This window comes from Mesorhizobium sp. P2_E10 (assembly GCF_056404235.1).
Window position 1 is genome coordinate 57,143 of sequence record NZ_JBFUEK010000005.1, and the last position, 110,345, is coordinate 167,487.

Annotated in this window: 112 protein-coding genes, 1 tRNA gene and 3 pseudogenes (1 of these 116 cut by a window edge); 46 read left to right on the forward strand and 70 right to left on the reverse strand. The window is 62.5% G+C overall.

Annotated elements, in window-relative coordinates:
* On the reverse strand, positions 1-32 hold the beginning of the coding sequence (locus AC1D0N_RS14965; protein WP_477245118.1) for an antibiotic biosynthesis monooxygenase family protein. Its footprint begins 268 nt before the window's first position; only the first 32 of its 300 coding nucleotides appear in the window; the start codon lies at positions 30-32; its stop codon lies off the left edge, out of view.
* Positions 33-72: 40 nt separating this feature from the next.
* The gene (locus AC1D0N_RS14970) at positions 73-1,149 is read right to left on the reverse strand and encodes a class I SAM-dependent methyltransferase (protein ID WP_477245120.1); all 1,077 of its coding nucleotides are present in this window, start codon (positions 1,147-1,149) and stop codon (positions 73-75) included.
* Positions 1,150-1,308: 159 nt separating this feature from the next.
* Between AC1D0N_RS14970 and AC1D0N_RS14975 the strand changes: the two genes are divergently transcribed.
* Positions 1,309-2,214 carry a LysR family transcriptional regulator gene (locus AC1D0N_RS14975; protein WP_477245122.1) on the forward strand — a complete coding sequence of 302 codons (906 nt, stop codon included), beginning with the start codon at positions 1,309-1,311 and terminating at the stop codon, positions 2,212-2,214.
* Between the two features lie 135 nt (positions 2,215-2,349).
* Positions 2,350-2,649: a hypothetical protein gene (locus tag AC1D0N_RS14980; RefSeq protein WP_477245124.1), complete on the forward strand. Its 300-nt coding sequence runs from the start codon at positions 2,350-2,352 to the stop codon at positions 2,647-2,649.
* A gap of 170 nt (positions 2,650-2,819) precedes the next feature.
* On the opposite strand, the gene AC1D0N_RS14985 is transcribed toward AC1D0N_RS14980, so the two are convergent.
* From AC1D0N_RS14985 to AC1D0N_RS15005, 5 genes are all read right to left on the reverse strand, one after another.
* The gene (locus AC1D0N_RS14985) at positions 2,820-3,296 is read right to left on the reverse strand and encodes a DoxX family protein (RefSeq protein WP_477245125.1); all 477 of its coding nucleotides are present in this window, start codon (positions 3,294-3,296) and stop codon (positions 2,820-2,822) included.
* Positions 3,297-3,307: 11 nt separating this feature from the next.
* Positions 3,308-4,063 carry an HvfC/BufC family peptide modification chaperone gene (locus AC1D0N_RS14990; protein WP_477245127.1) on the reverse strand — a complete coding sequence of 252 codons (756 nt, stop codon included), beginning with the start codon at positions 4,061-4,063 and terminating at the stop codon, positions 3,308-3,310.
* Positions 4,064-4,079: 16 nt separating this feature from the next.
* Positions 4,080-5,108 (reverse strand): MNIO family bufferin maturase, encoded by a 1,029-nt coding sequence (gene bufB, locus AC1D0N_RS14995; RefSeq protein ID WP_477245128.1) that lies wholly within the window; start codon positions 5,106-5,108, stop codon positions 4,080-4,082.
* 45 nt (positions 5,109-5,153) lie between these two features.
* Positions 5,154-5,423: a BufA1 family periplasmic bufferin-type metallophore gene (locus AC1D0N_RS15000; protein ID WP_056594632.1), complete on the reverse strand. Its 270-nt coding sequence runs from the start codon at positions 5,421-5,423 to the stop codon at positions 5,154-5,156.
* A 230-nt stretch (positions 5,424-5,653) separates the two neighbouring features.
* A complete protein-coding gene (locus AC1D0N_RS15005; RefSeq protein WP_477245131.1) occupies positions 5,654-6,502 on the reverse strand; it encodes a patatin-like phospholipase family protein in 849 nt (282 codons plus the stop codon).
* A gap of 126 nt (positions 6,503-6,628) precedes the next feature.
* Here AC1D0N_RS15005 and AC1D0N_RS15010 point away from each other — a divergent pair, with 126 nt between their 5' ends.
* The 5 genes from AC1D0N_RS15010 (at position 6,629) to AC1D0N_RS15030 (ending at position 10,560) form a co-directional block, all read left to right on the forward strand.
* Entirely contained in the window at positions 6,629-7,003 is a 375-nt protein-coding gene (locus AC1D0N_RS15010; protein WP_477245133.1) for a hypothetical protein, read from the forward strand.
* Positions 7,004-7,176: 173 nt separating this feature from the next.
* The gene (locus AC1D0N_RS15015; RefSeq protein ID WP_095775296.1) at positions 7,177-8,091 is read left to right on the forward strand and encodes a LysR family transcriptional regulator; all 915 of its coding nucleotides are present in this window, start codon (positions 7,177-7,179) and stop codon (positions 8,089-8,091) included.
* Positions 8,092-8,285: 194 nt separating this feature from the next.
* Positions 8,286-8,768 carry a cupin domain-containing protein gene (locus AC1D0N_RS15020; RefSeq protein WP_477245135.1) on the forward strand — a complete coding sequence of 161 codons (483 nt, stop codon included), beginning with the start codon at positions 8,286-8,288 and terminating at the stop codon, positions 8,766-8,768.
* Positions 8,769-8,861: 93 nt separating this feature from the next.
* Positions 8,862-10,058 (forward strand): MFS transporter, encoded by a 1,197-nt coding sequence (locus AC1D0N_RS15025; RefSeq protein ID WP_477245137.1) that lies wholly within the window; start codon positions 8,862-8,864, stop codon positions 10,056-10,058.
* Between the two features lie 37 nt (positions 10,059-10,095).
* Positions 10,096-10,560 (forward strand): DUF302 domain-containing protein, encoded by a 465-nt coding sequence (locus tag AC1D0N_RS15030; RefSeq protein ID WP_477245139.1) that lies wholly within the window; start codon positions 10,096-10,098, stop codon positions 10,558-10,560.
* A gap of 49 nt (positions 10,561-10,609) precedes the next feature.
* Here AC1D0N_RS15030 and AC1D0N_RS15035 read toward each other — a convergent pair whose 3' ends face one another.
* A complete protein-coding gene (locus AC1D0N_RS15035; RefSeq protein WP_477245141.1) occupies positions 10,610-11,494 on the reverse strand; it encodes a LysR family transcriptional regulator in 885 nt (294 codons plus the stop codon).
* Between the two features lie 303 nt (positions 11,495-11,797).
* Here AC1D0N_RS15035 and AC1D0N_RS15040 point away from each other — a divergent pair, with 303 nt between their 5' ends.
* From AC1D0N_RS15040 to AC1D0N_RS15055, 4 genes are all read left to right on the forward strand, one after another.
* The gene (locus AC1D0N_RS15040) at positions 11,798-12,580 is read left to right on the forward strand and encodes a 3-hydroxybutyrate dehydrogenase (protein ID WP_477245143.1); all 783 of its coding nucleotides are present in this window, start codon (positions 11,798-11,800) and stop codon (positions 12,578-12,580) included.
* A gap of 23 nt (positions 12,581-12,603) precedes the next feature.
* Entirely contained in the window at positions 12,604-13,761 is a 1,158-nt protein-coding gene (locus AC1D0N_RS15045) for a patatin-like phospholipase family protein (RefSeq protein ID WP_477245145.1), read from the forward strand.
* A gap of 40 nt (positions 13,762-13,801) precedes the next feature.
* Positions 13,802-15,196, forward strand: a complete 1,395-nt coding sequence (locus tag AC1D0N_RS15050; protein WP_477245147.1) for an NAD(P)/FAD-dependent oxidoreductase — start codon at positions 13,802-13,804, stop codon at positions 15,194-15,196.
* Between the two features lie 236 nt (positions 15,197-15,432).
* Positions 15,433-16,137 (forward strand): peroxiredoxin-like family protein, encoded by a 705-nt coding sequence (locus tag AC1D0N_RS15055; RefSeq protein ID WP_477245149.1) that lies wholly within the window; start codon positions 15,433-15,435, stop codon positions 16,135-16,137.
* Here AC1D0N_RS15055 and AC1D0N_RS15060 read toward each other — a convergent pair.
* Positions 16,121-17,026: a LysR family transcriptional regulator gene (locus AC1D0N_RS15060; protein WP_477245151.1), complete on the reverse strand. Its 906-nt coding sequence runs from the start codon at positions 17,024-17,026 to the stop codon at positions 16,121-16,123. The two genes, AC1D0N_RS15055 and AC1D0N_RS15060, sit on opposite strands and share 17 nt — an antisense overlap.
* A 146-nt stretch (positions 17,027-17,172) precedes the next feature.
* Positions 17,173-18,063 (reverse strand): LysR family transcriptional regulator, encoded by an 891-nt coding sequence (locus tag AC1D0N_RS15065; RefSeq protein WP_477245153.1) that lies wholly within the window; start codon positions 18,061-18,063, stop codon positions 17,173-17,175.
* 106 nt (positions 18,064-18,169) lie between these two features.
* On the opposite strand from AC1D0N_RS15065, the gene AC1D0N_RS15070 reads away from it, so the two are divergent.
* Both AC1D0N_RS15070 and AC1D0N_RS15075 read left to right on the forward strand, forming a co-directional pair.
* A complete protein-coding gene (locus AC1D0N_RS15070) occupies positions 18,170-18,832 on the forward strand; it encodes a peroxiredoxin-like family protein (protein ID WP_477245156.1) in 663 nt (220 codons plus the stop codon).
* Between the two features lie 10 nt (positions 18,833-18,842).
* Positions 18,843-20,078, forward strand: coding sequence for an MFS transporter (locus AC1D0N_RS15075; RefSeq protein ID WP_477245158.1), 1,236 nt, complete (start codon positions 18,843-18,845; stop codon positions 20,076-20,078).
* 332 nt (positions 20,079-20,410) lie between these two features.
* On the opposite strand, the pseudogene AC1D0N_RS15080 reads toward AC1D0N_RS15075, so the two are convergent.
* The 4 genes and pseudogenes from AC1D0N_RS15080 to AC1D0N_RS15095 form a co-directional block, all read right to left on the reverse strand.
* Positions 20,411-20,632, reverse strand: a pseudogene (locus AC1D0N_RS15080) (NADP-dependent oxidoreductase); the annotation flags it as partial.
* Between the two features lie 54 nt (positions 20,633-20,686).
* Positions 20,687-21,301: an acyl-homoserine-lactone synthase gene (locus tag AC1D0N_RS15085; RefSeq protein WP_477245160.1), complete on the reverse strand. Its 615-nt coding sequence runs from the start codon at positions 21,299-21,301 to the stop codon at positions 20,687-20,689.
* 66 nt (positions 21,302-21,367) lie between these two features.
* A complete protein-coding gene (locus AC1D0N_RS15090; RefSeq protein ID WP_477245162.1) occupies positions 21,368-22,072 on the reverse strand; it encodes a LuxR family transcriptional regulator in 705 nt (234 codons plus the stop codon).
* A 192-nt stretch (positions 22,073-22,264) separates the two neighbouring features.
* Entirely contained in the window at positions 22,265-22,531 is a 267-nt protein-coding gene (locus AC1D0N_RS15095; protein ID WP_477245164.1) for a helix-turn-helix domain-containing protein, read from the reverse strand.
* Positions 22,532-22,733: 202 nt separating this feature from the next.
* On the opposite strand from AC1D0N_RS15095, the gene AC1D0N_RS15100 reads away from it, so the two are divergent.
* Complete coding sequence (locus tag AC1D0N_RS15100) at positions 22,734-23,996, forward strand: threonine synthase (protein WP_477245899.1); 1,263 nt, start codon at positions 22,734-22,736, stop codon at positions 23,994-23,996.
* Here AC1D0N_RS15100 and AC1D0N_RS15105 read toward each other — a convergent pair.
* From AC1D0N_RS15105 to AC1D0N_RS15115, 3 genes are all read right to left on the reverse strand, one after another.
* The gene (locus AC1D0N_RS15105; protein ID WP_477245166.1) at positions 23,991-25,064 is read right to left on the reverse strand and encodes a PLP-dependent cysteine synthase family protein; all 1,074 of its coding nucleotides are present in this window, start codon (positions 25,062-25,064) and stop codon (positions 23,991-23,993) included. The two genes, AC1D0N_RS15100 and AC1D0N_RS15105, sit on opposite strands and share 6 nt — an antisense overlap.
* Positions 25,058-25,996, reverse strand: a complete 939-nt coding sequence (locus tag AC1D0N_RS15110; protein ID WP_477245168.1) for a GHMP family kinase ATP-binding protein — start codon at positions 25,994-25,996, stop codon at positions 25,058-25,060. The genes AC1D0N_RS15105 and AC1D0N_RS15110 overlap by 7 nt, the downstream gene beginning before the upstream one ends.
* Positions 25,997-26,124: 128 nt before the next feature.
* Positions 26,125-28,506, reverse strand: a complete 2,382-nt coding sequence (locus tag AC1D0N_RS15115; RefSeq protein WP_477245170.1) for a transketolase — start codon at positions 28,504-28,506, stop codon at positions 26,125-26,127.
* Between the two features lie 126 nt (positions 28,507-28,632).
* On the opposite strand from AC1D0N_RS15115, the gene AC1D0N_RS15120 reads away from it, so the two are divergent.
* Positions 28,633-29,100 carry an Lrp/AsnC family transcriptional regulator gene (locus tag AC1D0N_RS15120; RefSeq protein WP_023767048.1) on the forward strand — a complete coding sequence of 156 codons (468 nt, stop codon included), beginning with the start codon at positions 28,633-28,635 and terminating at the stop codon, positions 29,098-29,100.
* A 251-nt stretch (positions 29,101-29,351) separates the two neighbouring features.
* On the forward strand, positions 29,352-30,224 hold the full coding sequence (gene ehuB, locus AC1D0N_RS15125) for an ectoine/hydroxyectoine ABC transporter substrate-binding protein EhuB (RefSeq protein WP_477245173.1): 873 nt from the start codon (positions 29,352-29,354) through the stop codon (positions 30,222-30,224).
* A gap of 57 nt (positions 30,225-30,281) precedes the next feature.
* Here ehuB and AC1D0N_RS15130 read toward each other — a convergent pair.
* Positions 30,282-30,546: pseudogene (locus tag AC1D0N_RS15130) on the reverse strand (conjugal transfer protein TraG); the annotation flags it as partial.
* Positions 30,547-30,767: 221 nt separating this feature from the next.
* On the opposite strand from AC1D0N_RS15130, the gene AC1D0N_RS15135 reads away from it, so the two are divergent.
* Together AC1D0N_RS15135 and AC1D0N_RS15140 are read left to right on the forward strand one after the other, a co-directional pair.
* Positions 30,768-31,022, forward strand: a complete 255-nt coding sequence (locus tag AC1D0N_RS15135) for a helix-turn-helix domain-containing protein (RefSeq protein ID WP_477245175.1) — start codon at positions 30,768-30,770, stop codon at positions 31,020-31,022.
* Positions 31,022-32,347: a type II toxin-antitoxin system HipA family toxin gene (locus AC1D0N_RS15140; RefSeq protein ID WP_477245177.1), complete on the forward strand. Its 1,326-nt coding sequence runs from the start codon at positions 31,022-31,024 to the stop codon at positions 32,345-32,347. Before AC1D0N_RS15135 ends, AC1D0N_RS15140 begins: the two co-directional genes overlap by 1 nt.
* Before the next feature lie 177 nt (positions 32,348-32,524).
* On the opposite strand, the gene AC1D0N_RS15145 is transcribed toward AC1D0N_RS15140, so the two are convergent.
* From AC1D0N_RS15145 to AC1D0N_RS15200, 12 genes are all read right to left on the reverse strand, one after another.
* Entirely contained in the window at positions 32,525-32,968 is a 444-nt protein-coding gene (locus AC1D0N_RS15145) for a CopG family transcriptional regulator (RefSeq protein ID WP_477245179.1), read from the reverse strand.
* A 5-nt stretch (positions 32,969-32,973) separates the two neighbouring features.
* Positions 32,974-34,962 (reverse strand): conjugal transfer protein TraG, encoded by a 1,989-nt coding sequence (locus AC1D0N_RS15150; protein WP_477245181.1) that lies wholly within the window; start codon positions 34,960-34,962, stop codon positions 32,974-32,976.
* 23 nt (positions 34,963-34,985) lie between these two features.
* On the reverse strand, positions 34,986-36,725 hold the full coding sequence (locus AC1D0N_RS15155) for a relaxase/mobilization nuclease domain-containing protein (protein ID WP_477245183.1): 1,740 nt from the start codon (positions 36,723-36,725) through the stop codon (positions 34,986-34,988).
* 243 nt (positions 36,726-36,968) lie between these two features.
* Positions 36,969-37,739 carry a lytic transglycosylase domain-containing protein gene (locus tag AC1D0N_RS15160; RefSeq protein WP_477245185.1) on the reverse strand — a complete coding sequence of 257 codons (771 nt, stop codon included), beginning with the start codon at positions 37,737-37,739 and terminating at the stop codon, positions 36,969-36,971.
* Between the two features lie 3 nt (positions 37,740-37,742).
* Positions 37,743-38,078, reverse strand: a complete 336-nt coding sequence (locus AC1D0N_RS15165) for a DUF736 domain-containing protein (protein ID WP_477245187.1) — start codon at positions 38,076-38,078, stop codon at positions 37,743-37,745.
* A gap of 69 nt (positions 38,079-38,147) precedes the next feature.
* Entirely contained in the window at positions 38,148-38,693 is a 546-nt protein-coding gene (locus AC1D0N_RS15170; protein ID WP_477245189.1) for a S26 family signal peptidase, read from the reverse strand.
* A complete protein-coding gene (locus tag AC1D0N_RS15175; protein WP_477245901.1) occupies positions 38,690-39,208 on the reverse strand; it encodes a DUF2840 domain-containing protein in 519 nt (172 codons plus the stop codon). The genes AC1D0N_RS15170 and AC1D0N_RS15175 overlap by 4 nt, the downstream gene beginning before the upstream one ends.
* An 84-nt stretch (positions 39,209-39,292) precedes the next feature.
* Positions 39,293-39,574 carry a helix-turn-helix transcriptional regulator gene (locus tag AC1D0N_RS15180; protein WP_477245191.1) on the reverse strand — a complete coding sequence of 94 codons (282 nt, stop codon included), beginning with the start codon at positions 39,572-39,574 and terminating at the stop codon, positions 39,293-39,295.
* 112 nt (positions 39,575-39,686) lie between these two features.
* A complete protein-coding gene (locus AC1D0N_RS15185; RefSeq protein ID WP_477245193.1) occupies positions 39,687-40,205 on the reverse strand; it encodes a DUF2285 domain-containing protein in 519 nt (172 codons plus the stop codon).
* A complete protein-coding gene (locus AC1D0N_RS15190; RefSeq protein WP_477245195.1) occupies positions 40,126-40,572 on the reverse strand; it encodes a transcriptional regulator domain-containing protein in 447 nt (148 codons plus the stop codon). Before AC1D0N_RS15190 ends, AC1D0N_RS15185 begins: the two co-directional genes overlap by 80 nt.
* Positions 40,573-40,587: 15 nt before the next feature.
* Positions 40,588-40,848, reverse strand: a complete 261-nt coding sequence (locus AC1D0N_RS15195) for a DNA -binding domain-containing protein (protein WP_477245197.1) — start codon at positions 40,846-40,848, stop codon at positions 40,588-40,590.
* Positions 40,849-41,052: 204 nt separating this feature from the next.
* Entirely contained in the window at positions 41,053-41,379 is a 327-nt protein-coding gene (locus AC1D0N_RS15200; protein WP_477245199.1) for a DUF736 domain-containing protein, read from the reverse strand.
* A 729-nt stretch (positions 41,380-42,108) separates the two neighbouring features.
* On the opposite strand from AC1D0N_RS15200, the gene AC1D0N_RS15205 reads away from it, so the two are divergent.
* Together AC1D0N_RS15205 and AC1D0N_RS15210 are read left to right on the forward strand one after the other, a co-directional pair.
* Complete coding sequence (locus tag AC1D0N_RS15205; RefSeq protein WP_477245201.1) at positions 42,109-42,459, forward strand: type II toxin-antitoxin system RelE/ParE family toxin; 351 nt, start codon at positions 42,109-42,111, stop codon at positions 42,457-42,459.
* A gap of 3 nt (positions 42,460-42,462) precedes the next feature.
* The gene (locus AC1D0N_RS15210) at positions 42,463-42,864 is read left to right on the forward strand and encodes a helix-turn-helix domain-containing protein (RefSeq protein WP_477245203.1); all 402 of its coding nucleotides are present in this window, start codon (positions 42,463-42,465) and stop codon (positions 42,862-42,864) included.
* Between the two features lie 131 nt (positions 42,865-42,995).
* On the opposite strand, the gene AC1D0N_RS15215 is transcribed toward AC1D0N_RS15210, so the two are convergent.
* The 8 genes from AC1D0N_RS15215 to AC1D0N_RS15250 form a co-directional block, all read right to left on the reverse strand.
* The gene (locus tag AC1D0N_RS15215; protein WP_477245205.1) at positions 42,996-43,163 is read right to left on the reverse strand and encodes a hypothetical protein; all 168 of its coding nucleotides are present in this window, start codon (positions 43,161-43,163) and stop codon (positions 42,996-42,998) included.
* 351 nt (positions 43,164-43,514) lie between these two features.
* Complete coding sequence (locus tag AC1D0N_RS15220; protein ID WP_477245902.1) at positions 43,515-44,444, reverse strand: DUF2493 domain-containing protein; 930 nt, start codon at positions 44,442-44,444, stop codon at positions 43,515-43,517.
* A 359-nt stretch (positions 44,445-44,803) separates the two neighbouring features.
* The gene (locus AC1D0N_RS15225) at positions 44,804-45,865 is read right to left on the reverse strand and encodes a DUF7146 domain-containing protein (RefSeq protein ID WP_477245207.1); all 1,062 of its coding nucleotides are present in this window, start codon (positions 45,863-45,865) and stop codon (positions 44,804-44,806) included.
* Positions 45,865-50,154, reverse strand: coding sequence for a strawberry notch-like NTP hydrolase domain-containing protein (locus AC1D0N_RS15230; RefSeq protein ID WP_477245209.1), 4,290 nt, complete (start codon positions 50,152-50,154; stop codon positions 45,865-45,867). The genes AC1D0N_RS15225 and AC1D0N_RS15230 overlap by 1 nt, the downstream gene beginning before the upstream one ends.
* Positions 50,155-50,318: 164 nt before the next feature.
* The gene (locus AC1D0N_RS15235; RefSeq protein ID WP_477245211.1) at positions 50,319-52,439 is read right to left on the reverse strand and encodes a ParB/RepB/Spo0J family partition protein; all 2,121 of its coding nucleotides are present in this window, start codon (positions 52,437-52,439) and stop codon (positions 50,319-50,321) included.
* A gap of 66 nt (positions 52,440-52,505) precedes the next feature.
* Positions 52,506-52,895 (reverse strand): DUF2958 domain-containing protein, encoded by a 390-nt coding sequence (locus tag AC1D0N_RS15240; RefSeq protein ID WP_477245213.1) that lies wholly within the window; start codon positions 52,893-52,895, stop codon positions 52,506-52,508.
* Positions 52,892-53,854 (reverse strand): ArdC family protein, encoded by a 963-nt coding sequence (locus AC1D0N_RS15245; protein WP_477245215.1) that lies wholly within the window; start codon positions 53,852-53,854, stop codon positions 52,892-52,894. Before AC1D0N_RS15245 ends, AC1D0N_RS15240 begins: the two co-directional genes overlap by 4 nt.
* A gap of 636 nt (positions 53,855-54,490) precedes the next feature.
* Positions 54,491-54,721 (reverse strand): hypothetical protein, encoded by a 231-nt coding sequence (locus AC1D0N_RS15250; protein ID WP_477245217.1) that lies wholly within the window; start codon positions 54,719-54,721, stop codon positions 54,491-54,493.
* A gap of 72 nt (positions 54,722-54,793) precedes the next feature.
* Between AC1D0N_RS15250 and AC1D0N_RS15255 the strand changes: the two genes are divergently transcribed.
* Entirely contained in the window at positions 54,794-55,045 is a 252-nt protein-coding gene (locus AC1D0N_RS15255; RefSeq protein WP_477245219.1) for a hypothetical protein, read from the forward strand.
* Here AC1D0N_RS15255 and AC1D0N_RS15260 read toward each other — a convergent pair.
* Entirely contained in the window at positions 55,040-55,231 is a 192-nt protein-coding gene (locus AC1D0N_RS15260) for a hypothetical protein (protein WP_477245913.1), read from the reverse strand. The genes AC1D0N_RS15255 and AC1D0N_RS15260 overlap by 6 nt on opposite strands.
* Between AC1D0N_RS15260 and AC1D0N_RS15265 the strand changes: the two genes are divergently transcribed.
* Together AC1D0N_RS15265 and AC1D0N_RS15270 are read left to right on the forward strand one after the other, a co-directional pair.
* Complete coding sequence (locus tag AC1D0N_RS15265; RefSeq protein ID WP_477245903.1) at positions 55,139-55,375, forward strand: helix-turn-helix domain-containing protein; 237 nt, start codon at positions 55,139-55,141, stop codon at positions 55,373-55,375. The two genes, AC1D0N_RS15260 and AC1D0N_RS15265, sit on opposite strands and share 93 nt — an antisense overlap.
* The gene (locus AC1D0N_RS15270; RefSeq protein ID WP_477245220.1) at positions 55,359-56,543 is read left to right on the forward strand and encodes a tyrosine-type recombinase/integrase; all 1,185 of its coding nucleotides are present in this window, start codon (positions 55,359-55,361) and stop codon (positions 56,541-56,543) included. Before AC1D0N_RS15265 ends, AC1D0N_RS15270 begins: the two co-directional genes overlap by 17 nt.
* Before the next feature lie 136 nt (positions 56,544-56,679).
* Here the strand turns inward: AC1D0N_RS15270 and AC1D0N_RS15275 are convergent.
* Positions 56,680-56,755, reverse strand: a tRNA-Ile gene (locus AC1D0N_RS15275).
* Positions 56,756-56,888: 133 nt separating this feature from the next.
* On the opposite strand from AC1D0N_RS15275, the gene AC1D0N_RS15280 reads away from it, so the two are divergent.
* A complete protein-coding gene (locus tag AC1D0N_RS15280) occupies positions 56,889-57,599 on the forward strand; it encodes an SIMPL domain-containing protein (RefSeq protein ID WP_477245222.1) in 711 nt (236 codons plus the stop codon).
* Between the two features lie 230 nt (positions 57,600-57,829).
* On the opposite strand, the gene AC1D0N_RS15285 is transcribed toward AC1D0N_RS15280, so the two are convergent.
* On the reverse strand, positions 57,830-58,183 hold the full coding sequence (locus AC1D0N_RS15285) for a hypothetical protein (RefSeq protein ID WP_477245224.1): 354 nt from the start codon (positions 58,181-58,183) through the stop codon (positions 57,830-57,832).
* A 247-nt stretch (positions 58,184-58,430) separates the two neighbouring features.
* Complete coding sequence (locus AC1D0N_RS15290; protein ID WP_477245226.1) at positions 58,431-58,877, reverse strand: YcgN family cysteine cluster protein; 447 nt, start codon at positions 58,875-58,877, stop codon at positions 58,431-58,433.
* Positions 58,878-59,077: 200 nt separating this feature from the next.
* On the opposite strand from AC1D0N_RS15290, the gene AC1D0N_RS15295 reads away from it, so the two are divergent.
* Both AC1D0N_RS15295 and AC1D0N_RS15300 read left to right on the forward strand, forming a co-directional pair.
* The gene (locus AC1D0N_RS15295) at positions 59,078-61,267 is read left to right on the forward strand and encodes an OmpA family protein (protein ID WP_477245227.1); all 2,190 of its coding nucleotides are present in this window, start codon (positions 59,078-59,080) and stop codon (positions 61,265-61,267) included.
* A gap of 276 nt (positions 61,268-61,543) precedes the next feature.
* Complete coding sequence (locus tag AC1D0N_RS15300; protein ID WP_477245229.1) at positions 61,544-62,062, forward strand: TIGR00645 family protein; 519 nt, start codon at positions 61,544-61,546, stop codon at positions 62,060-62,062.
* Positions 62,063-62,079: 17 nt separating this feature from the next.
* On the opposite strand, the gene AC1D0N_RS15305 is transcribed toward AC1D0N_RS15300, so the two are convergent.
* The 3 genes from AC1D0N_RS15305 to AC1D0N_RS15315 all read right to left on the reverse strand — a co-directional run bounded on the left by AC1D0N_RS15305 (position 62,080) and on the right by AC1D0N_RS15315 (position 64,755).
* Positions 62,080-62,946, reverse strand: coding sequence for an SDR family oxidoreductase (locus AC1D0N_RS15305; RefSeq protein WP_477245231.1), 867 nt, complete (start codon positions 62,944-62,946; stop codon positions 62,080-62,082).
* A gap of 265 nt (positions 62,947-63,211) precedes the next feature.
* Positions 63,212-63,874 (reverse strand): helix-turn-helix transcriptional regulator, encoded by a 663-nt coding sequence (locus AC1D0N_RS15310; RefSeq protein WP_477245233.1) that lies wholly within the window; start codon positions 63,872-63,874, stop codon positions 63,212-63,214.
* An 8-nt stretch (positions 63,875-63,882) separates the two neighbouring features.
* Positions 63,883-64,755 carry a S1C family serine protease gene (locus tag AC1D0N_RS15315; RefSeq protein ID WP_477245235.1) on the reverse strand — a complete coding sequence of 291 codons (873 nt, stop codon included), beginning with the start codon at positions 64,753-64,755 and terminating at the stop codon, positions 63,883-63,885.
* A 168-nt stretch (positions 64,756-64,923) separates the two neighbouring features.
* On the opposite strand from AC1D0N_RS15315, the gene AC1D0N_RS15320 reads away from it, so the two are divergent.
* Positions 64,924-65,874, forward strand: a complete 951-nt coding sequence (locus AC1D0N_RS15320) for a S1C family serine protease (RefSeq protein WP_477245237.1) — start codon at positions 64,924-64,926, stop codon at positions 65,872-65,874.
* A gap of 17 nt (positions 65,875-65,891) precedes the next feature.
* Here AC1D0N_RS15320 and AC1D0N_RS15325 read toward each other — a convergent pair whose 3' ends face one another.
* Positions 65,892-66,314, reverse strand: a complete 423-nt coding sequence (locus tag AC1D0N_RS15325; RefSeq protein ID WP_477245239.1) for a VOC family protein — start codon at positions 66,312-66,314, stop codon at positions 65,892-65,894.
* A 67-nt stretch (positions 66,315-66,381) separates the two neighbouring features.
* Here AC1D0N_RS15325 and AC1D0N_RS15330 point away from each other — a divergent pair, with 67 nt between their 5' ends.
* Positions 66,382-67,008 (forward strand): TetR/AcrR family transcriptional regulator, encoded by a 627-nt coding sequence (locus AC1D0N_RS15330; RefSeq protein WP_477245241.1) that lies wholly within the window; start codon positions 66,382-66,384, stop codon positions 67,006-67,008.
* Here the strand turns inward: AC1D0N_RS15330 and AC1D0N_RS15335 are convergent.
* Positions 66,941-67,897 carry a LysR family transcriptional regulator gene (locus tag AC1D0N_RS15335; RefSeq protein ID WP_477245243.1) on the reverse strand — a complete coding sequence of 319 codons (957 nt, stop codon included), beginning with the start codon at positions 67,895-67,897 and terminating at the stop codon, positions 66,941-66,943. The genes AC1D0N_RS15330 and AC1D0N_RS15335 overlap by 68 nt on opposite strands.
* Before the next feature lie 109 nt (positions 67,898-68,006).
* Between AC1D0N_RS15335 and AC1D0N_RS15340 the strand changes: the two genes are divergently transcribed.
* The gene (locus tag AC1D0N_RS15340; protein WP_477245245.1) at positions 68,007-68,642 is read left to right on the forward strand and encodes an FMN-dependent NADH-azoreductase; all 636 of its coding nucleotides are present in this window, start codon (positions 68,007-68,009) and stop codon (positions 68,640-68,642) included.
* 357 nt (positions 68,643-68,999) lie between these two features.
* Here the strand turns inward: AC1D0N_RS15340 and greA are convergent, their stop codons facing one another.
* From greA to AC1D0N_RS15355, 3 genes are all read right to left on the reverse strand, one after another.
* Positions 69,000-69,482 (reverse strand): transcription elongation factor GreA, encoded by a 483-nt coding sequence (gene greA, locus AC1D0N_RS15345; protein ID WP_477245247.1) that lies wholly within the window; start codon positions 69,480-69,482, stop codon positions 69,000-69,002.
* Between the two features lie 107 nt (positions 69,483-69,589).
* Positions 69,590-69,886 carry an HlyU family transcriptional regulator gene (locus tag AC1D0N_RS15350; protein WP_477245249.1) on the reverse strand — a complete coding sequence of 99 codons (297 nt, stop codon included), beginning with the start codon at positions 69,884-69,886 and terminating at the stop codon, positions 69,590-69,592.
* Positions 69,887-69,986: 100 nt separating this feature from the next.
* Positions 69,987-70,661 (reverse strand): PadR family transcriptional regulator, encoded by a 675-nt coding sequence (locus AC1D0N_RS15355; RefSeq protein WP_477245250.1) that lies wholly within the window; start codon positions 70,659-70,661, stop codon positions 69,987-69,989.
* A gap of 274 nt (positions 70,662-70,935) precedes the next feature.
* Between AC1D0N_RS15355 and AC1D0N_RS15360 the strand changes: the two genes are divergently transcribed.
* Positions 70,936-71,193, forward strand: coding sequence for a DUF2798 domain-containing protein (locus AC1D0N_RS15360; protein WP_477245252.1), 258 nt, complete (start codon positions 70,936-70,938; stop codon positions 71,191-71,193).
* 57 nt (positions 71,194-71,250) lie between these two features.
* Here the strand turns inward: AC1D0N_RS15360 and AC1D0N_RS15365 are convergent, their stop codons facing one another.
* From AC1D0N_RS15365 to AC1D0N_RS15395, 7 genes are all read right to left on the reverse strand, one after another.
* The gene (locus AC1D0N_RS15365; RefSeq protein WP_477245253.1) at positions 71,251-71,631 is read right to left on the reverse strand and encodes a thiol-disulfide oxidoreductase DCC family protein; all 381 of its coding nucleotides are present in this window, start codon (positions 71,629-71,631) and stop codon (positions 71,251-71,253) included.
* A gap of 3 nt (positions 71,632-71,634) precedes the next feature.
* Positions 71,635-72,699, reverse strand: coding sequence for a DMT family transporter (locus AC1D0N_RS15370; RefSeq protein WP_477245255.1), 1,065 nt, complete (start codon positions 72,697-72,699; stop codon positions 71,635-71,637).
* 51 nt (positions 72,700-72,750) lie between these two features.
* Positions 72,751-73,386 carry a sulfotransferase family 2 domain-containing protein gene (locus tag AC1D0N_RS15375; protein WP_477245257.1) on the reverse strand — a complete coding sequence of 212 codons (636 nt, stop codon included), beginning with the start codon at positions 73,384-73,386 and terminating at the stop codon, positions 72,751-72,753.
* Positions 73,387-73,492: 106 nt separating this feature from the next.
* Positions 73,493-73,786, reverse strand: a complete 294-nt coding sequence (locus AC1D0N_RS15380) for a GYD domain-containing protein (RefSeq protein WP_477245259.1) — start codon at positions 73,784-73,786, stop codon at positions 73,493-73,495.
* 220 nt (positions 73,787-74,006) lie between these two features.
* On the reverse strand, positions 74,007-76,031 hold the full coding sequence (rpoD, locus tag AC1D0N_RS15385; protein ID WP_477245261.1) for an RNA polymerase sigma factor RpoD: 2,025 nt from the start codon (positions 76,029-76,031) through the stop codon (positions 74,007-74,009).
* Positions 76,032-76,408: 377 nt separating this feature from the next.
* Complete coding sequence (gene dnaG, locus AC1D0N_RS15390) at positions 76,409-78,349, reverse strand: DNA primase (RefSeq protein WP_477245263.1); 1,941 nt, start codon at positions 78,347-78,349, stop codon at positions 76,409-76,411.
* A gap of 142 nt (positions 78,350-78,491) precedes the next feature.
* Positions 78,492-78,863 (reverse strand): RcnB family protein, encoded by a 372-nt coding sequence (locus AC1D0N_RS15395; RefSeq protein ID WP_477245265.1) that lies wholly within the window; start codon positions 78,861-78,863, stop codon positions 78,492-78,494.
* A 373-nt stretch (positions 78,864-79,236) separates the two neighbouring features.
* Here AC1D0N_RS15395 and AC1D0N_RS15400 point away from each other — a divergent pair, with 373 nt between their 5' ends.
* The 3 genes from AC1D0N_RS15400 to AC1D0N_RS15410 all read left to right on the forward strand — a co-directional run bounded on the left by AC1D0N_RS15400 (position 79,237) and on the right by AC1D0N_RS15410 (position 82,523).
* Complete coding sequence (locus tag AC1D0N_RS15400; protein ID WP_477245267.1) at positions 79,237-80,901, forward strand: Na/Pi cotransporter family protein; 1,665 nt, start codon at positions 79,237-79,239, stop codon at positions 80,899-80,901.
* Between the two features lie 98 nt (positions 80,902-80,999).
* Positions 81,000-81,209, forward strand: coding sequence for a DUF2061 domain-containing protein (locus tag AC1D0N_RS15405; protein ID WP_477245269.1), 210 nt, complete (start codon positions 81,000-81,002; stop codon positions 81,207-81,209).
* A 132-nt stretch (positions 81,210-81,341) separates the two neighbouring features.
* Positions 81,342-82,523, forward strand: coding sequence for an MFS transporter (locus AC1D0N_RS15410; RefSeq protein ID WP_477245271.1), 1,182 nt, complete (start codon positions 81,342-81,344; stop codon positions 82,521-82,523).
* A gap of 55 nt (positions 82,524-82,578) precedes the next feature.
* Here the strand turns inward: AC1D0N_RS15410 and AC1D0N_RS15415 are convergent, their stop codons facing one another.
* Positions 82,579-83,028 carry a GatB/YqeY domain-containing protein gene (locus tag AC1D0N_RS15415; RefSeq protein ID WP_477245273.1) on the reverse strand — a complete coding sequence of 150 codons (450 nt, stop codon included), beginning with the start codon at positions 83,026-83,028 and terminating at the stop codon, positions 82,579-82,581.
* A 277-nt stretch (positions 83,029-83,305) separates the two neighbouring features.
* Between AC1D0N_RS15415 and carA the strand changes: the two genes are divergently transcribed.
* Entirely contained in the window at positions 83,306-84,511 is a 1,206-nt protein-coding gene (carA, locus tag AC1D0N_RS15420) for a glutamine-hydrolyzing carbamoyl-phosphate synthase small subunit (RefSeq protein WP_477245275.1), read from the forward strand.
* Between the two features lie 3 nt (positions 84,512-84,514).
* Here the strand turns inward: carA and AC1D0N_RS15425 are convergent, their stop codons facing one another.
* The 3 genes from AC1D0N_RS15425 to ypfJ form a co-directional block, all read right to left on the reverse strand.
* The gene (locus AC1D0N_RS15425) at positions 84,515-85,435 is read right to left on the reverse strand and encodes an aldo/keto reductase (protein WP_477245276.1); all 921 of its coding nucleotides are present in this window, start codon (positions 85,433-85,435) and stop codon (positions 84,515-84,517) included.
* Positions 85,432-86,697, reverse strand: a complete 1,266-nt coding sequence (locus tag AC1D0N_RS15430; RefSeq protein WP_477245278.1) for a TCR/Tet family MFS transporter — start codon at positions 86,695-86,697, stop codon at positions 85,432-85,434. The genes AC1D0N_RS15425 and AC1D0N_RS15430 overlap by 4 nt, the downstream gene beginning before the upstream one ends.
* Before the next feature lie 193 nt (positions 86,698-86,890).
* The gene (ypfJ, locus tag AC1D0N_RS15435; RefSeq protein WP_477245280.1) at positions 86,891-87,820 is read right to left on the reverse strand and encodes a KPN_02809 family neutral zinc metallopeptidase; all 930 of its coding nucleotides are present in this window, start codon (positions 87,818-87,820) and stop codon (positions 86,891-86,893) included.
* 188 nt (positions 87,821-88,008) lie between these two features.
* On the opposite strand from ypfJ, the gene AC1D0N_RS15440 reads away from it, so the two are divergent.
* The gene (locus AC1D0N_RS15440) at positions 88,009-90,060 is read left to right on the forward strand and encodes a hypothetical protein (RefSeq protein ID WP_477245282.1); all 2,052 of its coding nucleotides are present in this window, start codon (positions 88,009-88,011) and stop codon (positions 90,058-90,060) included.
* 23 nt (positions 90,061-90,083) lie between these two features.
* On the opposite strand, the gene AC1D0N_RS15445 is transcribed toward AC1D0N_RS15440, so the two are convergent.
* Both AC1D0N_RS15445 and mntR read right to left on the reverse strand, forming a co-directional pair.
* A complete protein-coding gene (locus tag AC1D0N_RS15445) occupies positions 90,084-90,272 on the reverse strand; it encodes a hypothetical protein (protein WP_477236907.1) in 189 nt (62 codons plus the stop codon).
* Positions 90,273-90,466: 194 nt separating this feature from the next.
* Positions 90,467-90,919 carry a manganese-binding transcriptional regulator MntR gene (mntR, locus tag AC1D0N_RS15450; RefSeq protein ID WP_477245284.1) on the reverse strand — a complete coding sequence of 151 codons (453 nt, stop codon included), beginning with the start codon at positions 90,917-90,919 and terminating at the stop codon, positions 90,467-90,469.
* 242 nt (positions 90,920-91,161) lie between these two features.
* Between mntR and AC1D0N_RS15455 the strand changes: the two genes are divergently transcribed.
* From AC1D0N_RS15455 to AC1D0N_RS15465, 3 genes are all read left to right on the forward strand, one after another.
* Positions 91,162-92,529, forward strand: a complete 1,368-nt coding sequence (locus tag AC1D0N_RS15455; protein ID WP_477245286.1) for an Nramp family divalent metal transporter — start codon at positions 91,162-91,164, stop codon at positions 92,527-92,529.
* An 85-nt stretch (positions 92,530-92,614) separates the two neighbouring features.
* Entirely contained in the window at positions 92,615-93,502 is an 888-nt protein-coding gene (locus AC1D0N_RS15460; protein WP_477245288.1) for a protein-L-isoaspartate O-methyltransferase family protein, read from the forward strand.
* A gap of 116 nt (positions 93,503-93,618) precedes the next feature.
* Positions 93,619-94,272 (forward strand): dihydrofolate reductase family protein, encoded by a 654-nt coding sequence (locus AC1D0N_RS15465; RefSeq protein WP_477245290.1) that lies wholly within the window; start codon positions 93,619-93,621, stop codon positions 94,270-94,272.
* A gap of 61 nt (positions 94,273-94,333) precedes the next feature.
* Here the strand turns inward: AC1D0N_RS15465 and AC1D0N_RS15470 are convergent, their stop codons facing one another.
* Positions 94,334-95,203 (reverse strand): LysR substrate-binding domain-containing protein, encoded by an 870-nt coding sequence (locus AC1D0N_RS15470; RefSeq protein ID WP_477245292.1) that lies wholly within the window; start codon positions 95,201-95,203, stop codon positions 94,334-94,336.
* Positions 95,204-95,298: 95 nt separating this feature from the next.
* Here AC1D0N_RS15470 and AC1D0N_RS15475 point away from each other — a divergent pair, with 95 nt between their 5' ends.
* Complete coding sequence (locus tag AC1D0N_RS15475; protein ID WP_477245294.1) at positions 95,299-95,898, forward strand: LysE family translocator; 600 nt, start codon at positions 95,299-95,301, stop codon at positions 95,896-95,898.
* 184 nt (positions 95,899-96,082) lie between these two features.
* Here the strand turns inward: AC1D0N_RS15475 and AC1D0N_RS15480 are convergent, their stop codons facing one another.
* Positions 96,083-96,877, reverse strand: a complete 795-nt coding sequence (locus tag AC1D0N_RS15480) for an SDR family NAD(P)-dependent oxidoreductase (RefSeq protein WP_477245295.1) — start codon at positions 96,875-96,877, stop codon at positions 96,083-96,085.
* Positions 96,878-97,098: 221 nt separating this feature from the next.
* On the opposite strand from AC1D0N_RS15480, the gene AC1D0N_RS15485 reads away from it, so the two are divergent.
* A complete protein-coding gene (locus tag AC1D0N_RS15485; protein ID WP_477245297.1) occupies positions 97,099-97,554 on the forward strand; it encodes a MarR family winged helix-turn-helix transcriptional regulator in 456 nt (151 codons plus the stop codon).
* A 26-nt stretch (positions 97,555-97,580) separates the two neighbouring features.
* Here AC1D0N_RS15485 and AC1D0N_RS15490 read toward each other — a convergent pair whose 3' ends face one another.
* The gene (locus AC1D0N_RS15490; RefSeq protein ID WP_477245299.1) at positions 97,581-98,759 is read right to left on the reverse strand and encodes an MFS transporter; all 1,179 of its coding nucleotides are present in this window, start codon (positions 98,757-98,759) and stop codon (positions 97,581-97,583) included.
* A gap of 194 nt (positions 98,760-98,953) precedes the next feature.
* On the opposite strand from AC1D0N_RS15490, the gene AC1D0N_RS15495 reads away from it, so the two are divergent.
* From AC1D0N_RS15495 to carB, 4 genes are all read left to right on the forward strand, one after another.
* Positions 98,954-99,310, forward strand: a complete 357-nt coding sequence (locus AC1D0N_RS15495) for an ArsR/SmtB family transcription factor (RefSeq protein ID WP_477245301.1) — start codon at positions 98,954-98,956, stop codon at positions 99,308-99,310.
* 87 nt (positions 99,311-99,397) lie between these two features.
* Positions 99,398-100,156, forward strand: coding sequence for a metallophosphoesterase family protein (locus tag AC1D0N_RS15500; protein ID WP_477245303.1), 759 nt, complete (start codon positions 99,398-99,400; stop codon positions 100,154-100,156).
* 194 nt (positions 100,157-100,350) lie between these two features.
* Positions 100,351-101,190: an SH3 domain-containing protein gene (locus AC1D0N_RS15505; RefSeq protein ID WP_477245305.1), complete on the forward strand. Its 840-nt coding sequence runs from the start codon at positions 100,351-100,353 to the stop codon at positions 101,188-101,190.
* A 361-nt stretch (positions 101,191-101,551) separates the two neighbouring features.
* Positions 101,552-105,055, forward strand: coding sequence for a carbamoyl-phosphate synthase large subunit (gene carB, locus AC1D0N_RS15510; RefSeq protein WP_477245307.1), 3,504 nt, complete (start codon positions 101,552-101,554; stop codon positions 105,053-105,055).
* Here carB and AC1D0N_RS15515 read toward each other — a convergent pair.
* Entirely contained in the window at positions 105,052-106,227 is a 1,176-nt protein-coding gene (locus tag AC1D0N_RS15515) for an FAD-dependent monooxygenase (protein WP_477245309.1), read from the reverse strand. The genes carB and AC1D0N_RS15515 overlap by 4 nt on opposite strands.
* 90 nt (positions 106,228-106,317) lie before the next feature.
* Between AC1D0N_RS15515 and AC1D0N_RS15520 the strand changes: the two are divergent.
* Both AC1D0N_RS15520 and AC1D0N_RS15525 read left to right on the forward strand, forming a co-directional pair.
* Positions 106,318-106,501 (forward strand): annotated as a pseudogene (locus AC1D0N_RS15520) (hypothetical protein); the annotation flags it as partial.
* A 335-nt stretch (positions 106,502-106,836) separates the two neighbouring features.
* A complete protein-coding gene (locus AC1D0N_RS15525) occupies positions 106,837-108,132 on the forward strand; it encodes a hypothetical protein (protein WP_477245311.1) in 1,296 nt (431 codons plus the stop codon).
* Positions 108,133-108,234: 102 nt separating this feature from the next.
* On the opposite strand, the gene AC1D0N_RS15530 is transcribed toward AC1D0N_RS15525, so the two are convergent.
* The 3 genes from AC1D0N_RS15530 to AC1D0N_RS15540 form a co-directional block, all read right to left on the reverse strand.
* Positions 108,235-108,627, reverse strand: a complete 393-nt coding sequence (locus AC1D0N_RS15530) for a RidA family protein (protein ID WP_477245313.1) — start codon at positions 108,625-108,627, stop codon at positions 108,235-108,237.
* A 75-nt stretch (positions 108,628-108,702) separates the two neighbouring features.
* Positions 108,703-109,167, reverse strand: coding sequence for a cupin domain-containing protein (locus AC1D0N_RS15535; RefSeq protein WP_477245315.1), 465 nt, complete (start codon positions 109,165-109,167; stop codon positions 108,703-108,705).
* Between the two features lie 260 nt (positions 109,168-109,427).
* Positions 109,428-110,171, reverse strand: a complete 744-nt coding sequence (locus tag AC1D0N_RS15540) for a DUF899 family protein (protein ID WP_477245317.1) — start codon at positions 110,169-110,171, stop codon at positions 109,428-109,430.
* Positions 110,172-110,345 lie beyond the last annotated feature (174 nt).

The window sequence follows — 110,345 nt, forward strand, 5'->3', positions numbered from 1 at the left end:
GTGCGAAACCGGACGACATTGTAAGCAGTCATGCCTTCCTCCAATCCATAGCCAATTGATAATCGACCGGGCTTACGGGCGAGCCTCCAGAACCATGTTGAACGGCGTATCGGTGGCGCGGCGGAAGCGGCGGAAGCCGCCGCCGGTAACCACCTTGCGCAGCCTGGCCTCGCCCGCCTGGGCGCCGAGGCCGAGCCCAACCTCCTGCGACAGCGAGGCAGGCGTGCAGATGAAGGTCGAGGCGGCGTAATAGATGCGGCCGACCGGATTGAGGTTCGCTGAAAGCTTGTCATGAGCGAAGGGTTCGACGATCATCCAGGTGCCGTCCGGCTTCAACGCCTTGTGCACGTGCTTGGCCGCGCCTTCGGGATCGCCCATGTCGTGCAGGCAGTCGAAGAAGGCGACGAGATCGTAGGTGCCCGGAAAGTCCTTGGCAGCCGCCACGTCGAACTGGGTGTTGCCGGCGACACCGGCCTCCTTGGCGGCGGCGCGTGCCCGATCGATCGACGGGGCATGATAGTCGAAGCCTGTGAAGCGCGAATTCGGAAATGCCTTGGCCATGAGCACGGTCGATGCGCCGTGGCCGCAGCCGACGTCGGCAACGTCTATGCCCCGCTCCAGCTTGTCGAGCACGCCATCGAGCGCCGGCAGCCAGGAACCGATCAGATTGGCGTTGTAGCCGGGCCGGAAGAACCGTTCCGTGCCGCGGAACAGGCAGGCGCTGTGATCGTGCCAGCCCAGTCCCTTACCCGAGCGAAACGCCTGCCGCACCTTTTCTTCGTCAAGCCATAGCGTCGAGACGACCTCGAAGGCGCCGGCCATGAAGGCGGGACTGTCCTCATTGACGAAGACCTGTTCCTGCTCCGGGCTGAGGTAGAAGCTGTCGCTGGCCTCGTCATATTCGACATAGCCGGCGGCCGCCTGCGCGGAAAGCCATTCGCGGACCAGACGCTCCTGCGTGCCGGTCCTTTTGGCAAGCTGTCCGGCAGTCATTTTGCCGCCCTCGCTCATGGCCGCGAAAAGGCCGAGCCTGTCACCCAACAACACCGCCGCCCCAGTGGTGATGGCACCGAGATCGCCGACCATCTTTCCGAGCAGCGCCTCCAGTTTTTCCTGGTCAGGCTGTTTTTCCTTGTTGCGCTCCAGCATCGGCTTTCTCCTCCGGCTCGGCCCCAAACACTCGCCATGGCGGCACACCTTGGTTCGGCCACCATGGACAGCGGAGAAAGTTTACCTAAGGATAGCACCCGCCGATAATGCCGAGTTCTGATTGCGGCGATGCATGCCGGGCATCAGCGGGAATGTGTCATGGAAATGCATGAAATTCGTTATTTTCTGGCTGCCTGCCAGACGCTCAACTTTCGCCAGGCGGCGGACCTTGTGCATATCACTCAGCCTGCGCTCACCCGCGCCATACAGAAGCTGGAAGCAGAACTCGGCGGCCTGCTCTTCCATCGCGACAAGAGCCATGTCCAACTAAGCGATTTCGGCCGGCTGATGCGAAGCCACCTCGACGAGATCGCGCAGCGCTCGGAGCATGCCAAACGCACCGCCAGAAGCTTCCTGTCGCTGGAGACCGCGCCGGTGACGCTGGGCGTGATGTGCACCATCGGCCCGCTGCGTTTTATCGGTTTCCTCAACGCGTTTCGCGAGCGCTTTCCGGGCATCGAGGTGACTGTGATCGAGGGCGCCGCCGACCACCTCACCGATCTTCTGCTGAAGGGCAAGCTGGACATTGCGCTGTTGGCACGGCCCGAGCCCTTCGACGCCCGGCTGAAGGCGGAGCCGGTCTATGCGGAACGCTTTGGGCTCGCCTTCTCAACAGGGCATCCATTCGAGGCGCGCAACACGCTACAGCTCGCCGACGTGCGCAGTGAGCCCTATCTCGAGCGCATCAACTGCGAATACGGCAATCATATCGACGAGCTCTGCCAAAATCTCGGCTTCGAGATCAAGAGCGCTTACCGCAGCGAGCGCGAGGACTGGATCCTGGCCATGGTCGCTGCCGGAATGGGTGTTTGCTTCATCGCCGAATTCTCCGCGAGCCAGCCCGGCGTTTGCCACCGGCTCGTCGTCGATCCCGAGATCGTGCGCGAGGTGTCGCTGGTTTCCGTCGCAGACCGCCTGCCATCGCCCGCCATCTCGGCATTTGCCAAAGCGGTGATGGAGTATGACTGGCACATACCGATGACGGCGCAATCGACTGGTCTGTAGGTACCCGGTTCCGCCTTCCGCGCCAGTCAAACAGGCAACATACGATCACATCTTCGTGTCGATGTAACTGACCGCAATGTCCGGCGAACCCACGCATGGGGCAACTGTGCCCCCCAAAAAATGGGAGTATTCCGAATGCATTCGTTCAAGATCTTTGTCGCCGCAGGCATTGCCTCTGTTTGCGTGTCGCAGGCATTCGCCGAGGATACGATGGGCACGATGTCCATGATGAAGGGCGGGCAGGTCACAGCAATCATGCCCGACGGGCATATGGGCACCATGATGCCAGACGCCAAAATGGGCGCCGAAATGATGAAAATGGCCAAGCCGATCAAGCACTGCATGATGATGATGACCGACGCCAAGGGCAAAACCTACATGATCGATACGTCGACCAAGAAGGCCCAAGCCGAGTGCGAAAAAATGGCGATGTGAGCAGCCCTCGCGCGCAATCAACGCTTCCATCCCGCCGGAACACGCGCCGGCGGGGTGCCACCTATCCTCAGCCATCGAGAGCATGTCACTGCCCTGGTTTTCTCGCCTGTTCATCGCCGAGGCGATCTAGCGCAGAACAATCAGATCGGGTCAGCCTCCTGCTGAAATGTTCAGGTTTTGGAGGCCGAAGTGAATCGATCGGCTACATAGTCGAGTGAGAAAACCCCTGCACCACGCGTAAGCACCAGCAACAGCGCCGAGGCCCACAGCAGGTGTTCAGCCCAGTTCTCCGGAAAAACAAAGATCTGGATTACCGAAACGACACCGAGCAGCATCAGAGCGCCGAGACGCGAGAACAGTCCCAGAAAAAGCAGCACCGCCCCGGTGATCTCGGCCGTGGTCGCCAACGGCGCCGCGATCGACGGATCGATAAGCGGTAGATTGTATTCGCTGGCGAACAGCTGCAGCGTCACCGGCCAGGACGCCAGCTTGGATTGTGCAGACTGCCAGAAGACATGCGCAATCGCGACGCGAGCTGCGAGCTGAACCAGCGAAAACGGGATACGCTCAGGCAACTTGATCACTCGTCGGTAAAGACCAACAAGGCCGGCAGGGCGAGGCGTGGAATATTCTGGTATCGCAGTCATGATCGTGTCCTTCAGTGTGAGAGGGGGTGAACCGCGACGCGCACGTCGACGACCAGCCTGTCGCGGAACAGACGCACAAGCGCTGAAACCAGGTCGAAGGCGGGGTCGAGCGCCAGGGCGCGGCCAGTGGCATGCCCAAGGCCGAAGCCGTGCTTCAGCGAATGCCAGAAGGCGAAGCTCGCGCGGTCGAGCAGAAAAAGCCGCACGTAGTTCCCCGATCGCCACAGCGCCACCCGTTCGGGGCGCCTTGTCCAGGTGATTTTTTCATCGACCGCCGTCTCCTTTTGATGCTCCATCCATACCGACAGGATCGACCAGTGCGAGACGATCAATCGCAGCGAGGGCTGGAGCAGGATATCCGGCGACAGCCCAAGGTCGGTGCTGTCGTATTCTGCGAGACTGCGGGCCGGCAGCGAAGCCGTGTCGAGCGCTTCGGCAATGGCCCATTCGAGCCGCGCCGTCTCTGCAACGATCGGCATGTCGGACAGGGTGTCGATGGTCTTCAGGAAGCGAGGGAAGCCCGCGCCATAACGCGCCAGGCGTGACTCCGCCGGCGGATGCCGTCGAATGAACTCGCTCGCCAAAAAGCGGAAAAAACGTTCGTCGACGAGGCGAGCCGTAACCGGGAAGACGGCCATCAGCACGGCAGTCAACGAACTGCGCGTGTTGTTCTGGTAGATGCGCAGGCGAGCCATTGGGTCGGCCTTGCCGGCGGTCAGCATTTTTGCGTCGATCAGTGGCTCCATGGCCAGCACCGAGCGCGCCACGACGGTCTGCAGATGTTCAAGCGGCAGCATGATATCCTCCCTCGATTGTCGGCAAAGCCATGTGCGTGGCCGGCTTGGCTCTGGCGGCGGCAAATGCCGCAAGCACAGGCATGCTGGTCTGAGTACTTTCAAAAGCCGGCAGCGTGGGCGCCGGCAGGACCATCGTCGGGGCGGTCTGCCTCGCGGCCTGCTTGCGGCTGAACATGATCGACGCGGAGAGCATGTCGGCCCACATGGCTTCGCCGAGCAGCACGTCGAGAACCGGAACATCGGTATCCCATTCGATCAGTGTAGGGCGCGGCCCGAGATGGCTGATGGCATGGTGATAGAGCCCCCAAACAACTGGCGGCACACGAGAGCCGTGATCGTCGATCAGCACCGTGTCGCCGCCAACCTGATTGGTCGCGTGACCGGCAAGGTGGATCTCACCGATGGCATTGGCGGGCAAAGCGTCGATGAAGGTCTTTGCGTCGTATTGGAGATTGTGCGCCGAAACCTGGACATTGTTGACGTCCAGAAGCAGGCCGCAGCCCGTTTGCGCCACCAGCTCGGCCAGAAATTCAGCTTCATTCATCGAGGAGTCGGCGAACGCAACATAGGCGGACAGGTTCTCGATCAGCACACGCCGCTTCAGCGTATCCTGGATGGCCGTAACGTTGCGCGCCACGATCGCCAGCGCTTCGTCGTCATAGCGAAGGGGCAGCAGGTCATTGAGATAGGCTCCGTCGGCAACGCTCCAGGCAAGATGCTCCGAAACAAGATCAGGCTGGAACCGCTCGCAGACCTTGCGCAGCCTTTCCAGATGGTCGCGGTCCACCCCCTGGGCGCTGCCCAGTGACAGGCCAACACCGTGAACTGACAGCGGATATATTTGGCGCAGCCGTTCAAGCGCCTCGACGGCGGCGCCGTCGCCCATATAGTTCTCGGCATGAACTTCGAGCCAGCCAGCGGAGGGTCTGCGGGTCAGCATCTCGCTGATGTGAGGAGAGCGCAGACCAATGCCAGCGGATGCCGGGATCGTGAGGGACTGAAATGCACGGGACATCGGTCTGCTCCCTTCCAAAGGGGGTTGGCTTGAAGTCTGGGTCGGTCAGGCTTTCGGCTTGTCGCTGCCGCCGGTGATCTTGGCGCAGCTGCCGGCCGGCACGTAGAGCCAGGAGTCCGGCTGGTTGTCGGCGGTCGAGGTGCCGGCGCATGAATGCGTGGCAGTCTGGCAGTCGTTCTGGCCGGCCTTGACGACGCCATAGCACTTCTCGAACGAGAAGCTGGGCTGAGCAGCGGGGCCGCTATAGGCTGCAGTTGCAGCAAGTGAGGTGGCGGCTGCGAGGGCCGATCCAATGAGGGTTTTTGTGTTGATCACGGTCGTTTCTCCTGTTTGCGTTTCGCGGGAAGACTGACCTGACGGCCTGTCTGCAAGCAGTGTTGTCCAACGCGCGATGAAGCTGAAATGCTGTCTCGGCATGGATTTGATACGCCGTCACTATGTTGGGACGACAACGAGCAAAAGCCCTCCGGCGGGGAACCGGAGGGGTTTGGCGCCTGCACTTCGTTAGCGGAGCGAAGCAGGCGCGGCTAGGCGGAGGGAGGCGCCTAGACGTAGCGATTTTTGCTGTCGACGACGGAGCTTTCGCTTGAGGTCGAATGGTCGGCGAGAAGCCAGTCCTCGGCTCGCTGGCGACCGCGGTCACGCATGTCGGTCAATTCGCCCCAGTCGGTCCAAGGCCTGGTAAACAGCGCAGCGCTTCTTCTGTGATGACTGTCGAAGATGGTGTGTACAGATGCAGAGTTCGCGGCATTTGCGGCGAGCGGGTAAGCCGCACAAGGCGTGATGCACCCGGAAGGTTTGCCGCTGACAATCAGGTAATGCCCAGCCTCGATTGGCGGCACCGCTGGCAGGGCCGAAAAATCGCCTTCACCCCAATACGGATCGCCATCGATTTCCACGGCAGGGAACAGAAATGGGACTGTCGCCCCAGCCAGGATAGCGTCAATCGACAATTGATCGCCGGAAAAAATCGTCACGGTGTCGGTGCGGGCATTTGAAGCCAGGATGTTGAGCTTCAACGGGCAGCGATTCTTGTGCAACTCGGCAATGTCGATCGACTGTTCCAGGATCGATCTCAGTGGATTGGCTGTCGTGGCCATAGACATCGATGCATGGCTGACGCGCCGCCAGAAATTGGTGAGCGCCGTCCTTGCCCCACGCCTGCCGCCCAGAGCCAGTCCGTAGGCAAGAACCGCTGCCTCCATGCCTGCGAAACCCGATGCGGTGATGCTGCGGAGGGAAAGCCGAGGTTCATCCAGCAAGCGATCGAGCACGCCCCAGACAAATGCGCCGTGTGCGTCGTTTGCCAGCGTGATGTCGATCGGCTGGCGGTCTTCAATCACCAGTTCTGCACCGGCAATAAAGGCTTGGTCGGTTGCAGCCTGGATTTCCATCTTTTGGGTCTCCTCCCGAAGAACGCCAGGCAAGGCGTTTGATGGAGACACTGCCGCATGATCCTCCATTGGCGAAATGCCAAGGTAGCATGAACTCCATAGGCAGATTGCATTGGCCGCAATCTCTTGGGCGGCGCACGGTTTTGCCAGGCAGGCAAGGATCTTGCTTTTGAGCTGGCGCGAGGACGGTCGCTGGCAAGCCTTCAGCACAAGGAAAAGCGTGTCATGAGAATACCAACTGTCTGCGCGGGGGTGTTCGCTCTCGGTCTTTTGGCTGGGCCTGCATCTGCCGATGCCTTCAGTGACCTGGCGTCGCTGCCGTCATTCTATAGCGATGCCGGCATGAAAACGATGAAGCCGATGGCCGGCTTCAAAAAGGCTTGGCTGGCTGCGCCCCGGGGGGATCGGGACACGATGATGAAGATGTGCAATGACGCCGCCATGAGCAAGCCGCACGCTGCGTTCTGCGCCAATGTATTGGCGCTCGGAGGCGCCAATTGATGCTCCGCCACCCTCTTTATAGGTGGCCAGCTGCTGCGCAGCCCAATTTGTCCGTTGCGCCCCATGACGGACCGCTATGGACTTCATAGCCGCAGTGCATTGGCGCGAAAGCGAGCCTTGCGGCAGTCTCCGAAGCACGAACAGCCAAGTCTGCAATTCGGGGACAAATCGGCATGGACATTCACCACATCCGCTACTTCCTGGCCGTGTGCGAGACGCGAAACTTCACGCGCGCAGGCGAAAAGTGCAACGTCACTCAGCCGGCTCTGTCCCGCGCGATTCAACAACTCGAGGAAGAGGTCGGAGGGCTGCTGTTTCGCCGCGAGCGAAGCTTGACCCACCTGACCGACCTGGGTGTGCTGCTTCGCCCCCGTTTTCAGCAGATCCTCGACGAATTGACTGGAGTGCGGCAGGAGGCATCAAGGTTCCTGTGCCTGGAGAACGCCAACCTTAAGGTCGGCGTCATGTGCACCATCGGCCCCCGTCGCTTCACCGGCCTGCTGACTGACTTTAACCGGCGGCAGCAGGGCATCCAGCTGCAGCTGGTTGAGGGCGTCCCGGCATCACTCTCCCAACTTCTGGAGTCCGGCGAGATCGACGTCGCCATCATGGCGTCAAGCGACAGCTTCCCGGACCGCTTCGACGTCACACCGCTTTATCGCGAGCGCTTTGTTCTCGCCTTTCCAAATGGCCACCGGCTGGCTCGCAATGACAACGTGGCTATCTCCGAACTCGATGGTGAAAATTATCTCAGGCGTCTCAATTGCGAGTATCGCGATCACCTCGCGGGTCTTTGCACGGATCGGGGCGTGAAGCTCAGGATCTCCTACGCCAGCGAACGCGAGGACTGGATCCAGAATATGGTGTCGGGAGGGCTAGGCATCTGCTTCATCCCGGAATTCAGTGCGGTGATCCCGGGGTTGCAGGTTCGTCCCGTCATTGATCCTGAGGTCTGGCGGGAAGTATCCCTGGTTGTCGTTGCGGGGCGCAGGTTCTCGCCCGCGGCATCGGCTTTCGTAAACAGCGTCAAGGCGCATGGCTGGCCCGAGAGCGCAATTGTCCAGGCCATCCAAAAGACCGCTGCCTGAAGCAAAATCGAAGAATTAAGGATCGCGCGTGGCGGTTTGCCGCGTGTGCATCATATGCAGTTGTGATGGTCGACGATAGTTTTCAGGTATCGATTTCAGAGCCAGTCAGCATTTCTCTTTTCGGATCGCTCCCGTCACTCTCCTCGTCATGCCCCGCCTCCCGCGTTTGGGCACCGACAAAGGAGAAATACGATATGGCTACCAAGAAACTCAAACTTGCGCTTGCGATAGGTCTGCTTTCGGCAACCGCTGCTTTTTCCTCTGCTCCAGCCTTCGCTGGCGACTGCCCTGCCGGCCAGGCCGCGACGACCGACATCCAGGACCATCCCAGCAAGCCGGTTGGCGTTACCGACACGGTTCTCTCGGCGATCGATCTGAGCAGCAAGGGCGAAGCCTGGAAAGGCAATATGCTGCGCCTTCGCAAGCTCGTCGTTCAGCCGGGCGGCGTCGTGCCGTGGCATGAGCACAATGTTCGCCCGGCCAACATCCTGATCGTCGAAGGTTCGATCACCGAATACCGCAGCACCTGTAAAGTGGGCATCGAGCACCCGGCTGGTGATGTGACGGCCGAGTTCGGCCAGCTCGCCCATTGGTGGAAGAACAACGGCAAGGTGCCCGCCGTGCTCTATTCCGCCGATGTCCTGCCGCCCGCGATGCCCGACGACCACATGATGTGAGCCGCGCCTGCGGCGAGCAGATACCAGCATCAGCAACTGAAAATGCGTCCTCGGGCGGTCGCCTGGGGACGTGTGGCCACGGAGCGCCCTGTCATGACGATGAGTGAACACACGCAACCGACTCGGCTGCGCATTGTGGCTGCCGACAGCTGGCGCTTCGGCCTGGTTGCGCTGATCGCATTTCTTACGCTTGTCGATCTGTTCGCCACCCAGGCAATACTGCCCTCACTGGTGATAAAATTCGGCGTCAGCCGTGCAACCATGGGCTTCGCCGTCAACGCCAGCACATTCGGCATGGCGGTGGCAGGTATCGCCGTTGCCCTCTTCGGGCGCGGGATTGATCGCCGCAACGGTATCTGGATCAGTCTGGCCATATTGGCGATCCCGACGACACTGCTTTCGCAGACTGACAGCATAGTCATCTTCGCCCTCCTGCGCGTAGCGCAAGGCCTGTGCATGTCGACTGCGTTCACGCTGACGATGGCCTACCTGGCAGAACATTTCTCCGCACGGCAGACGACCAGTGCGCTCGCCGCCTACGTGACGGGCAATGTCGCCAGCAACTTCTTCGGGCGACTGATGTCGGCTGCCGTCGCCGACACGTTCGGCATCTCCACCAACTTCCTGACCTTCGCGGCCCTCAATCTATTTGGCGCGGCGCTCGTTTGGTTCACGCTCCAGAAGACCTCCGCAACTATGCGCGCCGAAGGTCAATCTGCCCGTGCGTCCTGGAAGGGCCCGCTGGAAAATCCCGAACTGCGCGCTTGTTTCGTGATCGCCTTCCTGATCCTCTTCGTCTTCATCGGCACCTTCACCTATGTGAACTTCCAGCTCGTCGCTGCGCCGCTATCGCTGTCGCCGATGGCACTGGGGCTGGTGTATTTCGTCTTCCTGCCCTCCATGCTGACCACTCCGCTCGCCGGGCATGTCGCTGCGGGCCTGGGCCCACGGATCGGCATCGGCGCTACGCTTGCGCTGGCGATCCTGGGTTTGCTTCTGCTGCTCACACCTCGCCTGCCGATCGTTCTTGCCGGGATGGCGCTGGTCGCCATCGGCACCTTCCTGGCGCAGGCGTTAGCCACGGGGCACGTCAGCCGGACCGCCTCGCGCGACCGAGCCGCCGCAAGCGGCATCTACCTCGCCTCCTATTATGCGGGCGGGCTCGCCGGCAGCTTTGTCATCGGCCAAATCTACGACCGGATCGGCTGGACCGCATGTGTGGCGGTGCTCGCCGCGGTCCTCGCTGGTGCGATCGTGGTCGCGCGCATGCTGCAAACACCAAAGACCTAGCACCCCGAAATTTGACCATCCAACAAAGGAGACTGACATGACCAACTACCTGAAGACCATGATTGCCGGCGCCGCCATGATTGTGGCGCTCGCCGTCCCAGCCGCCGCTTCGGAAGGCGTTGTCACCGTGAAGAGCGACTATTCCGTCACTGAAACCGTCGCCCGCATCAAAAAAGATGTCCTCAAGAAGGGCATCAAATTCTTCGGCGTCATCGACCAGGCAAAGCTTGGCAATAATGCCGGCAACGATGTCAGGCCGTCGCGGCTGGTGATGTTCGGCAACCCGGCGCTCGGCACAACCTTCATCACATCCAATCCCGAAGCCGGTCTCGACTGGCCGGTGCGCGTGCTGGTCTACCAGACTGCTGATGGGACGGTTTACGCCGCATACAGCGATTTCGACTGGATCGCCAAGCGCCATGGCATCACTGACCGCGCTCCGCAGTTCAAGATGGCAACCGAGGTCATCCAGTCCGTGACCTCGACAATCAGGAAGAACTGAGCGTGTGGACCGGAGCCGGAGGCTCATCGCCCTGGCATGCGCGCGGAGGCTATTCGGCGGCGGACAACGCCTTTGCACGTTCGCCGAACCACTTCTTCTGCGTGGCCTCGCGCACGAGTGCGCCAACCGCCGGCGAATGCCTGCGGCCACGCACTGTGACAAGATTGACCTCGCGCCAGAATTCCGGATCGGTGATCGGCAACGGCACCACTCCGGGGTGCTTGGCGGTATGCTCGGGCATGAATCCGAAACCAAGCCCGGCAGCGATCATCGCGAGTGTCCAATCGTCGCGATCGCTCCAGTAAACGGGGCTGACGGTGACACCCTGCTCGGAAAGAATGGCGTCCGCATAACCGGCAAATTCGCAATTATTGCGGTGGATGTAGGTCTCATTGCTCATATCCGTCACGCGCACGCTACGCTGGTTGGCCAGCCTATGGTTCAGATGAACGGCCATCACCATCTGCTCCTGAAACAGCGGCAAGGAGTGAACTTCCTCATCGGGCACGTTTGACGGCAACGCGTAAATTGCTGCCTCGAGATCTCCTCCGAGCAGTCGTTTGCGCAAGCTCGGTGCATCGGCATCGCAAAGATGCAGCTCCACGCCCGGATGGTGCGTGCGCAGGGACGAGATGAGTTCGATGATTTCATCCGGAGCAATCGTGCTCATGATTCCGACCCTGAGCGGCGTCTTCTTCAGGTGCACATATTGCTCGGCGATCTGCTTTGCCTGCCGGGAGTTCTCGAAAACGCCTTCGAGATAGGTCTCGACCATGCGACCGAGTTCCGTCAGATGAGTGAAGCGCCGTTCACGGTGAAAAAGCGCGCCGCCGAACTCGTCTTCGAGCAGCTTGATCGCGCGTGACAGTGCCGGCTGCGTAACGTTGCACAGCTCGGCCGCCCTGGTGAAATTCAGTTCCTTGGCGACGGCCAAGAAATACCTGACCTGGCTGATCTCCACTGCACGCTCCCCCAGCGGCTGGCATACGGCACGACCCGCATTGCCGGATGATCTTACTAGTTGCCCCAACGTCAAACAACCCGATCCGGCGATTGATATCCCAGGCGCAGATCGACGATCTGACTGTGGGCTATCGAATCCATGTCTCAACGGCATTTCCGCTGTCCCGAGCCAGCCGCCATACTTTGCCCAGAAGTCGAGACCCGGTGCTAACGCCCGTTGCTCGCAGCCGTTTGCAGGCCATTTCGGCTGCAGCTTCAACCGTAGGAAACAACGATGCTCAGAGGAAAGACGGCACTGATCACAGGCTCGACCAGCGGCATTGGCCAAGGCATTGCCGAAGCCTTCGCCGCGAAGGGCTGCAACATTGTTCTCAACGGTTTCGGCGATGCCACGGAGATCGAGAAGCTACGCGCCAGGCTCGCCACCGACCACGGCGTGATCGTTCGCTACGACGGCGCGGACATGAGCAAGGGCAGCGCGATCACCGCCATGATGGATAAGGCAATCGCCGAGTTCGGCGCAGTCGACATTCTCGTCAACAATGCCGGCATCCAGCACGTCGCACCGATCGATGACTTTCCGATCGAAAAATTTGAAGCAGTCGTGGCGATCGACCTGATGTCGTCATTCTACACGATCCGGCGCGCGCTGCAGGCAATGAAAGAACGCAAATGGGGCCGCATCATCAATGTTGCGTCGGCCCACGCCCTTGTCGCCTCGCCTTATAAATCGGCCTATGTCGCTGCCAAGCACGGTGTCGCCGGTCTGACCAAGACGGTCGCACTGGAGGTTGCCGAACAGGGTATCACCGTCAATGCGGTTTGCCCCGGATACGTGCTCACCCCGCTGGTCGAGAAGCAGATACCGGATACGGCCAAGGCCCGCGGTATCACGGAGGAGCAGGTCATCAAGGATGTGCTCCTGGCGGCCCAGCCAACCAAGCAGTTCGTGACCGTAGCCCAGGTTGCGGCGCTTTGCCTGTTCCTGGCCTCCACCGATGCGGCCTCGATCACCGGCGCCATCATCCCGATCGAAGGCGGCTGGACCGCTCATTGAACCGGCAACGAGGAGCAAAAACCATGAACAAGATCACCCGAAATCCCTCGACCGCTGACCCTTTGCCGGAGGTCGCCCATGTGACCGATGCTGCCGTCCAGCGGCAGACGGTGTTGGTGCTGCAAGGCGGCGGCGCCCTAGGTGCCTACCAGGCTGGTGTCTACCAGGCGCTCGTCGAAGGCGGGATCGAGCCGGATTGGGTCATCGGCACCTCGATCGGCGCCATCAACGCGGCGTTGATTGCCGGAAACGAACCTACGGTTCGGCTGGCGAGGCTCCAGGAATTCTGGGAAGGCGTCAGCCGTATCAGCCCTCTCGATGAGTTTTTCCGGATGATGGTTCCAAGCAATGTCTTCGCCAATATGGGCACCGTGATGCGGGGCATACCGGGATTCTTCGAACCGAATCCAAGCGCCATGTTCGGAGTGAACCGCGAAGTGGGTGTCGAGAATGCCTCCTACTACACGACCGATCCGCTCAAGAGGACGCTGAATGACTTGATCGACTTCGACTATCTCAACCGGCGCCATACCCGCCTGACGGTCGGCGCGGTCAACGTCAACACCAGTGAGCTCAAATACTTCGACACCCGAGAGATGACCCTGTCGGCGGCGCACATCATGGCGTCGGGCGCCTTGCCGCCGGCGTTTCCGGCCGTCTGTATCGACGGCGAGCCCTATTGGGATGGTGGCATCTATTCGAACACGCCCATCGAGGTCGTGCTCGACGCGCATCCGCGGCGCGACTCGCTGATCTTTGCCGTCAATATGTGGCAGCCTCGCGCCACCGAGCCGAAATCGATCTGGCAGGTCATGGGTCGGCAAAAGGACCTTCAATACGCCAGCCGGGGCAGGAGCCACGTTGCCAGGCAGGAGCAATTGCACCGTCTGCGCCACGTCGTGCGTGAAATGGGAAGGCTGGTTCCTGAGGAACGGCGTGAGGATCCGATGTTCAAGGAACTTGCTTCCTATGGCTGCCCGTCGGTCATGCACCTTGTGCGGTTGCTTTCACCGCGCCTCGACGGCGAGGACCACACCAAGGACATCGACTTCACCCGCGCCGGCATCCGCACGCGCTGGCAGGCCGGATACGAGCACGGCCAGCGCGTCCTCTCGGAGAAGCCGTGGGAATGCGACGTCGACATGCTGCAGGGCATCGTCATCCACGAATCGCAAGAGTGATCGTTCGATCGCGGCGCCGAGAAGAAGACGGAGAATACCGATGCAGATCATCACTCCCGGGATGCGGCTGGTTCCGGAAGCTGTGCTCGCCAACAATGCCGCGCTCTTCCGCACGATAGCGGAGACGCCATCCCATGCCGACAGTTCACGGCATCGCGTAGTCATCGTCGGCGGAGGTGCCGGTGGACTCGAGTTGGCAACACGGCTCGGCAGGAAATTCGGCAAGCGGCGGCTTTCCATAACGCTCGTCGATCGCAATCGCACACATGTCTGGAAGCCACTTCTGCACGAGGTGGCGTCCGGTACGTTGAATCCGTCGAGCGATGCGGTGGAATACATCGCACATGCCAGCAGGCACCACTACCGCTACCGGATCGGCGAAGTCGTCGGCATTGACCGCGCCAAACACCAGGTTTTTGTGGCGCCGAGCTTCGACGACGACGGCAGGCAGATCATTCCCCCACGGGTGCTGGGCTACGACACGCTGGTGCTGGCCGTGGGCAGCGTCAGCAACGATTTCGGCACCCCGGGGGCGGCACGTCATGCCATTGCGCTCGACACGACCAGTCAGGCCTCCCGTTTCAACAAGCGCATGATTGACGCCTGCCTGCGAGCGAACGCGCAATACGAGAAGCTTTCGCCGGGTCAGCTCCATTGCGTCATCGTTGGCGCTGGGGCCACCGGCGTTGAACTGGCCGCCGAGTTGCACAAGTCGATGCGCGAAATTGCCTCGCACAATCTCGACAACATCGATTTCGAAAGGCTGATCCGCATCACCATCGTCGAGGCGGGACCGCGCATCCTGCCGGCTTTGCCGGAACACCTCGCGCGCTCTTCCGCGCGCCGGCTCGTTGACCTGGGCGTGCAGATCCGATGCGGCATCAAGGTCACCGAAGTGACAGAAGACGGTATCAGGCTTGGCGAGAAGCTATTCGTTCCGGCCGAACTCGTCGTGTGGTCCGCCGGGATCAAAGCGCCGGATTTTTTGAGGCAACTCGACGGCCTCGATACAGATCGCATCAATCGCGTGGTCGTGGATGCGACGCTACGGGCAAAGGGAGATGAAAGCGTGTTTGCGATCGGCGACTGCGCGAATTGTGTGTTGCCCGGCAGCGAAGATCCCTTGCCGCCACGCTCCCAGACGGCCCATCAGCAAGCCGATCATATGGTCAAGGTGATTGCGGCACGCCTCGAAGGGCAGGCGGCGCCCGCGTTCCGTTACCGCGACTACGGTTCTCTCGTTTCACTGGCAGACTACGGCACCTTCGGCAGCCTGGCGGGCGGACTGAAGGTCGAGGGTTTGCTTGCCCGGCTGATGTATCGCTTGCTCTACCAGATGCACCTTTGTGCGGTGAACGGGACCTTCAAGACCGTGCTGGAGACGGCAATCGGTTCCCTGTCACGCCGCGCCAGGCCGCGAGTGAAACTGCATTGAGTCTCGGGAAGGCGAGTATATGCATTCCCGGGCTGTCGATAGCGATAGTAGAGGCGTGCAGCCTGGCGGACCTCAGATATCGGGAACATGCTGTAACGATTCACCCCGCAATACCGAACAGAAGATGAACTTGCGAGGGTTCGATGCACGCAAGGCATCGACTCCATGCAGGAAAAGCATGGCCGCATTCACGGGGCTTCAATGATAGGCTGTTTGAAAATTGCGAAAGTGCAGACATGGCCGCCGACGACCAACCAATGACATTTGAACAGTCCGTCCAGGCTGCCATAGAACTCGATGCGCCTCTCAACCAGCGGCTGGCGGTGATTGCCAGGGCAGTGCGCCGACTGAACGCGGATTTCGCTGACGCGGTTGACCGCCTGGTAGCGCGCCTCCGGGAGCAGGGAGCTGGCGCAAGTGCACCCGCCCCCGGCGATGTTATGCCCGCATTCCTGCTGCCCGATGACGAGGGCAGGCTCGTGAGCCTATCTGAAATCCTTAGCCACGGGCCGGCCGTCATTACCTTTCAGCGCGGACATTGGTGTCCCTATTGCCGCCTGAATGCGATCGGCATCGTCGAAGCCCAACAAGAGATTTCGACGCTGCGCGGCCAAATCGTGGTGATCATGCCGGAGCGGCGCAAATTCGCAAAGGCAATGAAGGCCTCGGTCGGTGCTCAGTTTCCTTTCCTGACGGACATGGACAATGGCTACGCTTTGTCCCTCAACCTGGCGATCTGGGTGGGAGCCGAGATGGAGCGGTTGATGGGCCTCGGCCTCGATCTGCCGACCTATCAGGGCAACAGCAGCTGGTTCCTGCCGATCCCTGCTACTTTCGTCGTTGGAACTGATGGCATCATCACAGATCGGTTCGTCGATCCCGACTATCGTCGGCGGATGGACATCGACGACTTGATCGCGGCGCTCAGGCGGGCTCGCTGACGCCAAATGTCGACCAGTCGGTTGATCGCAGGAGGTTGAGGAGCGTCACGGCCACCTGCGAGCGATGTCGGCCGGCGACTGCGTAGACGGCGACGATCCGAGAAACATCCAGATCACGCAGCTTGAGTCTGCGGACGTTGGGCGAGCGGGGTGCGGTCATCGAGACAAAGCCAACGCCTGCATTGGCTTCCAGCAGCGCCAGCAAATCCTGGTCGGTTTCAACCTCATGTGTGGTGCGAGGCTTAATCCCTTTGGCCGAGAGACCGCGCGACAGATCTTCGCTCGTTTCCCAGTCGATCCGACTGAGCACGGGTTCTGCGGCTAACTGGCTCAGCGCTACATCCGCTTCGTTTCGGCGGGCGAGAGGGTGATCGGAGTTCACGACGAGCTCGATCCCCTCCTGGAAAAGCGGCCAGGTGTCGAGCCGATCCCAAGCCTGTCCCAGCGGACCGGCAACCGCCAGTTCGACCTCGCCGTTTTTCAGGGCCTCGATGACAGCGGTAGGCGACCCGCGACTGATCTTGAGATGCACGCCTGGGTAGGCCCGGAAAAGCTCAGTGAAGGGTGAGACCAGTAGAGCTATGTTGACGCTGTTGGAAATGGTAACGTTGAGAGGCGCCACGTCGCTGCTCTGCACAGCCTTGGCAAGAGATTTTGCGGAAGTCGCAGCATCGTAGCATTGTTGCAGCAGAGGCAGCATGCGCCGGCCGAGCTCGGTCAGATGGGAATGCTGGCGCTCGCGCCGAAGCAGCTCCCCACCCAATTCGTCTTCAAGGGTCTTGATTGCGCGCGTCAGTGCCGGCTGCGTGACATTGCACTCTTCCGCTGCTCTGGTGAAATTAAGCGTGTTGGACAGGGCCAGAAAATAGCGGACCTGCTGCATCTCCATGAATTTTCGCCCCCTCAGCGAAATGATCTATCAGCGATGGTGCATATTCGAAGATTAACGCAATAAATCGTTTTCAGCAAAGTGGCCTGCACCATGGTGCGAATGGGCGCTGACGGCAAGACAATCAAGACTCTGACAATCTAGAGTCATGACGAACCGAGCGATCTGCTTAGCCAATCGGCAAACCCTCTTGCCCGTTTGCTCGGCTGGCGCCCGGCCGGGAACAGGACATGGATGGGGATGGACGGCAGCGGAATCTCCGGTAGCAGCCGGCGAAGGCGGCCGTCCGCGAGTTCGGCATTGAACATCCAGCCGGAACCGAAGGCCACGCCAAGCCCGGCTAGCACGCAGGCGGTGACTCCGGCCGAACTCGAGACCCTGATGCGCGGGCTTTCCGGAAGGGTAAAACTGATTTCTGGACCGATCAGCTCCTGAAAGGTTGCTCCGGTGCTGTCGGAAGGACCGAAGATGACCTCGTGTTGAACCAGATCGGCAGGGCTGCGCGGCAAGCCGTGGTGGGCGATGTAATCCGGTGAGGCCACCAGCAATCTCGGGGTCTGCCCGACCTTGCGCGCCATCAGGCTGGAACTATCGAGCAGACCGAGCCTCACCGCGACATCGGCACCTTCCTCGACAAGGCTGCGCCTTCGATCGTCCATCATCAGTTCGACGGAGAGGTTGGGATGCTCGGCAAGAAGGCCGGGCAGCCGCGGAATGAGCGCCCGCATGGCAAAAGTGACCGACAGCTCGACGCGCAAAAGCCCGCGCAACTCCTCATTGCCGGCCGCGGTGTCGGCAGCCGCCCCAAGCTCGGCAAGCAGCGGCCGAACCTGCTCGAGATAACCATGCCCCGCCTCGGTCAGACCGACCTTTCGGCTGGTGCGGACGAGGAGACGGGCGCCGATGCGCGCCTCCAGATCGTTCAGGATCCGCGACACCGAAGGCTGCGACAGGCCGATTTCGCGGGCGACCCGCGAAAGGTTGCCACGCTCCGCCACCCGCACGAACACTTCGAGCTCCTGCAACCTGTCAGCCATTCGTTTTCCGGATGATTGGTATGCTTTGCGGTAAGCTACCCCTCCCTTTGGAAATAGGCGAGGACATTCCGCCGCAAGCAATGCGGTCACGATTTTGGAGTGTCCGATGTCTCTTCAGGAAAAACTCGATGCCTTCAAAGCCGATTTTGAAGGCAAGGCCCCCAAGCAAGCGGTCGAGATCATGCATCGCGCGACCGCTGAGCTCATAGCGTCCAGCCGAGCCGATCAAGCTTTGAAGGCAGGTGCCGTCGCCCCGGCCTTCACATTGTCGGAGGCCGATGGCGGTTCTGTCGCATCGGGCGATCTGCTTGCCCGCGGGCCGCTGGTGCTCAGTTTCTATCGCGGTGTCTGGTGCCCCTATTGCAACATCGAGCTCGGCGCCTTGCAGGAAGCCTGGCCGGCAATCCAGGCTACAGGCGCACAATTGGTTTCCATCTCCCCGCAATCGCTGGCGAACGGCAGCAAGGCCAAGCGCGACAAGCAGATAGCGTTCCCGATGCTGAGCGATCCCGAGGGTGCGGTTGCCGACGCCTTCGGCCTGCGGTTTCGTCTGCCAGACGATCTGATCGCGTTGTACCGGAGCTTCGGCGTCGATCTGCCGCTGATCAACGAAGACCCTTCATGGACATTGCCGATGCCCGCTCGCTTCGTGCTCGGACAGGATGGGATCATCGCCTATGCCGAAGTCAGCCCAGACTACACACGCAGACCCGACCCGGCCGACCTGCTAACGGTCCTCAAGCGCCTGCAGGGCTCCATTGCAGCTTGAACCGGTGGACATGGACGACGTGGCGAACGTCACCGCAACCAGCGCCGCCCGGCGCTGGTTGATGTTGACGGTTATCTCGGTCGGCGCCTTCCTGCCGATGACCACGTGGTTTTCCGCAACGGCGATCGCGCCGCAACTTACACGACACTGGGACCTTTCTCCGGCGCAGGGCGCCTGGATCACCGGTGACGTGCAGATCGGCTTTGCGACCAGTGCATTGGCCTTTAGCATAGCCGGCCTGCTGGATATGGTCTCGCTCCGCAAGGTGATCGGCGTCAGTGCCTTGATGGCGGCCGCCGCCAACCTCTTTCTGCTGTTCGCGCCCTCCATTGGCCTCCTGCTGGCGGCCCGTTTTGTCACCGGCATGGCGCTGGCGGGCGTTTATCCGCCCGCGCTGAAACTGGCGTCGACCTGGTTCAGTCGCGGGCGGGGGACGGCGCTCGGCGTTCTCCTCGCGGCACTGACGCTTGGTTCTGCCTTTCCCCATCTGGTATCCGCGCAAGCCGCCGAGCTCGCATGGCAGGACGTCATCGTAGCGACCTCCCTCGCGGCGTTGGCGGGTGCGTTGTTGATCTTCTGGCTCGGCGAGGAAGGGCCCCATCCTTTTGCCAAGTCGTCCTTCGACCCACGCCACATCAAAACGTTGCTGGGCAACCGCGCGCTGATGCTCACCAATCTCGGCTACCTCGGACACATGTGGGAACTCTATGCCATGTGGGGCTGGATACTGGCCTACATCAGGGCGGGCAGCCCTAGTCTGGGCGTTGATGGCCCTCGAGCAGCCTCCTTGCTGGCATTCTTCGTTGTGGCATCGGGCGGGATCGGCTCGATCGTCGGCGGTATCGTGGCTGATCATATCGGCCGCACCGCAACGGCGGCTGCGATGATGGCGGTCTCAGGTCTCTGCGCGCTGACAATAGGCCTGACCTTCTCCGGTCCGCTCTGGTTGTTTGCCGCCGTCGCAATTCTCTGGGGAACGACTGTCATCGGCGATTCCGCCCAGTTCTCGACGATGGCAACCGAATTGAGCGATCCGCGCTATGTCGGCACGGCGCTTTCCCTACAGTTGAGCATCGGCGTCGCGCTCACCCTCGTTGCCATCCATCTGACCGGTTCGGTGGCGGTGGCGGTCGGTTGGCGCTGGAGCTTCCTGGTCCTGGCGCCCGGCCCGATGCTTGGCGTCGCAGCGATGCTGGCGTTGCGGCGCATGCCTGGCGCAATCCGGATAGCGCAAGGCCTGAAGTAGGATTGATCACGGGACGGTCCGCATAAGCCGGTCAGGCTGTCGCAGCAACGATAGGGGCCGCACCGAACCGGCACCTTTCTGGCTCGTTCGTCTCTGAACCCGACGGTCCGGAGCGGCCCAAAGGCTGCCGGACCGCAATGCGCATCACGTCGGTAGCAGAGCTGCCCAATCATGGTATCTGAAAACGGACATCGTACAGATTGAGCCCGTTCGACATCTCACGCCAGGGGCCATGGCTGCCTTCCCAGGTTGCCACCGGTGCGTCTGATAAGACGCAGCCGGCCGATCTGGATAGCGCCGGCTGGCCGCGTGCATCGATAGGCGCGTGTCGCTCACGGACGAACGCGGATGATCGTCTTCCCCGAGCGTCGCTCGGTCGGGTTGAAGGCGGAAACGGCATCGTCGAGGGTCGAGATGTTGCCGATGTTCGTCCGCAGTCGTCCGTCCCGCACCCGCTGGAGGATCTCACTCAGTTGAGTACGATCGGACTCAACAACGAAGTCGACCGCCAGGCCATTGGCGGGCTGCGCGTCGGGCGGCCCAACGACGGTCACGCGATCGATCGGCGGTCGCCGGCTGGCGAGCTTCAGCCGGCGATTGGTATCGTTCTAGATCTTGTCGGCAAGTATGACGCCGCTGATGCCGTAAGCGCGGCGCGTCTGTTCAACAGCCTCGGGCGTGACATCGATCAGCAGCGCGATGATGTCGCCGTCGGGATGTTCGAGAACCTCGCCGAGTTCGGTGAGCCTCCAGCCAAGCGCGCGCAGCCGTTTTGGCCAGAAGGTCTCGCACACCACGCTGATCTGTCGAATCCCCAGGCTTTGCGCGGTCTCGAGCAGACCGCAAAGAACGACGCCGGCGATCGGCGACGGGGCGCCTTGCGTGCGAAGCGATGGAACGACGAAGAAACGCGTCCATTCGAAGATTTCAGCTGCTCTCGGAGGCCTTCCGCCGGCGAGAACCGGGAAGACCTCGCTCATGAGATGCGGCTCCAGCGTCGGCACGAGACGGGAGCCGCCAACGATCTTGCCGTTGGTGTCAAGCGCCAGAACATAAAGCGTATGCTCGTTGTCGAAGGCGTCGATCTCGATGTTGATGGGCCGGGCGACGGCGCGCCATCGCCTCTGCTTGACGTAAATGTCGTACCGTATCCGAAAATAGCGCTCCAGAACTTTCCTGTAGTGCTTCCTATTATCCCAAGTGACCAAATGCATACGAACCATGACGCCTCCAGGCGGAGGGTCGTAGGAAAACGGACTGGCCGTACGTATGACGGTATTCAGGTATTGCTAAATCTGGATTTCCTGCCGTCGCAGCGCTTTGACGATGGCATGCGCGACGTTGATCGCATCGAGTTTTCCTCGAATGTTGCGCTGATGGCTTTCGACCGTGTTCTTGGTAACGCCGAGGATACAAGCGATGTCCTCGGTGGATTTGCCTTGCGCGCTCCACTCCAGGAGTTCACGCTCGCGCGCCGTCAAGGGCGTGGGCTCATCGTCATCGCCGGGTGTTCCCAGCCCTGAGAGGCTGCGAAACGTATGCACGCAAAGCGTCTCGATAAGAGGCATGGCGCTTGGCGGAACGTCCATCCGGTCACTCGCCATCGTAACGACGCCTGGCCCGGCCAATGGGACATGAATTGGGACGCAGATGCCTTCTTTCATCCCGAACTCGGCCGCCTCGTCCATCACCAGCTTCGCGCGTGGAACCAGCCTTGCGACCGGCAGCTCGGCCCATCGAAAAGGCTCTGGCGAGTGCCGGCACTGGGCGACACAAGGATCGCACAAAAAATACGCCTCGGTGCCGTAGCGACGATGCCATTCAGGAGACCAGCCATCGGCAAGAATTTCACGCTGCCAGTCCGTGCCGTGCGGCACAGGCAGTCCGGTGATCAGAAAATTGCGCAATCCGTAGCGCTCCATGGCGAAGCGGAACTCCTGAAGGATTGCATCAGCCGAGCGTGCCGTGTCGATCTTCGAGATCGCTGCAAACAAGTCGACAACAGTTTGGTTCTCCATTGGCAGACCTCAACCACAGTCAGGCCCTACCCCGCGAAACAACCTATGGCTGTCTAGATACCATCTTCAATAGGATGCGCAGCGAATGTACACTAAAGGAGTCAATCAGGTATCACAAAGACGAGATAAGTGAAAATCCGGTCAGCACTGCATTGTGGAAGTCTGGCTTCAATCGGTCGACTTTGAAGCGGCCGGTTTCGACACCCGAATAGCTCGCTTACTTGAAGGGCTCGCCGAAACCAACTCTTGTGGCTCGACATTCAATGCCTTGGCGAGAATTTCGACTGTATCCAGCGTGGCGTTGCGCCGGCCGGCCTCGACGCTGCTGATATAGGCGCGCGTGCGGCCCGAAACGAAAGACAGCTGCTCCTGAGAGAGTTTTCTCTCTCGTCGAAGCCGCTGCACGTTCAGACCAAAAACGCCGCGAAGTTTCATCAAACAACGGATGCTACGGCGCGCACTATGGTGCGACACACTATAGTGCACATTCCGCATTGACAGCCGTGCTGTTGGCTGTTTGAAACAACCAGCGAATTCATCGTTTCCTGGACAAGGAATAGCCATGGCGAGCCGGCCGTTTCGCGACCTCGCGCACGACATGTCCGCGCAGTCCTCAGGCGAGATTGGTCGTCCCAGGATGGACATAAGCCGGGTCCTGGAGCTCGTCTGCATCCGATGCGGCACTTCCTATCCCGCCGATGTCACCATCGACTCCAAAGGATGCGCGCGGTGCCAAGACACCGCGCCGGCAAATCTTCGCCCGGTCTATGCGGCCCCGCAGTCTCCCCTCTTGGCCGGCGCCACCAACTCGCGCTCGCTGTGGCGTTTTGCGCACATGCTGCCTTGCACGGAAGCGGAGGCGGTGAGCCTCGGCGAGGGGCTGACGCCTTTGCTTGCCGCGCCGCGCATCGGGGCGTTTCTGGGCGTGCCGGATCTTGCAATCAAGGACGAAGGCCGAAACCCGACCTGGTCGCACAAGGACCGCTTCTCGACGATCGCGGTCAGCGTGGCGCGCGCGCGTGGTGCGAAGATCGTCGCGACCGCCTCATCGGGAAACGCCGGCGCTTCGCTGGCGGCCTACGCTGCCCGAGCCGGGCTCAAATGCGTCGTCACCACCTTTGCGGGATCGGCGGGCGCGATGCTGGCGCAGATCCGCAAATATGGCGCGACGGTCCTGCCCCTGGTCAGCAAAATGGACCGATGGTCGCTGCTTGAACAGGCAGCGGCCCGCTACGACTGGTTCATCGCATCGCCCTATCACGGTCCGGTCGTCGGCAGCCATCCACTCGGCATCGAGGGCTACAAGACGATCGCCTACGAGATCGTCGAGCAATCCGATGGCACGGCACCAGACTGGTGCGTCCTGCCGGTCTGCTACGGCGATGCCCTGTCCGGTGTGTGGGCTGGCTTTTGCGAGCTGTTCGCGCAAGGGTCGATCACGCGCCTGCCTCGCCTCGCCGCAGCGGAGGTGCATGGGTCGCTGGCGGACGCTCTGGCCAGCGGCGCCGATGCGTTGAGTGAACGCAATATGCTTTTCGACAGCCTTGCCGTATCGATCGGCACGCCGCGCAGCACCTTTCAGGCGCTGAAGGCGCTGCGCGAATCTGGCGGGCACGCCGTCCCCGTCAACAATCACGGCCTGATCGCGATGCAGGAACGCCTTGCGCGGGACGAAGGAATCTTTGCCGAACTGGCATCGGTCACGCCGCTGATGGCGATATCGACATTGAAGGACCAAGGTGTCATCGCGGCCACAGACCGTGTCGTGGCCGTCGTGACAGCCAGCGGTCTCAAGGACCTCGATCGGTCCGCCGCTTCGAACGAACACGATCAGGTCTTTCAAACGACGGACGATGCCTGGCGCTGGCTCGACAAAAACGGTCTGGATCTCGCTTCATAGATTGTCCGCGGCGCCAACAGCCGGCGGCACGTCGCTTGCTTCGCGCGCTTTCACCACATCGTCGAGGCTGCGACGCAGCCAAAGAAAGCGCGTCCACTGCGTCTCCGCGGCCGGTGCGATGGTGGTCAGCGTCCTCGGCTCGGACAGTTCCTTACAAGGCCAGCCAGGCAGAGCCGCAAGCCAGTCATCATTGTAGACAGTCTCGGCATGGCGATGGCCTTCGTCAGGCATGATGACTGCCACTTGCGCATCCGGAAGGGTCGTTGCAACCCATTGCGCCACCAAAGCGGCGGCGCCGCTGGTCGGCCCCATGAAGAGGCCGTGCTCGCGCAGCAAACGATGCGCGGTCATGTAAGCCGGATAGGCGCCAACCCAATGGATCTCGTCGACAAGCTCATGCCTGACATTTTTCGGCAGGACGCTGTTGCCCAGGCCCCGCAGCATGCGTTTGCCGACGGGCTGCCCGAAGAGGATGCTGCGATGTGTATCGACGGCAAATACCGTCAGATGCGGAAAGACCGTTCGCAAAAAGGACGCAGTGCCGCATAGCGAGCCACCCGTACCGACGCAGCCGACCAGGCAGTCGACCCTGCCCATCGCCCGGATGAAGAGTTCGGCCAGCCGCGCATAGGCAAGCCAGTTGCCCGGACTGTCGTATTGGCGGGTCCAGAAGCCGTCCGGCTCGTTGGCCAGGATTTCCTGTAGGCGCTCCAGCCGGCCAGGCTGATTGCCGTCGCCGCGCGGATCATCAAGGGCGATGACCGTGGCGCCGATGCGCTCCAGGCGGGCTTTGTATTTGGCATCGATCAGCGTTGAAGCGGTGACGAGCGTAAGGCGATAGTCACGCGCCGCCGCCAGCAGCGCGACCGCCATGCCGAACGTGCCCGACGTCGTCTCGACAATGTGAGAGCCAGTCTTCAGTTCGCCATCCGCCGCTGCGCGATCCAGAATGTAGCGGGCCGGCATCAGCTTCATCAGCGGAAACGCCGCGGACACGAGATTTGGCGCGAGGCGCGCAAGTCGCGGGGTCTCAAGGTCCCTGAAATAGTCCACGTCAAGGGTCACCATGTCCAGCCCTCCGTATTGACCAGATGGACTTCGACATCCTTGTAGCCGGCACGTCTTATCTGCTGCGTGACCAGGGCCGCGCGTCGCTTCAGATTCGATGCGAAAAGATCGAAAATCAGGCCGAACAACGAACCGCTATGGGCGACTTGCACCCCGCACGCGCCGGCTCGCCGGGCGATTTCGGCGATCTCGCCGAAGCCCTGTTTCGGCAAGTGCCGTTGACTGATCATGGCACTGGCCGAGGCGGCGCGTCCGAGAAGATAGGGATCCTGAAGGCGAACCGCCCGCGCCACCAGCGCCCGCAGCACGCCGAACTCCTGGATTTCGGCACTGTCGTAGCGTGCGGGCGGCAGCTGCAATGTATCGACCGGAACCCCGCCATTCGCCTTGAACCCGACCAGAAGCAGTGGCGGCAGGGAGCCGCCGAAATTCTCGATCACAGTGCCTTCGCGTTGCGCGAAAAGCACCGCGTGATCGTCGAACGCGATCGCGTCGCTGGCGCGCTCGGCAGCCACCGCCAGACGCCCGATGCTTGACGGCCGCAACTGGACGTCAACGGCTGCGGCGACAGCACGAATGGAAGCGACAACGTCAGCCGTCGATGAGCCGTAGCCGTGCCCCACTGGAATTGAGCTTTGAAGTGTCAGCTCGCCGCCGCCGGTGACATTCAAGAAATCGAGCGTGAGCCGCGCGGCGGCCGACGCCTTGACCTTATGATCCGGGTGGACAACGACCGCATCGACGTCGCTCCTGGCAAAGCGCGCCTCAGATCTCAAGCCCGCAATCGGCAGCGTCACGAGCCCGCGATGAAGGCGTCCGCCATCGTCCTTGAAGACGCCCTGGATGAGTTCGCCGTGATGCGCAATCGCCACCGCCGTCCCCACCGGCGACCGCGGCGCTTCACGGCCCATGAGATCGCCGGCCTCAGCCATTTTCATCTCCCCCGCGCTTTCTCGCCACGCGGGAAGATGGCGCCGACGACTGGCAGCCGCCCTCAAGGAATTCAGGTATTGACGGCCCCTATCGACCGAGCCGGCGGCGAGGCGATGACGGGGGATCGTCAGGCGGCGGAGCCAAGGTGCCTCAGCGGCCGGCCGGCCGACACCGATTGCACTGCGGCCATGATACCTTGCGCATCGATCCCGCAATGCCGGTAGAGATCCGCGATCGTGCCCGTCTGGCCGAAATGCTCGACACCCAAGGCACGCGTGCGATGGCCGTGGACCGACCCCAGCCACGCGAGCGTTGCGGGATGCCCGTCCAGCACCGTCACGATGGCGCATGAGGCAGGCAGGCCAGCCAGCAGGCGCTCGACATGACTGGTCGCGTGCGGCCGGCCATACTGGCGCGCCCGCGCCGCGGCCGACCAGCCGGCGTTCAGCCGATCGGCCGAGGTCACGGCCAGCAGCCCGACATCGCGCCGGTCACCGGCCATCAGCCCCAATGCCTGGACCGCCTCCGGCGCGACAGCTCCCGAATAGGCGATCACCACAGCGGCATTTGGCCCGGGTTTGCGCAACCAGTAGGCGCCATCGACGATGTCACGCGCCTGCGGATCCCCAGTCTGGCGTGTCGGCTGCTCGATCAACCGCGTCGAGAGCCTGAGGTAGACCGAACCTCCCGTCTGATCGCGCAGCCAGCTATGGTCATCGGGGTCGGCCTCGCCGGAGCGCTGGATGTAGTCGAATGCCCAACGCAGGATGACTGCCAGCTCGTCGACATAGGCCGGCTCGAATGTCGCCAGGCCGTCCTGCGCCATGCCGATCAGCGGCGTGGCGATCGACTGATGCGCTCCGCCCTCGGGCGCCAGCGTCACGCCAGAAGGCGTCCCCGCCAGGATGAAGCGAGCGTCCTGATAGCAGGCATAGTTGAGCGCATCGAGGCCACGCTCGATGAAGGGGTCGTAGAGCGTTCCGACCGGGAGCAGCCGCTTGCCGTGAAGCGAGTGCGACAGCCCCAGGGCCGACAGCATCGTGAAGAGGTTCATCTCCGAGATGCCCAGTTCGAAATGCTGTCCCGACGGCGAAAACGTCCAGTTGAAGGTGGAAGGAATGCGTTCTTCACGAAAAATGTCCGCCTGGTCGCCGCGCGCGAACAGACCCCGCCTGTTTACCCAGGCGCCGAGATTGGTCGAGACCGTGACGTCCGGAGACGTGGTGACGACACGCTTTGCAAAATCGCTGTCTGACTTGGCGATCTCGTGCATCAAAAGGCCAAAACCCTGCTGTGTCGACATGGAGACCTGTGCGCCGCAGGTGATCTGTGCCGGCACGGGTATGGCTGGGGCTTGATGGCGACGGGTAGCTGCCTGCGCGAAAGGCGACGACGCCAGATAGGACCGGATCGCGGCCTCATCGTATGCAAGGCCCTCGAACATGTCCCATTCACGCCCCTCGCGGACCCCCATGCCTTGCCGCAGCGCGTCCACTTGCGCCGGCGTCATCAATCCGGCGTGGTTGTCCTTGTGGCCGGCGAGCGGCAGGCCGAAGCCTTTGATCGTATAGGCGATGAAGCAGGTCGGACGGTCATGCCCGCGCGCGGCCTCGAAGGCATCGACGATGCTCGTCAGATCATGGCCGCCGAGATTCGCCATCAAGGCGGCAAGGTCTTCGTCGCCACGCTTCTCGATCAGGCGGGTGACCGGTCCCTGATCACCGAGGTCGTCCAGAAGGCGCCGGCGCCATGCGGCGCCGCCCTGGAAGGTCAGCGCGGAATAGAGCTGATTGGGACATGCGTCGATCCAGGACCGCAGCTTTTCGCCGCCCTCTTCCTCGAAGGCCGCCTGTTGCAATGTCCCATGTTTCAGGATCACCACATCCCAGCCGAAGTTGCGAAAGATAGACTCGAAGCGCTGCCATAGGCCTTCGCGCACCACCGCATCAAGGCTTTGCCTGTTGTAGTCGACGACCCACCAGGTGTTGCGCAGGCCGTGCTTCCAGCCTTCGAGAAGAGCCTCGAAGATATTGCCTTCATCCATTTCGGCGTCGCCGAGAAGGGCGACCATTCGACCCTCCGGCTGATCCGTGTTCCAGCCTTTTGCCCTGACATAATCCTGGACCAGGGAGGAGAACAGGGTCTGCGCCACGCCCAGTCCGACCGACCCGGTCGAGAAATCGACATCGTCGATATCCTTGGTTCGAGACGGGTAGGACTGCGCGCCGCGATAGCCGCGAAAATTCCGCAGCTGCTCGAGCGTCTGCCTGCCGAACAGATACTGGATGGCATGGAAAACCGGGCTGGCATGCGGCTTGACGGCAACGCGGTCTTCGGGCCTGAGGATCTGGAAGTAGAGCGCCGCCATCAAGGTCGAGGCGGACGCCGACGACGCCTGATGTCCGCCGACCTTGAGGCCGTCCTGCGACCCGCGAACATGATTGGCATGATGGATCATCCAGACAGCCAGCCACAGAACCTTGCGTTCAAGCTCGGAAAGGATCGTCATCGTCGGCTCCCGTGAAATGGCGGCTCCACGATAGCGGCCTCGGCCTCTCAAAAGTGGCTATTCTTACGCGAGCAGATCGAAGATATTGGCTGATCCAGCCAATAATGACGCCCAGACGAGGGAAGCGTGCCAAATCCGACGCTCGACGCAATCGACCTCAAAATCATCGCCGCGCTGCAGAAGAACGCAAAGGCGACGACGAACGACCTCGCTGAAGCCGTCGGTCTTTCGCCTTCCCCTTGCGCCCGGCGCGTCAGGCTCCTGGAGAGCGCCGGCGTCATCAAGGGTTACACCGTTGTCCTCGACCAGAAGAAGCTCGGTTTGCCGATCAGCGCTTTCGCGTCGATCAAGCTTGAACGGCAACGCGAGGACGATCTCGACCGCTTCTCCCAGGCGGTGCTACGCTGGCCGGAGGTGGTCGACTGCTATCTGATGACCGGCCAGCGCGATTACCTGATGCGCATCGTGGTGCGCGACCTCGAGGCCTATGAGCGGTTCATCAAGGACAAGCTGACCCGGCTGGACAACATCGCCTCGATTGAAAGCAGCTTCGCGCTCGGCCAGGTCAAGCGCTCGGAAGTCCTGCCCGTCTAATCGACCGGCTGTCTCGACCCATCGCGGCGGCAACTGAGCGAGGTTGGGGCGCTCGCGTCAACCCAAGCGCAACCCACGAACAACGTATTCCCCTCGTCACCGCAAGCGAGAGCTCTCACTGCTGTGTGCGCAATATTTAGTACATATTTTGTACATCTATATTGACGAACCGTCATCTTCAAACGTAGCGTCGCGCGGCTAAGGCGGAACGCCTGCGCGCAACAACTCAATCTCACGGGAGGACTGCACCGATGAAATTTCGAGCCCGATCGGCCGCCATTGGCCTGGCCTGCATCGCCTATGCCGCGCTTGTTGGATCCGTGCTGCCGGCCGCGGCGGAGACCACAAAAGAACGCGTCTTGAAGGAAGGACGCATCGTCATCGGCATCCACAACCGGTCGCCATGGGGCTACAAGAAGGAGGGAACCGGCGAGTTGCTCGGCTGGCATCCGGATCTTCTCAGGGCCGCCTTCGCCGATCTCGGCGTCAAGCAGGTCGACTTCGAGGTCACCGAGTTCGGCGCCTTGATCCCGGGCCTGATGGCCGGGCGTTTCGATGCCGTTGCATCCGGCCTGTCGATAACGCCGGAGCGATGCCAGCAGGTCGCCTTCGGTGCTCCCGACCTGAGGTCGGACGACGCGGCGATCGTGCTCGCCGGCAACCCCAAGGCGATCCATAGCTATGCGGATCTTGCCAAGAAATCCGACGCGATCATGGGCGGCGGCCGCGGCAGCAATGTCATCAAGAACGCCGTCACCGAGGGCGTGCCGGAAGACCGCATCCTGCAGTTCCCCGACATCGAGACCAACATCGCGGCACTGCGCGCCGGCCGCATCGACGCGGCTCTGTTCTCTTCCCCGACGGTGATCGGGCTGCTGGCCGGCAACAGGAGCCCCGATCTGGAGCGCGCCAGCCCGTTCACGACGGACGAGAAGTCGATCAGCTACATCGCGATCGCGTTCCGGAAGGACGATGGCGATCTGCGCGACCTCTACAATCAGGGTCTGGCGAAGGTCATGTCGAATGGCACGATCGCCACCATCATGGCCAAGTACGGATTTGGCCCCACGGAGAACGTGCCGCCAGGATTAACGACATCGCAATTGTGCGGAGCCGCCAACTGAACGCCATCAGCAACAGAACCCAGCTGGCATCAACAGCGCGGGCGGCGCCGCGCCAGCGCGGGCGGCCCGCGCTGGCAAAATGACCGGGTGCGGACCGCCCTCCCCCAGATGCGGCGTCGTCATCGTGGCCAATTCGATCGGGCGCTTCGGATCGGACAGGAATACCGCGACGCCGCCAGGGTTTTGTCCGGTCCGGCATAAGCACGTGCAGGATCGCACCGACCAGCAGCGCGTGTCTCGTGTTTTCCCAATGGTTGCGCCCTTCAAGCGAGCCTTCGGGATCGACCAGGATGTCGGCGATGTTTTGTACGTCGCGAACCTCCTATTCCCAAGGCGTAGCCGCTCGGGCAGTCGCTCGTGTCGCTTAAGAACCTTGATCCTCGGGGCGCCCAAGACCGCCGCTGCCAGCTGACGCTTCGGCATCATACGCGATCGCGTATATCTTCCTTTTATACGCGATCACGTATATCTCCGTTTTATACGCAACGCCGTATATTGACGATTAATACGCGATCGCGTATACTGCGGGCGTGGAGACCCATCATGACAGACCAGATCGCTCGCAACGAAAAACAACTCGGGGCCATTCTGCGCCGCGCCCGCAAGAACGCCGGGCTCACGCAAGGCTCGCTCGGCAACAAGATCCACCTGCGCCAGGGTACGGTCTCCCGCCTCGAGGCCGGTGAGCCCGCAATGCAACTCCGCACCTTGATGGCCGCCCTCTCCGCCCTCGACCTTGAACTCGTCGTGCGCGCGCGCAGCAAAGGCAGCTCTGCTGATATCGAGGACCTGTTCTGATGGCACGGCGACGGGTTCACATCCCCCTGAATGTCTTCCTGAACGGGCGCCTCGTGGGTGTATTGCGCAGGGAATCGACGGGCGCCATCGACTTCCAATACGCCCTCGAATGGCTGGACTGGCGCGGCACCTTCCCGATCTCACTCTCGCTTCCTTTGCGGGAAGACCGCTATATCGGCACGCCGGTGACCAACGTCTTCGACAACCTGCTTCCGGACAATGACGCCATACGCAGGCGTGTTGCCGAACGCGTCGGCGCCGACGGCACGGATGCCTACAGCATGCTGGCTGCGCTGGGCCATGACTGCGTCGGCGGGTTGCAATTCCTGCCCGATGGCATGGATCCAGGGCCTCCCGGCTGTGTCGAAGGCAAGCCGGTCAGCGACGAGGACATCGCCGGGATAATCGAGAACCTTGCGGCCGCTCCGCTGGGCCTGGGCGAGGACGAGGACTTTCGCATCTCGATTGCCGGCGCGCAGGAAAAGACCGCGCTGCTGCGCAAGGACGGAGGCTGGTTCAAACCGATCGGCACGGCAGCGACCACCCATATCCTGAAGCCGCAGATCGGGCGGCTGCCGAACGGCATCGATCTCTCCAACAGCGTTGAGAACGAGTATCTGTGCCTGAAGCTGCTGCAAGCGTTTGGCGTTTCCGCCGCCCAGGCGCAGATCGCCGAATTCGGCGAACGCCGCACGCTGATCGTAGAGCGCTTCGACCGGCTGTGGGCCCGCGACGGCCGCCTCCTGCGCCTGCCGCAGGAGGACATCTGTCAAGCGCTGTCAGTGCCGCCGACGCGGAAGTACCAGTCCGATGGCGGTCCCGGCATGCGCGAGATTGTCGAGCTTTTGAAGGGTAGCGATACGCCAGATGAAGACATCGCCACCTTCTTGCGCACCTGCATCTTGTTCTGGCTGATTGGCGCGACCGACGGCCACGCCAAGAATTTCAGTATTTTTCTCGGCCCTGGCGGACGATTCCGCATGACGCCCCTTTACGACGTGCTGACCGCGCAACCCAGCCTCGATACCGGACAGATCCCGCGCAAGAAATTCAAATTGGCAATGTCGGTCGGCAAGAACAGGCACTATTCGGTACCTGACATCATGCCACGCCACTTCCTGCAGACCGCTGACATTGCCGGTGTGGGTACCCCTGTCATGCGCAGAATTTTCGATGATATTGCTGAAAACGTGGAAAAGCAGGCCGACGAGGTGATCATGTCGCTGCCCCGTGGCTTTCCTGAACAGCTTGTCGACGCGGTCAAGTCGGCTATCGGCAAGCGGGCGGCCCTCCTCGCCGATAACAAGGCTGATGCGGTCGATTGATCGAGGTGCGACAAACCGGCTGCCGGGACTTGCTCGCCAGCCGCTGCTGATCATCATCATCGTCATCGGTGCAACAACATTGTCGTCGCGTGACCGCCAGAGGCGTCGCGTATCGCCATCATCGTGATGAGCATGGCCATCAGGCTCCAAGCCAGCCGCCTATTGGCACGCAAACCGTCAGGGTGGGTTTTCGCTGTTGTCCATCGGATTGATATCCTCGGAAATCTCCTGTCGCAGTTTCGGCCCCTTCGCCAGGCGTCTCCCCAACGCCGTGACGAAGGCTTCGTAGCGTTCGGCCGCCTTGGCGCGCGCGGCCTGGGCGGCAGGCTCGGGCAACGCCGGCGTTGTCGCGAGCCAGAAACGGATGAACACCGCGAGTGTCTCGACCGCGATGCCGATATCGCGCTCCTGCCTGGCCAGGCGGCGATCGACCTGGTCGAGGCGTTTGGCGATAGCGGCCTCGCGACGTTCATCCGCATCCGGCGACAGGAACGATGCGATCGCGGCCTCAGCGATCATGGATTGGGGTTGATCGCGCCGTGCCGCATAATCGCCAAGCATCGTCATGATGGTCTGATCGAGATAGACGGAAATCTGCGCCTTCTTTTTGCGAGCCATCATGGCGCCTACAACTCCATGCCGTCATCGGGGTCCAGGGAAACCTGCCGCGCAACGCCCTGCATGAGGCGCGCCAGGCGCCGGTTGCGGACGGCATCATCGTCGTCGGCATCGTCGCCCGGTCCCATATCGAATTCGTTTTCGATCGGCGCCGCTCTCTCGACGGCCTGCGCCCGATTGAGTTCGGCTTGCAGGCGACGCTCCGATCCCGTTGGATCGCCATCGTCCTGCTGCAGCATGCCGGAGGCTTGCGTCGCCTCAGAGTAAGCCAGGACCGGCAACTGGCTCCAATCGTCAAGGCTGGCCTCTCCGGATCGAGCCAATTCGGGTGGCGGCAACACGCGCTCCTTAAAACTGGTGTCCTCGTAGTAGCGGGCCTTCTTGGCTCGGATCGGCGGCACGCCTGCCACCATGACGATTTCGTCGGTCGGCGGAAGCTGCATGATCTCGCCAGGGGTCAGCAACTGACGGGCGGTCTCTTGCCTCGACACCATGAGATGCCCGAGCCAGGGCGAAAGCCGGTGACCGGCATAGTTCTTCATCGCCCGCATTTCGGTTGCCGTGCCGAGTGCGTCTGAGACCCGCTTGGCAGTCCTCTCGTCGTTTGTGGCGAAGCTGACGCGGACATGACAATTGTCGAGGACCGAGTTGTTGGGGCCATAAGCCTTCTCGATCTGGTTGAGCGACTGCGCGATGAGAAAGCTTTTCAGGCCATAGCCGGCCATGAAAGCCAACGCGCTCTCGAAGAAGTCAAGGCGGCCCAGCGCCGGGAACTCGTCCAACATCAAAAGCAACCGGTGGCGGGTGGTCTTGGTATGCAGGTCCTCGGTGAGGCGGCGACCAATCTGATTGAGGATAAGGCGGATGAGCGGTTTGGTCCTGTTGATGTCCGAAGGCGGCACGACGAGATAGAGCGTCGCCGGCTGCTTCCCCCCGACGATGTCGGAAATTCGCCAGTCGCAGCGCCGGGTCACCCCGGCGACAACCGGATCGCGGTAGAGACCGAGGAAGGACATCGCGGTGGACAGCACGCCCGAGCGTTCATTGTCTGATTTGTTGAGCAGTTCGCGCGCCGCACTGGCGATAACCGGATGCGGGCCTGCATCACCCAGGTGCGCGGTTTTCATCATCGCGGCAAGCGTCGATTCTATCGGGCGCTTAGGATCGGAAAGAAAGGCGGCGACGCCGGCGAGCGTCTTGTCCTGCTCAGCGTAGAGAACGTGGAGGATGGCGCCGACCAGCAGCGCGTGACTGGTCTTTTCCCAATGGTTGCGCTTTTCCAGGCTCCCTTCCGGGTCGACGAGAATGTCGGCGATGTTCTGGACGTCGCGGACCTCCCATTCGCCACGGCGGACTTCCAGAAGCGGATTGTAGGCTGACGATCTCGAATTGGTCGGATCGAAAAGCAGCACGCGACCGTGCAGAGCGCGGAAGCCAGCGGTGAGCTGCCAGTTCTCGCCCTTGATGTCGTGGACGATCGCCGAGCTCGGCCAGGTCAGAAGCGAAGGCACCACCAGGCCGACGCCTTTGCCCGATCGGGTCGGGGCGAAGCACAGCACATGCTCTGGCCCATCGTGACGCAGATAATGACGGTCATAGCGCCCGAGCACGACACCATCGTTATCGAGCAGGCCCGCTGCCTCCACCTCTCGCTTCTCGGCCCAGTGCGCCGACCCGTAGGTCTGGACAGTCTTGGCTTCGCGCGCCCGCCACACCGACATGCCGATGGCAACGATGATCGAGAGGAAGCCACCGGAAACGGCGATCAATCCGCCTTTCACGAAGATAGACGGGGCGTAGGCGTCGTAGAAATACCACCACCAGAACAAAGCGGGCGGATAGTAAATGGGCAACCCGGCGATCTCGAACCAGGGCGGACCGAGCCCGGTCTGGAAACCGAGTTGCCATGCTGTCCATTGCGTCGCCACCCAAGTGGTCGACAAGACGATCAGGAAGACCGTGAGTATCTGACCCCACAGGATTTTCGTAGCGGACATGGCGTGCTCCTTTCATCTGGTTTTCAGAGGCCGAGCCCCTTCTTGCGGCCAAAACTCCAGTCGATGCCGCCATCGCCGCGCGCGACACCGGAGACGTGCTGGCCGAGATGCTTTTCCAGTGAGGGCGTCCAGGGGACGAGCTGGAAGCCGAGCCCTTCGTCGATCATGGCGAAACGGCCGGAGGCGAGTGACAAGCGCTGGCGATAGGCGCCGGCGACAAAGTCTCCGCCGGCGGCGCGCTTGAAGGGCTTACCAGTGTCGGCCGCGAGCCTGTCGCCAAGCGTCCCCAGTTCAGCCCGCCGCAGTGTATCGAGCAAGCTTCGGGTGAAGGTGATGCGTCTGCCTTGCCGCTCCGCGAGGCCCTGTTTGACCAGATGTTCGGCGCGCCGGTCGAGGGCGTCGCGAACCTCGGCGCCGAAGCCGGTCTCGGCCAAGGCAGCCGGTTCGCGCGCGATTGCCTGACGGTCGAGCCAGGTCGCACCCGATGCCGTAATCTGCTGATCCACAGCAAGGTCGGAGCGCACGGCAAGTGCGGCCCGGCCTTGACCGAGCGCATCATCGAATTTTCGCAGCTCGACGATCGATCCCGGTGCGCTGTCGCCAGCCGCCTCAAGACCGGAGAGCTTGATGTGATGGGTGCGTCCGTCGACGCCGTCGACCACGGCATAGGCCGTGCCGATCAGTTCGTCATCGAGCCCACGATCGACCAGCCGGCCGATAACCGGCGTTTCCAGGCTCTCCGCAGCCAGGACATAGTTGGCTGAGCCACGCTCGATGCCAGCCGCACTCATGGCCCGGTGGATGCGCTTGATGATGTCGCCGCGCTCGCCAAGCTCGCGCAGTGTTGCTTCGGCCCGCTCGTCGATTGCCCATTGGCCAGGCCCGGCCTGTTGGGCAAGACCAAGGGTCTCGAGCTTGCGCAGTCGGCCGAGTTTCAGAGCGTGATACTCGTCCGGTTGCCCTAGGCGAGATGGCGCGAGATCGATTATCCCGCTGTCACGGCTGTCGCGAAGCAACTGACGATCGAGTTGCGTCCACCGCTCGGACTGGATCTGGCTTTCGAGTGTGTGGCGGATATCGAGATCGGTGCGCGGACCCAGTTCCTGGGTAACCAGATCGCGTGCCCGGTCGCGCATACCTTCCTTGATGTAGTCGCGCGCGATAACCAGATCCTGGCCGTCTTCGCGAACCCCGCGCACGATCAGGTGAATGTGGGGATGCCCGGTGTTCCAGTGACCGACCGCCACCCAGTCGAGCCGGGTGTCGAGGTCCTTCTGCATCTGTCCAACCAGATCGCGGGTGAAGGCGTTGAGGTCCGCCATCTCGAGAGCGTCGTCCGGCGAGACGATGAAACGGAAATGGTGACGATCGTCCTTGGCGCGCGCGGCGAAGTCCGCGCCATCGGCGATCTCCGTCCCCGGCCCGAACAGCTGCCCCTTCTCCCCGTCCCGACTGACACCCTCGCGGCGCAGATAGTTGAGGTGGGTGCCAAGTGGAGCGGCGCGCACGGAGTGACGGACGACTCGCGCCTTGACGACGGCGCCGCGCGACCGCGAGGTGATGAGGCGGTTGGCCTGGATGCTGGCGCGCTGACCATGGCCAAAGCGGGAGCGGCTTGCCTGTACAATCCGGCCTGAGCGCGAAATACCGCCGCCGGCCTTTTTCGCCGCGGCCAACACCTGCGCGATGAAGGGCCTGGCCTGCTGGGCGCGCGTGGAGCGGATGCGCCCGGGTCGAATGCGAAACTCGCGCTCATCAGCCATGGCGCGGCACCGCAATGTGGGAAAAGAAAAACGAATACAATATCTTGGTTGCTTCATGCACATTGCGCCAGTGGCCGGCAATGTGCGGAACGCGCCAGAAAATCAAGCAAGAACAACCACCCGACCGCCGCGCAATGTGCGCCCTTTTATCCTGCCATCCTTCGGTCGTGTTCCCGGCCTCCATCCCCTGCGCACGCCATGGCACGCAAGATCCCGCAATCACCCTAAACGTGCTGAACCGGCTCATGGCTCGGTCTCGTCGCTTGCTTTCGCCACGAACAGGCCGCTCGACCGAGGTTTAACGTCGGACAGTTCGCGTCCAGCCCGCGCGCCTGAAGCGTCATCGCGCGAGTGTTCGACCGCCCTCGGATCGGCGGCAGGCTTGCCGACCGATCGCGCGATGAAGAGCGGCGCTTTGCGCCAGCCAGGGGATGCAGGGAGTGGCGGGCTGCCGGTTCTCGTCGTGCCGCCGCTGCTGATGGCGGATGCAACGGCGGTAACGTAGGCGCGGGTTTCCCGCGGCAGCCGGCGCCCCCGCAGGGACGCCTCATAGCGCGCGGGACCCGCATTATAGGCCGCGATCCAGCCTGGCGATCCGAACCGGTCCAACAGCTCGCGAATATAGGCCGAGCCCGCGATGATGTTGTCGTGCGGATCATACGGGTCGCTGCCGAGCCGATAGCGGGCGCGCAGTTCGAACCAGGTTTTCGGCATAATCTGCATCAGGCCCATGGCGCCTTTTCTCGAGATGGCGTGTCGATCGCCGGCGCTCTCGGCGCTAAGAACGGCACGGATCCAGGCAGGAGGAAGGTGGAAACGCCTCGCCGCCTCCGCAATGTGGATCTCGTAGTTGCGCGCCGACGGCGTGAAGGTCGTCGGGGTCTGCGCCAGCGCAAACGCGGGAACGATGCAGAAGACGCACAGCCCGGCGAGCCGAACGAACGCTTTGCTTCGATCAACGCCAAGCCATGCGAGCGGCACCAGATGGATCATCGACCGACGGCGCGCGGACATCGGTCAATCCTTCTCGGTACGGTCGCGCGGACGCGACCACTGCAGCGACCAGGACTTCTTGTCGTCGCCGCTCTGGAACAGATTGGCGCGGATCGGCTGTGTGAAGGTCGGGTCGTCTATCTGGAGCGACACGAACTCGCCGGCCTTTTCACCGGAGCGTTTCCACCCGGCGCCGATCGCAGGCCCGTCTTCGCTGCCAGCGTGCACGCGATAATCAGGCGCGTTCTCCGCATCGCTTGCATCGGCTTCGACGATCGCGACATCGAGCTCGAGGCTCAGTGTCCTGATGCGCCCAAAATAGCCGGTCTGATTGCGCATGAATTGTCCGATCTGTGGCATGTCCTGTCTCCTTTCGCAGTTGATCGGCGGTGATGTCGGGACGGCCCGAGAAGGGCCGCCGCGGCGCGCTCACCGCGCTCGCGCGCGCCATTCAAAGCGGCCGTCGCCTTGCTCATCGGTCCACAGCGGGACAGCGCGGCCGATAATCCGGTCGGTCGAGATGAGGCCGAAGTAACGACCGTCGAGGCTTTCCCGGACCGACCTGTTCATCAGGAACACAGTGCCGACTGGGATGGGTCGACAGCCCTGCCAATGCGGCAATTCGCGGCCGGCGTGATCGCGCTCAAGGGCTGTGCCGACCTCGACGCCATCGACGGCAATGCGCAGGCCTTCTCGGCAAACGGTCTGACCGGACAACGCCAGAATGCGCTTCAGCAACAGCACGCCCTTTGGCAGATAGGCGCGATCAGCAAGGAACGTTGCCAGCGGCTCGGGCGGCCTCGCGGCGACGAGATCGCCTGCCGAAAACACACGGTCGCTGTTGATACGGTAGAAGCCGATCGGCACGCTGGCCGACGCATTCCAGACAAGCTTCGAAGGCAAGGCCGTGAGACTTGGGAGCAGCACAGCCGTGCTGGCCAGTGCCATCGCGAGGAGAATTACGGATCTCCTCATGGCTGGACCCGCTGCCGCAGCACAAAGGCGCGATGCAGATCGTTCGTATAGGGACGAGGCTCCTGGGCTGCAGTCATCCGGTGGTGGACGTGGCGCCAATGAGCCGGCGAGACGACTGCGGGATCGATGCCAAGACGCTCAACGGCGTCGATCGTTTGCAAGACCCGCTCGACATTTTGCCAGCCCTGCATCGTGAGCAGGATGTCGCCACCCGGCCGCACGAAGGGCAGTGTCTGATAGGCTTGTCCCGAGGTGACAGCGCGCACGATATCGAGACGCGCGATGATCGTGCCGAAATCGTTCGCGGCCCAACGCACGAAGGCAAAGGCGGCGCCGGGCCGAAACCAAACGACGCGGCGGCGGCGATCAAGAACCTCCTCTCGATCGACCGGACCGAAGCGAATCCAGAACTCGATCTTCTTCGCCACCCATGTCAGCTCGACACGGGTCAGGTCATTGTTCTGCAGCGCTGGGTGCGCTGAACTACCCGGACGCAAGTCCCCGGTATTGGTCATCGTCTGTCTCCTGATTTGCGCACCCAAGCTGACCGGCGGGGCAAACGGCGGCACGGCGGGATGTCGCCGCGGCCTTTGCGAAGGTCAGCGCCCATGCCGTCCAGTCTGGACTGAAGGCGCGACCAGATGGCGCTTTGCGGGAAGCACGGAGCCACGGGGATCGGTGGTCGAGGTTACGGTCCCGCGCTCGGCCCAGGCCTGCAATTCGTCAATGGCGTAAACGACACGACCGCCGAGTTTCCGGTAGGTAGGGCCTGTGCCGTAGGTGCGATGCTTCTCAAGCGTCCGCGATGACAGGCTGAGGAACTCGGCGGCTTCCTTGGTGCGAAGAAAGCGCGGCGGCAGAACGGCGAGATCTGGTTGCATATATCGGGCCTCCGTGGAGCTTAAGGGAGCCGCTGGCGTTCGGCGGCGAACAGCGATCACGGTGGCGGAAAGGCGGCTTCGCAGAGGATGAGGAAGATTGAGGGGCGTGATATCACCACCCCGGGCGCGGGGAACGCGTGCGGTGGCGCAGCAGGTGCAGATAGCCACCGCCGATCATCGCGGCTCCGCCCTTGACGAGACCAATGACGGTGGCGCGCAGGGACGAGGTTTTCCACGGAGCGGCGCCAACACGCGCTGTCCCGTAAAAGGCGGTGGCGATTTCGCGGTAGCTCGCGCCATTGGTGCGGCCATCGGTGGCCCGCATCATCAGCCGCAAGCGACGGCGCTGCTGCGTCGTCATTCGCGTGTCGCGCGGCACCGGCCGTTTGTGATAGCCGCGCCAGAAACGCACGAGAGCCTCGATCCGACCGAGCGTTTGGGAATCCAGCGGGATCAGTGCCGCGACAGGACCTTCCGTTTCGCTGCCGGGATGGAGGAGAAGCTGTGCAGCGATCCCATTTCCATGGATGGCATGAGAACCCTCCGCACTCTCATGATGCGGCCCGAGTCCAACGAACGCTGCAGAAGGCTCGATGGACAAGAAATCCGGCGACGACACGAGAGCCAGCACCGCCGGATCGACAAGAGGCGACCAGAGTACGTCTTGCGATAAAGCGGACAAATCGGGTCGGGCCGGGAAATCGCAACCCCCAGAGTTGCTGGGCGTCTCTTGGCAGGGGATCCCTTTCAGTTCCCGAACGAACGAGCGCCAGAAAGTGCCGGTGATAAGAATTTGAGCGGCGCAAGCATTCCCAGGCCAGCCCTTCGACTGTTAGGCTGTCAAAGAACTCGTAGCTGTCGTTGTCCCGCCAACGCGACGTGTTCGGCTTCATCGGGCAGCTCCTCACGAACGGTAAGTCGTGCTCGAATCGATTCCGGCTTCTGGCGATTGGCGGAAGGCCTTGACGAGGCATTGCATGATGCCTTTTCGGCATCATGAGGGAGAATGTTGGCTAGGTGTCAGTCTGGCGCAGAAGATGGCGGTAGCCGGTGCGCGTCATCCAGCGGGCCCGCGCCAGATGGCTATCGTGGACGTGTCGAGCGCGCTCGGGCTCCTTTGTCGGATCAATGCCAAAGAGGACCTTGACCACCTCGCGCCAATCGGCGCCATCGGCGTCGGCGTCGAACAGGCGCATGTAGAGCTTGACGTGGCTTCGATCATAGTCGGTGAGGTCGTCCCCAGCCGGTGCGGTGTCGTCAAATGGCTCAATCATCGGCTGCCCTCACCCGTGAAAGACGAGACGTAAAGCATAAATCTTACAGGCGGAATGGTGCCGGCGGAGGGGGTGCTCGAAGCATTGCGCGATGCCGTCTCGGCATCGTGCCGCCGGCTCGATCGATGCCGGAAAATGCCGATCGGCCGGCTTGATCACACAGAACCCCGCCCGAATGGATCGGGCGGGGCTTGGCCGGTACTCTTATTCAGCGTTGCGGCGGCTCGGGCGAGACCAGATCAGGCTGTAGCCCTCGCCGTCTTCGTCATCAAAGAGGTTGGCGAAGATCGGGGCGGTGAAACTCGGATCGTCGAGCTTGAGACCCAGGTAGTTGCGGCCTTCGTTGGACTGCTTGGCCCAGGCGGCGCCGATCTCTGCTCGGCCGACGAAGACCCGGTGGCTGGGAGCGTTCTCGCCGTTGGCTCGGGTTTCGGGAACGATGCGAACGCCGCGGGCCTGGACGCTGAGTGTGACGATTTCGCCAGTGAATTCCTCGTTGCCGGATTTCTTGAAGGTGCCGATGGTAGCCATGATAGTTCTCCTTGATCCAGTTTGTTTCGAGCCGCACCATTGCGGTCTCGATGGTGGTCGAAAGGTCGGAGGCGATCGTCGGCGCACCCATGGGCCGAAGCGAAGCGGAGGACGGCGCGGGAGCGACTTTGTTGTGCCGGGAGGAATGACGGCGCAGCCGGCAGGGGAAGAAAGTCGCGAAGCGCCGTTGCTTCACAAGCGATCGAGGCGAAGCCGTCCTTCAGACCAGAAACACCAATCGATGAGACCGCTTCGGTGTGCTCGCCGCGACAGGAATGGATCAACGAGAACGTGGCAGCCCGCAGCCTGTCTTGTCCGACGACGTTTCACGGGTCGAGCGAGATCCTGCTCCGTCTCCGGCTGGCATTGTCGCATTGCCGAACTCGCGCTGGGTGGACCTGCCAGGCGTTTGACTGACTTCAGGCGTGAGTTGCTGATGTCGGCGGTCGGTGTTGGCTCCAACCACGCCGGGCACTGATCCAAGCTCAATCGCGGGCCACCGCCGACTTTGCCGCCTTGACGATGATGGCTGCAGGATTGTCGCTGTCCTGTCTCGCGGTGTTTTCGAGGTGGAATTTAACACCCGAAACCTGTCACAAGCTCAGCATTCCTCCTGCCCGGGTTTGAAGACCATTTGAAAGCGACCGAAGAACGAGGCATGGATCCGGGCACCGACGGGTCCGAAAATATCAGATTGACGCTATATCAGTTTGGGCCTATATTTCGCCCATGCCGTGGACGGTTCTTGAGCATCCGGATTTTCTCAAAGAGCGCGAAGGCCTTGATGAGGCCGTCTCGGACAAGCTCGACGAGGTGATGCTTGTTCTGGCGGAAATAGGCCCCCAACTCGGGAGGCCGCTCGTGGATACCTTGAAGGGTTCCAAGCACAAGAACATGAAAGAAATCCGGATCGCAGTGAAGGGCGCCTGGCGCTTCGCCTTTGCGTTCGATGAGGATCGTCAAGCTGTCGTGCTGTGCGGCTGGAACAAAGAAGGCAAGTCGGAGCGCAAGTTTTACAAAGAGCTCATCGCTACCGCCGATGGCCGGTTTGATGAGTGGCTTGAGGCAGAAGAGGAATAGGCTATGGCAAAGCGATCAGATTTTCGACCGGCGCGCGAACGCATTGACGCTCTACCCGCAGAGCGTCGGGCCAGGATCGAGAAGGGTGCTGCCGAAATTCTCAAGGCTGTACACCTTTCCGAGATTCGAAAGGCAATGTCGGTGACGCAAACCACGGTGGCCGCGAGAACCGGGCTGAAGCAAGCCGAGGTCTCGCGCATCGAAAAGTCACCTGCTTCGGTCCAGCTCAAGACCATGGAGCGCTATGTGAGGGGGCTTGGTGGGGCAATGAAAATTGTGGCCGAGTTTCCCGATGGAACATATGCGGAAATCCCGCTCAGCCATGGCAAGCCCGTCCGGTCAAAAGTCACGACAGAAACGAAAGAGGCCGAGGCCAACTATCCGGAATCACGCTTAAGCGCCTAGCTGGATTACCGGGCGCTACTTGCCTCGGGCCACCACATCCTTGGGCGACGATGCGACCAAAGCAGCGCAATGAGCACGAGGCGCGTCGTGAGCTCGACGCGCCTCGCTGGGCGCTGACATCCTGCTTCAGTTCATTCGGAGTAGGGGTCCATTTCAGCGACGATATCGCAAGCGTCTCCATCATACTCGTCTGCCGGCACGACGGCGACGGTGCCGTCACCCGCTCGGAAAATGACGATGCTGACCATCAGGCTGGTGGCGAGGCTGAAGGCGAAGGCGTTTGCTTCTGCGAGGGACATCTTTCCGGCTCCTGTTTGGAAGCGGGGACCATCCCCGCGTGACAGGCGCCCGATGTGTCCGGCCGAGGCCGCAATCACCGTGGAGGCGAAGCCGAAACGGCGGCACGCTTTGCGTAGTCCGACCCTTCATGGGTTGATGGCATCAGGGCTTTGGACCGGACCAAGGAGATGCGCCGATAAACGCGGTGATGGGCAGTGCTTTTCAATTTCAGAAGCCGATGAAGCCTCAAGCTTGACGCCCGGCCTTCGCCTTCATCGCAAACCCGCCAAGAGGTGGCTGGTCAGACTCCGTTCGGGGCGAACACCCGCAGACGCGTGTGGCATGGTGTGGCGCTGGCCTGGTCCGGCCCGTCATGCGGCGCCGAACTTCATGACTGGAATGCCAAGCTTGCGGGCTTTGTCGGCGAGGTTGTCCTGAATGCCTGTGCCAGGAAAATGAATGATGCCAATCGGCAGTGTGTCGAGCATTGCATCGTTGCGCTTGAAAGGAGCGGCCTTGGCGTGTCTGGTCCAATCAGGCTTAAAGGCAATCTGCGGCACCTTGCGATGGTGAGCCCATTTGGCCGCGATCAATTCGGCTCCCTTCGGTGATCCACCGTGGAGGAGAACCATGTCCGGGTGCTTGGCATGGACCTGGTCAAGCTTGGCCCAGATCAGGCGATGGTCATTGAAGTCGAATCCGCCAGTGAACGCGACCTTTGGCCCGGCGGGCAGAAGTGCGTGGCTATCGGCGCGCTTCTTGGCGGCAAGGAAATCGCGACTGTCGATCATTGCCGCGGTGAGATTGCGGTGGTTGACGACGGAGCCCGAACGCGGTCGCCAGATCGAATGCGTGTGATGCTCGAAATGCTCGCCGGCCTGGTCGCGCATCAGTTCGAAGGCACCGCGGCGTTCGAGCAGCGTCTGACCTTGCGCGGTGAGCCGTTCGAGTTCAACGGACTTGACCTCAGACCCATCCTGTTCGCGCTGCAGACGCTGCTGCGAGACTTCATTTTCGTCGAGCTCGCGCTCGATCCGATGGCATGCGCGATGGAAGAGGTTGACTGTAGCCCACAGCAGTTCCTCGAGATCGGGTTCGAGGCGTGTGTCGACCATCGCCACCACGAGCGCGTCGAAGATGTCGGCGATGCTGGCTGCGATGACATGGCCTTCGGGAAGCGGACGCGGATCGGGTTCGTCTTCGAAAGGACGGTAGCCGTAGAGCTGGAGTTCCTGGAGGACGTGATCGGTCGGAGATGATGCGGGTTGCGCTTCGAAGTGGGTATCGTCCGGGTCGCTCATGATCGTTTCCTTCGGCGGATCGGCCGCGCCCATCGCGGCCTTCATGGCGACGAAGGCAGCGGGAGGTCCGGACTTGCACCCGCAGCGCCAGCGCAGGGCCGAAACGGAAGTGGAGGATGGCGAGCCCGGCTATTTTGTTTCGCGATGGAAAGGCCTGAAGCCGGGGTCCCCACGCGGCTTGCCGCGTGGGGTGGATAGGCCGCCGGAAAATAGCCGGGGCGCAGCCATTGCAGGGTTCGGAACGCCCGCTGCCCGATCGCCCTCTGGAAGGCCGTGGGCCGGCCCGCCCCCAGGCGAAGGAACGCGATATGCGCCTGACATCTGACAGCGACCTGCCGCCATCACGTCCCTCCTTCCGGTCAGGCCGCGAAGAACATGAAACGTGTGACGTCCTGCGGTGCGATCTGAGCCCGCAAGGACGCTCTGACCGCGTCCAGACCGAGCAGACGCAAATCCTCGTTGAAGTCGCCGAGCAGCGGCGTCAGCACAATCGATTCGATCCCGGCCGAGCTGGCGCGCTCGATGAGGGTCGTCATTGCCCCATCCCCTGCCGGATCGTTGTCGCGAGCGATGTAGAGCCGCCGCAGTGTGTCAGGAAACAGGATGGCCGACAGATGTGCAGCCGACAGGGCTGCGATGACCGGCAACGAGGGCAGTGCTGAACGTTGCGACAGCATGGTCTCGATGCCTTCACCGGCCGCGATCACGTCACAGCCGACGCCAAAGCGGACCGCGTGCCCGAGCAGTTCGCCCATGGCACGCCTCGGCGTGTCGATCGGAGCTCGGCCAAGATGGGCTTCGCTGGAGCCGCCCGGATCAAGCCAGGTGCGGTGTGCACCGGTGAGCTTGCCTTTGAGGTCTGTCACAGCCGCGATCATTGCGGGCCAGGTCTCGGTCGGCCCGCCCTCGTCGGGGCGGTAGTAGCAGCGCGGATGAAAGCGAAGACTGGCCGTTTCGTGCAAGTCTGTAATGCCGCGTGCGCGCAAGTATGTCTCGACAGACGTGCCTGAGATCGGCTGCGACATGGAGACCAGGCGCCTGGCCGCTTCGGCAGAGCCGAAAGCAGCGGAAGCCGACCGTCGTCGCTGTTCCGTTTTATCGGTAATTGGCTGGGGCATGGACAAAAAGCTGCGCGCCTCATCGGCGACCTCCTTGAAGCCCGCCGCGCCAAGAAACGCCATGATGACATCGAGCAGATCGCCGTGCTCGCCGGTGGCGGCGTCGGTCCACTTGCCTGCCGCGCCTTTGCCGGTATCCGTACCCTCAAGGCGGACAAACATTGACCGCCCAGGCGAATTGCGAACATCGCCAACCAGCCAATACCGGCCCTGGCGTTGACCATTGGAAAGATAGCGGCGGCAGACCGCTTCGGCCTGTCCGGCAAGGCGGGATGCCAGGTCGGAAGCATTGTGAGGGAGCATCAGACGGCCTCCCTCTCACTGACGCGCTGCACAGGATAGCGCTCAAGGACCTTGGCAAGCACCGCAGGTCCCGTCGCGTCGATGGGAACGAACATGCGCAGTTTCCACGATATGATCTCGTGGAACAGCCCGTCCGCCGAGAGCCGCTCGCGCATGGTATCGGTGAAGCCCGAAAGCTCGATGCGATTGGCGCCCATGACGCGGACGCGGCGCAGATGAAGGCCCTCAGCGAGGTCGAGGGTCGTGCGGCCATCCATCAACGCGTTGAAGGCATCCTGCGCGGTCAACGTGTTCAAGCCAATTGCGAGTGCGCTGGCGACCCATGCCGCCGAAACCCTGCGACCGATGATGCGCTGGCCGTCATCGGTCTGAAGGCGATAGACGCGACTCGATTCGTTGGGCAGCCGTTTCCAGATCGGCAGCAGCAAGCCCGCGACGATGTGGATGGTCGAATCGAAGAACGCGGGGATGCCGGCAACCTCGGCGCTCCACGCCGCCTCGAAAGCGTCGCGATCCGCCTTGTCCCAGTGGCTCTCCTCCATCATGCGCAGTGAGGCATGATGTTGCTCCATTGGCCGGATCAGGCGGACCCGTCGCTCGATCTCGCCGTCGTCGAGCATCAATGAGGGTGCCGGAAGTTGCACGGCGGCACGGCCTGACCGTTCATTGATGAGGAGAACGGCATGTGGCTCGTCGAGATGGGCGACAGCCTCCTCGGCTGACATGGGTCGATTGCGCTGGCGCTGCGCGATGGTGAGGAGCTGCGTCTCGGCGCCGGTGCCCGGATGGGTGTAGATCGTGCGCCGCTCGGTGATGACGAAGCTCTCCGCCCGCATCGTTTCCAGCCCGATGTCATAGACGCCAGCCGCGATGGCGCCTTCCACCTTAGCCGTAAGCAACTGCTCGAAGACCGCGAACAGAATGTCCTGCAGGTCGATGGTGAGTGCCAGTAGGCGATTGAGGAATGTGGTGATCGGCGGCAGCTCATCCTTGATGCCGCTATCGTCCATCAGCTTCAGCCCGGTCATCTCCTCGAACCGCTGCAGCGAGCACCCCTCGACCTTGCCGCGGGCGACCAGCAGATAGAGCTGGCGCAAGGCAGCGCGCGCATAGTGCGATTCCAGATTGTCCTCTGGCCGGAACAAGCCATGCCCACCGGTCTGGCGCTGCCCGCGCGTGATCGCGCCCAGCGTGTCAAGGCGGCGGGCGATGGTGGAAAGGAAACGCTTCTCCGCTTTCACATTTGTCGCGATCGGCCGAAACAGCGGCGGCTGGGCCTGATTGGTCCGGTGCGTGCGGCCGAGGCCCTGGATGGCAGTATCGGCCTTCCAACCGGGCTCGAGCAGATAGTGGACGCGTAACCGCGTGTTCCGCGCCGACAGTTCGGCGTGGTAGCTGCGTCCCGTCCCGCCGGCGTCGCTAAAGACGAGAACACGTTTCACATCATCCATGAACGCTTGCGTCTCGGCGAGATTTGCAGAGGCCGCGCGGCTCTCGACCATCAATCGGTCTCCCTTCCGCACAATGCGCCGCGACCGCCCCGTCACCTCCGCGACTGTTTCCGTACCGAAGCGCTGGACGATCTGGTCAAGCGCACCGGGGACCGGCGGCAGGCTGGCAAGCCTCTCGATCAGGGCAGTGCGTCGCGCGACCGCCTCGCGGCTCTCGACGGGCTGCCCGTCACGATAGACGGGCCTAGACGACAGGTTGCCCTCGGAATCCGTGAAGGGCTCATAGAGCTGGACCGGGAAGGAATGGGTGAGGTAGTCGAGCACATATTCACGCGGTGTGATGTCGACGCGGATATCGTTCCATTCCTGCGTCGGTATCTCGGCCAGCCGCCGCTCCATCAGCGCTTCGCCTGTGGAAACGATCTGGATGACCGCGCAATGACCGGCCTCGAGATCCTGCTCGATCGAGCCGATCAGCGTCGGCGTCTTCATCGATGTCAGCAGGTGACCAAAGAAACGCTGCTTGGCGCTCTCGAAGGCAGAGCGCGCGGCTGACTTGGCCTGGCGGTTCAGTGTGCCGCTGTCGCCAGTGATGTTGGCGGCCTGCATGGCTGCGTCGAGATTGTTGTGAATGACGGCGAAGGCGCCGGCATAGGCATCGTAAATGCGCCGCTGCTCGGGCGTCAGCTCGTGCTCGAGAAGTTCATACTCGACGCCGTCGAAGGAGAGCGAACGAGCTGTATAAAGTCCGAGTGCCCGCAGATCACGGGCGAGCACCTCCATGGCTGCCACGCCACCCGCCTCTATCGCCTCGACGAACTCCGCCCGGGTCGAGAACGGAAAATCTTCGCCACCCCACAGACCGAGCCGTTGCGCGTAGGCCAGATTGCCGACCGTGGTCGCGCCGGTCGCGGAGACATACACGACACGCGCGCTCGGCAATGCGTGCTGTAGACGCAGGCCGGCGCGGCCCTGCTGCGAGGGCGCGACATCCCCGCGTTCTCCCTTGCCGCCGCCGGCGTTCTGCATCGCGTGCGCCTCGTCGAAAATGACCACACCATCGAAATCGAGGCCCAACCATTCGACGATTTGCTTGACCCGCGAAACCTTCTCGCCTCGGTCGTCGGAACGCAGCGTGGCGTAGGTTGTAAACAGGATGCCTTCCGCCAGAGTGATGGGACGGCCTTGCGGGAAGCGCGACAGTGGAGTGACCAGCAGACGCTCCATTCCAACCGCCGACCAGTCGCGCTGAGCATCCTCAAGCAGCTTGTCCGACTTGGAGATCCACACGGCCTTGCGGCGGCCTTGCAGCCAGTTGTCGAGGACGATACTGGCCGACTCTCGGCCCTTGCCGACGCCCGTGCCATCCCCGATGAAAAACCCGCGTCGGAAGCGCACGGCCCCTTCCGCATCATCGGCTGCTGCTTTGATGATATCGAACGTATCGTCGACCAACCACGATCCGGCGAGAAAGCCCGAATGGGCCTCCCCGGCGAGGATCAGCGTTTCGAGCTGCGCGTCGGAGAGTGACGTCAGGATGTCGCCGCGAGGCGTTGGTCGATAGCTGGGCTTTGGCGGCGCGACGGAGGCCATGGCGGCGGATTGGACAAGCGTCGTTGGGTGCGCCTGGGAGCCTGGAATGCGGATCGTCTGCAAGCTGTATGGCTCATAGATCGTGTCAGTCAGCCGCACTCTCTCGTCGGCTGCCCAGCCGATCGTTTCATACGAGAGTTCAACGCCTGCCGGTTCGGAAGGCGCCGGCCGAGCAGGCGTTGCGATAGAGCGATCGAGATAGCCGCGCACAGAGCGCGGTATCGCGACAATGGGAGCGACTTGAACCGTGTCGGCGACCGGCAGCCTTGTCGGAAGATGCTCTTCTATCCAGCCGAGCAGCGTTGCGACGTCCGGGGCAAGACCGGGAGAGACCGGAAAGACAGAAGGATCATTGGCCGCCAGCTTGTCGATGACTGTCAGGCGCGTCGCGATCGTCGTGCCATGCCTGGCGTAGACAGATCCCTCGATAGCCGCAGTGAAGACGACGCGGCCATGCCCCTGCAGACGGATGAAAGCGTCACGCCAGGCGGGCGCTTCCGGTCCAAAGTTTGCGCCGCTGATCGTGACCAGCCGACCGCCGTCGGCAACGCGGGCGAGCGCCGAGGCGATGTGGCGACAGGCTGCGTCGGAGACACGACCATGCACATTGGCGAGCACGGAAAACGGCGGATTCATGAGCACAACGGTCGGCATGATCGCCGGATCGAGATGGTCATCGATCTGTGCAGCGTCGAACCGGGTCACCGCGCGCGCCGGAAAGAGGGTGGACAGCAGGCCGGCGCGGACCTCGGCAAGTTCGTTGAGGACGAGCGAGCCGCCGGCGATCTCGGCGAGAATGGCGAGCAGGCCGGTGCCGGCGGATGGCTCTAGAACGCGATCGACGGGGGTGATGGCCGCCGCGGCGACTGCGGCGAGGCCCAACGGGATCGGCGTCGAGAACTGCTGCAACGCCTGACTTTCCACGGAGCGGCGCGTCTGCGTGGGCAGTAGGCCGGCGATCCTACCAAAAAGCGGCAAGGCGTGTGCCGACGATCCGGCTTTGCGCAGAAGTGATTTTCCGTATTTGCGCAGGAAGAGGACGGTTGCCGCCTCGCATGCATCATAGGCGGTCTTCCAATCCCAGGCGCCGCTCGCGTCGGACGCGCCGAACGAGGCTTCCATCGCTGCGCGCAGAAGCGCTATGTCGATGCGTTGGCCCCGTTCGAGATGGGGAAGCAAAAGCAGGGCTGCCGCGTGGATTGCCGCAGCTGGGTCGGCGGTGGCTGTCGGAAACGAAACGTTCATCGGGAAGGTCCTCGGGAGAGCAACATGGGAAAGCCCTTCCGACGCTCTCTCTGACCGGACGGGCTCAAACCCGTCGCGGCCGACCTCTCCCTCTGACCACCGCACACAAAAATGCCCGGCGCTCTTGCGAGTGCCGGGCAGCCAGATCATCAGCAAAGCCGAGGCTATTCGGCGGCGTCGAGTTGCTGCTCACTCTTCTCGTCGCTCCGACTGTCTTCGTCGTCGCCGGCGAGAAAATCGGGCAGCGCTTTGTCTGCCCCGTCCGCGTTTGACGCGCCCTCGACATCGATGTCGATGAGCCGCAACGGTTCAGGCAGCCAGCCACTGCCGGCGAGGAGCCGCTCCGCCTCTTTGGCCATGTCGTCCTTCTTGAGGTGGTCGACAAGCTGGGCTGCGCGCTCACCCTCACCCTCGCGAACGGCCTCGATAATCCGCGCCTTGGTGACGCGTCCGAGATAGTTGCCGACCGTCGGCCGCCAACCGGCATCAACCATGTCGAGGCCGACTGCCCGCGCAAGGTGATCGGCATCAGCGAGACGCTGCCGCACGCCGTGCGCCGAGATGGCTCCGTTGCCGTAGCGATCGGCCTTTTCATAGAGGGCGTTCACGCCGAAGGATACGCAATGGGCAAAAAGAGCGGCTCGCTCGTTGTCAGTGAGCGCCGCAAGCGCATCCCAGAGGTCGTCGACACCCCCAGGCAGACGGGTCTCCCAGGCCTCGTGGCGGGCTTCGATCGCGCGCGCGTATGGCGTGTCACGAAGCTCGGCAGATTGGGCCGAGAAAACCGTGCCTCGGACAGAGACTTCCATCGCGACACCCTGTGATCTGTAGCGGGAAAACACGTCGCGCACGAACTTGTGGAGCACGGCAACGTAGGCGGTCGCCGGATCGTTCGCGAGCTTGTCGCGTAGCGCCAGCGTGCGCTCGGCGGTCAGTTCCATGATCAGGCGATCCGGCAATGGCTTGATGCCATCGTCGTCATCATCCTGCGGCTGAGCTGGCTGGCCGCCTACGGTGATTACCGCCCGCTGGACCACGCCCGCTGTCGCCTCATCGTCAGTTCCCCCGGCCCCGGAGTCATTCTCGCGATCGGGCGCAACGGAGGCTTCGTCCTCCGGCTTCACATAGCCACGCTCGGCGAGAAGCGATCCATCCGCGTCAACGCTGAGAAAGACACCCGCTCTTGCAATGTCGACCGGATCGAAGTGGACGGGGCGCGCCTCTAGCGCACGAATGGCGGTTTCAAGCTCGCCAAACCGTTGGTCGATCTCATCCGGCAACTCGTCTGCCTCTTCGTATTCCGCCTGGAGCTTGTCGAACTCGTCACGCAGCGCGCCGAGCGTTGCCTGCTCCTCGTCGGTCAGGTCAACCGGCATGCCATCGAGCTCACGCAAGCCGTCCGCGGCGCCGTAGGGAAAGCTCACCGCGACTTCGATCCACTTCCAGCCCTCATTGGCAATTTCGTCAGCCATGACCTGGAGCTTTTCGGTGACAAGACGGTCGAGCAGCAGCGCGTCCTGGAGCCATCCGCCGTCATCCGACTGGAAGAGGTCACGCAGCACCTGGCCGCCAGCTGCCTCATAGGCATCGAGCCCAACGAACACGGAACGCTTGTCGGAAGCGCGGACAGTGTTCTCCGTCAACATGCGGCGGATCTGGTATGGCTCCTTCGACCAGCTGTTCTTGATCGCCTCCCACACTTGCTCCTGTTTCGCGTGATCGTCACTGACCGAGAACGCTTCGAGCTGGGCGATCGTCATGCCGTCGTCGGCATAGACATCGAGCAGCGCCGGCGACACGGCGGTGAGCTTGAGGCGCTGCTTGACGATGGTGACGGAGATGAAGAAAGCGGCGGCAATCTCCTCCTCCGATATGCCTTTGTCGCGCATGTCCTTGAACGCTCGATAGGCATCCAGCGGATGAAGTGGGGCGCGATCGATGTTCTCAGCCAGCGAAATTTCCTCCGCCAGGACAGCGTTGCTGCCCATGACACAAGGAACGGGTGCGGTCTTGGCAAGCCGCTTCTGGTTCACGAGCATTTCGAGAGCGCGGTAGCGGCGGCCGCCGGCCGGGACCTCGAACATGCCCGTCTCCTCGCCGCCGGCATCGAGCACTGGACGAACATGGAGACTCTGGATCAGGCCCCGGCGGGCGATCGAAGCTGCCAGATCCTCGATCGAGACGCCGGCCTTGATGCGCCGGACGTTGGTCTGGGCAAGCACCAGCTTGTTGAAAGGAATGTCGCGTGAGGACGACAAGGTGATCTTTTGAACCGCAGTAGCCATGGTGTTTTCTCCGCGACGGGCGCCGAGAGCCTTTCTCTCAGCCTTGAACCCGTCGCGAAAATCCCCTCAACCCTCTTCCTCTTTCGTCGCCGGCCATGACCCGGCGACCGCGCACAGAACGCGTTCACCCTCGTGGATGCTTCGCGCAGCGTGGGCAGTCTCGGCATAGACCGAGATCGGGAAGCGGCCAGCGAAAAGGAGATCGCGTTCAATCCCCAGGCCGAAGGCCAAGCGGACCGATTGCACTTCCAAGAGGCTGAAGCTGCCGAGTTCTGGACAGCCGAAACCGAGATCGGTCAACCCGAAAAGGGTATCGCCGTCTTCGTCGAGCTCGGTCGCGAGCCATGTGCCGGCGCCGACCGGATTGAAGAAGCGCACAGCCGGGACATGGTCCGTGTCACGGTCTCGGCCATTGGCAAGAAGACGCTCGCGCAGCTCTGGCGTCAGGAGGATCATGCCGCCCTCCTCTCATTGCCCGCATTGGCGTCAATCGGGACTGTCACGTCTTCGGGCAGGTGACCGAGGAGCCAATCGGCGGCCTTGCCGGCCTGACTGGCGGCGCGCACGATGGCACGATTGTCTTCCCGCAGTACTTGGAGCCAGGAGCCGATATAGTCGGCGTGCCGTACCGTAGGCACGATGCCGAGTGCGGCGCAGGAGAAGGCCGCACTGATCTCGGCGACCAGTTCCTCGAACGCATACTTCCTGGTGCCGAAAGATCCGGAGAAATCGCGGGCAAGACGAGATCGATGACCCGTCGCGTGACCAAGCTCATGAAGCGTTGTGCGATGCCAGTTGACCGGCTCGAAGAAAGCTTGCGGCGGCGGCACTTGAACATAGTCGCGGGCCGGCTCGTAGTAGGCGCTGCTTCCGCCGATACGGAAATCGATACCTGTAGCTTTGATCAGCGCCTCGACCTGCGGCTCAATCAATCTGGCATCAGATGGTGGAGCCGACACGGCGATCCCATCAGGCAGTCCTTCACATTGCGCGACGTTGAACACGGTGAATCGCTTGAGGAACGGGATCGCCTGCGCTTCCTCGTCTGTCTCTCGAATGCGCTTCTTCTCATCGTTCGGTACAAAGCGATCTGCGTACACGACGGTTGTGCCGCGCTCGCCTTTGCGAACATTCCCGCCGATCGAAAGAGCCTGGCGGAAGGTTAGCCAGCTTTGAGCCGGAAAACCGTGCTGGATCACGGCGCCCCAGAGGATAAGCACATTGATCCCGCTGTAGAGCCTGTTGGTGCTGGCGTTCCTGGGCAGAGATAGCGGCGCCTTCGCTGTCGCAGTCCCCCATGGCTGAACCCATGGAAAGCGACCTGCTTCCAGTTCGGCGATAATCCTATTGGTGATGTCGTCATAGAAATTTGTGCGGTCTGCGACCGAGCGGGTTCGACTGTTGTGACTAGACATCGCGGTTCTCTGCGATGGGCGTCGGAGGCCTCTCCTCCGGCTCTCAACCCATCACGGAAAACCCGTCCACACTCTCACTCTCTTTTCGCGGGAACGTTCAGCCGACGCGCAGGAGCACTCTGCCGTTGGCGCGCCGGCGCGTCAGCAAGGGCTATCACGTCCAAGGGCTCGCCGTAGGGTTAGCCAACGGATGCGGAAGTCATGGATCAGGGCGTTGTAGAGGATCGTGCATAGCAGCGTCTTGGCCGGTCACGACGAGAGGGATCTGCGCCGCTAAGACGTCATGGAAGAACCCAACACCCCATCGACAATGGCATTGAATCCAAGGTTTGCCTGTGAACCCGAACATACATGGCACACCATCGTCGTATCTCATCGACCTTCGCGCCGGCACCGCCGGCGCGCTAAGGAAGAGGAGCGTATAAACCGCAGTCCTGCGCGCGTCCGTAACAACGGACGATTGTCGCGCGTAGGATGGAGGAAATTCGCGCCCTCCGCTGACGGTTAACGGGACAGCCGTAGGAGCGTCAGCATAGCGCCGGCCGCAGGACGGGACGCGGGACCGACTGTCCCCGTCAGCGGTGGTCCGCATGTTGCGCCTATGATGGTAGCCGAACGGCAGGGTCGCGCGTGATTTCAAACGTCGATAGCCAGCCGCCGATCGGCGACGGTGATCTGCTTGCTGCCGCAAGGCATTGCGCCCCCAAACTCCTGCCGGGCATTCATCCGATTTGCACTCCACAGCCTCCTTTTGCCGAACGGCCTGTTGAGAGGGGTTCCGCTCAACGCAATGTTCCCTGAGTATTCCATCACACCCTCGCCGTTCAGGGGCATCTGCATGAAGTTAATTTGTTCGGGCAGCATCACGGTGCCATTTCGAAGGACTCCCACTTGTAGCAACCACCCGACGCGCGCCCCGACATTCTTAGGGCGACGCCTATGAAGAGTGACGCGATCTCTTACCCGCCAAGAGGCCTCTCTCGCATTGAGGCGGCACGTTATGTTGGTGTCGGATCGACGCTTTTTGACGAAATGGTTGCTGACGGGCGCATGCCGAGACCTAAACACATCAACAGCCGAGCCATCTGGGACCGTATTGCGCTCGACATTGCATTCACGTCGTTGCCCGACAAAATCCATGGACTGGAGGAACTCTTGGAGCGAAGCAAAAGGGAATCAAGAAGTTCATAGGGGATTTTCTTCTTGAATATACGCTGTCAGCGTAGTAAGATTGTCGCCTGCAGATGGTGTTACGTGGACGAGAATGAGAAGCTTGCGCGAGAAGTGAGAAACTGGCGGGCCAGGGAAGGGTTCACTGCCGAGACCGCCGCCAACGTCCTTGGTATCCCGAAACGGACGTTTGAAGGCATCGAACAAGGCAGAGGTTTCCCCTACCCGTTGCTGCTGCGCGCTGCCATGGAAAGCAAAAGCCCTTCGCCACGGGGGATGCCGGAGGATTCGCGGCACGCCGGGCATCGGGCGAAGAATTCTAGGAGGAAAATCGATGGCCAAGCATCCTGACTACCCAGGGGCTTCGTCGCGCGTCGTTAACGGCAGGGAGTACTGGCGATTTCGAGCCAATCGCCATGCTCGTCAAATAGCACTGCCCGGCCGGCCGGGCGACGAAGCTTTTGAGGCTGCCTATCTGCGTGCTGCCGAAGGTCGGGGAGGGAAGGCAGAAATCATAGACATGCCCGGCCGCGCCCTGCCGCGCACGTTTGGGCTGGCGGCTCGGCGTCTCGAAACCACGATGGAATGGGTAGAGTTCGATCCGGCCACGCAAGCAAAAAACGGCAGCTTGATAGAGCGCTTCCTCAATATGCCAGTTGACTCCAACCATGTTCTGATATGGCGCGACGTTCCGGTCGAATACATGGATGCCGACAAGCTCCGCACCATCATCGAAGGCATCTTCAAAACAAACCGCACCGTCGCCAAACATATGCTGGTCGCCGTCAAGAAGTTGTTGTGGGTGGCCATCGAAGTCGAGAAATGGATCAAGCCGCAAGATGATCCATCGCTGTCAATTCGTGTGCGTGTGCCCAAATCGACCAAGAATCCGGCTTGGCCAATTGCGATCCGAGAGAAGTACGAGGAACGGCATCCGATCGGTACGCCCGCTCGGACCTGCTATGCACTCGGCTTTTGGCTCGGCAACCGGCGCGGCGATATCGCCGATCTTGAATGGGGTGATCTCGTGACGGAGGAGATCGAACTGTTCGACGGTTCGCTCGAATTGATAGAAGCCTTCGATTTTCGCCAGAGGAAAAACCGCAACCGCCACGGCGGCAGGGAGATGTTCATTCCGGTCGTGGACAAGCTGGCGATCTGCCTAGAATCCCTTGACCGCTCGAAGGGCGGCACCGTCCTAAAGAACGCGTATGGAAATCCATTCTCGGAAAAGAGCCTAACAGGGATGATGCAGCACTGGACGCGGCAAGCGGGTATCGCCGACGGCTATACGCTTCATGGCCTACGTCGCACCTTCGGAACCTATCTGGCGGAATGCAATATCCAAGCGCGCGCCATCATGGACGCCATGGGGCATTCCTCGATGACGGTGACGGACGACTATGTGCGCGATGCCAACAAGAAGCGGATAGCCGTCGACATTGCGAGGGCGATCAACCTGCGTGAGGAAAAGCGCGACCAGATGAAGCAACGGACGAATTTGCGGATTGTTCGGTGACGAGAAATCGCGAAGTAACTACGGGAGGCGCCTTTGCCCGTATTCCGACAGTTCGCGTGCGCCGTGGGCAAAGCGTGGGCAAAGCGTGGGCAAGCCGTGGGCAAAGTCACATTTTTACCAATAAAATCAATGGTTATGGTGGGCCCGGAGGGACTCGAACCCCCAACCAAGCGGTTATGAGCCGCCGGCTCTAACCATTGAGCTACAGGCCCCACGCTGGCTGGATAATGTTTTTCCCGGGGCGGCACAAGGCTTTCCGGAAGGGCTGGAAGCGATCGCCCAAATCAGCACATATTCGCGCCCTACTTGGCAGGTGCGACCAGATCGCAGACCAAGGAGATTTTCATGACCAGATATCTTTTGCCTCTAGCACTTGCTGCCGCAATCGCTTTTCCGGCGATGGCCGGCGCTGCCGATTCGCTCCCATCACCCCGCATCATTGTCTCCGGTGAAGGCGATGCGACCATGGCACCCGATCTGGCACTGCTGACGCTGAGCGTCATGCGTGAGGCAAAGACCGCGCGCGCCGCACTCGATGCCAACAATGATGCCATGGCCGCCGTGATTGCGTCGATGAAATCGGCCGACATCAAGGAACGCGATCTGCAGACCGCCGGCATCCAGATCAACCCGCGCTACAACTACACCAACAAGCCGGACGGCAGCCAGGAGGCCGAGCTCGTCGCCTACCAGGTGACCAACACGCTTTCGGTGCGCATCCGCGATATCGACAAGACCGGCGAAATTCTCGACAAGGCGGTATCGCTCGGCGTCAACCAGGGTGGCGGCATCGCCTTCACCAATGAAGACCCGGCGGCGGCCATCACCGAAGCCCGCAAGAAAGCGGTCGCCAACGCCATGGCCAAGGCCAAGACACTGGCGGAAGCCGCGGGCGTCAGCATTGGCCGGGTGCTTGAGATCACCGACCAGAATGTCGCGCCAGCGCCGATGCCGATCAACGCCAAGGCTTTCGATGCGGCCGGTGCCGCGGTTCCGGTGCAGGCCGGCGAGAATTCCTATGCAGTGCAGGTTACCGTCACTTTCGAGCTGAAGTGAGTGGCACCTTCGAGCTGAAGTGACCGGCGCCTGAAACGTCAGTCATGAAAATGAAAAACCCCGGAGGATCGATCCTCCGGGGTTTTGCTTGAGCCACCCATCCGTGTGGAGGGGCTCATACTACTCCAGACTGACCTTCGGAGAAGGTCATGTCTCCGGACCGACCTTCGGAGAAGGTCATGTCTCCGGACCGACCTTCGGAGAAGGTCGTGTCCCGTGCCGATCTCGCTTTAGCGGTAGAGGATCGGGCAACCGCGCTCATTGGCAAACACGACCAGCACGCGATCGCCGTACTGGCGGCCCGCAACCTTCACCGTGCGGCGATTGATGTCGACGATGCGGGCGCGGTGCAGACCCATGCGCTCGGCCTTGTCGAGAGCACGATCCGGCGAGCAGAACCGGCGCCAGCCACGGTCGTCAGGGCGCCAGTCGCGGTCGTCACGGCGATGCTCGCGGCGGAAGAAACTGTCGTCGCCGTTGCCGAAGCCGAGATACAGGCTGTCGGCATGAGCGACGGGAATGGCGGCAAGCGTGCTAAGGCCGATCATGGCCGAAAGCGTCGCGGTCTTGATCACGTTGAACATTGTCTTCTCTCCTTGTTGAGGGGCTTTTTTGCCCGTCTTCGTCGAACCGATGGAGCGGAGAATGCTCCTTGCAGTCTGAACTCATTGCGAACCGGCTGTTCATTTTCGGTTAATCTGCGGGACGGGCGAACCCTGATGGAATTCCGGCCTTCCCCGTTTGCAAACGATCCTGAACCTCAAAAAAATCCGATCTCCCAAACGCCTGATTGTCCAAACGTTTGAGCGCAAAGTCTGTTCCGCAAGCGAGTCAGGGCTCGTCGTCGAGCATATGGTCGAAATAGTCCTCCGGCTCGGCAAGGTCGGTCTCGCTGGCGCTAACCCGGCCGCGGATCGAGATGCCGGCCTCGTGCACGGTCTCGGCACTTCCCGAAACCAGCCTGTGCCACCAGTAGAGGTCGCGGCCCTCGGCGACCAGCCGGTAGGCGCATGTCTTCGGCAGCCAGCTGATGGTGCGCACATTTTGCGGTGTCAGCCCGACACAGTCGGGAACACGCGCCAGCCGGTTGGCGTAGTCCGAGCAGCGGCAGGTCTGAGCGTCGAACAGCCGGCAGCCGACGCTTGTCCAGTAGATCTCGCCGGTGTCCTCGTCCTCGAGTTTCGACAGGCAGCATTTGCCGCACCCGTCGCAGAGCGACTCCCACTCGGTCGGGGTCATCGCCTCCAGCGTCTTGGTTTTCCAGAAGGGTTTGTCCATTGCGGGGATGTGGCCCGGGCTGGCGTCAAGGTCAAGCAGCGCGATGGTCGCAAATGCCGGCCGCACCATACGAAAAACACGAAATCGCCTTCAAAACGCCGGCCAAACGTCTTTCGTTGCCGGTAATGCCTGCAAACTGGAACCAATCCGGTTAAGGACAGTTTGGGCAGGGATGGGACCCCACAAGGAGAATTTCTGACATGAAACGCCAACCACGGATTCTGGCAGGCACAGCGCTTGGCCTGCTGATGGCATCCGCGCCGTTGGGCGCGTTCCCGCTGAACAGCGGTGCCACCTTCGCCCCGTTGCAGCGCACGGCAACACCGCTCATCCTGGCGCAAGCTGCTTGCGTCGAAGGTGAATCGGCCGAAGCCTGTGCCCAGAGGCAGCAGGCAGAACCGGAACAGAAGCCGGAAAAGAAGAAGGCTGAGCCTGAACAGCAGGCCGCGCCCGCGCAGAGCGAGCAACCCGTCGAGCAGGAACAGCCCCGCAAGAAGAAGCGGGACCAGCAGCAACAGACGGAATCGGCTCCAGCCGAGCAGGCTGCCCCAGCCGAACAGGCCGCTCCCGCTGTGGAAGAACAGCAGCCGCGCAAGAAGAAGCATAAGCAGGAGCAGCAGATCGAGGCAGCGCCGGCAGAGCAGGCCGCTCCTGCAGCCGAGCAGGCTGCCCCTGCAGTCGACGAACAGCCATTGAAGCCGCGCAAGAAAAAGCGCGATCAACAGCAGCAGATCGAGGCTGCCCCTGCGGAGCAGCCCGCCGAGCAGGCAGCTCCGGCAGTCGACGAACAGCCGATCAAGCCGCGCAAGAAAAAGCACGATCAGCAGCAGCAGATCGAGGCTGCCCCTGCCGAACAGCCAGCCCAGCCGGCGGCACCTGCCGAACAGATCGCACCTGCCGAACAGGCCGCACCTGCGAACGACAATGAGCAGGCAAACCCGCGCAAGAAAAAGCACAAGCAGGACCAGCAAATCGAGGCCGCCCCTGCGGAACAGGCGCCGGCCAAGACAGAAGCACCTGCCGGAGAGCCCATGCCGCAGGCCGAACCGCTTCCGACCGACCAGCAGGCGGCTCCCGTCGAGGGCGAACAGCCCCTGGATAAGAAGAAGCACGGCAAGAAACCCGTCGGCGAACAGCCGGCAACGGCTGAACAGCCCGCCACCGGCGAACAGCCTGTCACTGGTGAGCAGCCCGTCACTGGCGAGCAGCCGGTTCAGGGTGAAAATCCGGTTCAGGGCGAAGCCCCGACCGATCCAAACGCGGCCCCCATCCTGGACAGCCAGAAGGATGTCCTGCGCAAGCACAAGGGTGGTGGCAAGGACAAGGGCGGCAACCAGCCCGACCAGCAGACCGGCGAACAGGCGCAAACCCCACAGCCGGCTCCGGTCGATCAGGGACCGCCGCCTACCGACGACAAGGCAGCCCAGCAGGAGATCAAGCCTGAAAAGATCGTTCCGGTGACGGAGGAACAGGGCACGCGCGTCGAGCGCGCACCCGACGAGAATGTTCGCGACCGCCGGCGTCCCAAGGGCGTGGACGTGCTGAAGGAAATCGGCGACCGCGTCATTATCCAGTTCAACAACCAGACGATCGTCGAAAGCAATGACGGTCCGCGCATGAACCGCGGCGCCAAGGATGTCTATTACGAGGATCTGCCGCGCGGCCGCACCCGCGAAACCGTGGTGCGCGCCAACGGCACTCAGATCGTCACCATCCGCAACCGCAACGGCGACGTCATCCAGCGCTCGCGCATCACGCCGGACGGCCGCGAGTATGTGCTGAGCTATGTCGACGAGCGGCACTATGACGACGATAACGACTGGCGCGATCCCGGCGACGACCTGCCGCCGATGCGGCTCAACATCTCCCGCCGGGAGTACATTCTGGATTCCGAGGACGTCGAAAGCCCGGACGACTACTACGACTTCCTCGAGCAGCCGCCGGTTGAAAAAGTCCAACGCCTCTATTCGATCGACGAGGTGAAGCGATCGGCCCGCGTGCGCGACATTGCACGGCGCGTCGACCTCGACACACTCAACTTCGAATTCGGTTCGGCCTCGATTTCCGATACCGAAGTGCAGAAACTCGAGGGCGTCGCCAGCGCCATGGAGAAGCTGTTGAAGAAGAACCCGGCCGAGACCTTCCTGATCGAAGGCCATACCGACGCGGTCGGCACGCCGGTGGCCAATCTGGCCCTGTCGGACCGCCGCGCCGAGTCGGTGGCGGAGGCCCTGACCAACGCCTTCGGTATCCCGCCTGAAAACCTGACGACGCAGGGCTATGGCGAGGAATATCTGAAGGTCAACACGCAGGGGCCCAACCGCGAGAACCGCCGCGTCGCCATCCGCCGCATCACCTCGCTGGTGGCACCGGTGGCAAGCGCCAACTGACCAAGATGTGAACCGCGCGATTCGAAGAGATCGTTGAATCGCGCGGTTACCCACCCCAGATTCACGATAGGGCGTTCCCTGCCCTGTCCCGACTCCAGCGGGACACATGAGCCCCGCCGGCCCTCCCGGCGGGGTTTCTGTTTGGAACGACTGCCCTTGCAAACGGTGTCGGCCTGCCCGAAATACCGCCCTCAATTCACCCCACCCAAGAATTGCCTGGCGATTTTGGAAGAAGGGCGTGCATAAGCCTAGAGAAGAAACAACCGGAACCACCTTATGAAGCGTCTCGAACTCGCCATTGAATCGATCATTCTCGCTTCGCGCTGGCTGCTGGTCGTCTTCTATCTCGGACTGGGCTTGGCGCTGGCCATCTACGCACTGTCCTTCGGCAAGAAGCTCTATGAGTTCGTTCTCATGGCCTTCACGCTCGGCGAGACCGACACCATCCTGAAGATGCTCAGCCTGATCGACGCGGCTCTGGTCGCCTCGCTGGTGGTGATGGTCATAATCTCCGGCTACGAAAACTTCGTCAGCCGTTTCGACGAGAATGACGGCGAGGTTCACTGGCTGGGCACGATCGATGTCGGCTCGCTGAAGGTCAAGGTCGCCTCGACCATCGTCGCCATCTCATCGATCCACCTCTTGCAGGTGTTCCTGAACTCGGTCTCCTACACCACCGACCAGTTGATGTGGCTGACCATCATCCACCTCGCCTTCGTCCTCTCGGCATTCATGCTTGCCTATATCGACCGGCTGATGGGCCTGGGCAAAGCCAAGAAGGCCAGCGAGGAATGACGCCAGCGGTGGTGCCGCTAGTAGATGCCTTTTATCTTCGTGCTCGAGTTCGCAAACACTTCGTCAGGGACAAAGAAGTCGCCGGCCAGCGGGCCGGTTGCGCCTGGCGCATAGACTGAAAAGTCGCTGACGCCCTCGGCGCGCAGCACCTCCTCGTCAATGTAGAAATTGCCGGTCGCCTCGCGCGACGGCCGCATCAGGATCGCGTGCGCGGCATCGGCCATGATGTCGGGCGAACGGCTCATTGCCACCACTGTCGCACCGCCCAGAAGATTGCGCACCGCCGCCGTATCGATGGTCGAGATCGGCCACAGCGAATTGACTGCGATGCCGTCTTTTGCGAACTCAGCGCTCATGCCCAGCGTGCACATCGACATGCCGAATTTGGCCATCGTGTAGGCAACATGGTTCTTGAACCACTTGGCCTTCATGTCGAGCGGCGGCGCCAGATTCAAAATATGAGGATTTTGTGCCAACTTCAGGTGCGGAATGCACATTTTGGAAACCAGGAAGGTGCCGCGCGTGTTGATCTGGTGCATCAGATCGTAGCGCTTCATGTCGGTCTCCAGCGTGCCGGTGAGCTGGATGGCGCTGGCATTGTTGATGCAGATGTCGATGCCGCCGAACTTCTCCACGGTTTTTGCCACTGCTTCAGCGACCTGCGCCTCCTCGCGTATGTCGCACAGCATCGGCAGCGCCTTGCCGCCGGCCTGCTCGATCTCGTCAGCCGCGGTGTAGATCGTGCCCGGCAGCTTCGGATGTGGCTCGGCGGTCTTGGCGGCGATCGTCACATTGGCGCCGTCGCGCGCCGCCCTGAGCGCAATCGCCAGCCCGATGCCGCGCGACCCGCCGGAGATGAACAGCGTCTTTCCCTTGAGCGACATGTCTTGGCACCTCCCTAGCGACATCACCGAGGCGCGAACCTTTGCGCGGCCACAATGCAGTGCGCAAGGCCCCAACGCATGCAAAGCTGATTACGCTGCGTAGGGTTGAAAGCGATGGCGGGATTAGGTCTGCTGAGATTCAGGTCAGGCCGCGCCGAAAATGGTGGCTTCTGAGAACCGGAGCGGAGCGTACTTAAGTACGTGAGCACCGGAAGTGCAGGAAGTCGCGGTTTGCAGGCCGGCCTCACCTGAACATCGGCTGAACCTAAACCAGCACCAGGCCCTGCCGCATGGCGATGGCAATCGCGTCGGTGCGGTTGGCGGCGCCGAGCTTGATCAGGATCGCGGCGACGTGGAACTTCGCCGTATGCACGGAAATATTGAGCCGCCGCGCGATGACCTTGTTGGGCGCGCCCTCCGCCAGCAGCGCCAGCACCTCGCTCTCGCGCGGCGAAAGCGATGGCCTGGATGAAACGCCGTCGAGCGTTTCATCTTCGAACAGGTCGCCATCGCCGTCATGGAAATCGTCACGCCGGTCGGACAAGGGACGGCCCTCGCCGGAAATCCGGTAGCCCGCCGCCGCCAGCCGCACGGCTGCCGCGATCAGCAGCGCGTCCGCTGCCGCCGGCAGCACGGCAAACACCGCACCCGTCGGTCGCACGCGGTTTGCCCCCGGCGAGAGCAGCACACGCGGTATGTGTGCATCAATGCCGCTGCCGCTCAGCGCGTTTTCCGGCGCGTCGCCATCCACGATGGCGACATCAGCCGTCTCGCCGCCGCCGACGACAACCGGCAGCAGATCGTCGCTCATGGCGAGCGCAGCAGACAGGCGCTCGGCGCGCGCGGCATCACCGAGCGCGATCAGCACCGTCAGCCGCCGCCCCATGATCCCGGCACTTGCGATTCCGTCAGCCTCGCTGCCTGCCATCGATCCTCTCAGCTCAGCGGCTTTTCGCCGATGGTCAGCACGACCTCGCGCGTCTCGCCGCCGCGCACCACGCCGAGCGTCACCGAGGCGCCGGCACTGTCAGGCCCGAGCTTGCGGATCAGCTCGCGCGGACCGTGCACCGCTTCGCCATTCCACGAGACGATGATGTCACCGAGAGAGAGGCCGGCGGCCTTGGCCGGACCATTGTCGTCGAGGCTCATCACCATGGCGCCATGCGCATCACCATTGCGGATCGGGTGCAGGCCGGCGCCGAGATAGCCGCGCGCGACGTGACCTTTCTCGCGCAGCGTCGCCACTGCCCGCTCGATCGTCTCGTAGGGCATGACCAGCGCGCGGCGGCGCGGCCCGAACAAGAGCATGCCGATCAACGCACCCTTGGCGTCGAGCACCGGGCCACCCTCGAAACGGCCACCGGCACCGACCGCAAGATTGATGCGCTGGTCGATCGTGCCGCCGCGCATCGAGCGCCAGGCCGGGCCAACCTCGGCGACCGTGCCGAACACGGCGAGCGCCGAACCATCGCTGTTGCCAACGGCGATGGCCAGGTTGCCCGGCCGCACCGCGCCCGCTTTGGCTAACGCAGGTGCGCTGACAGCACCTGCCGGCTTCAGCAAGGCGACACCGGTCGAAGGGTCGCGCCCGACCAGTTCGGCCTTCACGGTCTCGCCGGAGGCCAGCGTCAGCTCGATCTCTTCGCCGGTTTCCACCGCCTCTTCGGCGGTGACGAAATAGCCGTCGCGCCAATGGAAGGCGGTTGCCGTGCGGTGGTGATGGGTGGCGAAGCTTGCCGCCACCGGTGCCGCGGTTGCCGCGATGTCGGCGATGGCATCGGAAAATGCGCTCAGATTGAAGTCGATCATTGGTGTCTCCTGGGTTTTCTCGTGCCCCAGATATCGCTCGGCTACGCGTTCGCTTGTACTCGCCTGACGGCTAGTTGCTGATCCGACTGGCCATCTGGTCAGGTCGCGGCCGAATGGGCCGCTTCGCACATATAGTCATCCTTTGGCCTGATAACACGGAGCCCGTCGATGGCCCTCCTCGCCCCAAGATTCCAATCCGACGATACCTTGCTCGACACCTATTCGACGACCGTTGCCGACGCGGTCGATCGCATCGGCCCGGCCGTCTGCCGCATCGAGCGCATCGGTGGCGCCGGCGGCCATGGCTCGGGCTTCGTCATCGCGCCCGACGGATTGGTCGTCACCAATTTCCATGTCGTCGGCGATGCCCGCACGGTGCGCGTCTCGATGCCGGATGGCGCCTCCAGCGAAGGCCGCGTGCTCGGCCGCGACCCCGACACCGACATCGCGCTGGTGCGCGCCGACGGCAGCTTTACCGACGTCGCACCGCTCGGCGATTCCAAACGCCTGCGGCGCGGCCAGATCGCCATCGCCATCGGCAATCCGTTGGGCTTCGAATGGACGGTTACGGCAGGCGTCGTCTCGGCGCTCGGCCGCTCGATGCGCGCTTCCACCGGCCGGTTGATCGACGACGTCATCCAGACCGACGCAGCACTCAACCCTGGCAACTCCGGCGGGCCGCTGGTTTCGTCGGCCGGCGAGGTCATTGGCGTCAACACCGCCATGATCCACGGCGCGCAAGGCATTGCCTTCGCTGTCGCCTCCAACACCGCCAACTTCGTCATTTCGGAAATCATCCGCTTCGGCCGCGTCCGCCGCGCTTTCATCGGGATTTCGGCGGACACAACCAACCTGCCACGCCGCGCCGCCCTCCTGTCGCAAGTGTCGAGCAGTACGGCCGTGCGCCTGCGCAGCATCGAGAAGGACGGCCCGGCGGCCAAGGCCGGCCTGAAGGAGGGCGACATCATCGCGGCAATAGACGGCCGCCCGGTCACCGGAGTCGACGATCTGGTGCGCATGCTGGATGCCGAACGCATCGGCCGCGAGACGCTGTGCACCGTCGTGCGCCGCACCGGAGTGAGCCAGGTGACGGTGACGCCGGTGGCAAGAGCCAGCTGAGGCCTTGCTCCGCCCGTCTAGCCGGCCGCTCCTTCAACAAATTGCGCCAGAAATTCCTCACTCGGCGGGATCGGCTTGATCACGTCGATCAACACGCCATTGGGATCTTTGGTGATGAAATGACGCTGGCCGAAGGGTTCGTCGCGCAAACTGCGCAGGATCGGCAGGCCGGCAGCAAGGATCCGTTCGTAGACCGCGTCCGGATCCCTGACCTCGAAATTAATCAGCAGCCCTGATGTGCGGCCCCGCCCCTCCTCCGGGATCGTTTCATGGTCGCCCTGGACGATGCCGAGATTGACGCGCTTGCTGTCGGTCGACCGCAGATGCACGTACCAGTCGCTCGCAAACAGCGGCTTGAAGCGGAAGTGGTTGACATAGAAGGCTGCCGTACCGGCAACATCGCCCGTCATCAGCACCGGATAATAGCTCGTCGCCCTCATCTTTCCTTCTCCCGCCGAACAACATACAGTCTGCATGTAAATTCGAATTAACATACAGGCTGTATGTATGCAACAGGAATCCGCGCGCCGCTCCAACCGCGATCGCACCGAGGCGACGCGCGCTGACCTGATCGCGGCAGCGCGAAAACTGTTCACCGAAAAATCCTATGCCGAGACCGGCACACCCGAGATTGTCGCGGCTGCCGGCGTCACTCGCGGCGCGCTCTATCACCACTTTGCCGACAAGCAGGCGCTGTTCGCTGCCGTGGTCGAGCAGGAGGCGGCGGCTGTGGCGCAAGAGATCGAGCGCGCCTCGCCGCCCTCTTTGTTCCCCCGCGACGCGTTGATTGCCGGCTCCGACGCCTATCTTGCCGCCATGCGCACGCCCGGCCGCACCCGGCTTCTGCTGCTCGACGGACCGGCTGTGCTTGACCGCGCCGCCATGGACGCGATCGACAACCGCCACGGCAGTCGCTCGCTGCGTGAGGGCCTTGTCGCGGCGATGCGCGCGCAGGCAATGACACGGTTGCCGGCCGAAGCGCTGACGGCCCTGCTCGCCGCCGCCTTCGACCGTGCAGCGCTCGCCATCGAAGCCGGCGCCTCGGCCGAAGACTACCGCGCCGTTCTCATGGCGCTGATCGACGGACTGTCTCCGGCTCTTCCTCAGGCACCTGCCCCGGCTCGAACTCGTTGAAGCAGCCGAGTTGACTTTTGAACTGGTCGATAAGCCAGGCCGCTGCCGGCTTCGGGCTGCGGTCGACGCGATGCATGGCATAGAGCGGCGCCTTCGCTTCCTTGAATGGTTCGAGGTCGAGTTCGACCAGCCGGCCGCTCGCCAGATCGTCGGCGATCAGCCAGCGCGGCAACCCGCCCCAGCCCAGCCCCGCGCGCATCAGTACATGCTTGGTGCGCATGTCCGTCAGCCGCCAGGTGCGATAGGCAAAGACGCCGTAGTCGCGTCCCTTGGTGCGCTCGGACTGGTCGGAGACGACGAGTTGGATGTGTTCGCGCACATCCTCGAGCGCCACGGGCTTCGGCAGCAGCGCCAGCGGATGGTTGGCTGCAGCCGCCGGCACCATCGACATGAACCCGATGTTCACAAGATGCACGTCGACCTCGCCCAGCAGGCCGCCAATGCCGAGATCGGCTTGTTCGCTGAGGACAAGGTCGGGGATCAGGCCAAGCGTGCCGATATGCAGGCGCAGCATCACCGTCGGAAACTGCGCTTCGAACGCTTTCAGCACCCGCACAAGCACCGGCGCCGGCAGCGCCGCGTCGAGCGCCAGCGCGAGCTCCGCCTCCAGTCCCTGATGGTGGCTGTCGACGCGCGAGCGGATACGCTGCAGCACGTCGACCATGCGCCGCGCATCCTCCAGCATCGCCCGGCCGATCTCGGTCAGTTGCGGCTCGCGCGTGCCCTCGCGCTCGAACAGTTTCAGCCCAAGCTGCGCCTCGAGATTGGCGATGCCATAGCTAATGACGGATTGCGCGCGGTTGAGCTTGCGGCCGGCGGCCGAGAAACTGCCGGTGTCGGCCACGGCAACGAGGATCTGAAGCTGGTCGAGCGTCGGGTTGGGTTGCATCGTCTTATCCAGATTGTAGATGGATACTATACAAAATATGCCAGTTTTTCAAATGGGTCGGTGGCCCCATATCTGGCTGGACAATTCATTCCAACCCTGGAGAGCCCCCATGTCCATCCTTCTCGTTACATCCAGCCCGCGCGGCAACGCCTCGCACTCGACCCGTATCGCCACTGAATTCGCTGAAAAGCTGCTTGCCGCCGATCCGTCGGCGACGCTTGTGGTGCGCGATCTCGTCGCCAACCCGCTGCCGCATATCGATGCCGATTATTCGACCGGCATCTACACGCCTGTCGAAGCCCGCACCCAGCGTCAGGCCGAAGTGGTCGGCGTTTCCGACGCCGCGCTTGACGAGCTGTTCGCGGCCGACACCGTGATCCTCGCCACCGGCTTCATCAATTTCAACATCTCCTCGACGCTGAAGTCGTGGGTCGATCACATCGCCCGCTCCGGCAAGAGCTTCTCCTATGGCGAGGGCGGCCCGAAGGGCCTCGTTTCCGGCAAGAAGGTCTATATCGTGCTCGCTTCGGGCGGCATCTATTCCGAAGGTGCTGCGGTCCAGATGGACCACGCTGTCCCCTATCTGCGCTCAGTCCTCGGCTTCCTCGGCATGACCGATGTCGAGGTCATCCGCATCGAAGGCGTCGGCATGGGCGCCGATGCCGTCACCGCGGCTCTCGCCAAGGCGACCGCCAAGGTCGACGCCGTGGTGGCCGCGACCGCCAGCCAGCAGATCGCGGCGTAAGCACACCCCGTCATCCGCATTGAAGAGGCAGGTGCTTCGGCGCCTGCCTTTTGCTGTCAGTGCGCACCATCCTCGCGCAAGAACCGCCGGCAACGCCGCACGCTTGCCCTTCGGGTCAAGTGGCCGGCAAATGCCGAACTATACAGCGGCACGCCGGGTAGCGTTACAGATTGCGCTGTTTTTTCTGTTGCTCGATATCCTGGCTTGGCTTTTGGCGATTGCGGGCGTTTGACCGCGTCGATATCCGCCCAGCCAACGACTGGGCTCGTCAGGGCGGTATCAAAGTTACAACTGAATAGTCTCGCCCGTCATTGGTTCCAGCAACTCGCCTCGGCCGTGCATCATCCCGATGTCCAACTAAGAAATGGACAGGATCTCAAGTTCGCGCTGTCCTAGCTGGACAAAGTCGCCAACGGTTTTGCCAGTCAGCGCGATGGCAATCGGCGAACCATGCGATATGGAAGATTGAGACGGGTTGGCCTCATCCTCACCGACGATGCGGAAGGTCTGAGTGCGGCCATCATCACGCTTGAAGGTAACGGTGTGCCCGAAGGCGATCACTTCATTCGACGTGGGCGCCAACATAAGCTGAGCCGTACGCACGCGCTCGGCATAATAGCGCATATCTCGAACCGGAACCGCCGACTGGCGTCGCCTCTCGTTGACATCTTCCAGCACGTTAGCAGCCTCGAGAGCTTGCTGAGCGCAAGCCAATTCAACCTGCAGCATCTTGAGGCCCGCCTCCGTGACAAGGTTGATCCGATCGGAGATAGGGCGAGCCGGCAGGATGGTTTCCGATGCCGCCTCGGCGCTTTCCTCCTTGGCAAATGCTACGCTCAATTGTCGAGACTCTCTGCTTGCGGCCCGGTGCCATCATTCGAGAAACCGGCGGTGGATAACCGCTTCTGGCGCAAAGCCTGCGTTCGTTGCCTCGACCAGTTCGGCCCCTACCCGAACATCCTCTCGCCCTGCTCGTCGACCAGCTGCATGCCTTTCTTGATCGAAATGTCGACCGCATCATCCAGTCCGGCAAAGCGATCGGCGCGGATGAATTTGTGTTCCTTCATGACGCCGCCGACCTCCTTCGAGACCACGCCGCAGGTCTGGTACTGGCCGCCCTCCGCCTTGTAGGGCGTGGCGCTGATCAAAAATCCCTTGTGCTCGACCTGCTTTGCCGGCGCAGCGCTCTTTGGCACGCCCGCCTCACCGCCGCCACCGCCGAAAAGACGCTTCAGAAAAGACATGGGGGCTTCCTCCAACGGCAATCATCCCGCACCACCTCGCGGTGCAGGATGATTTTCAGTACCGTTCCTCAGTCAAACGGGCAAGGGTTCTCGCCAGAGGTCAGCCGCGTGACAGCGCTTCCAGTGCCTCGGCGGCGCCTTCGAGAATGGCGATCGCCTCGGCCTGCTTGTCGGCCGGGGCATCGACGAAGTCGCCCAGAGCCGCACGCAAGCGGTGGCGCACGGCGCGAAACTCGTCGCGAGCGTCCGAGCGACCACGTCCACCGCGCCGTCCGCCTTCCTCGCCTTCGTCGTTCCAGCCGAACCAGTCGCGCGCCTTGGCCATCTTGCGGCCGAAGCGCTCGAGATGCTCGAGCACGCCGTCGATCATCTCGCGATTTTCGTTGAGATGCGCCTGCCCTTCCTCGGTGATCGAAAACACCTTCTTGTTGCCATCGGCTGCAGAGGCGGCATAGCCGGCCTCTTCCAGAAAGGTCAGCGTCGGATAAACGACGCCTGGGCTCGGGCTGTAGATGCCGCTGGTGCGCTCCTCCAGCGCCTTGATGATGTCGTAGCCGTGGCGCGGCGCCTCAGCCAACAGCGACAGCGTGATCAGCTTGAGATCGCCGTCGGCCAGCATGCGTCCGGCGCGGAACATGTCGCCCGGCCCGCCACGACCACCGCCACGACCGCCATGTCCGAACGGGCCGAAGCCGCCGCCGCGGCCACCGAACTTGCCGGCCATGTGCATGAAAGCGCGCAACGGGTGCTCGCCAGAATGATGATGTTTGTGCATTGATTGCTCCTTGAGTTCTATCTTACGATATATCTTAATTAGGCGCGCATGCTCGCTGAGTCAAGATATATCTTACGATGTATCTGAGAAGGTCGCCAGCGGGGATTGATATCGTCGGCCAGTCCGGCTAGAAGGCCGCTTGAGTGCCCTTGGCTGCTCCGTAAGCGTCTGACGTCAAGCAACGCATCCAACCCCGGTCTTTCCGGGCAGTTACGCCGGAGAACCGGCGAACGGATGCCAATGCGATGGACCGGATGCTTCAGGGAAAATCCCAATGACCATGAAAAACCAGCGCAGGAAGCTGCCTGCGCGCTATGCGACGATCGTCAGCCCATTGGTGCTGTCGCTGCTGATGACCTTCATCGTCTCGTTCATCTCGACGCTGAAGAGCCTCGGCTTCCAACCCGGTCTGCCAGCCATCTGGCTCACCGCCTGGGGCTTGTCCTGGCTGGTGGCGTTTCCGACGCTGCTGCTGGTGCTGCCCGTGGTGCGCCGCATCGTCGGCTGGCTGTGCGAACCCGCGACCCGATAGAAGCCACGGTAAAGGCTCGGAAATGCTTCCGGGCCTTTCAAACTGCCGGAATGCCGACTACCAGCGGCCCTTGCGCCGGTTCCAGCCATAGAGAAGATCGGCGAAGCGGTCGTAGCCAAACCGCGACAACGGCAGCGCAACGGGATTGCCGAACAGCGAAGCCAGCCAGCCCTCGCCCGGCGTTGCCCTCCACACGGCAATTGCGACATCGGCGCCGACCAACAGCTTGCCCTGCGCGTCGGTGGCGTGCAGCCGGCGGCGGATGTCTTCCAGCGAGACATTGTATTTGGCCAGCGCTGCGGGCTCGGCATTGATGTCGCGAAATTCGATCCGCCCGGCCTTGATCGCCTCGATCAGCTGCCGCTTCTGCCTGACGATGCCGGCATCGCAGACCGGACAGCGCGTGTTGTACCAGACGGTCAGCAACGGCCCGGACATATGTCAGCCATGGTCATGCCGGTGATGCAGATCGGGATAGTGCGCATGCGCGTGGCGCATCGGCGCATGCCGGTGTAGGTGCGAATGCGGCTCTGTTACCGGCCCGTCATGATGGTGCTGGTGGTGCTCGTCATGCACATGACTATGCTCATGCTCAAGAGCCTGGTGATCATGCTCGTGATCGTGTCGTTCAGAAAGATGCAGCCACAGGCCGACGCCCATCAGAAGTCCGGCAATCGCCAGCTTCAGCGTCAAGGGATCGCCGACGACAGCGATGGCAAGCAGCGCCCCGATGAACGGCGCCAGCGAGTAATAGGCTCCTGTGCGTGCCGTACCGAGATGGCGCAGCGCCAGGATGAACATCACCAGGCTGACGCCGATGCCGAAGAAGCCGACAGCGGCCGCGGCGGCGACAAAGGACGCGGCGGGAAATGAGGCACCGGCAATGAAGCCGAGCCCGACATTGACGACGCCCGCCACAAGGCCCTTGAGCATGGCGATGACCACCGGGTCGGTGGCAGAGATCTTGCGCGTGAAATTGTTGTCCAGCCCCCATGCCAGACAGGCTCCGGCCACCAGCAGGGCGCCAAGGTTGAACGCTACACCCTTGCCCTCCCACGACAACAGAACCGCGCCGGCAAGGATGGCGAAGGCACCGAAAAGCAGACGCCGGTCGACATTCTCGCGATAGATGAGCCAGGCGATCGCCATCGTCGCCAGCCCTTCGAGGTTGAGCAGCAGCGCGGAGCTGGATGCCGTATTCAGTGTGAGGCCGAACATCAGAAGCACCGGCCCGACGATGCCGCCCATGCCGATGGCCAGCACCAGCCATGGTATGTCCCTGCGCGCCAGCTGTGCTTCACCGGCCCGGGCTTCCGCGCCTCGAAGCAGCCGAAATACGGCCAGCCCCACACCCGCGCCGAGATAGAGCAGGCCGGCGAGCATGAAGGGGTTGACGGCATCGAGCAGCAGCTTGGAAAGCGGCGGAGCCGCACCAAACAGGGCGGCAGAGCCGAGAGCAAGCGGCACGCCGGGCCACAGATGCGAATGTGAATGCGGTTCAGACATGACCCATCCTACCACGGCGTCACGCCCCGTCTTCCCGTTGCGCGCCCGAAATCAGAATTCGTAGCCGAAGCGCTCGAAATCTCTGACATAGAGCCGTCGAACGATGCTTTTCGCGTCGTCATCATAGTGCGTGCGATAGTCAAAGGGCGCGTTGACGTTCGCTCTGGGAAGCGTCACGTCGCCCGGCAGGTCGAGCCGTTCGACCAGTCTCTCGAAATGCTCGGCCAAGGCTTCAAAGCGCAGGACCTCGTCGACGATGAGGTTTCCCCGTCTGTCCGAGATCCAGCTTGTCTGGTCGATCCGAACCAGCCTGTTCTTGCGTTCGAGGTAGTACAGGAACGTCTTGAAGTCCCAGCTCTGCGCCTGTCGATGCCGGCGTCGCCGCGTGCTCCTGCGCAAATGATGATAATTGGAGACGGCCAGGTCGAAAGGGTTGCGCACCACGGCGAACTTGTAGGCGCCGTCATAGAGCGGGCCGGGCAGCTTGCGCCGCAGCCAACTGGCTCTGTCATGCTGGTTGAAACTCGCCTTTTCCGGGGCTTCGCGAACCGGCAGATGCGACAGCAGGCGCCGCCACTGCGTCGGCTTCGGCTTCAGGCACCATGGCCGCAGCGCGCGGGTGATCGAGCTCCCGGCGGTCTTCGGGATGTGAATGAAAATGAAGTTCTTCTCGATCGAGAGGAGCATTTCTTTTCATTGTTGCCGGATCAGGCGCCGTCAAGCGGCGCCTGACTGTGAGCGATCGAGAAAACTATTTGGTCTTGTCGCTCGCTGCTGGAGTCTGGCCAGTATCCTATCCGAGTGATGCGATGATCTCGCGATAGGCAACCTCCGGGAAAGCCTTCAGCGTTCGCGTCTTGACGTTGCCGCCACTCGCCAGCATCAGCGAGAAGCGGGCGAGCACCGCATCGTCTGGCGCCTCGACCACCGCCACCATGTCGCATTCGCCCATGGTCAGGTAAAACGCCTTGAAAGACCCGCCCATGTCCCCCAGCATCTTCCTGGCGGCATCCAGCCGCTTTGGCGAGTCGCGCACATTTTTTGCGCCCTGCTCCGTCCAGTTGATAAGCACGATGTAAGTTGTCATCGCAACCTCCCTCCGGGGCCACGGAGCACGGCGCCAGGTCATTGACCTTCGCCGGGGCGGGCAGCCGGGTTGTCGCCCAGAACATGCATCCGACCTGGAGACTATCTGCCCGAAAGATGAGCGCGGCAAGGGTCTCGCCTATGGCAACGCGATCCCCGGCGTCACCAACGAAAAAGGGCGCCGTCGGCGCCCTTTTGAATTGCTCAACCCGTGGCGGGTATCAACTGTCGAGGAAGCTGCGCAGCTTCCGGCTCCGGCTCGGGTGCTTGAGCTTGCGCAACGCCTTGGCTTCGATCTGGCGGATACGCTCGCGGGTGACCGAGAACTGCTGGCCAACCTCTTCCAGCGTGTGGTCGGTGTTCATGCCGATGCCGAAGCGCATGCGCAGAACGCGCTCCTCGCGCGGCGTCAGCGAGGCCAGCACGCGCGTCGTGGTCTCGCGCAGATTGGCCTGGATTGCCGCGTCGATCGGCAGGATCGCCATCTTGTCCTCGATGAAATCGCCCAGATGCGAATCCTCCTCGTCGCCGACCGGCGTTTCGAGCGAGATCGGCTCCTTGGCGATCTTCAGCACCTTGCGCACTTTTTCGAGCGGCATTGCGAGCTTTTCGGCCAGTTCCTCCGGCGTCGGCTCGCGGCCGATCTCGTGCAGCATCTGGCGCGAGGTGCGCACGATCTTGTTGATCGTCTCGATCATGTGCACCGGAATGCGGATGGTGCGCGCCTGGTCGGCGATCGAACGCGTGATCGCCTGCCGGATCCACCATGTCGCGTAGGTCGAGAACTTGTAGCCGCGGCGGTACTCGAATTTGTCGACCGCCTTCATCAGGCCGATATTGCCTTCCTGGATCAGGTCGAGGAACTGCAGGCCGCGATTGGTGTATTTCTTGGCGATGGAGATGACGAGGCGCAGATTGGCCTCGACCATTTCCTTCTTGGCGATCGCCGCTTCGCGCTCGCCCTTCTGCACCTGATTGACGATCTTGCGGAATTCCAGGATCGAGATCGCCGTTTCGGTGGCAAGGTTCTGGATCTCGGCGCGCAGGTCGCGGATCGCGTCCTTTTCGTTCTTGGTGAATTCCTTCCAGCCGCGCGAGGTCAGATTGCCGATCGAGCGCGTCCAGTTCGGGTCGAGTTCCGAGCCCTGATATTCCTTGAGGAACTCCTCACGACGCACGCCGTAGCTTTCGGCGAGCCTGAGCAGCTTGCCTTCGTTCTGCACCAGGCGCTTGTTGATGTCGTAAAGCTGCTCGACCAGCGCCTCGATGCGCGCCGTGTTGAGAGACAGCGACTTCACCGCCTTGATCAGCTGGTCTTTCAGTTCCTTCAGCCGGCGGTCCTGGCTGGGCGACAACGTGCCGGCGGCAGCCAGGCGGTTCTCGACCTGCTGGTCCTGCAGCTTGCGCAGCTTCTTGTAGGTGTCGGCGATGACGTCGAGCGTCTCCATCACCTGCGGACGCAGTTCGGCTTCCATCGCCGCCAGCGACAGGCTGGCCTCGTCCTCATCTTCCTCGTCGTCATCGACCAGCCCGCGCGTATCGGCGCCGACATTGGTGATGTCTTCTTCCTCATCGCGCGAACGGCGCGACTTTTCCTCGACCTTGGGCGCCTCCTCGATACGCTCGACCACCGGCGCCTGCTTGGCTTCGGGGCCGGCATAGGTGGCTTCGAGATCGATGATTTCGCGCAGCAGGATCTTGGATTCGTTGAGCTCGTCGCGCCAAATGATGATGGCCTGGAAGGTCAGCGGGCTTTCGCACAGGCCCGCAATCATCGTCTCGCGACCGGCCTCGATGCGCTTGGCAATGGCGATTTCGCCTTCGCGCGACAAAAGCTCGACCGAGCCCATCTCGCGCAGATACATGCGCACCGGATCGTCGGTGCGGTCGGTCGGCTCTTTCTTGGTGGTGGTGGCGGCAACGGCGGTGCCGGTCTGCTCGGCCAGTTCGTTGGCGTCTTCCTCGGCGTCGGCGGCCGTATCAGTGGCTTCGGGCTCCTCGCCCTGCTCGTCGTCCTCGACCACGTTGATGCCCATGTCGGACAGCATCGCCATCGTGTCCTCGATCTGCTCGGAGGTGACTTCCTCCGAGGGCAGCACCGAATTCAGCTCGTCCATGGTGACATAGCCGCGCTTCTTGGCGGCCTTGATCATCTTCTTGACAGCATCATCGGAAAGGTCGAGCAGAGGGCCATCGGTGGCGCCTTCGCGTTCGGTTTCGACCTCTTCCTTTTCCTTTGTCGCCATAGTCTTTGTTTTCTCCTAGCGGCTGAACATTGAAGCCGCGTATGCTGCCGGACCGGTCAAATCGGATGCGCTCGTTGTCAAACGCGCTTCACCGGGCCCAGTAACTGCATCTCTCGTTAAGTCCAGATTAACCCTGATATCTGTGGCAGGCAGCTTGCCTGTCCAGTGATCAGTACCTCACATCGTTGCATTGCCCATCGACGCCGGGTGCGGTTAACGTTTCGAATCGTCCTGATTCCGCCATTCTGCCAGAAGGTCAAGCGCCTCTCGCATGATTCGCATGAAAAAAGCGAATCAATTACCCGACTTAGAGCGCCGCGCGCCCAATTCGACGCGTAAGCACGTTCTTGCTCTTTCACTTCGACGCAGGCTTCGACCTATACGCGCCCGGCACGCCCTGAAGACACGCCAAACCCTTCGATCAACGCTTCCGTCGCTTGCACATCATTGAATTGCGCCTGAATCTCGACCAGATGCCGGAAATTTTCGTCCGAAGGATCCACATCGAGCGCCGCTTGCGCCTGTTTCAGCTCTCTATGTAAGGTGCGGGCGCTGCGCTGCAAGTGCAGGGCCTGGTTGAAGGCGTCGCGGGCATCGTCGAGCGCCGCGGTTTCCAGCGCCGGCCATTGCCTGGCGCGCTTGATCAGCGCCACCGAGCGCGCCCAGATGTCGCTGCAGCCGGCGCGCTCAATTGTCGCGATCACCGCGGCGCGGTCATTGGCCATGTCATGCGCCATGGCGTCGAGGATAGCTGCATGCAGCCGCTTCAGATCGGTGTTGGCGAGGTCGAGGAACTCGACATGGGCGAAGTTCTCGTCGATCAGCGCCGGATGATTGATCAGCGCCACGATGATCGTCGCCTCGCGCACCGACATCATCTCGCCGCCGCGCTTGAGCATGGCGGAGCGGCCGAGGCTTTCTGTGATCGCGGCGCGCCCGCCGGCGCCGCTGCCTTTCGCGAACTGTCCGCCGGGCGCGGGCGCCTTGCCCTGGCCCGGTTTCCAATCCTGACGATCTTGCCGAACAGTACGCTGGGCACTGAAGAAGTTCCGCACCCGCTCGCGCATTTCCTGCTGGTAGTGATAGCGCGTGCTTTCGTCGCGGATGCGGCTGGTGAGTTCCAGCAGCATTTTTTGCAGTTCCGCCCGCCGCTCCGGTGTGTCGAAGACACCGCCCGCCGTCTCGCGCATCCACAACAGGTCGACCAGCGGTCGCGCCTCGGCAAGCACCGCCCGGAACGCATCCGGCCCTTCGGCCTTGACCAGATCGTCAGGGTCCTTGCCCTCCGGCAACAGCGCAAAACGCGCCGAGCGCCCCGCCTGCGCCGCCGGCAACGCCATGTCGGCGGCCCGCCATGCCGCCTTCAGCCCGGCCTGGTCGCCGTCGAAGCACAGCATCGGTTCCGGCGCCATGCGCCACAACAGTTCGAGCTGGTTTTCGGTGAGTGCGGTGCCGAGCGGCGCCACGGCATTCTCAAAACCGGCCTGCGCCAGTGCGATGACGTCCATATAACCTTCGACGGCAATGACCGTACCGCCCTTGGCCAGCGCCTTGCGAGCCCGAGCGAAATTGTAGAGCACATTGCCCTTGTGGAAGAGCTCGGTGTCGGGCGAGTTCATGTATTTGGCCAGCGCATCGGGCGCCAGCGCCCGGCCACCGAAGGCGATGATCTTGCCTCTCGAATCCGGGATCGGAAACATGATGCGATCGCGGAACCAGTCATAGGACACCGGAATGTCGTCGCCATGACGCACCAGCCCGCAAGCCTCAATGTCGGCCTTCGGCACGCCCTTGGCCGCAAGATGCTCCTTCAGCGCGTTGCGGCTGTCCGGGGCATAGCCGAGCCGGAACGACTGCTGCGTCGCCGGCGTCAGCCCGCGGTCCCTGAGATAGGCGCGGGCCTTTGCCCCCTCAGGCCCTTGCAGCCGCTCCTGGAAGAAGGTGGTCGCCATTTCCATGACATCGGTCAGGCTGGCGCGTTCCTTCTCGCGCCGCTCCTCATTGGCATCGCGAACCGGCATCGGCACGCCGGCCATATCGGCGATCTTCTCGACCGCCTCGGGAAAACTCATCCCATCAAGCTCGGTAAGGAACTTGAAGTGATCGCCCGAAACCGAGCAGCCGAAACAATGGTAGCGGCCCTTCTTGTCCTCGCAGTGGAAGGACGGGCTCTTTTCGCCATGGAACGGACAGCACGCCCAATAGTCGCCGCGCGACGCGTTGGTCTTCTTCCGGTCCCACGCGACGCGCTGGCCGATCACCGAGGAAATCGGCACGCGGTCGCGTATCTCGTCGAGGAAGGCGGGCGGAAAGCGCATGGGAAACTCTTTTCTCCACCATATAATCATACCGGCGAAATCCGACGACCCCCAATGCGAGCCATACCCGGTTTCCACAGGGCAAAAATGGAAGGCGGCCATCACTGACCGCCTTCCTTTCATGGTTCAGCATAAGCCCGGATCAGTGCGCGGCGATGGCGCCGAAGATGATGCCGGAGAGGATGCTGACCAGCACATAGTCGTTGCCGACGCGGATCCACTCCTGGCCGCGGCCGGGACGATGCAGGCCATAGCGACCGTAGTCGCGGATCGGCTGGTGGCGCTTCCAGCCGGAATATTTCTGGCCGTGCCTCCAGTGGTTGTTTCTCACCACGACGCGCTTCTTGACGATGACGCGCTTCCTGACGTCGACGTGCTTGCCGGGCTGCTGCCAGTCGACCTGCGTGTAATTCGACTGCGGTGCTGCGGGCACATTCAGCGGTGCAGCCTGACCCGTCAGGGACGTGGCGGCCAGCATCGAGACAGCGAGAACGGAAAGAACAATGCGTTTCATAGGAGTCTCCTTGGTTGTCGATGCCCAAGGAGTAGCGGCCAGGGGATGAACTGAAACTGAACGCGCGCATTACAATTATGTAATGAATTCCTTCGTTTATCCAAGAGAATTAAACATCATCGCAAAGGCAGACGCCGTCAGTGCAGCGAGCTCAGTCGATCCGCCACACCACCGCAGCCATTTCGACATCCGTCCATTTTCCGACACCGCCTGTCGCGCCGCAACAGTCCCTGAAATCGACAAGATTTTATTACCCGGCTAAAATATTCGGACTATTATCGGTCGCTGCCATGAGCATGATTCGTACCCCTGTCTTTCACCCCGCTCGCCACGCTGTCCGCGTGGCGGCCCCTGTAGGCATGCACACAACAAGATGAGCGGCTCCGTCGTCCTCCTGCATCTGGCCGGCGCCGTGGCGCTGATGCTGTTTGCCACCCGCATGGTCAAGACCGGCGTCGAGCGCGCCTATGGCGATGTGCTGCGCCACAAACTGCGCGCCACCATGCGCAATCCGATTATGGCGGTGCTGGCCGGCTGCGGCCTGTCGATCGCGCTGCAGAGCTCCACCGCCGTCACTCTGCTGGTCGGCTCCTTCGCCGGCGCCGGCATCGTCTCAGGGATATCGGGCCAACTTGCGGTGCGCGGCGCCGAGATCGGCTCGGCCCTTGTCGTTAAGCTTTTGACCTTCGACCTGTCGCTGCTGGTGCCGATCTGCCTTGCCGCCGGCACCGTCATGTTCATGGCCACCGAGCGGCGCGACTGGCGCCAGTTCGGCCGCATCCTGGTTGGCATCGGCCTTTTGCTGCTGTCGCTGGAAATGATCGGCCAGGCGTCGGAGCCGCTGCGCCAGAGCACGCTGATGCCGATGATCGTCAACTATTTCTCCGGCGACCCGATCACCGCCTATCTGCTGGCGGCGCTGATCACCTGGCTGTTCCATTCCTCGATCGCCGCCGTTTTGCTGATGGTGACGCTCGCCGGCCGCGGCTTCATCCCACCGGAGCTCGGCATCGTGCTGGTGCTCGGCGTCAATCTCGGCTCGTCGATCATCGCCCCGCTGCTGACCCGCAATGCCGAGCCCGGCGTACGCGTCGTGCCGATCGGCAACCTTTTGATGCGCGGTATGGGCTCGCTGGTGATGCTGATCCTGTTCATGACCTTCAAGCCGCCGGTCGCCTTTCTCGGCGCCACCGTGCCCGACCAGATCGTCAACGCCCACATTCTGTTCAATGTCCTGATCCTGCTCGCCGGCCTGCCGCTGGCGGGCCTCGTCTATCGCGCTTCGGAGAAGATCGTGGCGCTGGGCACCCCGCCGGTGCCGGCCAATGCGCTCGACGTCGTCGAATTGTCCGCGCTCAACGACAGTGCGCTGGACATGCCGAGCCAGGCACTGGCCAACGCCGCGCGCGAGGTGGTGCGGGTCTGTGAAACGGTCGAGATCATGCTGAAGCGCATCATCGAGCTCTATGAGAGCGCTGACGCCGACAAGATCAAGGCGCTGGCGGCACTTGACGACCGCGTCGACAGAAAGCACGCGGCGATAAAGCTCTATCTGGCCAAGGTCACCAAGAACCCGCTGACCGAGGACGAGGCGCTGCGCTGCCAGGAACTGATCGGCGCCTGCGTCAAGCTCGAACAGGTCGGCGACATCATCGTGCGCAACATGCTGGTGCATGTGAAGAAGAAGCTTGAGCGCGGGCTTGAGTTCACGCCCGAGGGCTGGCGCGAGCTTTGCGCCTTCCACGCCTCGGTGCTGGCCAATGCGCGGCTTGCCTTCAACGTTCTGGTGTCGCGCGATCCCGAGACCGCCCGCCAGCTTGTGCTGGAAAAGGACCGGCTGCGCGACCGCGAGAAGGAAACCAGCGCCAGCCATTTCGTGCGGCTGCGCGACGGCACCGCCAAGAGCGTCGAGACCAGCTCCATCCATCTCGACACCATCCGCGACTTGAAGCAGATCAACTCGCTGCTGGCGTCGATGGCCTACCCCGTGCTCGAAGAACGCGGCCTGCTCACCGGCTCGCGGCTGAAGGCGAGCTGAGCGGTCCCACAAGTTCCAGCCGACTGCGAAAATTACCTTTGCGCCGCCTCCTGTCCGTCGGCTAAGGGGTCGATCAAAAGTCCACCGGGAGGAAATCGATGGATACGCATTCACGCAGTTTCGCCAAGGCGCTCTCCTGGCGCGTCACCGGCACCATCGACACAATGATCATCTCGCTCGTCGTAACCGGCAGCATCAAGCTTGCCGCGGCCATCGGCGCGACCGAAGTCGTCACCAAGTCGCTGCTTTATTATTTTCATGAACGGGCGTGGCTGAAGATTCCTTACGGACGGAAAACGGCCGCGTAGCCTTGCCAGCGCGTGGCTGAAGGCGAGACGATCCCGATCAAGAAAACCTAAAGTGTCGGCGACAATTTCTGCATTGCCGGCGGCGCCCATCCGTGGTTTGAGGCTTCCTCAGTCGAGGATCGCTTCCGCGCCATGCTTCCCCTTTTCGCCCTGTTCTTTGCCGCCTTTGCTTTTGGCACCACCGAGTTCGTCATCGCCGGCGTGCTGCCGCAGGTGGCGGACGGCCTTGGCGTTTCGATCCCCACATCGGGCTATCTCGTCTCCGGCTACGCCACCGGCATCGCCATTGGCGGCCCGTTGCTGGCGCTCGCCACCAAGAGGCTTTCGCGCAAGACCTTGCTGCTTGGCTTGGCGATCGCCTTCACCATCGGCCAGGCCGCCTGTGCGCTGGCGCCCGACTTTGCCTCCATGCTGCTTTTACGCATTGCCGTGGCCGTGGCGCATGGCGCCTATTTCGGTGTCGCCATGGTGGTCGCGGTCGGGCTCGTCCGCGAAGACCAGCGCGGCATGGCTGTCGCGGTCATCCTGTCCGGCCTCACCGTCTCCAACGTCATCGGCGTTCCCGCCGGCACCGCGATCGGCAATCTCTGGGGTTGGCGCGCGACGTTCTGGGTGATGTGTGGACTTGGCGTGGTGGCAACGCTTGCCATGCTGGCGCTGCTGCCGCGCAAGACGGGGTCGTCGAGCCCGTCGGCCAGTCTTGCGCGCGAAGTCCGCGTGCTGGCGCGCCAGCAGGTCTGGACATCGCTCATCCTGATGCTGATGCTGATGATCGGTCAGTTCGGGCTGTTCACCTACATCACGCCGACCTTGCTCGAAGTATCCCACCTCGATGAAAACCTGATCCCATGGGTGTTGCTGCTCAACGGCGTCGGCGCCACGATCGGCGTCTTCCTCGGCGGCAAGCTATCCGACTGGAAATTGATGCCGTCGCTCATCACCATGCTTTTCCTGCAGGCGGTAACCCTTATCGTCATTTATGCCGTCAGCCCCTACCCGCTGCCGATGGTCGTGGCGATCGTCATCTGGGGCGGTCTCAACTTCGCCATCGGCACGCCGATCCAGACCCGCATCCTGGCCTGGACGGCAGACGCCTCCAACCTCGCTTCATCGCTCATTCCGTCCGGCTTCAATGTCGGCATCGCGCTGGCAGCGTCGCTCGGTTCCGCCATGCTCAATGCCGGCTATGGCTATCGCAGCCTGCCCGTGGTGGGCGCGATGGCCATGCTGGTCGCTGTGGCGGTCGCCGCCGTTTCCTACATTTCGGAGGGGCGCAGCAACGCAACGCCGCCTGTCCCGGCTGCCGCCGAATAGGCACGGCGCCAAGCCATCGTCAGCTCACACCCGAACGGCGGCAGCGGGGAAATCCTTACTGCAGCAGGCCTTTGACGATGCCGCTCGCTTTGCCGAAATCCATCTGGCCGGCATATTTCTGCTTCAGCGCAGCGATCACCTTGCCCATATCTTTCTGGCTGGCGGCACCCGTCGCCGCGATTGCCTCCCGCGCGGCCTCCGTCACCGCAGCATCGTCGAGCTGCGTCGGCAGGAAGTCGCGGATGATGGCCATCTCGTCGCGCTCCTGCGCGGCAAGTTCAGGCCGCTTGCCGTCGTCGAAGGCCTTGGCCGACTCCTCGCGCTGCTTCACCATCTTGGCCAGGATCTGCAGGATCTCGTCGTCGCTGGCCGGCTCCTTGCCCGAACCGCGATTGAGGATGTCGCGGTCATGGATGGCGGCCTGGATCAGCCGTAGCGTCGGCAGCCGGCGCTTGTCCTGCGCCTTCATCGCGCTCTTCAGGGATTCGGCGATTTTGCCACGCATGATGCTTTCTCCTTCGATCGGCGCGGACAATAGCCCCGGCGAATGCGCAAGGCAAACCCCCGAAGACGCCGTCAAATCACTGATATTGTTCGACGAAATAAATCGATGCTGGTCACTGGCTGCATCATTGACCGTTCTGGCACCTTCCCCTATGTACTCGGCCTTGCATAAGACAATGAATTGACGCGCGCAGGCTCGAGAAATCGCTGCCGCGCCGATTGCTGCGCAGAAGGCCCACCGGGTCGGTCGAAGCGCGCAGCCTGATAGGAGTGCCGCCATGGCTGAGATGACGCCCGCCTGGACCACCGAAAAGCCGACCGCGCTGCTGGTGCTGGCCGACGGCACGGTCATTGAGGGTCGCGGCCTTGGCGCCACCGGCTCCGCCGTCGCCGAAGTCTGTTTCAACACCGCGCTCACCGGCTACCAGGAAATCCTCACCGACCCATCCTATGCCGGCCAGATCGTCACCTTCACCTTTCCGCATATCGGCAACATCGGCACCAATGACGAGGACATCGAGGATCTCAACCCGGTCGCCCGCTCAGGCGCCGTCGGCGCCGTGTTCAAGGCCGATGTCACCAACCCGTCCAACTACCGCGCCGGCACCGGCCTCGACCAGTGGCTGAAGAAGCGCGGCATCGTTGCCCTGTCGGGTATCGACACCCGCGCGCTGACCGCGCTGATCCGCGAAAAGGGCATGCCCAATGCCGTCATTGCGCACGCGCCCGACGGCGTCTTCGACCTTGATGATCTCAAGCGCCGCGCTGCCGCATGGTCCGGCCTGATTGGGCTTGATCTGGCCAAGGAGGTCACCTCAGGCCAGTCCTCGGTCTGGCGCGAGACACAATGGGTGTGGAACGAGGGCTTTGGCGAACAGGCCGATCCGTCCATGCATGTCGTCGCCATCGATTACGGCGTCAAGCGCAACATATTGCGGCTGCTTGCCGGCCTCGGCGCCAAGGTCACCGTGGTGCCGGCCAGCACCGGCGCCGAAGAGATCCTCGCCATGCAGCCGGACGGCATCTTCCTCTCCAACGGCCCCGGCGATCCGGAAGCGACCGGCGGCTATGCCGTTCCGGTCATCCAGGACCTGTTGAAGACCGACATTCCGGTGTTCGGCATCTGCCTCGGCCACCAGATGCTGGCGCTGGCGCTCGGCGGCAAGACCGCCAAGATGCACCAGGGCCATCACGGCGCCAACCACCCGGTCAAGGACCACACCACCGGCAAGGTCGAGATCGTTTCGATGAACCACGGCTTTGCCGTCGACGCCGACTCGCTGCCCGACGGCGTCGAGGAAACCCACGTCTCGCTGTTCGACGGGTCGAACTGCGGCATCGCGCTGACCGGAAGACCGGTGTTCTCGGTCCAGCATCACCCCGAAGCCTCGCCCGGCCCGCAGGATTCGCACTACCTGTTCCGCCGCTTCGTCAATCTCATTCGCGAGAAGCGCGGCGAAGAATTGCTGGCTGAGCGAACCTGATCCTTACGCCACCGGCCGACCTTCGCTGGCTTCCAGGATGGCAAACCACTGCTGGCGGTCGAGGCCGATCTCCAGCGCTTTGACCATGCCGGCCAGCCGCTCCGGTTTCATCGTACCCAGTACCGGCAGCAGCCGCGCTGGGTGGCGCAGCAGCCAGGCGATGGCGACCGCGGCGAGATCGGCAGCACCGGTTTCCGCCGCCACGACCGCAAGTGCTGCACGCACCCGCGCCTCGCGCTCACCTTTGCCGGTAAACAGCGAACCGCCGCCAAGCGGCGACCAGATCATCGGCGCGTAAGAAAGACGCTGTGCGTGGTCGAGGCTGCCGTCGGTCAGCGCTGTCGTTTTCAGCACCGACATCTCGATCTGATTGGTGACCAGCGCAAAAGGCAGCCGTGAGGCGAGCAGGTCGAACTGCGACGGCGTGAAATTGGAAACGCCGACCGCCCTCACCTTGCCTGATTTAACCAGCCCGGCCAGTGCCCCTGCCGTCTCATCGGCATCCATCAGCGGATCTGGCCGGTGCAGCAGCAGAAGGTCGAGATAGTCGGTGCCAAGGTTGACCAGCGAGCGCTCCACCGACGCAACGATGTGCGCAGCACTGGTGTCGTAGTGCTGCAATTTGTTGTCCGGCCGGTTAGGCGATTTCAGCATGATGTCGCATTTCGAGATCAGCTCGATGCTGTCGCGCTTGCCTTGCCAGCGCGACAACCCGGCGCCGAAAGCCGCCTCCACCTCGTAGTTCCCATAGATGTCGGCATGATCGAAGCTGGTCAGGCCGAGATCGACTGCCGTGCCGATCAATCGGGCGACGGCTTCCGCATCCGGTCGCACCGGGCCATCGAGCAGACGCCAGGCACCGAAGACGAGGCGCGACAGCGACAGCCCGTCCTTGGTCAGGACAACACGCCGGTCATGGCTCATATCTTGGCTCCATCTTCCGCGACGTCGGTCGCGACCTTTCCAAGCGCTGCCGGCCTCGCCACTTTGGTGACGAAGACGATAAGCGCCAGGGCCATGAACAACCCGCCAACCAGATAGGGCGCGCCGCCGAAGGTCACCGGCGCGTTCGGCCCGGTGAACCAGGAAAAGATCGCCGTATAAAGCAGCGGCGTGATGATCGAGGTGATCGAGAAGATCGAGGTCATCGCACCCTGGAGTTCGCCTTGCGCCGAAGGCGGCACCTTGGCGGCTGCGAGACTCCTGAGCGGTGGGTCAGCCAACGCTTCGAGACAGCCGACGACGATAACGGCATAGATCATCCAGCCTTGCGACGCGAAGGCATAGCCGAAGGCGCTGAGTGCCGTGAACGCAAGACCGATTGCGGCCGTCTTCCACTCACCAAGCCTGGGGATCACACGCGGCAGGACAGTCGCCATGACGATCGCCCCACACAGGCCGAAGGCACCCAGCGAAAAGCCGATCTGCTGTTGGTTCCAGCCATAGCGGTAAGTGGAGACGAACGACCAGACCGCCGGATACATCATGTGCCCGAGCGTCATCAGGAAGAAGACAAGACCGATCCAGCCGATGCCTTTGTATTGGCGCATCTGGAGGAGCGTTCCCACAGGGTTGGCGCGTTTCCACTCGAACCGGCGGCGGTGTTTTTCGTCCAGCGTTTCCGGCAAGAAAAACATCGCGATCAGGAAATTCAGCAGAGCAAGCCCGGCGGCAAAATAGAACGGTACGCGCGGACCGAGCGTGCCGAGCAGCCCGCCCAGAACCGGTCCGATGACGAATCCGACGCCAAAAGCGATGCCAAGCAGGCCGAAATTCTTCGCCCGGTTCTCATCGTTCGAGATGTCGGCGATGAAGGCCGACGTCGTCGAATAGCTGGCGCCCGAAATGCCGGCCAGCACACGGCCGATGAACAGCATCGGGTACGACCAGGCGACAGCGCAGATCAGATTGTCGATGGCAAAGGTCAGCACCGAGGCGAGCAGGATCGGCCGCCGTCCAAAGCGGTCGCTCAACCCTCCCATGATGGGCGCGAAGAAGAACTGCATCGCGGCATAGACAAAGAACAGCCAGCCGCCCTCGATAGCCGCGCCGCTGATGCTGACGCCGGTCAGTTCCCTGAGATAGGCGGGCAGCACCGGCATGATGATGCCGAAGCCGATAATGTCGAGCAGCAGCGTGGTGAAAACGAGCGCAAGGCCCCGCCTGGCGGTTTTGGGGTCGATCATGGTGGTCAAGCTCCTCTGGTCCCCTGGGGCGCAGGCGGACGCACCTTATAGGCGAGCCCGCCGCTAGGAACAATAAGGGAACAGGTCAGATATTCTCATCCTGACATCACTTGCCATGATGGATGCTGCGTGCGCATCGTTGGAAGCGCCCGGTTTTTCGGAAGAATTCCAGTGCCTCAGATCGGCCAGTGCCTCAGATCGGATTGTTGAACGTGTCGCAGTCCGAAAGCTTGCCGCTCTTGTAGCCCCGCGCCAGCCATGTCTGCCGCTGCTGCGACGTCCCATGGTTGAAGCTTTCCGGCACGACATAGCCCTGCATCTTCTTCTGCAACGTGTCGTCGCCGATCTTCTGGGCCGCGTTCAGCGCCTCTTCGATGTCGCCCTGTTCCAGAATGCCCTTCTGCGCGGTGAAGTGCGCCCAGATGCCGGCAAAGCAGTCAGCCTGGAGTTCGACCTGCACCGACATGTGGTTGGCATCGGCCTCGCTCATGCCTTGCCGCATTTTGTTGAACTTGGGCAGGATGCCGGTCAGGTTCTGCACGTGATGGCCAACCTCATGCGCGATCACATAGGCCTGGGCGAAGTCGCCCGAGGCACCGAACTGCTGGTCGAGCTGCTGGAAGAAGCTGGTGTCGAGATAGACCTTGTGGTCGCCGGGACAGTAGAACGGTCCAGCCGCGGTCGAGGCGGCACCGCAGGCTGAGCGTATCTGGCCGCTGAACAGAACCAGCTTGGGATCCTCATATTTCAGGCCGTTGGCCTGGAAAATACCGGTCCAGGTGTCCTCCGTTTCGGCCAGCACCGTCGAAACGAACTGTTTCATCTCGTCGGAGGCCGGCGCACCGGTACTGGCGTCCTGGCCACCGCTGTTGTCGGTAATCTGACCGTCGCCGCCCGGCAGCAGGCCGCCATCGCCGCCGCCCAGGATCTGCGATGGATCGAAACCAAAATACCATCCAGCGAGCACCACCAGGATGACGAGCAAGATGCTGCCGCCGCCACCGGTGCGGCCGCCAATCGGGACACGAAACTGACCGGGGCTGCCGCCGCCGAGCCCACCGCCACCGCTGTCGCTGCGCTCGTCCTCGACATTGTCACTCTGACGACGGCCCTTCCAGAGCATGGCAACTCCCCGCGATGCACGTTTCGGTTGACCTGCCGATTTCATGGCCCGGTCCGACCCAACAAACAATTAGCCCAATGGTTGCACCAAGTCACAGCATTTTTAGCCGCTAGCGTCGCCGCTTCGCCGCTCTGGCCGAGACGGCACAGGCGCTGTAGCATCCAGCTTGAACAGGGGTGTGAGGGCGCTTGCGAACGATCGGCCGATTCTTGTTGCTGGCGGCGCTGCTTTGCCTCGGCCCCTGGTCGGCCGGCGCCGTCACGCTCGATTCCAGCGTCGCCGTCACCGACCCCGCAACCTTGCAGGCGCTCGAGCGCGGCGGCCTCTCGATCAGCCGCCTGCTTGGGCCAGCACTTGGCCTGACGCGGGATGTCGATAATCACGGGCTGTTTTCGGTACGCGCGCTGACCCCGGTGCGCAACGCCGTCAAGCAGCAAATCATCGACGAGCCAGGCAACAGCCCCGACCCCTATGTCGCGGCACTGGCCAAATCGAAGGACACCAGCCAGAAATTCAACCCCAAATACATTGACGACGACGGCTCGACGCTCGACCTCACCGGCGTCGTCAACCGCATGGATCGCGGCTATCTCGGCCACACCCAATGCGGCGAGATCAGGCTGATCTACCGCTTTCACTATTCGGTCGAGGAGACACCTGGCCAGCGCATCTCGTCTCGCCTGCCGCTGACCATGAGCCTGGTTTTCAACGCCAGGCCCACCGAGGCGCAGGCCCGTGCCTCGAAAGACCGCCCCAGCGCCACTGGCGCCTCCTTTGCGGATGTCGCCAAGCGCTGGCTTGCCGCCGGGCAAAAGGACCTCGAGCCCGAACAGTTGGCAGCATGGCTGCGCTCGGACGAGGGTCCGCTTTCCAACGCCATGCTGAATTCCTCGCAGATCATGCGGCTCGAGCTCAACATGCAGGTTTTGCGGCTATCGGCCTCGACCCGCCGCGATTTCGGCGGCCACGCCGAATATCTGCTGAAGATCTTCAAATGGGATCCGGCCACCTCTACCTTCCAGGAATCGAAGATGGAGAACGAGATCGACCGCAAAGTGGTCCTGGCCGACAGGCAGGCCTTCGCCAAATGGCTGCTCACCGACCGCAACATCTACGACCTCGACCGTGGCCGGCTGGTCATCGACGAAAAGTTCCTGGCGACCAGCGCCATCTCGGTGGCGCCGGGCGGCATGAGCCGGTCGCAGAACAATCTGGCCTATGGGCTGCTCGATGACGACGCCGTCGACAAGGCGCTGAAAGATTATGTCGCCAGGGGCAACGAGCTGAAAACTGTGAAGTCGGTGGCCGGCTTCAACCTGCGGCTCAACGAGATGAGCTGCACCGGCTGCCACCAGACGCACGGCATTGCCGGCTTCCACTACACCGGCGCCGATCCGGCCAGCGAACCGCGACGCAACGCGGTCTTCGTGCCGGGCTCTGCCGTGTTCTTCGCCGACCTGCCGCGCCGCCGCGCCATCGTCGAGGAATTCGCCGCCGGCGGCCATCCCGATTTTACCCGCGGCTTCGCTGCCCGTCCGGACGCCAAGTATGCCGAGGCGCTGAAAGGCACCGATCTCTACAATGGCTGGGGCTCGATCTGCTATCGCGGCGAGGATGCGAGCTTCAAGGATTGGACCTGCGGCCAAGGCCTGCGCTGCGCCGGCGTGCATGAGAGCGCCATCCATCCGGGCTTCGGCACCTGCGTCAGCGAAGCGGGAACCGCTGTCGGCGACCCCGTCGAGTTTGGCGAGATCAAGATGTCCAAATGGGGCGACGATAAATATTGCCGTCTGTCGCCGGCAACCGCCAAGGCTTGCGCCATCGACCCTGTCAGGGACAAGAAACCGCCGATAAAACTCGCCGGCTATGGCGCGGCGCGCCAGCGCTATGACAATCCCGAGCAGAAGACTGGCGGCTTTCCCGGCGGCATGCTGCGCAAGGCGAGCTGCGAGAAACTGCCCGACGAGGCGACTTGCGGACGGCTTGCCAAGACCGGTTTCAACGACTGCATCGCATCAGGCAAGGATCATAAATTCTGCACCAAGGAATTCACCAAGACAGCTGGTCTACGCGCCTGCGACAAGGCCCATCCCTGCCGCGAGGACTATATCTGCACCGCCGGCTACGATGATCTGGCGGAGGCGAAACCCGGCAAGGGCACCTGCATCCCGCCCTACTTTATCTTCCAGTTCCGCGTCGACGGCCACCCCAGAAGCTGGGTGCAGGACACCCAGGACTAGACGCGCCGCCCCCGCGGCAACTCTCAGCTTTTCTGCTTTGCGCCTGCGCTCTTGCCGTCCGAGCTTTTCGAACGCTCCTCGAAACGGGCAGCGCCCTTTTTCAGCGGCCGGCCGGTTTCGGCTTCCGTCTTGCGCTCGTCCTTCGCCGCAGCTTGCTTCAATCCCTTTGCCGCCTGCTTGCCCTTCGCTGTCGGTGCCTGTTCAACGCCCATGATGTCCTCCTCGGCCTCGCGCCAATCGCGCGGCATGCTCCTCAACGCATCCGTGATGCGGCGGTTCCGGCAGACTTGTCGGCAAGCGAGGGTTGGAGCAATTCCAGGAAAAGTGTGAAGCGGTTTTCCGTCCGGAATTGCGTCAAAACAAAGAGCTAGCGTGGTTCGGCGTTTCTGGGAAACGATGAACCACTCTAGCGGGTCGCGGTCATCGCCTTGCGAAAGGCTTCGAGCGTCTCGGCGCTGACATGGTGCTCGATGCCCTCGGCATCGATGCGCGCCGTTTCGGCGCTGACGCCGAGCGAGCGCAGGAAGGCTTCCACAGTCTGGTGGCGAATGCGGCTCTCCTCGGCAACCTTGCGGCCGGCCTCGGTCAGGAAGACACCGCGATAGGGTTTCCTGGACACCAGCCCGTCGGTGCACAGCCGGGTCAGCATCTTGGCCACGGTCGGCTGGGCGACGCCGAGCCTTGCCGCGATATCGACCTGCCGCGCCTCGTTGCCGTCCTCGATCAGGTCGGCGATCAGCTCGACATAATCCTCGACCAGCGCGCTGCGGCGCGCTTCGCGCGTCTGCCGGAATCCCTCCGAATGGACGTCGGCATCCGGCAGCGGTTCGCGCGGAACGGGTCTGTTCTTCAGCGCCAATATGCGCTCCCTCTAGCCGTCGGCGGATGTCCCGACATTGAACATTCATAGCACGAGCTTGAAATGTTCTGGCCGTTTATTTGCATTCCTTGGCAGGCGCAACCGGGTTCCCCCGATTGCCCCCTGCTCTCTGACAAGGGGCCCCTAAAAAGCACATACAATGAAATATAGCATATTGCATAATGTTCAGCCATGGCATAGATTGGCGGCAACATCCACCAATCCCAGCGGAAATCCCCTTTATGTCGGAAGCCCAAGCCACCTCTGAATCCCGATCCATGTGGCGATTTGCCCGGCCGGAAGAGGACGACCAGCCCAGCCTGCGCGAAGTCAATTCCTCGATCGCCGTGCCAAGCTCGGGCGTCTGGTTCCGCCGTCTGTTCGCTTTCATGGGACCAGGCTACATGGTCTCGGTCGGCTACATGGACCCCGGCAACTGGGCGACCGACCTCGCTGGCGGCGCCCAGTTCGGCTACACCTTGCTCTTCATCATCTTGCTGTCGAACCTGATGGCCATCCTGCTGCAGGCGCTCGCCGCCAGGCTCGGTATCGCCACCGGCCGCGACCTCGCCCAGGCTTGCCGCGCCTACTATCCGCGGCCAGTGAACTTCATGCTGTGGATCGCCTGCGAACTGGCCATCATCGCCTGCGACCTCGCCGAGGTCATCGGCACGGCGATTGCGCTGCAGCTTTTGTTCGGCATTCCGCTGATCGGCGGCGCCCTCATCACCGCGCTCGACGCCTTCCTGCTGCTTCTGCTGATGAACAAGGGGTTTCGCTTCCTCGAAGCCTTCATCATCGCGCTTTTGATCATCATCTTCGGCTGCTTCGCCGTCCAGATCTTTGCCGCCTCTCCGCCGGTTGGCTCGGTCCTGCACGCCATGTTCGTGCCGTCGTCCGAGATCGTCACCAACCCGGCCATGCTCTACATTGCCATCGGCATCATCGGCGCCACCGTCATGCCGCACAATCTTTACCTGCACTCCTCGATCGTGCAGACGCGTGCCTATGAGCGCACCGAAAAAGGCAAGCGCGACGCCATCAAATGGGCAACCACCGACTCGACCATCGCCCTGATGCTGGCGCTGTTCATCAACGCCTCCATCCTCATCGTGTCGGCAGTTGCCTTCCATGGCACCGGCCATCAGGACGTCGCAGAGATCGGCCAGGCCTTTGAACTGCTGTCGCCGTTGCTTGGCCTCGGCATCGCCTCCACCCTGTTTGCGGTGGCACTACTTGCCTCGGGCCTGAATTCGACGGTGACGGCGACGCTCGCCGGCCAGATCGTCATGGAAGGGTTCCTGCGCCTGCGCATCCCGCAATGGGCGCGGCGCCTGGTGACGCGCGGCATCGCCATCGTTCCGGTGGTGATCGTCACCGCGCTCTATGGCGAAAAAGGAACCGGCCAGCTGCTCGTCTTCAGCCAGGTCATCCTGTCGATGCAGTTGCCCTTCGCGGTGGTTCCGCTGGTGCAGTTCGTCTCCGACAAGAAGAAGATGGGCAATCTCGCGATACCTCGCAGCGTCGCCGCACTCGCATGGGTGGTCGCCGCCATCATCCTGGTGCTCAACTTCAAGCTGCTCTACGACACCGTCTTCGGCGTCGGCTGAGCAACGAACAGTCCAATTGCTCCCTCACCGGCTTGTGCGACAAACCGGTGAGACAAATCGGCTGTCTGCGCTATCTTGACGGACGATGACCGTCCTTGCGGAAGCTCGAAAATTCTACGCGCGGCTGATGGCTGCCAATTCCGGCTCGGCCGATCCGCGTCTCGAAGACGCTTTCGCCACGGTGCCGCGCGAAGCCTTTCTTGGTCCAGGACCATGGACGGTCATCGTTGGCAGGATGGTCACGGCCGGCAACGGCAAGGTCGTGACCCCAAGCGCCGATCCGGTTCACATCTATCAGGACGTGCTGGTGGCGCTCGATGCCGACAAGGGCATCAACAATGGCGAGCCCTCCCTGCACGCCATGTGGATCGGCAAGATCGCGCCCAAACCGGGTGAAGCCGTTACCCATGTCGGCGCCGGCACCGGCTACTACACCGCCTTACTGGCGCGGCTGGTTTCGCCCGGCGGCGCCGTCACCGCCTTCGAATTGGAGGCCGATCTCGCCCGCCGCGCGACAAAGAATCTCGAAGCCTATGGCAATGTGACGGTCATCCATGGCGATGCCGTCACCACCACGCTGCCACCATCAGATGTCATCTATGTCAATGCCGGCGTCGCCGCACCACCGGCCGAATGGCTGAAGGCGTTGAGGCCGGGCGGTCGCATGATCTTCCCCTGGCGTCCGGCCGAGCGTGTTGCCCTGGCGGTGCTGGTGACCCGCACCAAAAAGGGCTTTGCCTGCAACCCGTTCATGGGCTCCTGGTTCATCCCTTGCGTCGGTGCCTCGGTCGCAAGTCCGGCAGCGAAAATTCCCGACCGCGAACAGGCCGCGCGCAGCCGTTCGATCTGGCTGACATCAGACAAGGCTCCGGACGGAACCGCCACAGCCATCATCGGCGACGTCTGGTTTTCGTCCCAGAGCCTCGACGACCGACCGCCAGCTTCACGGACCAAGGGCAAGACTGCCTTGTGATCTTCGAGGGGCGGAATGCCGGAAATTTCTCAGGCGGCTGTCGGACAGGCGTGCACTCGCGCGTCCTTAGGCCGAAGTCCGGCCTTGACGGCGGGACCATGAAAAGGAGCACCCCAATGAGGAAGATTACCGCAGCAACATTCGTCAGCCTCGACGGCATCATGCAGGCGCCGGGCGGGCCGGAGGAAGATCCGGTCGGCGGCTTCGAATATGGCGGCTGGACGTTCCACTATTGGGACGACGTCATGGGTGCCGCCATGGGTGAGACGTTCTCCAAGCCTTTCGCGCTGCTGCTCGGCCGCAAGACCTACGACATCTTCGCCGCCCATTGGCCGTATCAGGAGAACGATCCGATCGCCGACAGCTTCAACGCCGTCACCAAATATGTGGCGACGCACCGGCCCGAAACGTTGTCCTGGCAAAACAGCCAATCGCTGGGTGATGACGTCGTGGCGACGCTGCGCCAGCTCAAGCAAGAGGATGGCCCGGACTTGCTCATCCAGGGATCGAGCGAGCTGATCCAGACCTTGCTCGCCAACGATCTGATCGACGAGATCAGTCTGCTGATCTTCCCGCTGGTGCTGGGCAAGGGCAAGCGGCTGTTCGGCAACGGCACGCTGCCCGCTGCTTTCAAGCTGACCCGCTCGCAAGCCTCGACCACCGGCGTCATCATGGCGACCTATGCGCGCGGCGGCGAGATCAAGGTTGGGTCGTTTGTTCCGGAGAAGCCGTCCGAGGCAGAGATCGAACGGCGCAAGAACTGGAAGTAGCTTTGCAGGACTTGGGTTCCTCGCCCCCATAAAATGGGGGAGAGGAAACAGAGGCGTGGCCTCAAGCCGCCACCAGCCGCCGAGCCAGCCCATCGCGGATGTGGCGTGCAAACTCTTGCGCCGCCGGCCCGACACCATGCCTGGGCAAATGCAGATTGATCGAAAAATTCGGCAAGGCCGGAAGCTCGGAATCGGCGGACAGGATGTCGAGGTCGGCAGGCACGGTCGACGCCAGCCAGGTGGTGACGGCGAGGTCCGAGCGCACCGTCGCCGTCGTCGCATCGATGTTGCCATTCTCGAACACGGTGCGCCATTCAAGCCCGTGTTCGCCAAGCGCCGACAGCACCGCTGGCCGAAACGCGCAGGTGTCGGCGACCATCGACACCGGCAATGGGCGTTTGCGGCGGGCGACACCGGCCTTGGCGCCCACCCAGACCAGCCGGTCGATGGCGAGGCATTCGCCGGCCGACGGGCCGACCCGCTCCTCGATGACGGCTAAGTCTATCGTGCCGGTCGCCAATGCCGCGGCGAGTTCCGGCGACGAGGCGCAGACCAGCGAGATCTCGACCTGCGGATAGGTCTCGGCGTAGCTCTTCAGAATCGGCGCCAGCAAGGTGCCGACAAGGTCGTAGGGCACGCCGAGCCGCACCTCGCCCGCAACCGCATTGCCTGCCATCTCGGCCCAGATCTCGTCGTTGAGGCCGAGCAGGCGTTTGCCCTTGCCGAACAGCCGCTCGCCGGAGCGCGTCAGCCGCAGCCCGCGCCGGTCGCGCTCGAACAGGCTGCAGCCCAAAACCTCCTCCAGCCGCTTGATCTGCTGGCTGACGGCGCCTTGCGTCAGGTGCAAAGCGTTGGCGGCCGCCGTCATGCTGGCCTTGCCGGCAACGGTGACGAAGGTGCGGATCAGGGCCGTGTCAAGATTGCGGATCATGTGATATTATAATCCCTAATGCTATCCATCACAAACATTGCATTTACTGATGTGAGACAGCGCCTAGCATGCGGTTTCCCAAGAGAGAAACCAGTATGCTTGAGGCCATCCTTCCACTCGTCCTATTCGCGCTGGTCGCCACCTCCACGCCGGGCATGGCGACGACCTTGTCGACGGCGTCCGGCGCACAGTTCGGCTTTCGCCGCTCCGTGCCGCTGATGGCCGGCAGTGCGGCTGGCCTGGCCACCGTGGCCGCGGCAGGTGCTGCCGGGCTTGCCGGGCTGCTGGCGGCGGTCCCGTCGCTGCAACTGGCGATGAAGATCGCCGGCTCGCTCTATCTCGTCTGGCTCGCCGTCAAGATCGGCCGCAGCGGACCGCCCAATCTCGACGTGGCGATGGCCAGCCCGAACAGCTTTTTGGGCGGCGCCGGCCTGCAATGGATGAACCCCAAGGGCTGGGCGATGGGGCTGGGTGCTGCGGCATCGTTCGCGGCACTGGCCGACGGACCGCTGCAACTTGCCTTGCTGCTCGGCGCGGTCTTTGGCCTCGCCGCCGCGGTATCGCTGTCGCTGTGGTGCGTGGCGGGCACGCTGCTCGCCCGGTTGCTTAGAACCGAGCGGCAGTGGCGCGTGCTCAACATCGCGCTCGGCCTGCTGCTCGCCGCTTCGATCATTCCGATGTGGCAGTCGGCGTAGAGGTGACAATTTTTTAGCGCAGCATCCCCACCCGGACCTGCGGTCCGACCTCCCCACAAGGGGGAGGTAGGGAGCGTAGCTTCCGCGCCTCAAGGGGATGGCGCCCCTAACCCTCCCCCTTGTGGGGAGGGTCGCTGCATAGCAGCGGGGTGGGGGTTCTGGTTCGCGAAGCGAACCTGCCTCCTCAAGCCGCGTAGCGCGCCGCCGGCTTGTTGGCGTGCAGGCTGCCGTAGAAAGCTTGCCGGGCGCCGAGGAAAGTGTCCAGCTTTGCCGCATCGGCAAGCGCCGGCACGGTGACAGCTTCGCCCCTGGCCAGACCGACAAGGGCGGCATCGACCAGATCGTCGGCGCTCATGACGATTTCCTTCGGAAGCTGTTCGATATCGCTGCCGGCGAGTTCCCAGAAATCGGTCCGGGTCGCGCCCGGCAGAACCACCTGAACCTTCACCTCGGTGTCAGCGACTTCGCGCTGCAGAGCTTCGGTGAAATTGACGACATAGGCCTTGGTGCCGCTGTAGATGCCGCCGAATGAGGTGTCGAAGGCGAGCACCGAGGCGATGTTGACGATGGCGCCGCGGTTGCGAGCGATCAGGCCCGGCAGCACGGCGCGGGTCAGACGCGTCAAGGCGATGACATTGACCTTGATCATGCGCTCGGCCACGTCGGCGTCTGCCTTCGCCACCACCTGCGCACCGCCGAGGCCGGCATTGTTGACGAGCAGCGTCACGCTGTGGTCGGCTGATATCGCCTGTTCGACCCGGCGGACGTCGCTGTCGTCAGCCAGATCGGCGCTGATGAAACTGACTTTGCGATCGTAGGCGTAGCGCAGCTTCTCAGCCAGTTCTTCCAGCCGGTCGGCGCGCCGCGCCACCAGCACGAGATCATAGCCCTGGCCGGCCAGCCGGTCCGCATAGACCGCGCCAATGCCCGACGAGGCACCGGTGACCACCGCCGTGCCCTTGTTGGTTTCTACACTCATTGTCCTGTTCCTTGTGTTCGACCGATTGCTTCGTTTCGACCCTGGTTGCCGGGCTCCGTGAGCAACCGCTCCTCGCCCTCGCCAAAGTCGCCCTATTCATTTAGTGGCATATGCCACTATTAACGAAGTAGGCATATGCCACTATCTTGTCAATAATCGGAACGGAGATTATTTGTGGGTGGCGCGGACGACCATCTTGTCGTTGTCGCCAAGGAAACATCATGTCGCAAGATGCCCTGCCCGGCCTGACGCTCTGCAACAACGCCATGCTGCGGCGTGCGGCGCGCAAGCTCGGCCAGTTCTATGATGATGTGCTGGCGCCCTCGGGGCTCAAGGCGACGCAGCAGGGCCTGCTCTACCAAATCCATGTCGGCAACGAGCCGGCCATGAGCGCCATTGCCGCTGCCCTGGTCATGGATTTGTCGGCGCTCGGCCACACGCTGAAGCCGCTGATCCGCCACGGCTTTCTCGAGACCTTCGCCGATCCGAACGACCGCCGCATCAAGCGCGTGCGGCTGACGCCGTTGGGCCTGGTCAAACTCGATGAAGTGATGAAGCTGTGGCATGTCGCCCAGCAGCGTTTCGAGGATGTGGTCGGCAAGGAGCAGGCGGCGAACCTGCGCGAGGCGCTCGACGGCATCGCCGCGCTCGATTTTGACACGCCGCCGGCCACCTGAGGCGGCCGGCGGACTTTGGCGCAATACTATTCGGCCGGCATGGCCACCGGCCGCGCCGCCCAGCGGCCGGCCAGCACAACGCCCAGTCCCACGATCGGGAACGTCGCCGCGATCAGGCCGAGATCGGCCGGCGCGCCGTAGCGCAGCACCGCGCCACCAACCACCGCACCCAGCGCCACGCCGAGATAGAGCGCCGAGGCGTTGAGCGACAGCACGATGGGAGCGGCGTCGGGTGCCAGCCTGATGATGCGGCTGGCCTGCGCCGGCGGGAACGCCCAGCCGACGACGCCCCACGGCACCATCATCGCCATCAGCGCCGGCCCGGCGATGTGGTGCGGCAGGAAGGTCGGGATCACCGAGAGCATGACCAGCATGGCTGCGCTTAACCCCAGCGACCAGCCGACGGTGCGCGTCGCGCCAAAACGATCGGCGGCCTGGCCGCCTGCGATGTTGCCGATGACCGCACCGACACCGAAGGCGAGCAGCATGCCGGGCAGCGCGATCGGGCTCAGCCCGCCACCTTGAATGGCCAGCGGTGCGACATAGGCAAACACGGTGAAGGCGCCGGTCAGCGCCAGCAGCGTCGTCAACAGGATCGGCATCACGCCGGGGCGAAGTGCCGCGGCAAGCCGTTGCCGGAGCGGCAGTTTGGTGCCGACGATGCCGCGCGGCAGCCAGTACCACAGGATGGCGCCGGCGAGCGCGCCGAGGCCGGCGATGGCAAAGAACGTGCCGCGCCAGCCGGCGAAGGCCGCGACCAGCGCGCCAAGCGGCGCACCGACCGCAACCGCCACCGTGGTGCCGCCGACGACGACAGCGATGGCGCGCGCCCGGTGATGGCTATCGACCAGCGCCACCGCCGTGCCTTGCGCTGTGGCCGCGAACAGGCCGGAAGACAGCGCCATGACGATGCGAGCGATCAGCAGCAATTCGAAGGAGGAACTCAATGCGGCCGCCAGATTGCCGAGCACGAAGAACACCAGCGTCCACAGGATGACGCGGCGCCGATCCCATTCGCCGGTCAGCGTCGCCAGGATCGGCGTGCCGACCGCATAGGCGAGCGCAAAGGCGGTGATCAGCGTGCCGGCCAGCGGAATGGAGATGCCGGCATCGGTGGCGATATCGGGCAGCAGGCTGGAAATGACAAATCCTTCGGTCGAGATCGTGAACGATCCGAGCGCAAGCCAGAAGAGGCGCTTGTCCATGACGGGTGTCCTTAGTTCAAAAGTTATTGAACAATTGGACATAAGGTGCCATCATGTCAATGTCCGGCAGCATAAATAGCTCGATCCTGCTGACAGCCCTGTGTCAGGACGGATCGCGAAACGAGAAACCGTGTGGCCCCGGCCAAAGGAGGAGATGCGTTGAAATCGGCCCCGATTGTGCTTAATTCAGCGGCATGACCTTGCCCCACCCCAACACCGACCAGATCAGCCTGCCGATCGTGCTTGCCGTGCTCGGCGACCCGACCAGGCTCGCCATCGTGCGCTATCTCGCCAGCAAGGAAGGCGTGCCGCTGAACTGCAGCCAGTTCCTCGATCTCGGCTCGAAAACCAATCTCAGCTATCACTTGGCCAAACTGCGCGAAGCCGGCGTCACCCGCGCCGAGGTGGTCGGCACCAGCCGGCTGATCACGTTGCGCCGCGACGACCTCGACGCCCGCTTCCCCGGCCTGCTCGACAGCGTCATTGCCGCTGCTGGCGAGGATACGGCCCTGCCCGCGGTCGGTGGCCACGATATTGAAATTTCTGCCTAGCGCGACACGACAGGACTCAGCACAGAACCGGTAGAACCCCGGCTGCTGTGCTGATATGCGAAGCTTCGAACCAACCGGAGCTTCTGAATGCGCATCGCCGTCCTCGCCGACATCCACGGCAACGTGCTGGCCCTCGATGCCGTGCTCGACGATCTGCAGCGACGCGGCGGCGCCGACCTGACCGTCAATCTCGGTGACAGCGTCTCCGGTCCGCTGTGGCCGCGCGAGACTTTTGAACGGCTGGAAGCGCTCAACCTGCCGACGGTGCGCGGCAACCACGACCGCCGCGTCGCCCGCGACCCGGCCGATGACACGATGTGGGCGTCCGACCGCTATGCGCAGGAGCGGCTGACGGTAGCGCAGCGCGAGGTGCTGTTCGCCCGGCCGCTGACGCTGGAGGTCGCGCCCGGCATCATCGCCTTCCACGCCAGGCCAGACCATGACGAGAAATATCTGACCGACGCGATTACCGATGGCCAGTTGGTGCGCGCGCCACTGGCCGCGATCAACCGGCGGCTGAAGAGCCTCGACCCCTCATGCCGCATCGTGCTGTGCGGCCACAGCCACCGCAGCGAACTGATCCACATTCCCGGTGGTCCCGTCATCTTCAATCCGGGCAGCATCGGCTGCCCCGCCTATGACGATTCCACCCCGCCTGCACATGTCTCCGAGCAAGGCTCGCCGCACGCGCGCTACGGCATCGTCACACTGGGTGGCGAGGGCCGGCCCGACATCTTCGAGACCATCGCTGTCGATTACGACCACGAGGCGGCGGCACGGCAGGCCGAGCAGGCGGGACGGTCGGAATGGGCTCACGCGCTGCGAACGGGGTTTATGTCAGGCTGAACGCGGAACGCGTTCATGCCTCCTGAGCGAGGAACGAGCTCATACCCCCGGGCCGAACGAGTTCATACCCGCAGAACCGTACGGCACCTCCCCGCAAACCAGCCGTATTTTCGGGCTTACATAGCGCCATGTGGTTGCTTATAAAGCCGGCGTGGCATGCGGTGGCGCTCTTGAGTCTGGCCGCATTCTCGGCAATGCAATCGATCGCCCACGGCCAGATGATGAGGCGCACACTTTCCCTCCGGACGACGCTGCCTGCGCTGATCGCCGCTCCGTTGCTGCTGGCGACGCTGCCTTCCCAGGCGGAAGAGGCTCTGGTCATCTCCATCGTCACCAACCTCGCCCCGGGCGATCTTCTCAACGTCCGCGCCACGCCATCGCCGATCGGCAAGACCGAAGCGCGCCTGCCGAGCGGTTCGAGTGTGAAGAACCTCGGCTGCAACGACGTCAACGGACATCGCTGGTGCAAGGTCGAGGACATCGCCAATCCGCAACTGGCGGGATGGGCTCCGGCCCGCTATCTGAACCCCGAGAACCCGGTGGCCGTTTCGGATGCTGACACGCTCGGCGCCGGCGCGTCCTCTGCAACAACGGACCTGCCGCTGCCCGGCCTGACAGCGCGGCTGGGCGATCCTGAAGCCGCTCAGACGGCGGCTGAAATTATCGGCAAGACCGCCATCGAGGATGCCTACACAATGGCGTTCGCGGCCGACCCGTCGGCCGGGGAGATAGAAGCGCCGGCGCCAAACGCGCCCGCCCCCACTGCCACCGGCGAGGTTCCCTGCGCCCGCTATATCGGCCAGCCGATGACAAGCTGTGCGGCAAGCATCGTCCGCATGGACGGCGGCAAGGCCGACGTGACCGTGACCTGGCCCGATGGCGGCACGCGTGTCATCAGCTTTTCCGCCGGCCTGCCGGCCGGTTCGAACGCGCCCGGCGACTTCCGCTTCACCCGCGAGGGCAGCCTGAGCATCGTCCGTGTCGGGGTGTCGGAGCGTTTCGAGATTACGGACGCGCTGGCGCTTGGGGATTAAGCTCTCTTCGAACGCCGGCGGGACAGCGCCCCCCTCTGTCCTGCCGGACATCTCCCCCACACGGGGGGAGATCGGCAGCTTTAGCGCCTCCACCTTCCTTCATCGTTGAAAATTGGTGAAAGCGGTCGTGACATCCAATCTCCCCCCTCGTGGGGGAGATGCCCGGCAGGGCAGAGGGGGGCGCGAAGGAACGCGGTGCTTGTTGGGGGCAGCCCATAAGAACCCTCATTTTCGGGGTTACATCCGCCAAAACTCTTCCCTATAAGGCCCTCCTAGCCTGATACCAGAATCGCGAGCACAACCGGCCGGGTCTTCCCGTCCCGGTTTTTTGTGCAAGCCGCCCGCCGAACGGACCTATGACATGCCAAGACGCACTGACATCAAGTCGATCCTGATCATCGGGGCCGGCCCCATCGTCATCGGTCAGGCCTGCGAGTTCGACTATTCCGGCACCCAGGCCTGCAAGGCGCTGAAGGAAGAGGGTTTCAGGGTCATCCTGGTCAATTCCAATCCGGCCACCATCATGACCGATCCGGAACTGGCCGACGCCACCTATATCGAGCCGATCACCCCTGAAGTGGTGGCCAAGATCATCGCCAAGGAGCGGCCCGACGCGCTGCTGCCGACCATGGGCGGCCAGACCGCGCTCAACACCGCATTGTCGCTGCGCCGCATGGGCGTGCTCGACCGCTACAATGTCGAGATGATCGGCGCCGATGCCACGGCCATCGACAAGGCCGAGGACCGCGCGCTGTTTCGCGAGGCGATGCAGAAGATCGGCCTCGAAACGCCAAAGTCGATGCTGGCCAACGCCACCGACGTCAAGAACACCGACCGCAAGACGCATGAGGCCGAACGCGCCGCGCTCAAGGCCGAAAAACCCGACAATCTCGACGCCGCGCTCGATGCGCTGGAAACCCGCTGGAACCTCGGCGAAGGCGACCGCAAGCAGCGCTACATCAGCCACGGCATGGCGATTGCCGCCCAGGCGCTCGACCATGTCGGCCTGCCCGCCATCATCCGCCCGTCCTTCACCATGGGCGGCACCGGCGGCGGCATCGCCTATAACAGGGCCGAATTCTACGAGATCGTCCAGTCCGGCCTCGACGCCTCGCCGACCACCGAAGTGCTGATCGAGGAGAGCGTGCTCGGCTGGAAGGAGTATGAGATGGAGGTCGTCCGCGACAAGGCGGACAATTGCATCATCGTCTGCTCGATTGAGAACATCGACCCGATGGGCGTGCACACCGGCGATTCCATCACCGTCGCCCCGGCGCTGACGCTGACCGACAAAGAATACCAGATGATGCGCAACGCCTCGATCGCGGTGCTCAGAGAGATCGGCGTCGAGACCGGCGGCTCCAACGTGCAGTTCGCCGTCAACCCGGCAGATGGCCGCCTGGTGGTGATCGAGATGAACCCGCGCGTCTCGCGCTCGTCGGCATTGGCCTCCAAGGCGACCGGCTTCCCGATCGCCAAGATCGCGGCAAAGCTTGCCGTCGGCTACACGCTGGACGAGCTGGAGAACGACATCACCGGCGGCGCCACGCCCGCCTCCTTCGAGCCGTCGATCGATTACGTCGTCACCAAAATCCCGCGCTTTGCCTTCGAGAAATTCCCCGGCGCCGAGCCGGTGCTGACCACGTCGATGAAGTCGGTCGGCGAAGTCATGGCCATCGGTCGCACCTTCCAGGAATCGCTGCAGAAGGCATTGCGTGGTCTCGAAACCGGCCTGACCGGGTTGGACGAGATCGAGATCCCCGGCCTCGGCCACGGTGCCGCTGTCGCCAACCACGCCGATGACCGCAACGCTATTCGCGCCGCCTTGGGCACGCCGACGCCCGACCGGCTGCGCATGGTGGCGCAGGCGATCCGCATGGGCACTTCGCTCGAAGACGTGCACGCCATGTGCAAGATCGACCCGTGGTTCCTCGAACAGATCGCCGGCATCCTTGATATGGAAGCCCGCATCCGCGAGCACGGCATCCCCGAGGACGCCGTCAATCTGCGCATGCTGAAGGCCATGGGCTTCTCCGATGCCCGCCTCGCCTCATTGACGAAGACCGACGCCGAAGTGATTGCGAAGATTCGCGAAAAGCTCGACGTTCATCCGGTTTATAAGCGCATCGACACCTGTGCGGCCGAGTTCGCCTCGCCCACCGCCTACATGTACTCGACCTATGAAGTGCCGTTCGCCGGCGCGCTTGCGAACGAGGCGCAGGTGTCGTCGCGCAAGAAGGTCGTCATCCTCGGTGGCGGTCCCAACCGCATCGGCCAGGGCATCGAGTTCGACTATTGCTGCTGCCACGCGGCCTTCGCGCTGCGCGACGCCGGCTATGAGGCGATAATGATCAACTGCAATCCGGAGACCGTGTCGACCGACTACGACACTTCCGACCGGCTCTATTTCGAGCCGCTGACGGCCGAGGACGTGCTGGAGATCCTGCGCGCCGAACAGGCATCGGGCGAGCTGGTCGGCGTCATCGTCCAGTTCGGCGGCCAGACGCCGCTGAAGCTCGCCGACGCGCTGGAGAAGGCCGGCATCCCGATCCTCGGCACGTCACCCGACATGATCGATCTCGCCGAAGACCGCGACCGTTTCCAGAAGCTGCTGCACAAGCTCGGCCTCACCCAGCCCAAGAACGGCATCGCCTATTCGGTCGAGCAGGCCCGCCTCGTCGCCGGTGAGCTCGGCTTCCCCCTGGTGGTGCGCCCCTCCTATGTGCTGGGCGGCCGCGCCATGCAGATCATCCATGACGAGGGCATGCTGCAAACCTATCTGCTCGACACCGTGCCCGGCCTGGTGCCGGAGGACATCAAGCAGAAATACCCCAACGACAAGACCGGCCAGATCAACACGCTGCTGGGCAAGAACCCGCTGCTGTTCGACACCTACCTCTCGGGCGCCATCGAGGTCGATGTCGACTGCCTCTGCGACGGCAAGGACACATTCGTGTCGGGCATTCTTGAGCACATCGAGGAGGCCGGCATCCATTCGGGCGACAGTGCCTGCTCGCTGCCGGTGCACTCCCTGCCCTCCGAGCTGGTCGACGAGCTGGAGCGCCAGACGGCGGCCCTTGCCCGCGCCCTCAATGTCGGCGGCCTGATGAACGTGCAGTATGCGATCAAGGACGGCATCGTCTATGTGCTGGAGGTCAACCCGCGCGCGTCACGCACCGTGCCCTTCGTCGCCAAGACCATCGGCCGGCCCATCGCCAAGATCGCCGCCCGCATCATGGCCGGCGAGAAACTGGAAGACGCCTTCGCCCATTACGGCGCCATGCCCGACCCCAGAAACCCAGGCCACATCGCGGTCAAGGAAGCGGTGTTCCCCTTCGCCCGCTTCCCCGGCGTCGACATTCTGCTCGGCCCGGAAATGCGCTCGACCGGCGAGGTCATGGGCCTCGACCGCGACTTTGCGCTGGCCTTCGCCAAGAGCCAGTTAGGGGCCGGCGTCGACCTGCCGCGCTCCGGCACGCTGTTCGTCTCGGTGCGCGACGAGGACAAGAAGGGCATTCTCGGCGCCGTGAAGCGCCTCGCCGGCCTCGGCTTCAAGGTGTTGGCGACTTCAGGCACCCAGCGCTTCCTCGCCGAAAACGGCGTCGACGCCCAGAAGATCAACAAGGTGCTGGAAGGCCGCCCCCACATCGAGGACGCCATCCGCAACCGCCAGGTGCAGATCGTCTTCAACACCACCGACGGCCAGAAGGCAGTGTCGGACTCGAAGTCGCTGCGCCGCGCCACGCTGATGCAGAAGGTGCCGTATTACACGACGCTGTCGGGGGCAGCTGCGGTGGCGGAAGCGATTGCGGCGCTGAAGGCGGGGAGCCTGGAGGTGCGGCCGCTGCAGGAGTATTTTGCCTAGAGCGAAGCGGCGGCCGCCTCGGCTTCGGCATAGGCGTCGTAGTTCCAGACCCAGGCGCGTTCCTGCCGCTGGGCGTCAAGCTGGCGGTCGCGGCTATGCAAGTCGCCGCTGGATGCGTCATAGCGAGCCCCACTCACGCGCGACATGCGCTGGACCCCGGCAGTCCGTTCGCGCCGCAGCTGCTCGTAAATCAGCAGCGCTCGTGGGGCAGACTTGCGGTCTGCATGGCTCAGCACGGTCGCCAGGGCAACGGCGTCTTCGATGGCCTGATTGGCCCCCTGTCCGATGTGCGGCAGCATCGGGTGGGCGGCGTCACCCAGAAGGGTCAGGCGCCCGCGAGTCCAGCTTGCCAGCGGCTCGCGATCGAACAGGCCCCAGCGAAACGTCGCTTTCACCTGGGCAATGATCGTCTCGACCATTGGATCCCAGCCGGCGAACTCCCGGGCAAGGGCGGCGGGCTCGCCCCGCGCCGACCATGACTCCTTCATCGGCTCGTCAGTCGTGACAAAGCCGACGTAGTTGATGAGCTGGCCGGCGCGCACCGGAAAGACGAGAAAATGCCGGCCCGGACCAAGCCAGTTGCGCATCGCCCCTGACGGCCACGAGACGCTCGCCGCCGGGATCACCCCTCTATAGGCGACCGATCCCGAATAGAGCGGGGCGGACGGGGCAACGACGAACTGCTGAAGGGTTGAATGGATGCCGTCAGCCGCGATCACGACGTCGGCCGCGGTGCGCAAGCCATTGGCGAAAGTGATGACGGCCTGCTCGTCATCCTGTTCGAAGCCGATGCATCTGTGACCAGTCTTCACAACGTCGGGAGATAGCCGGTCGACGAACATTGCCAGCAAATCGGCGCGGTGCATGCCGTGGAACTCGATCTGGCTGGCAAGCTCGGGGGGCCACATTGCCGCGGCATAGGATCCATCGGCGCGACGAAACTGTGGGTCGATCCATCTGGCTCCCGAGCGGATCAGTTCGTAACCGAGACCGAGCCGCCGAAGCATCCGGACACCGTTCGGCTGGATCGCGACGCCGGCGCCGACCTCGGCCAGGGCTGCCGCCTGCTCGTAGAGACGAACGTCAATGCCGCGTTTATGCAGGGCGTAAGCCGTGGCGGCGCCGCCGATGCCGCCGCCAACAACCGCCACGCGGAGTGGGCTCGTGCTCATGGCTCCGGCTGCTCAAGCATTGTCATTCCTTGGCCGGCACCGCGGCCGCCGTGACTATGGGCGCCCTGACGCCGACGCACAAGGCAGGCAAGAATCAACAAGGTGCTGGAAGGCCGCCCGCACATCAAGGACGCCATCCGCAACCGCCAGGCCGTATTACACGACACTGTCAGGCGCGGCTGCGGTGGCGGAGGCGATCGCGGCGCTGAAGGCGAGGAGCCTGGAGGTCAGGCCGCTGCAGGAGTATTTTGCCTGGGGGATACGAAGCCGCTAGCCGCACCGTTCTTTCTCTGTATGAGCATGATCCCACCACAGACAGTCGTCGGCAGGAATTATCAATCTATTTGACGACCGAGCTAAGCGGTAGCGTAGGAACTGCTGCTAGCCAAACTTAACGCCTTTCGCCAGGATATTAATCGGACTCGCCGTTCGAACACGGAAGGTCAGGCTGGCTAGACAAACGATGCTTTAGTAGCGGCACTTACAGTCCGCCCCCGCAATTTGCGGCAGACCGGCAATGCTATGATCTAGTTCCCATCCAGCTCGAAGGTTGGAAAATCGGCGAACATAGGGATATATTCTTCTCTTCACATTCGGGGGCTGATTCAGATGAAATACCTTGAGATTATCGATGATGCCATTGGGCTAGGAGACGTCGGGGACGCCAGTTCGCTAAACGACAGACTTTTGACCCTCACTCCAGAAAAGCTATTCGAACTAGTCGAAGCTGTTAAAGCCAATTTGCCAAAACCCGTATCTCAGGCTTCCCCATACTGTTTTGTCGGCAACACCGAAATGTCAGGACTTCCCTATCCTTGTTCCAGCTTCCAATGTCGAGACAACGCTTTTGGCAGTGCCGCGTCTTTTGCAGCCATGTATGCCGACGAGTTTGTTTTGTTCAATCCGTTCTTTGGAAATATTAAATCTAAAAAACCGTCTCTAGGGTCAATTCGAGAAATATCCTATTATCTTACCAAGCTTTTGTCGATTCACCCTCTAGTAGAGCGGAAAATAATAACGTTCACGGATTTCTCGACGTACAACCTCTGCAGAAGCTGCCTCAACAGAGGACTCTCTGGAGTTTTTACCGAATCTTCTGATATTAAGGACATGTATTTTGTAATTACCAAGAAATTTCTTGATGAAGTACAAGTTACTTTTGATCGGAAAATAGGTCGCGCTTTCGAATTCACTATCAAAAATTCAGCAGACTATGGGGGCCACTTCAATGGCGGTTTCTATCACGACGGCAACCAATTGCCCGCATCAATCGGAGAATTTCAGAAAAATCAGACTTTGACGAGAGAACAAGTGATAGAAATTGGAGCCGCTGCCGGTCCAGCCACTTTCCTATCGAACGACATAATACAAACGAACAAAACTGCGAGCGAATTTCGGATACAGAATATATCTACCACAACCAAGCAAATAGAGATAATGAAGGAGATATTCGGAAATGACAATTTCTCTAGAAATATAGATCTAAATTATCCATTCATAGCACAAAATGATATCAGAGACATATTGAAATTCAGAGATAGTGAGTGGCACCATCTTCACGATTTTCGGAAGCTAATAGGTGACGGTGTTAAGTCAGGCGACGACGTCTCTCTTCTTTTTAAGGATGAAGAGGCAAAAATGGAAAAGATCGTGCAAAAAAATCGGCGACTCCAAAACAGAAATCTCATTGACGGAGGCGGCAAGACAGCATTTCATGCTGTCGCTGCAGCAGCTACCGGGGGAATCTCAGCGATATTCGGCGCAGTGGTCGCAGCTTTTGGTGGGAAGCATATAACTGATACATTAATACCTGCAATTAGAGAAAGATTACAAGAACCCGAAGAATTAAGGGATTCAAAGATCTATTATGCGTGGAAATTGAAGAAGGCAATCAATCGCCATTGAGCCGCCATATTGAGTACCAACGAGGCGTTCGAAGCTCGAAAAAGCCAAGCTGAAAAGCCAAGCTATTGGCTTTTCGTCCGCTACGCGGGCCGCTTCTCACCCTCACGCCACCGCCACACATTCGATCTCGATATCAAACTCCATCGGCCATGACGCCACCGGCACGAAGCTGCGCGCCGGCGGGTTGACGCTGAAGTACTTGGCATAGACCCGGTTGATGGCGTTGTAGAAGCCGGAATTGACGGCGTAGATGCGCACCATCACCACGTTGTCGAGCGAGGTATCAGCCGCTTCCAGGCAATGTTTCAGCGCCTTCAGCGACGCCTCGGTCTGCGTTTCGATGTCGCCGCGCACCATCTCGCCGGTCACCATGTCCACCGGCGGCGTCGCCGAGATGAACACGAAGCCGTTGGCCCTGACCGCGGTCGAGCACGGCAAGCCGAGCGCCCGCACCTTGGCCGACATGACGGGCACCTCGATGACTTCCTTCTTCATGGTGATCCTCCCTGGGTTTGCGGGGAGCTTATCGCGCCACCGGCCGAACGCCAGCGCCGACGAATGGTCCAGCCCTCACCCCTGCCCCGGATACGGCGTGCCATCCTTGTGCAAGAACCGTCCGTCGGAACTGGGGCTCATCATGTCGATGTCGGAGCAAGTGATGACATCATCCTGAGAGCGTGAGCCGACCTCCAGATAGAGCGCCGTCGTAGCGGACCGGTTGATCAGGTGATGGCCATTGCCGCTGTTCTTGGCAAAGGTGGCGCAGTCGCCGGCCTTGAGCAGCGTCTCGCTGCCGTCTTCGACCAGCGTCAGTTCGCCTTCCAGCACATAGACGAACTCATCCTCATGGCTGTGCCAGTGGCGCTGGCTCGACCAGCCGCCGGATGGCAATGTCATCAGGTTGACGCCGAAATCGGTGAGGCCACCAGCATCGCCCAGCCGCCGCCGCGTGCGGGTGGCGCAAGGTGCATCGAAAGGTGCGGGATAGCCTGAGCCCTTGCGGGCGGGCACGGCGGACAGGTCGATCTTGGGCATGGGATTCTCCCTCGAGTTGGTGCAGGCATCTGAAGCGCCTGCCGTGGCGCCCTACGGCGCCCCCCTCTGTCCTGCCGGACATCTCCCCCACAGGTGGGGAGATTGGCAGCTTTCGCGCCGGCTTTCTTCTCTGCGACGTTGACAATTGGCGAAGGCTGCGGTGTCGGCCGATCTCCCCCCAAGTGGGGGAGATGTCCGGCAGGACAGAGGGGGGCGCCGTAGAGCGCCAGGTCATCTCTGAAGCACCACGGCCCTCCCCCTCATTGGCAGCACGCCTCGCAATACTGCAATTGCTCGTTCCAGTCCGGCCGACCTTGCGGTGTAAAATCCATCAGGTTCCACAGGATCTCGCAAGTGCCGATGGCGCGCGGGTCCTGGCCGGGTTCCTGCGGCGCGAAGCCAAGCTCGGAACTCCAGAAATGCCTGACGCCATCGGCATCGCGGTGGAACACCGACAGCAGCGGCAGCTGCGCGCCATCGGCGGCTTCCGCATTGTAGTCGCGCTTGAAGCTGTTGGAGGCGCAGGACAGCAGTCGCATGTTGCGCCAGCCTCTATCGCGGCCAAGCGTGAGCAGATTGTCGAGCGCGGTCTTGCCCACCACGGCGAAATTGAAGCCGGCAGCCTCGAGATGACCAATGGCACCGTCGAACTGATCAAGCAGGCCGGTGCAGGACGGGCACGGCTGGTCCGGCCGCGCGAGTTTCGCCGTGCCGCCGCTGGTCGCCACGTCGCGCGTTTCCTCCGGGTGGCGCGGAAACATCATGGAGTAGAGGATCAGCGTGTCCTTGCCCGGCGCAAACAGCTCCGACAGTTTGACCTTGGCCGGCCGGCCATCGGCGCCAAGCCCGTCGAACACATAATCCTGCGGCACCAGCCCGCCCGGCGGCAGCGCGCGCCGCGCCACGGCGACGTCTTCCATGACCCGGCGCAGCTCGATTTCCTTCTGCAGCAGTCTTTCACGGGCGGCGCGGTATTTCGCGGATTCATTGGGAAAGGTGATCATGGTCGGCTCCTTGGGTATCGCGCCGGCGTCCCGGCGCGGTTGCTCTGCAAACCAAGGACGTTTGGCAGCAATTGGTCCCGACATTTTTTGCACGCCGCTGCCGTGCCGCACTGCGGAACCTGTGCCGCTTCCCCGCATTCTTCCCATCGGCTAGAGCTTACGGGATCGGGGGAA

Coding starts and splice junctions, on each gene's coding strand:
- AC1D0N_RS14970 (WP_477245120.1), bottom strand. CDS start 1,149: ATGCTGGAGCGCAACAAGGAAAAACAGCCTGACCAGGAAAAACTGGAG.
- AC1D0N_RS14975 (WP_477245122.1), top strand. CDS start 1,309: ATGGAAATGCATGAAATTCGTTATTTTCTGGCTGCCTGCCAGACGCTC.
- AC1D0N_RS14980 (WP_477245124.1), top strand. CDS start 2,350: ATGCATTCGTTCAAGATCTTTGTCGCCGCAGGCATTGCCTCTGTTTGC.
- AC1D0N_RS14985 (WP_477245125.1), bottom strand. CDS start 3,296: ATGACTGCGATACCAGAATATTCCACGCCTCGCCCTGCCGGCCTTGTT.
- bufB (WP_477245128.1), bottom strand. CDS start 5,108: ATGTCCCGTGCATTTCAGTCCCTCACGATCCCGGCATCCGCTGGCATT.
- AC1D0N_RS15005 (WP_477245131.1), bottom strand. CDS start 6,502: ATGGAAATCCAGGCTGCAACCGACCAAGCCTTTATTGCCGGTGCAGAA.
- AC1D0N_RS15015 (WP_095775296.1), top strand. CDS start 7,177: ATGGACATTCACCACATCCGCTACTTCCTGGCCGTGTGCGAGACGCGA.
- AC1D0N_RS15020 (WP_477245135.1), top strand. CDS start 8,286: ATGGCTACCAAGAAACTCAAACTTGCGCTTGCGATAGGTCTGCTTTCG.
- AC1D0N_RS15025 (WP_477245137.1), top strand. CDS start 8,862: ATGACGATGAGTGAACACACGCAACCGACTCGGCTGCGCATTGTGGCT.
- AC1D0N_RS15030 (WP_477245139.1), top strand. CDS start 10,096: ATGACCAACTACCTGAAGACCATGATTGCCGGCGCCGCCATGATTGTG.
- AC1D0N_RS15040 (WP_477245143.1), top strand. CDS start 11,798: ATGCTCAGAGGAAAGACGGCACTGATCACAGGCTCGACCAGCGGCATT.
- AC1D0N_RS15045 (WP_477245145.1), top strand. CDS start 12,604: ATGAACAAGATCACCCGAAATCCCTCGACCGCTGACCCTTTGCCGGAG.
- AC1D0N_RS15050 (WP_477245147.1), top strand. CDS start 13,802: ATGCAGATCATCACTCCCGGGATGCGGCTGGTTCCGGAAGCTGTGCTC.
- AC1D0N_RS15055 (WP_477245149.1), top strand. CDS start 15,433: ATGGCCGCCGACGACCAACCAATGACATTTGAACAGTCCGTCCAGGCT.
- AC1D0N_RS15060 (WP_477245151.1), bottom strand. CDS start 17,026: ATGGAGATGCAGCAGGTCCGCTATTTTCTGGCCCTGTCCAACACGCTT.
- AC1D0N_RS15065 (WP_477245153.1), bottom strand. CDS start 18,063: ATGGCTGACAGGTTGCAGGAGCTCGAAGTGTTCGTGCGGGTGGCGGAG.
- AC1D0N_RS15070 (WP_477245156.1), top strand. CDS start 18,170: ATGTCTCTTCAGGAAAAACTCGATGCCTTCAAAGCCGATTTTGAAGGC.
- AC1D0N_RS15075 (WP_477245158.1), top strand. CDS start 18,843: ATGGACGACGTGGCGAACGTCACCGCAACCAGCGCCGCCCGGCGCTGG.
- AC1D0N_RS15085 (WP_477245160.1), bottom strand. CDS start 21,301: ATGGTTCGTATGCATTTGGTCACTTGGGATAATAGGAAGCACTACAGG.
- AC1D0N_RS15095 (WP_477245164.1), bottom strand. CDS start 22,531: ATGAAACTTCGCGGCGTTTTTGGTCTGAACGTGCAGCGGCTTCGACGA.
- AC1D0N_RS15100 (WP_477245899.1), top strand. CDS start 22,734: ATGGACATAAGCCGGGTCCTGGAGCTCGTCTGCATCCGATGCGGCACT.
- AC1D0N_RS15105 (WP_477245166.1), bottom strand. CDS start 25,064: ATGGTGACCCTTGACGTGGACTATTTCAGGGACCTTGAGACCCCGCGA.
- AC1D0N_RS15110 (WP_477245168.1), bottom strand. CDS start 25,996: ATGGCTGAGGCCGGCGATCTCATGGGCCGTGAAGCGCCGCGGTCGCCG.
- AC1D0N_RS15115 (WP_477245170.1), bottom strand. CDS start 28,506: ATGACGATCCTTTCCGAGCTTGAACGCAAGGTTCTGTGGCTGGCTGTC.
- ehuB (WP_477245173.1), top strand. CDS start 29,352: ATGAAATTTCGAGCCCGATCGGCCGCCATTGGCCTGGCCTGCATCGCC.
- AC1D0N_RS15135 (WP_477245175.1), top strand. CDS start 30,768: ATGACAGACCAGATCGCTCGCAACGAAAAACAACTCGGGGCCATTCTG.
- AC1D0N_RS15140 (WP_477245177.1), top strand. CDS start 31,022: ATGGCACGGCGACGGGTTCACATCCCCCTGAATGTCTTCCTGAACGGG.
- AC1D0N_RS15145 (WP_477245179.1), bottom strand. CDS start 32,968: ATGATGGCTCGCAAAAAGAAGGCGCAGATTTCCGTCTATCTCGATCAG.
- AC1D0N_RS15150 (WP_477245181.1), bottom strand. CDS start 34,962: ATGTCCGCTACGAAAATCCTGTGGGGTCAGATACTCACGGTCTTCCTG.
- AC1D0N_RS15155 (WP_477245183.1), bottom strand. CDS start 36,725: ATGGCTGATGAGCGCGAGTTTCGCATTCGACCCGGGCGCATCCGCTCC.
- AC1D0N_RS15160 (WP_477245185.1), bottom strand. CDS start 37,739: ATGTCCGCGCGCCGTCGGTCGATGATCCATCTGGTGCCGCTCGCATGG.
- AC1D0N_RS15165 (WP_477245187.1), bottom strand. CDS start 38,078: ATGCCACAGATCGGACAATTCATGCGCAATCAGACCGGCTATTTTGGG.
- AC1D0N_RS15170 (WP_477245189.1), bottom strand. CDS start 38,693: ATGAGGAGATCCGTAATTCTCCTCGCGATGGCACTGGCCAGCACGGCT.
- AC1D0N_RS15175 (WP_477245901.1), bottom strand. CDS start 39,208: ATGACCAATACCGGGGACTTGCGTCCGGGTAGTTCAGCGCACCCAGCG.
- AC1D0N_RS15180 (WP_477245191.1), bottom strand. CDS start 39,574: ATGCAACCAGATCTCGCCGTTCTGCCGCCGCGCTTTCTTCGCACCAAG.
- AC1D0N_RS15190 (WP_477245195.1), bottom strand. CDS start 40,572: ATGATGCCGAAAAGGCATCATGCAATGCCTCGTCAAGGCCTTCCGCCA.
- AC1D0N_RS15195 (WP_477245197.1), bottom strand. CDS start 40,848: ATGATTGAGCCATTTGACGACACCGCACCGGCTGGGGACGACCTCACC.
- AC1D0N_RS15200 (WP_477245199.1), bottom strand. CDS start 41,379: ATGGCTACCATCGGCACCTTCAAGAAATCCGGCAACGAGGAATTCACT.
- AC1D0N_RS15205 (WP_477245201.1), top strand. CDS start 42,109: ATGCCGTGGACGGTTCTTGAGCATCCGGATTTTCTCAAAGAGCGCGAA.
- AC1D0N_RS15210 (WP_477245203.1), top strand. CDS start 42,463: ATGGCAAAGCGATCAGATTTTCGACCGGCGCGCGAACGCATTGACGCT.
- AC1D0N_RS15215 (WP_477245205.1), bottom strand. CDS start 43,163: ATGTCCCTCGCAGAAGCAAACGCCTTCGCCTTCAGCCTCGCCACCAGC.
- AC1D0N_RS15220 (WP_477245902.1), bottom strand. CDS start 44,444: ATGAGCGACCCGGACGATACCCACTTCGAAGCGCAACCCGCATCATCT.
- AC1D0N_RS15225 (WP_477245207.1), bottom strand. CDS start 45,865: ATGCTCCCTCACAATGCTTCCGACCTGGCATCCCGCCTTGCCGGACAG.
- AC1D0N_RS15230 (WP_477245209.1), bottom strand. CDS start 50,154: ATGAACGTTTCGTTTCCGACAGCCACCGCCGACCCAGCTGCGGCAATC.
- AC1D0N_RS15235 (WP_477245211.1), bottom strand. CDS start 52,439: ATGGCTACTGCGGTTCAAAAGATCACCTTGTCGTCCTCACGCGACATT.
- AC1D0N_RS15240 (WP_477245213.1), bottom strand. CDS start 52,895: ATGATCCTCCTGACGCCAGAGCTGCGCGAGCGTCTTCTTGCCAATGGC.
- AC1D0N_RS15245 (WP_477245215.1), bottom strand. CDS start 53,854: ATGTCTAGTCACAACAGTCGAACCCGCTCGGTCGCAGACCGCACAAAT.
- AC1D0N_RS15255 (WP_477245219.1), top strand. CDS start 54,794: ATGAAGAGTGACGCGATCTCTTACCCGCCAAGAGGCCTCTCTCGCATT.
- AC1D0N_RS15270 (WP_477245220.1), top strand. CDS start 55,359: ATGGCCAAGCATCCTGACTACCCAGGGGCTTCGTCGCGCGTCGTTAAC.
- AC1D0N_RS15280 (WP_477245222.1), top strand. CDS start 56,889: ATGACCAGATATCTTTTGCCTCTAGCACTTGCTGCCGCAATCGCTTTT.
- AC1D0N_RS15285 (WP_477245224.1), bottom strand. CDS start 58,183: ATGTTCAACGTGATCAAGACCGCGACGCTTTCGGCCATGATCGGCCTT.
- AC1D0N_RS15290 (WP_477245226.1), bottom strand. CDS start 58,877: ATGGACAAACCCTTCTGGAAAACCAAGACGCTGGAGGCGATGACCCCG.
- AC1D0N_RS15295 (WP_477245227.1), top strand. CDS start 59,078: ATGAAACGCCAACCACGGATTCTGGCAGGCACAGCGCTTGGCCTGCTG.
- AC1D0N_RS15300 (WP_477245229.1), top strand. CDS start 61,544: ATGAAGCGTCTCGAACTCGCCATTGAATCGATCATTCTCGCTTCGCGC.
- AC1D0N_RS15305 (WP_477245231.1), bottom strand. CDS start 62,946: ATGTCGCTCAAGGGAAAGACGCTGTTCATCTCCGGCGGGTCGCGCGGC.
- AC1D0N_RS15310 (WP_477245233.1), bottom strand. CDS start 63,874: ATGGCAGGCAGCGAGGCTGACGGAATCGCAAGTGCCGGGATCATGGGG.
- AC1D0N_RS15315 (WP_477245235.1), bottom strand. CDS start 64,755: ATGATCGACTTCAATCTGAGCGCATTTTCCGATGCCATCGCCGACATC.
- AC1D0N_RS15320 (WP_477245237.1), top strand. CDS start 64,924: ATGGCCCTCCTCGCCCCAAGATTCCAATCCGACGATACCTTGCTCGAC.
- AC1D0N_RS15325 (WP_477245239.1), bottom strand. CDS start 66,314: ATGAGGGCGACGAGCTATTATCCGGTGCTGATGACGGGCGATGTTGCC.
- AC1D0N_RS15330 (WP_477245241.1), top strand. CDS start 66,382: ATGCAACAGGAATCCGCGCGCCGCTCCAACCGCGATCGCACCGAGGCG.
- AC1D0N_RS15335 (WP_477245243.1), bottom strand. CDS start 67,897: ATGCAACCCAACCCGACGCTCGACCAGCTTCAGATCCTCGTTGCCGTG.
- AC1D0N_RS15340 (WP_477245245.1), top strand. CDS start 68,007: ATGTCCATCCTTCTCGTTACATCCAGCCCGCGCGGCAACGCCTCGCAC.
- AC1D0N_RS15350 (WP_477245249.1), bottom strand. CDS start 69,886: ATGTCTTTTCTGAAGCGTCTTTTCGGCGGTGGCGGCGGTGAGGCGGGC.
- AC1D0N_RS15355 (WP_477245250.1), bottom strand. CDS start 70,661: ATGCACAAACATCATCATTCTGGCGAGCACCCGTTGCGCGCTTTCATG.
- AC1D0N_RS15360 (WP_477245252.1), top strand. CDS start 70,936: ATGACCATGAAAAACCAGCGCAGGAAGCTGCCTGCGCGCTATGCGACG.
- AC1D0N_RS15365 (WP_477245253.1), bottom strand. CDS start 71,631: ATGTCCGGGCCGTTGCTGACCGTCTGGTACAACACGCGCTGTCCGGTC.
- AC1D0N_RS15370 (WP_477245255.1), bottom strand. CDS start 72,699: ATGTCTGAACCGCATTCACATTCGCATCTGTGGCCCGGCGTGCCGCTT.
- AC1D0N_RS15375 (WP_477245257.1), bottom strand. CDS start 73,386: ATGCTCCTCTCGATCGAGAAGAACTTCATTTTCATTCACATCCCGAAG.
- AC1D0N_RS15380 (WP_477245259.1), bottom strand. CDS start 73,786: ATGACAACTTACATCGTGCTTATCAACTGGACGGAGCAGGGCGCAAAA.
- rpoD (WP_477245261.1), bottom strand. CDS start 76,031: ATGGCGACAAAGGAAAAGGAAGAGGTCGAAACCGAACGCGAAGGCGCC.
- dnaG (WP_477245263.1), bottom strand. CDS start 78,349: ATGCGCTTTCCGCCCGCCTTCCTCGACGAGATACGCGACCGCGTGCCG.
- AC1D0N_RS15395 (WP_477245265.1), bottom strand. CDS start 78,863: ATGAAACGCATTGTTCTTTCCGTTCTCGCTGTCTCGATGCTGGCCGCC.
- AC1D0N_RS15400 (WP_477245267.1), top strand. CDS start 79,237: ATGAGCGGCTCCGTCGTCCTCCTGCATCTGGCCGGCGCCGTGGCGCTG.
- AC1D0N_RS15405 (WP_477245269.1), top strand. CDS start 81,000: ATGGATACGCATTCACGCAGTTTCGCCAAGGCGCTCTCCTGGCGCGTC.
- AC1D0N_RS15410 (WP_477245271.1), top strand. CDS start 81,342: ATGCTTCCCCTTTTCGCCCTGTTCTTTGCCGCCTTTGCTTTTGGCACC.
- AC1D0N_RS15415 (WP_477245273.1), bottom strand. CDS start 83,028: ATGCGTGGCAAAATCGCCGAATCCCTGAAGAGCGCGATGAAGGCGCAG.
- carA (WP_477245275.1), top strand. CDS start 83,306: ATGGCTGAGATGACGCCCGCCTGGACCACCGAAAAGCCGACCGCGCTG.
- AC1D0N_RS15425 (WP_477245276.1), bottom strand. CDS start 85,435: ATGAGCCATGACCGGCGTGTTGTCCTGACCAAGGACGGGCTGTCGCTG.
- AC1D0N_RS15430 (WP_477245278.1), bottom strand. CDS start 86,697: ATGATCGACCCCAAAACCGCCAGGCGGGGCCTTGCGCTCGTTTTCACC.
- ypfJ (WP_477245280.1), bottom strand. CDS start 87,820: ATGCTCTGGAAGGGCCGTCGTCAGAGTGACAATGTCGAGGACGAGCGC.
- AC1D0N_RS15445 (WP_477236907.1), bottom strand. CDS start 90,272: ATGGGCGTTGAACAGGCACCGACAGCGAAGGGCAAGCAGGCGGCAAAG.
- AC1D0N_RS15455 (WP_477245286.1), top strand. CDS start 91,162: ATGTCGGAAGCCCAAGCCACCTCTGAATCCCGATCCATGTGGCGATTT.
- AC1D0N_RS15460 (WP_477245288.1), top strand. CDS start 92,615: ATGACCGTCCTTGCGGAAGCTCGAAAATTCTACGCGCGGCTGATGGCT.
- AC1D0N_RS15465 (WP_477245290.1), top strand. CDS start 93,619: ATGAGGAAGATTACCGCAGCAACATTCGTCAGCCTCGACGGCATCATG.
- AC1D0N_RS15470 (WP_477245292.1), bottom strand. CDS start 95,203: ATGATCCGCAATCTTGACACGGCCCTGATCCGCACCTTCGTCACCGTT.
- AC1D0N_RS15475 (WP_477245294.1), top strand. CDS start 95,299: ATGCTTGAGGCCATCCTTCCACTCGTCCTATTCGCGCTGGTCGCCACC.
- AC1D0N_RS15480 (WP_477245295.1), bottom strand. CDS start 96,877: ATGAGTGTAGAAACCAACAAGGGCACGGCGGTGGTCACCGGTGCCTCG.
- AC1D0N_RS15485 (WP_477245297.1), top strand. CDS start 97,099: ATGTCGCAAGATGCCCTGCCCGGCCTGACGCTCTGCAACAACGCCATG.
- AC1D0N_RS15490 (WP_477245299.1), bottom strand. CDS start 98,759: ATGGACAAGCGCCTCTTCTGGCTTGCGCTCGGATCGTTCACGATCTCG.
- AC1D0N_RS15495 (WP_477245301.1), top strand. CDS start 98,954: ATGACCTTGCCCCACCCCAACACCGACCAGATCAGCCTGCCGATCGTG.
- AC1D0N_RS15500 (WP_477245303.1), top strand. CDS start 99,398: ATGCGCATCGCCGTCCTCGCCGACATCCACGGCAACGTGCTGGCCCTC.
- AC1D0N_RS15505 (WP_477245305.1), top strand. CDS start 100,351: ATGCAATCGATCGCCCACGGCCAGATGATGAGGCGCACACTTTCCCTC.
- carB (WP_477245307.1), top strand. CDS start 101,552: ATGCCAAGACGCACTGACATCAAGTCGATCCTGATCATCGGGGCCGGC.
- AC1D0N_RS15515 (WP_477245309.1), bottom strand. CDS start 106,227: ATGAGCACGAGCCCACTCCGCGTGGCGGTTGTTGGCGGCGGCATCGGC.
- AC1D0N_RS15525 (WP_477245311.1), top strand. CDS start 106,837: ATGAAATACCTTGAGATTATCGATGATGCCATTGGGCTAGGAGACGTC.
- AC1D0N_RS15530 (WP_477245313.1), bottom strand. CDS start 108,627: ATGAAGAAGGAAGTCATCGAGGTGCCCGTCATGTCGGCCAAGGTGCGG.
- AC1D0N_RS15535 (WP_477245315.1), bottom strand. CDS start 109,167: ATGCCCAAGATCGACCTGTCCGCCGTGCCCGCCCGCAAGGGCTCAGGC.
- AC1D0N_RS15540 (WP_477245317.1), bottom strand. CDS start 110,171: ATGATCACCTTTCCCAATGAATCCGCGAAATACCGCGCCGCCCGTGAA.